The 106,040-nt window shown below is 69.0% G+C and carries 120 protein-coding genes, 1 other RNA gene, 2 pseudogenes and 1 riboswitch; of the genes and pseudogenes, 56 read left to right on the top strand and 67 right to left on the bottom strand.

The features are described from left to right. Positions 1-67: 67 nt before the first annotated feature. The 4 genes from ACODR1_RS08735 to ACODR1_RS08720 all read left to right on the top strand — a co-directional run bounded on the left by ACODR1_RS08735 (position 68) and on the right by ACODR1_RS08720 (position 3,918). Positions 68-1,825, top strand: coding sequence for a DUF885 domain-containing protein (locus tag ACODR1_RS08735; protein WP_488880094.1), 1,758 nt, complete (start codon positions 68-70; stop codon positions 1,823-1,825). Positions 1,826-1,906: 81 nt separating this feature from the next. After that, positions 1,907-2,644 (top strand): YceI family protein, encoded by a 738-nt coding sequence (locus ACODR1_RS08730; RefSeq protein WP_488880093.1) that lies wholly within the window; start codon positions 1,907-1,909, stop codon positions 2,642-2,644. Positions 2,645-2,818: 174 nt separating this feature from the next. After that, a complete protein-coding gene (locus ACODR1_RS08725) occupies positions 2,819-3,220 on the top strand; it encodes a helix-turn-helix domain-containing protein (RefSeq protein ID WP_488880092.1) in 402 nt (133 codons plus the stop codon). After that, positions 3,217-3,918, top strand: a complete 702-nt coding sequence (locus ACODR1_RS08720) for a DUF6456 domain-containing protein (protein ID WP_488880091.1) — start codon at positions 3,217-3,219, stop codon at positions 3,916-3,918. Before ACODR1_RS08725 ends, ACODR1_RS08720 begins: the two co-directional genes overlap by 4 nt. Positions 3,919-4,047: 129 nt before the next feature. Here the strand turns inward: ACODR1_RS08720 and ACODR1_RS08715 are convergent, their stop codons facing one another. The 3 genes from ACODR1_RS08715 to trhO all read right to left on the bottom strand — a co-directional run bounded on the left by ACODR1_RS08715 (position 4,048) and on the right by trhO (position 5,951). After that, positions 4,048-4,500, bottom strand: coding sequence for a PA2169 family four-helix-bundle protein (locus ACODR1_RS08715; RefSeq protein ID WP_488880090.1), 453 nt, complete (start codon positions 4,498-4,500; stop codon positions 4,048-4,050). Between the two features lie 74 nt (positions 4,501-4,574). Next, entirely contained in the window at positions 4,575-4,931 is a 357-nt protein-coding gene (locus ACODR1_RS08710) for a hypothetical protein (RefSeq protein WP_488880089.1), read from the bottom strand. 66 nt (positions 4,932-4,997) lie between these two features. Further along, entirely contained in the window at positions 4,998-5,951 is a 954-nt protein-coding gene (gene trhO, locus ACODR1_RS08705; RefSeq protein WP_488880164.1) for an oxygen-dependent tRNA uridine(34) hydroxylase TrhO, read from the bottom strand. A 77-nt stretch (positions 5,952-6,028) separates the two neighbouring features. Here trhO and ACODR1_RS08700 point away from each other — a divergent pair, with 77 nt between their 5' ends. Beyond that, on the top strand, positions 6,029-6,190 hold the full coding sequence (locus ACODR1_RS08700) for a hypothetical protein (RefSeq protein ID WP_165799372.1): 162 nt from the start codon (positions 6,029-6,031) through the stop codon (positions 6,188-6,190). 120 nt (positions 6,191-6,310) lie between these two features. On the opposite strand, the gene ACODR1_RS08695 is transcribed toward ACODR1_RS08700, so the two are convergent. Beyond that, positions 6,311-6,739, bottom strand: coding sequence for a SufE family protein (locus ACODR1_RS08695; protein WP_488880088.1), 429 nt, complete (start codon positions 6,737-6,739; stop codon positions 6,311-6,313). Between the two features lie 54 nt (positions 6,740-6,793). Further along, positions 6,794-7,645 (bottom strand): sensor histidine kinase, encoded by an 852-nt coding sequence (locus tag ACODR1_RS08690; protein ID WP_488880087.1) that lies wholly within the window; start codon positions 7,643-7,645, stop codon positions 6,794-6,796. A 189-nt stretch (positions 7,646-7,834) separates the two neighbouring features. Between ACODR1_RS08690 and divJ the strand changes: the two genes are divergently transcribed. Further along, positions 7,835-9,607 (top strand): cell cycle sensor histidine kinase DivJ, encoded by a 1,773-nt coding sequence (gene divJ, locus ACODR1_RS08685; RefSeq protein WP_488880086.1) that lies wholly within the window; start codon positions 7,835-7,837, stop codon positions 9,605-9,607. A gap of 158 nt (positions 9,608-9,765) precedes the next feature. Here the strand turns inward: divJ and ACODR1_RS08680 are convergent, their stop codons facing one another. Further along, entirely contained in the window at positions 9,766-10,662 is an 897-nt protein-coding gene (locus ACODR1_RS08680) for an AraC family transcriptional regulator (RefSeq protein WP_488880085.1), read from the bottom strand. A gap of 141 nt (positions 10,663-10,803) precedes the next feature. On the opposite strand from ACODR1_RS08680, the gene ACODR1_RS08675 reads away from it, so the two are divergent. After that, on the top strand, positions 10,804-11,691 hold the full coding sequence (locus ACODR1_RS08675; RefSeq protein WP_488880084.1) for an oxidoreductase: 888 nt from the start codon (positions 10,804-10,806) through the stop codon (positions 11,689-11,691). A gap of 235 nt (positions 11,692-11,926) precedes the next feature. Here the strand turns inward: ACODR1_RS08675 and rpmE are convergent, their stop codons facing one another. Beyond that, positions 11,927-12,157, bottom strand: a complete 231-nt coding sequence (gene rpmE / locus ACODR1_RS08670; protein ID WP_058349579.1) for a 50S ribosomal protein L31 — start codon at positions 12,155-12,157, stop codon at positions 11,927-11,929. Between the two features lie 114 nt (positions 12,158-12,271). Here rpmE and ACODR1_RS08665 point away from each other — a divergent pair, with 114 nt between their 5' ends. Beyond that, positions 12,272-14,125 (top strand): ABC transporter transmembrane domain-containing protein, encoded by a 1,854-nt coding sequence (locus ACODR1_RS08665; protein ID WP_488880083.1) that lies wholly within the window; start codon positions 12,272-12,274, stop codon positions 14,123-14,125. A gap of 41 nt (positions 14,126-14,166) precedes the next feature. Further along, positions 14,167-14,736 (top strand): hypothetical protein, encoded by a 570-nt coding sequence (locus ACODR1_RS08660; protein ID WP_488880082.1) that lies wholly within the window; start codon positions 14,167-14,169, stop codon positions 14,734-14,736. On the opposite strand, the gene ACODR1_RS08655 is transcribed toward ACODR1_RS08660, so the two are convergent. The 3 genes from ACODR1_RS08655 to ACODR1_RS08645 all read right to left on the bottom strand — a co-directional run bounded on the left by ACODR1_RS08655 (position 14,733) and on the right by ACODR1_RS08645 (position 17,304). After that, on the bottom strand, positions 14,733-15,059 hold the full coding sequence (locus ACODR1_RS08655; protein WP_488880081.1) for a hypothetical protein: 327 nt from the start codon (positions 15,057-15,059) through the stop codon (positions 14,733-14,735). The two genes, ACODR1_RS08660 and ACODR1_RS08655, sit on opposite strands and share 4 nt — an antisense overlap. Positions 15,060-15,163: 104 nt before the next feature. Continuing rightward, positions 15,164-16,246: a glycerophosphodiester phosphodiesterase gene (locus tag ACODR1_RS08650; RefSeq protein ID WP_488880080.1), complete on the bottom strand. Its 1,083-nt coding sequence runs from the start codon at positions 16,244-16,246 to the stop codon at positions 15,164-15,166. Between the two features lie 260 nt (positions 16,247-16,506). Beyond that, positions 16,507-17,304, bottom strand: coding sequence for an inositol monophosphatase family protein (locus tag ACODR1_RS08645; protein WP_165799375.1), 798 nt, complete (start codon positions 17,302-17,304; stop codon positions 16,507-16,509). 262 nt (positions 17,305-17,566) lie between these two features. Between ACODR1_RS08645 and ACODR1_RS08640 the strand changes: the two genes are divergently transcribed. Continuing rightward, a complete protein-coding gene (locus ACODR1_RS08640) occupies positions 17,567-17,851 on the top strand; it encodes a hypothetical protein (RefSeq protein WP_488880079.1) in 285 nt (94 codons plus the stop codon). Between the two features lie 127 nt (positions 17,852-17,978). Beyond that, positions 17,979-18,836 carry a sigma-70 family RNA polymerase sigma factor gene (locus ACODR1_RS08635; RefSeq protein ID WP_488880078.1) on the top strand — a complete coding sequence of 286 codons (858 nt, stop codon included), beginning with the start codon at positions 17,979-17,981 and terminating at the stop codon, positions 18,834-18,836. A 9-nt stretch (positions 18,837-18,845) separates the two neighbouring features. On the opposite strand, the gene ACODR1_RS08630 is transcribed toward ACODR1_RS08635, so the two are convergent. After that, positions 18,846-19,259, bottom strand: a complete 414-nt coding sequence (locus ACODR1_RS08630) for a hypothetical protein (RefSeq protein WP_488880077.1) — start codon at positions 19,257-19,259, stop codon at positions 18,846-18,848. Positions 19,260-19,352: 93 nt separating this feature from the next. Continuing rightward, on the bottom strand, positions 19,353-20,000 hold the full coding sequence (gene thiE, locus ACODR1_RS08625; protein WP_488880076.1) for a thiamine phosphate synthase: 648 nt from the start codon (positions 19,998-20,000) through the stop codon (positions 19,353-19,355). A gap of 252 nt (positions 20,001-20,252) precedes the next feature. On the opposite strand from thiE, the gene ACODR1_RS08620 reads away from it, so the two are divergent. Continuing rightward, the gene (locus ACODR1_RS08620) at positions 20,253-20,438 is read left to right on the top strand and encodes a (2Fe-2S)-binding protein (protein WP_058349592.1); all 186 of its coding nucleotides are present in this window, start codon (positions 20,253-20,255) and stop codon (positions 20,436-20,438) included. A 152-nt stretch (positions 20,439-20,590) separates the two neighbouring features. Next, positions 20,591-21,073, top strand: a complete 483-nt coding sequence (gene bfr, locus ACODR1_RS08615) for a bacterioferritin (RefSeq protein WP_058349593.1) — start codon at positions 20,591-20,593, stop codon at positions 21,071-21,073. Between the two features lie 202 nt (positions 21,074-21,275). Here bfr and fixK read toward each other — a convergent pair whose 3' ends face one another. Further along, positions 21,276-21,914 carry a transcriptional regulator FixK gene (gene fixK, locus ACODR1_RS08610; RefSeq protein WP_488880075.1) on the bottom strand — a complete coding sequence of 213 codons (639 nt, stop codon included), beginning with the start codon at positions 21,912-21,914 and terminating at the stop codon, positions 21,276-21,278. 165 nt (positions 21,915-22,079) lie between these two features. Between fixK and ACODR1_RS08605 the strand changes: the two genes are divergently transcribed. Further along, complete coding sequence (locus tag ACODR1_RS08605) at positions 22,080-22,409, top strand: hypothetical protein (protein WP_488880074.1); 330 nt, start codon at positions 22,080-22,082, stop codon at positions 22,407-22,409. Here the strand turns inward: ACODR1_RS08605 and ACODR1_RS08600 are convergent. From ACODR1_RS08600 to ACODR1_RS08575, 6 genes are all read right to left on the bottom strand, one after another. Beyond that, positions 22,399-22,815, bottom strand: a complete 417-nt coding sequence (locus ACODR1_RS08600) for a lysozyme inhibitor LprI family protein (RefSeq protein ID WP_488880073.1) — start codon at positions 22,813-22,815, stop codon at positions 22,399-22,401. The two genes, ACODR1_RS08605 and ACODR1_RS08600, sit on opposite strands and share 11 nt — an antisense overlap. A gap of 65 nt (positions 22,816-22,880) precedes the next feature. Further along, positions 22,881-23,096, bottom strand: coding sequence for a hypothetical protein (locus ACODR1_RS08595; protein ID WP_488880072.1), 216 nt, complete (start codon positions 23,094-23,096; stop codon positions 22,881-22,883). Further along, a complete protein-coding gene (locus ACODR1_RS08590) occupies positions 23,044-23,709 on the bottom strand; it encodes an RNA polymerase sigma factor (RefSeq protein WP_488880071.1) in 666 nt (221 codons plus the stop codon). Before ACODR1_RS08590 ends, ACODR1_RS08595 begins: the two co-directional genes overlap by 53 nt. 115 nt (positions 23,710-23,824) lie before the next feature. Next, positions 23,825-24,199, bottom strand: coding sequence for a flagellar protein FliS (locus ACODR1_RS08585; protein WP_101720055.1), 375 nt, complete (start codon positions 24,197-24,199; stop codon positions 23,825-23,827). After that, positions 24,186-25,874: a flagellar filament capping protein FliD gene (gene fliD, locus ACODR1_RS08580; protein ID WP_488880070.1), complete on the bottom strand. Its 1,689-nt coding sequence runs from the start codon at positions 25,872-25,874 to the stop codon at positions 24,186-24,188. Before fliD ends, ACODR1_RS08585 begins: the two co-directional genes overlap by 14 nt. 97 nt (positions 25,875-25,971) lie before the next feature. Next, positions 25,972-26,802, bottom strand: a complete 831-nt coding sequence (locus ACODR1_RS08575; protein WP_488880069.1) for a flagellin — start codon at positions 26,800-26,802, stop codon at positions 25,972-25,974. Positions 26,803-27,041: 239 nt separating this feature from the next. Between ACODR1_RS08575 and ACODR1_RS08570 the strand changes: the two genes are divergently transcribed. The 7 genes from ACODR1_RS08570 (at position 27,042) to ACODR1_RS08540 (ending at position 34,045) form a co-directional block, all read left to right on the top strand. After that, the gene (locus ACODR1_RS08570; RefSeq protein ID WP_101720058.1) at positions 27,042-27,323 is read left to right on the top strand and encodes a flagellar hook capping FlgD N-terminal domain-containing protein; all 282 of its coding nucleotides are present in this window, start codon (positions 27,042-27,044) and stop codon (positions 27,321-27,323) included. 12 nt (positions 27,324-27,335) lie between these two features. Then, complete coding sequence (flgE, locus tag ACODR1_RS08565; RefSeq protein WP_488880068.1) at positions 27,336-28,613, top strand: flagellar hook protein FlgE; 1,278 nt, start codon at positions 27,336-27,338, stop codon at positions 28,611-28,613. A gap of 5 nt (positions 28,614-28,618) precedes the next feature. After that, positions 28,619-28,945 (top strand): hypothetical protein, encoded by a 327-nt coding sequence (locus ACODR1_RS08560; RefSeq protein WP_488880067.1) that lies wholly within the window; start codon positions 28,619-28,621, stop codon positions 28,943-28,945. Positions 28,946-28,949: 4 nt separating this feature from the next. Further along, positions 28,950-30,677 carry a flagellar hook-associated protein FlgK gene (flgK, locus tag ACODR1_RS08555; RefSeq protein ID WP_488880066.1) on the top strand — a complete coding sequence of 576 codons (1,728 nt, stop codon included), beginning with the start codon at positions 28,950-28,952 and terminating at the stop codon, positions 30,675-30,677. Between the two features lie 2 nt (positions 30,678-30,679). Next, entirely contained in the window at positions 30,680-31,576 is an 897-nt protein-coding gene (locus ACODR1_RS08550; RefSeq protein WP_488880065.1) for a flagellin, read from the top strand. A gap of 222 nt (positions 31,577-31,798) precedes the next feature. Next, positions 31,799-32,695 carry an intradiol ring-cleavage dioxygenase gene (locus ACODR1_RS08545; RefSeq protein WP_488880064.1) on the top strand — a complete coding sequence of 299 codons (897 nt, stop codon included), beginning with the start codon at positions 31,799-31,801 and terminating at the stop codon, positions 32,693-32,695. Positions 32,696-32,905: 210 nt separating this feature from the next. Continuing rightward, a complete protein-coding gene (locus ACODR1_RS08540; protein WP_488880063.1) occupies positions 32,906-34,045 on the top strand; it encodes a DUF3089 domain-containing protein in 1,140 nt (379 codons plus the stop codon). 124 nt (positions 34,046-34,169) lie between these two features. On the opposite strand, the gene ACODR1_RS08535 is transcribed toward ACODR1_RS08540, so the two are convergent. Beyond that, the gene (locus tag ACODR1_RS08535; protein ID WP_488880062.1) at positions 34,170-34,349 is read right to left on the bottom strand and encodes a DUF1328 family protein; all 180 of its coding nucleotides are present in this window, start codon (positions 34,347-34,349) and stop codon (positions 34,170-34,172) included. 110 nt (positions 34,350-34,459) lie between these two features. On the opposite strand from ACODR1_RS08535, the gene cobT reads away from it, so the two are divergent. From cobT to ACODR1_RS08510, 5 genes are all read left to right on the top strand, one after another. After that, positions 34,460-36,388, top strand: coding sequence for a cobaltochelatase subunit CobT (cobT, locus tag ACODR1_RS08530; protein ID WP_488880061.1), 1,929 nt, complete (start codon positions 34,460-34,462; stop codon positions 36,386-36,388). Next, positions 36,385-37,455, top strand: coding sequence for an esterase-like activity of phytase family protein (locus tag ACODR1_RS08525; RefSeq protein ID WP_488880060.1), 1,071 nt, complete (start codon positions 36,385-36,387; stop codon positions 37,453-37,455). Before cobT ends, ACODR1_RS08525 begins: the two co-directional genes overlap by 4 nt. A 57-nt stretch (positions 37,456-37,512) precedes the next feature. Then, a complete protein-coding gene (locus tag ACODR1_RS08520) occupies positions 37,513-37,710 on the top strand; it encodes a hypothetical protein (RefSeq protein ID WP_488880059.1) in 198 nt (65 codons plus the stop codon). A gap of 471 nt (positions 37,711-38,181) precedes the next feature. Further along, entirely contained in the window at positions 38,182-38,493 is a 312-nt protein-coding gene (locus ACODR1_RS08515; RefSeq protein WP_488880058.1) for a hypothetical protein, read from the top strand. A gap of 288 nt (positions 38,494-38,781) precedes the next feature. Continuing rightward, positions 38,782-39,084 carry a hypothetical protein gene (locus tag ACODR1_RS08510; RefSeq protein ID WP_488880057.1) on the top strand — a complete coding sequence of 101 codons (303 nt, stop codon included), beginning with the start codon at positions 38,782-38,784 and terminating at the stop codon, positions 39,082-39,084. Positions 39,085-39,355: 271 nt separating this feature from the next. Here the strand turns inward: ACODR1_RS08510 and rpmB are convergent, their stop codons facing one another. Further along, positions 39,356-39,655, bottom strand: a complete 300-nt coding sequence (gene rpmB, locus ACODR1_RS08505; protein ID WP_488880056.1) for a 50S ribosomal protein L28 — start codon at positions 39,653-39,655, stop codon at positions 39,356-39,358. Positions 39,656-39,867: 212 nt separating this feature from the next. Here rpmB and ACODR1_RS08500 point away from each other — a divergent pair, with 212 nt between their 5' ends. Both ACODR1_RS08500 and ACODR1_RS08495 read left to right on the top strand, forming a co-directional pair. After that, entirely contained in the window at positions 39,868-40,311 is a 444-nt protein-coding gene (locus tag ACODR1_RS08500; protein WP_488880055.1) for a DUF3617 domain-containing protein, read from the top strand. A 321-nt stretch (positions 40,312-40,632) separates the two neighbouring features. Continuing rightward, complete coding sequence (locus ACODR1_RS08495) at positions 40,633-40,845, top strand: MbtH family protein (protein ID WP_488880054.1); 213 nt, start codon at positions 40,633-40,635, stop codon at positions 40,843-40,845. A gap of 213 nt (positions 40,846-41,058) precedes the next feature. Here the strand turns inward: ACODR1_RS08495 and ACODR1_RS08490 are convergent, their stop codons facing one another. Then, positions 41,059-41,565 carry a winged helix-turn-helix transcriptional regulator gene (locus ACODR1_RS08490; RefSeq protein WP_488880163.1) on the bottom strand — a complete coding sequence of 169 codons (507 nt, stop codon included), beginning with the start codon at positions 41,563-41,565 and terminating at the stop codon, positions 41,059-41,061. 242 nt (positions 41,566-41,807) lie between these two features. Here ACODR1_RS08490 and ACODR1_RS08485 point away from each other — a divergent pair, with 242 nt between their 5' ends. The 6 genes from ACODR1_RS08485 (at position 41,808) to ACODR1_RS08460 (ending at position 47,924) form a co-directional block, all read left to right on the top strand. Then, positions 41,808-42,998, top strand: coding sequence for an acetyl-CoA C-acyltransferase (locus tag ACODR1_RS08485; protein ID WP_488880053.1), 1,191 nt, complete (start codon positions 41,808-41,810; stop codon positions 42,996-42,998). A 372-nt stretch (positions 42,999-43,370) separates the two neighbouring features. Next, a complete protein-coding gene (locus ACODR1_RS08480) occupies positions 43,371-43,667 on the top strand; it encodes a hypothetical protein (protein WP_101715332.1) in 297 nt (98 codons plus the stop codon). Then, on the top strand, positions 43,652-43,939 hold the full coding sequence (locus tag ACODR1_RS08475; RefSeq protein ID WP_488880052.1) for a hypothetical protein: 288 nt from the start codon (positions 43,652-43,654) through the stop codon (positions 43,937-43,939). Before ACODR1_RS08480 ends, ACODR1_RS08475 begins: the two co-directional genes overlap by 16 nt. A gap of 61 nt (positions 43,940-44,000) precedes the next feature. Continuing rightward, complete coding sequence (msrA, locus tag ACODR1_RS08470; RefSeq protein ID WP_488880051.1) at positions 44,001-44,594, top strand: peptide-methionine (S)-S-oxide reductase MsrA; 594 nt, start codon at positions 44,001-44,003, stop codon at positions 44,592-44,594. A 205-nt stretch (positions 44,595-44,799) separates the two neighbouring features. Continuing rightward, on the top strand, positions 44,800-46,173 hold the full coding sequence (locus tag ACODR1_RS08465; protein ID WP_488880050.1) for a DUF4139 domain-containing protein: 1,374 nt from the start codon (positions 44,800-44,802) through the stop codon (positions 46,171-46,173). Between the two features lie 284 nt (positions 46,174-46,457). Continuing rightward, complete coding sequence (locus tag ACODR1_RS08460; protein WP_488880049.1) at positions 46,458-47,924, top strand: DUF4139 domain-containing protein; 1,467 nt, start codon at positions 46,458-46,460, stop codon at positions 47,922-47,924. Between the two features lie 63 nt (positions 47,925-47,987). Here the strand turns inward: ACODR1_RS08460 and ACODR1_RS08455 are convergent, their stop codons facing one another. The 4 genes from ACODR1_RS08455 to ACODR1_RS08440 all read right to left on the bottom strand — a co-directional run bounded on the left by ACODR1_RS08455 (position 47,988) and on the right by ACODR1_RS08440 (position 52,476). Further along, the gene (locus ACODR1_RS08455) at positions 47,988-48,602 is read right to left on the bottom strand and encodes a DUF1134 domain-containing protein (protein WP_488880162.1); all 615 of its coding nucleotides are present in this window, start codon (positions 48,600-48,602) and stop codon (positions 47,988-47,990) included. A 219-nt stretch (positions 48,603-48,821) separates the two neighbouring features. Continuing rightward, entirely contained in the window at positions 48,822-49,910 is a 1,089-nt protein-coding gene (gene murG, locus ACODR1_RS08450) for an undecaprenyldiphospho-muramoylpentapeptide beta-N-acetylglucosaminyltransferase (RefSeq protein WP_488880048.1), read from the bottom strand. A gap of 77 nt (positions 49,911-49,987) precedes the next feature. Further along, on the bottom strand, positions 49,988-51,160 hold the full coding sequence (gene ftsW / locus ACODR1_RS08445) for a putative lipid II flippase FtsW (protein ID WP_101720078.1): 1,173 nt from the start codon (positions 51,158-51,160) through the stop codon (positions 49,988-49,990). 206 nt (positions 51,161-51,366) lie between these two features. Then, a complete protein-coding gene (locus ACODR1_RS08440; protein ID WP_488880047.1) occupies positions 51,367-52,476 on the bottom strand; it encodes an alpha/beta fold hydrolase in 1,110 nt (369 codons plus the stop codon). Between the two features lie 338 nt (positions 52,477-52,814). On the opposite strand from ACODR1_RS08440, the gene ACODR1_RS08435 reads away from it, so the two are divergent. Beyond that, positions 52,815-53,273 (top strand): hypothetical protein, encoded by a 459-nt coding sequence (locus tag ACODR1_RS08435; protein WP_488880046.1) that lies wholly within the window; start codon positions 52,815-52,817, stop codon positions 53,271-53,273. A gap of 140 nt (positions 53,274-53,413) precedes the next feature. Here the strand turns inward: ACODR1_RS08435 and murD are convergent, their stop codons facing one another. The 12 genes from murD to ACODR1_RS08375 form a co-directional block, all read right to left on the bottom strand. Beyond that, a complete protein-coding gene (gene murD / locus ACODR1_RS08430; RefSeq protein WP_488880045.1) occupies positions 53,414-54,823 on the bottom strand; it encodes a UDP-N-acetylmuramoyl-L-alanine--D-glutamate ligase in 1,410 nt (469 codons plus the stop codon). A 13-nt stretch (positions 54,824-54,836) separates the two neighbouring features. Then, entirely contained in the window at positions 54,837-55,952 is a 1,116-nt protein-coding gene (mraY, locus tag ACODR1_RS08425; RefSeq protein WP_488880044.1) for a phospho-N-acetylmuramoyl-pentapeptide-transferase, read from the bottom strand. After that, positions 55,952-57,337 (bottom strand): UDP-N-acetylmuramoyl-tripeptide--D-alanyl-D-alanine ligase, encoded by a 1,386-nt coding sequence (locus ACODR1_RS08420; protein WP_488880043.1) that lies wholly within the window; start codon positions 57,335-57,337, stop codon positions 55,952-55,954. Before ACODR1_RS08420 ends, mraY begins: the two co-directional genes overlap by 1 nt. Beyond that, positions 57,330-58,787: a UDP-N-acetylmuramoyl-L-alanyl-D-glutamate--2,6-diaminopimelate ligase gene (locus ACODR1_RS08415; protein ID WP_488880042.1), complete on the bottom strand. Its 1,458-nt coding sequence runs from the start codon at positions 58,785-58,787 to the stop codon at positions 57,330-57,332. Before ACODR1_RS08415 ends, ACODR1_RS08420 begins: the two co-directional genes overlap by 8 nt. Continuing rightward, positions 58,784-60,547 (bottom strand): peptidoglycan D,D-transpeptidase FtsI family protein, encoded by a 1,764-nt coding sequence (locus tag ACODR1_RS08410; protein ID WP_488880041.1) that lies wholly within the window; start codon positions 60,545-60,547, stop codon positions 58,784-58,786. Before ACODR1_RS08410 ends, ACODR1_RS08415 begins: the two co-directional genes overlap by 4 nt. Continuing rightward, the gene (gene ftsL / locus ACODR1_RS08405; RefSeq protein WP_488880040.1) at positions 60,544-60,975 is read right to left on the bottom strand and encodes a cell division protein FtsL; all 432 of its coding nucleotides are present in this window, start codon (positions 60,973-60,975) and stop codon (positions 60,544-60,546) included. The genes ACODR1_RS08410 and ftsL overlap by 4 nt, the downstream gene beginning before the upstream one ends. Continuing rightward, a complete protein-coding gene (gene rsmH / locus ACODR1_RS08400; RefSeq protein WP_488880039.1) occupies positions 60,972-61,913 on the bottom strand; it encodes a 16S rRNA (cytosine(1402)-N(4))-methyltransferase RsmH in 942 nt (313 codons plus the stop codon). Before rsmH ends, ftsL begins: the two co-directional genes overlap by 4 nt. After that, positions 61,910-62,377 carry a division/cell wall cluster transcriptional repressor MraZ gene (locus tag ACODR1_RS08395; RefSeq protein ID WP_101720088.1) on the bottom strand — a complete coding sequence of 156 codons (468 nt, stop codon included), beginning with the start codon at positions 62,375-62,377 and terminating at the stop codon, positions 61,910-61,912. The genes rsmH and ACODR1_RS08395 overlap by 4 nt, the downstream gene beginning before the upstream one ends. A 268-nt stretch (positions 62,378-62,645) precedes the next feature. Beyond that, positions 62,646-63,029: RNase P RNA component class A (gene rnpB, locus ACODR1_RS08390), an RNA gene on the bottom strand. Between the two features lie 34 nt (positions 63,030-63,063). Continuing rightward, positions 63,064-63,669 carry an FMN-binding negative transcriptional regulator gene (locus ACODR1_RS08385; RefSeq protein WP_488880038.1) on the bottom strand — a complete coding sequence of 202 codons (606 nt, stop codon included), beginning with the start codon at positions 63,667-63,669 and terminating at the stop codon, positions 63,064-63,066. Further along, positions 63,669-64,394, bottom strand: a complete 726-nt coding sequence (locus ACODR1_RS08380; protein ID WP_488880037.1) for an N-acetylmuramoyl-L-alanine amidase — start codon at positions 64,392-64,394, stop codon at positions 63,669-63,671. Before ACODR1_RS08380 ends, ACODR1_RS08385 begins: the two co-directional genes overlap by 1 nt. Further along, positions 64,391-65,284: a DMT family transporter gene (locus tag ACODR1_RS08375; RefSeq protein ID WP_488880036.1), complete on the bottom strand. Its 894-nt coding sequence runs from the start codon at positions 65,282-65,284 to the stop codon at positions 64,391-64,393. The genes ACODR1_RS08380 and ACODR1_RS08375 overlap by 4 nt, the downstream gene beginning before the upstream one ends. Before the next feature lie 158 nt (positions 65,285-65,442). Between ACODR1_RS08375 and ACODR1_RS08370 the strand changes: the two genes are divergently transcribed. Beyond that, on the top strand, positions 65,443-66,918 hold the full coding sequence (locus tag ACODR1_RS08370; RefSeq protein ID WP_488880035.1) for a flavin-containing monooxygenase: 1,476 nt from the start codon (positions 65,443-65,445) through the stop codon (positions 66,916-66,918). A gap of 25 nt (positions 66,919-66,943) precedes the next feature. Here the strand turns inward: ACODR1_RS08370 and ACODR1_RS08365 are convergent, their stop codons facing one another. Further along, positions 66,944-67,411: a hypothetical protein gene (locus tag ACODR1_RS08365; RefSeq protein WP_488880034.1), complete on the bottom strand. Its 468-nt coding sequence runs from the start codon at positions 67,409-67,411 to the stop codon at positions 66,944-66,946. A 181-nt stretch (positions 67,412-67,592) separates the two neighbouring features. Here ACODR1_RS08365 and ACODR1_RS08360 point away from each other — a divergent pair, with 181 nt between their 5' ends. Then, positions 67,593-68,162 carry a hypothetical protein gene (locus ACODR1_RS08360; protein WP_488880033.1) on the top strand — a complete coding sequence of 190 codons (570 nt, stop codon included), beginning with the start codon at positions 67,593-67,595 and terminating at the stop codon, positions 68,160-68,162. Positions 68,163-68,308: 146 nt separating this feature from the next. Here ACODR1_RS08360 and ACODR1_RS08355 read toward each other — a convergent pair whose 3' ends face one another. From ACODR1_RS08355 to trmD, 7 genes are all read right to left on the bottom strand, one after another. Further along, positions 68,309-70,231 (bottom strand): methyl-accepting chemotaxis protein, encoded by a 1,923-nt coding sequence (locus ACODR1_RS08355; RefSeq protein WP_488880032.1) that lies wholly within the window; start codon positions 70,229-70,231, stop codon positions 68,309-68,311. 102 nt (positions 70,232-70,333) lie between these two features. Then, on the bottom strand, positions 70,334-71,386 hold the full coding sequence (gene leuB / locus ACODR1_RS08350; RefSeq protein ID WP_488880031.1) for a 3-isopropylmalate dehydrogenase: 1,053 nt from the start codon (positions 71,384-71,386) through the stop codon (positions 70,334-70,336). A 1-nt stretch (position 71,387) separates the two neighbouring features. Further along, the gene (locus tag ACODR1_RS08345; protein ID WP_488880030.1) at positions 71,388-71,690 is read right to left on the bottom strand and encodes a putative quinol monooxygenase; all 303 of its coding nucleotides are present in this window, start codon (positions 71,688-71,690) and stop codon (positions 71,388-71,390) included. A 132-nt stretch (positions 71,691-71,822) separates the two neighbouring features. Continuing rightward, the gene (leuD, locus tag ACODR1_RS08340) at positions 71,823-72,431 is read right to left on the bottom strand and encodes a 3-isopropylmalate dehydratase small subunit (RefSeq protein WP_488880029.1); all 609 of its coding nucleotides are present in this window, start codon (positions 72,429-72,431) and stop codon (positions 71,823-71,825) included. Continuing rightward, on the bottom strand, positions 72,431-73,873 hold the full coding sequence (leuC, locus tag ACODR1_RS08335) for a 3-isopropylmalate dehydratase large subunit (RefSeq protein WP_488880028.1): 1,443 nt from the start codon (positions 73,871-73,873) through the stop codon (positions 72,431-72,433). Before leuC ends, leuD begins: the two co-directional genes overlap by 1 nt. 563 nt (positions 73,874-74,436) lie before the next feature. After that, positions 74,437-74,820 carry a 50S ribosomal protein L19 gene (gene rplS, locus ACODR1_RS08330; RefSeq protein ID WP_101718501.1) on the bottom strand — a complete coding sequence of 128 codons (384 nt, stop codon included), beginning with the start codon at positions 74,818-74,820 and terminating at the stop codon, positions 74,437-74,439. 2 nt (positions 74,821-74,822) lie between these two features. After that, positions 74,823-75,560, bottom strand: a complete 738-nt coding sequence (gene trmD, locus ACODR1_RS08325) for a tRNA (guanosine(37)-N1)-methyltransferase TrmD (RefSeq protein ID WP_165257458.1) — start codon at positions 75,558-75,560, stop codon at positions 74,823-74,825. A 270-nt stretch (positions 75,561-75,830) separates the two neighbouring features. Between trmD and rlmN the strand changes: the two genes are divergently transcribed. After that, positions 75,831-77,030, top strand: coding sequence for a dual-specificity RNA methyltransferase RlmN (rlmN, locus tag ACODR1_RS08320; RefSeq protein ID WP_488880027.1), 1,200 nt, complete (start codon positions 75,831-75,833; stop codon positions 77,028-77,030). Between the two features lie 139 nt (positions 77,031-77,169). Here rlmN and ACODR1_RS08315 read toward each other — a convergent pair. Then, positions 77,170-77,256: pseudogene (locus ACODR1_RS08315) on the bottom strand (hypothetical protein); the annotation flags it as partial. A gap of 151 nt (positions 77,257-77,407) precedes the next feature. Between ACODR1_RS08315 and ACODR1_RS08310 the strand changes: the two are divergent. Next, positions 77,408-77,833: a DUF350 domain-containing protein gene (locus ACODR1_RS08310; protein WP_116491072.1), complete on the top strand. Its 426-nt coding sequence runs from the start codon at positions 77,408-77,410 to the stop codon at positions 77,831-77,833. Between the two features lie 28 nt (positions 77,834-77,861). Further along, positions 77,862-78,704 carry a S1 family peptidase gene (locus tag ACODR1_RS08305; RefSeq protein WP_488880026.1) on the top strand — a complete coding sequence of 281 codons (843 nt, stop codon included), beginning with the start codon at positions 77,862-77,864 and terminating at the stop codon, positions 78,702-78,704. Positions 78,705-78,710: 6 nt separating this feature from the next. On the opposite strand, the gene ACODR1_RS08300 is transcribed toward ACODR1_RS08305, so the two are convergent. The 7 genes from ACODR1_RS08300 to ACODR1_RS08270 all read right to left on the bottom strand — a co-directional run bounded on the left by ACODR1_RS08300 (position 78,711) and on the right by ACODR1_RS08270 (position 82,867). After that, positions 78,711-79,112 carry a hypothetical protein gene (locus ACODR1_RS08300; protein ID WP_488880025.1) on the bottom strand — a complete coding sequence of 134 codons (402 nt, stop codon included), beginning with the start codon at positions 79,110-79,112 and terminating at the stop codon, positions 78,711-78,713. 4 nt (positions 79,113-79,116) lie between these two features. Beyond that, positions 79,117-79,521 (bottom strand): hypothetical protein, encoded by a 405-nt coding sequence (locus ACODR1_RS08295; RefSeq protein WP_488880024.1) that lies wholly within the window; start codon positions 79,519-79,521, stop codon positions 79,117-79,119. Between the two features lie 149 nt (positions 79,522-79,670). Next, positions 79,671-80,555, bottom strand: a complete 885-nt coding sequence (gene hemF / locus ACODR1_RS08290; protein WP_488880023.1) for an oxygen-dependent coproporphyrinogen oxidase — start codon at positions 80,553-80,555, stop codon at positions 79,671-79,673. A gap of 70 nt (positions 80,556-80,625) precedes the next feature. Further along, positions 80,626-80,835, bottom strand: a complete 210-nt coding sequence (locus ACODR1_RS08285) for a DUF4926 domain-containing protein (protein ID WP_488880022.1) — start codon at positions 80,833-80,835, stop codon at positions 80,626-80,628. Next, on the bottom strand, positions 80,832-81,176 hold the full coding sequence (locus ACODR1_RS08280; RefSeq protein ID WP_488880021.1) for a DUF6883 domain-containing protein: 345 nt from the start codon (positions 81,174-81,176) through the stop codon (positions 80,832-80,834). Before ACODR1_RS08280 ends, ACODR1_RS08285 begins: the two co-directional genes overlap by 4 nt. Positions 81,177-81,179: 3 nt before the next feature. After that, positions 81,180-82,121, bottom strand: coding sequence for an electron transfer flavoprotein subunit alpha/FixB family protein (locus tag ACODR1_RS08275; protein WP_488880020.1), 942 nt, complete (start codon positions 82,119-82,121; stop codon positions 81,180-81,182). Next, positions 82,121-82,867 carry an electron transfer flavoprotein subunit beta/FixA family protein gene (locus ACODR1_RS08270; RefSeq protein ID WP_488880019.1) on the bottom strand — a complete coding sequence of 249 codons (747 nt, stop codon included), beginning with the start codon at positions 82,865-82,867 and terminating at the stop codon, positions 82,121-82,123. Before ACODR1_RS08270 ends, ACODR1_RS08275 begins: the two co-directional genes overlap by 1 nt. A 245-nt stretch (positions 82,868-83,112) precedes the next feature. On the opposite strand from ACODR1_RS08270, the gene ACODR1_RS08265 reads away from it, so the two are divergent. Beyond that, complete coding sequence (locus tag ACODR1_RS08265) at positions 83,113-83,379, top strand: hypothetical protein (RefSeq protein ID WP_488880018.1); 267 nt, start codon at positions 83,113-83,115, stop codon at positions 83,377-83,379. Positions 83,380-83,397: 18 nt separating this feature from the next. On the opposite strand, the gene ACODR1_RS08260 is transcribed toward ACODR1_RS08265, so the two are convergent. From ACODR1_RS08260 to ACODR1_RS08250, 3 genes are read right to left on the bottom strand one after another with little or no spacing between them, the layout of a single operon-like run. After that, positions 83,398-83,559, bottom strand: coding sequence for a hypothetical protein (locus ACODR1_RS08260; RefSeq protein WP_165832332.1), 162 nt, complete (start codon positions 83,557-83,559; stop codon positions 83,398-83,400). 31 nt (positions 83,560-83,590) lie between these two features. Then, positions 83,591-83,929, bottom strand: a complete 339-nt coding sequence (locus ACODR1_RS08255; protein ID WP_488880017.1) for a DUF6481 family protein — start codon at positions 83,927-83,929, stop codon at positions 83,591-83,593. A gap of 57 nt (positions 83,930-83,986) precedes the next feature. Further along, positions 83,987-84,196 carry a cold-shock protein gene (locus tag ACODR1_RS08250; RefSeq protein ID WP_116564886.1) on the bottom strand — a complete coding sequence of 70 codons (210 nt, stop codon included), beginning with the start codon at positions 84,194-84,196 and terminating at the stop codon, positions 83,987-83,989. A 300-nt stretch (positions 84,197-84,496) separates the two neighbouring features. Between ACODR1_RS08250 and ACODR1_RS08245 the strand changes: the two genes are divergently transcribed. Beyond that, the gene (locus ACODR1_RS08245) at positions 84,497-84,766 is read left to right on the top strand and encodes a hypothetical protein (protein ID WP_488880016.1); all 270 of its coding nucleotides are present in this window, start codon (positions 84,497-84,499) and stop codon (positions 84,764-84,766) included. Positions 84,767-84,945: 179 nt separating this feature from the next. Here ACODR1_RS08245 and ACODR1_RS08240 read toward each other — a convergent pair whose 3' ends face one another. Both ACODR1_RS08240 and ACODR1_RS08235 read right to left on the bottom strand, forming a co-directional pair. After that, complete coding sequence (locus tag ACODR1_RS08240) at positions 84,946-85,155, bottom strand: cold-shock protein (RefSeq protein WP_165257481.1); 210 nt, start codon at positions 85,153-85,155, stop codon at positions 84,946-84,948. 75 nt (positions 85,156-85,230) lie between these two features. Then, on the bottom strand, positions 85,231-87,015 hold the full coding sequence (locus ACODR1_RS08235) for an SLC13 family permease (protein WP_488880015.1): 1,785 nt from the start codon (positions 87,013-87,015) through the stop codon (positions 85,231-85,233). A 160-nt stretch (positions 87,016-87,175) separates the two neighbouring features. Here ACODR1_RS08235 and ACODR1_RS08230 point away from each other — a divergent pair, with 160 nt between their 5' ends. Continuing rightward, on the top strand, positions 87,176-87,493 hold the full coding sequence (locus tag ACODR1_RS08230; protein WP_488880014.1) for a hypothetical protein: 318 nt from the start codon (positions 87,176-87,178) through the stop codon (positions 87,491-87,493). A 61-nt stretch (positions 87,494-87,554) separates the two neighbouring features. Here the strand turns inward: ACODR1_RS08230 and ACODR1_RS08225 are convergent, their stop codons facing one another. The 4 genes from ACODR1_RS08225 to ACODR1_RS08210 form a co-directional block, all read right to left on the bottom strand. Next, positions 87,555-88,775, bottom strand: a complete 1,221-nt coding sequence (locus tag ACODR1_RS08225; RefSeq protein WP_488880161.1) for a CCA tRNA nucleotidyltransferase — start codon at positions 88,773-88,775, stop codon at positions 87,555-87,557. Positions 88,776-89,138: 363 nt separating this feature from the next. Continuing rightward, the gene (locus ACODR1_RS08220) at positions 89,139-89,795 is read right to left on the bottom strand and encodes a CoA pyrophosphatase (RefSeq protein ID WP_488880013.1); all 657 of its coding nucleotides are present in this window, start codon (positions 89,793-89,795) and stop codon (positions 89,139-89,141) included. Further along, positions 89,792-90,367: a DUF1285 domain-containing protein gene (locus ACODR1_RS08215; protein ID WP_488880012.1), complete on the bottom strand. Its 576-nt coding sequence runs from the start codon at positions 90,365-90,367 to the stop codon at positions 89,792-89,794. Before ACODR1_RS08215 ends, ACODR1_RS08220 begins: the two co-directional genes overlap by 4 nt. A 106-nt stretch (positions 90,368-90,473) precedes the next feature. Next, entirely contained in the window at positions 90,474-90,995 is a 522-nt protein-coding gene (locus ACODR1_RS08210; RefSeq protein ID WP_488880011.1) for a GNAT family N-acetyltransferase, read from the bottom strand. Between the two features lie 264 nt (positions 90,996-91,259). Between ACODR1_RS08210 and ACODR1_RS08205 the strand changes: the two genes are divergently transcribed. Then, positions 91,260-92,522 carry an MFS transporter gene (locus tag ACODR1_RS08205; RefSeq protein WP_488880010.1) on the top strand — a complete coding sequence of 421 codons (1,263 nt, stop codon included), beginning with the start codon at positions 91,260-91,262 and terminating at the stop codon, positions 92,520-92,522. Positions 92,523-92,691: 169 nt separating this feature from the next. Here ACODR1_RS08205 and ACODR1_RS08200 read toward each other — a convergent pair whose 3' ends face one another. After that, positions 92,692-93,171 carry a GNAT family N-acetyltransferase gene (locus ACODR1_RS08200; protein ID WP_488880009.1) on the bottom strand — a complete coding sequence of 160 codons (480 nt, stop codon included), beginning with the start codon at positions 93,169-93,171 and terminating at the stop codon, positions 92,692-92,694. Here ACODR1_RS08200 and ACODR1_RS08195 point away from each other — a divergent pair. After that, the gene (locus ACODR1_RS08195) at positions 93,170-93,496 is read left to right on the top strand and encodes a TfoX/Sxy family protein (RefSeq protein WP_488880008.1); all 327 of its coding nucleotides are present in this window, start codon (positions 93,170-93,172) and stop codon (positions 93,494-93,496) included. The two genes, ACODR1_RS08200 and ACODR1_RS08195, sit on opposite strands and share 2 nt — an antisense overlap. Positions 93,497-93,599: 103 nt before the next feature. Here ACODR1_RS08195 and ACODR1_RS08190 read toward each other — a convergent pair whose 3' ends face one another. After that, the gene (locus tag ACODR1_RS08190; RefSeq protein WP_488880007.1) at positions 93,600-94,457 is read right to left on the bottom strand and encodes an SDR family oxidoreductase; all 858 of its coding nucleotides are present in this window, start codon (positions 94,455-94,457) and stop codon (positions 93,600-93,602) included. Between the two features lie 225 nt (positions 94,458-94,682). Between ACODR1_RS08190 and ACODR1_RS08185 the strand changes: the two genes are divergently transcribed. Then, positions 94,683-95,294, top strand: coding sequence for a class I SAM-dependent methyltransferase (locus ACODR1_RS08185; RefSeq protein ID WP_488880006.1), 612 nt, complete (start codon positions 94,683-94,685; stop codon positions 95,292-95,294). Here the strand turns inward: ACODR1_RS08185 and ACODR1_RS08180 are convergent. Then, the gene (locus ACODR1_RS08180) at positions 95,285-96,169 is read right to left on the bottom strand and encodes a LysR family transcriptional regulator (protein ID WP_488880005.1); all 885 of its coding nucleotides are present in this window, start codon (positions 96,167-96,169) and stop codon (positions 95,285-95,287) included. The two genes, ACODR1_RS08185 and ACODR1_RS08180, sit on opposite strands and share 10 nt — an antisense overlap. Before the next feature lie 100 nt (positions 96,170-96,269). Here ACODR1_RS08180 and ACODR1_RS08175 point away from each other — a divergent pair, with 100 nt between their 5' ends. Then, positions 96,270-97,343, top strand: coding sequence for an alkene reductase (locus ACODR1_RS08175; RefSeq protein WP_488880004.1), 1,074 nt, complete (start codon positions 96,270-96,272; stop codon positions 97,341-97,343). 43 nt (positions 97,344-97,386) lie between these two features. Here ACODR1_RS08175 and ACODR1_RS08170 read toward each other — a convergent pair whose 3' ends face one another. After that, entirely contained in the window at positions 97,387-97,881 is a 495-nt protein-coding gene (locus tag ACODR1_RS08170; protein ID WP_488880003.1) for a dihydrofolate reductase family protein, read from the bottom strand. Between the two features lie 269 nt (positions 97,882-98,150). Between ACODR1_RS08170 and ACODR1_RS08165 the strand changes: the two genes are divergently transcribed. From ACODR1_RS08165 to ACODR1_RS08125, 9 genes and pseudogenes are all read left to right on the top strand, one after another. Beyond that, the gene (locus ACODR1_RS08165; protein ID WP_488880002.1) at positions 98,151-99,233 is read left to right on the top strand and encodes a site-specific DNA-methyltransferase; all 1,083 of its coding nucleotides are present in this window, start codon (positions 98,151-98,153) and stop codon (positions 99,231-99,233) included. Positions 99,234-99,243: 10 nt separating this feature from the next. After that, positions 99,244-99,651 (top strand): hypothetical protein, encoded by a 408-nt coding sequence (locus ACODR1_RS08160; protein ID WP_488880001.1) that lies wholly within the window; start codon positions 99,244-99,246, stop codon positions 99,649-99,651. A 39-nt stretch (positions 99,652-99,690) separates the two neighbouring features. Continuing rightward, positions 99,691-99,795: pseudogene (locus ACODR1_RS08155) on the top strand (hypothetical protein); the annotation flags it as partial. A gap of 105 nt (positions 99,796-99,900) precedes the next feature. Further along, positions 99,901-99,992, top strand: a riboswitch (glycine riboswitch). 157 nt (positions 99,993-100,149) lie between these two features. Continuing rightward, entirely contained in the window at positions 100,150-101,274 is a 1,125-nt protein-coding gene (gene gcvT, locus ACODR1_RS08150; protein WP_488880000.1) for a glycine cleavage system aminomethyltransferase GcvT, read from the top strand. A gap of 75 nt (positions 101,275-101,349) precedes the next feature. Next, positions 101,350-101,715 carry a glycine cleavage system protein GcvH gene (gene gcvH / locus ACODR1_RS08145; protein WP_488879999.1) on the top strand — a complete coding sequence of 122 codons (366 nt, stop codon included), beginning with the start codon at positions 101,350-101,352 and terminating at the stop codon, positions 101,713-101,715. Positions 101,716-101,832: 117 nt separating this feature from the next. Continuing rightward, the gene (gcvPA, locus tag ACODR1_RS08140) at positions 101,833-103,176 is read left to right on the top strand and encodes an aminomethyl-transferring glycine dehydrogenase subunit GcvPA (RefSeq protein ID WP_488879998.1); all 1,344 of its coding nucleotides are present in this window, start codon (positions 101,833-101,835) and stop codon (positions 103,174-103,176) included. After that, positions 103,173-104,744, top strand: coding sequence for an aminomethyl-transferring glycine dehydrogenase subunit GcvPB (gene gcvPB / locus ACODR1_RS08135; RefSeq protein WP_488879997.1), 1,572 nt, complete (start codon positions 103,173-103,175; stop codon positions 104,742-104,744). The genes gcvPA and gcvPB overlap by 4 nt, the downstream gene beginning before the upstream one ends. A gap of 132 nt (positions 104,745-104,876) precedes the next feature. Further along, positions 104,877-105,290, top strand: a complete 414-nt coding sequence (locus tag ACODR1_RS08130) for a hypothetical protein (RefSeq protein ID WP_101713760.1) — start codon at positions 104,877-104,879, stop codon at positions 105,288-105,290. A 21-nt stretch (positions 105,291-105,311) separates the two neighbouring features. After that, positions 105,312-105,752 carry a hypothetical protein gene (locus ACODR1_RS08125; RefSeq protein ID WP_488879996.1) on the top strand — a complete coding sequence of 147 codons (441 nt, stop codon included), beginning with the start codon at positions 105,312-105,314 and terminating at the stop codon, positions 105,750-105,752. Positions 105,753-106,040 lie beyond the last annotated feature (288 nt).

Below are 106,040 nucleotides of genomic sequence, written 5' to 3'. Positions count from 1 at the left end.
GCGGGGCCGTTTGGCCCGGCGGCAAATCCTGCTCTAACCTCCCGTCGGATAATTCCGGGGAGCGTACATGCGTCATCATCTTCTCCGCCTCGCCGCCGGCGCGGCCCTGTCGGCCGTGCTGCTGGCGAGCGGCGCGCATGCGGCCGCCCCGACCGCTTCGGCTCGCCTGACCGAGGCCGTGAAGGCCTATGAATCGGTCTCGGCCATCGACGACGAGGAAAGCGGCTCGGACGCCGCCCGCTGGCGCCTGCCGCCGGTCGGTCCCAAGGCCGACGCCGACCGCAAGGCCAAGTACGAGAAGGCCAAGGCCCTGCTGGGCGAGGTCGACGCGGCCGGCCTGTCCGACGACGAGAAGCTGACCCGCCAGATCCTCGCCTGGAGCCTCGACGACAAGCTCACGGGGTTGTCGTTCGACGAAAGCCGCATGCCGTTCAGCAGCGACGGCGGCTTCGACGTCGCCCTGCTCTACCGCGCCAGCAGCGCCCGCCTGAAGACCGAGGACGAGGCCAGGAAGTGGATCGCCCTGCTGGCCCAGGCGCCCGACTGGTACGCCGCCAACATCGCCGAGGCCCGGCGCGGGATCGCCACCGGCTTCGTCCATACCCGGATGACCGCCCAGTCGGTGCTGGAACGCGCCCAGCGCACCGCCGCCACGCCGCCCTCCGAGGATCCGCTGCTGGCCCCGCTGCGCGCCCTGCCCGCCAGCGTGCCGGCCGAACGCAAGGCCGCACTGATCGCCGAAGGCGAGGCCGTGCTGAAGGCCAAGGTCGCCCCCGCCCGCGCCAGCTTCGTCGCCTTCATGCAGGACGAGTACCTGCCCAAGTCCGCCAAGAGCCTGGCGGCCGGCGACCTGCCCGACGGCAAGCGCTACTACGCCTTCCTGGTCAAGCGCTACACGACCACCGACATGACCCCCGACCAGGTGCACGAGATCGGCCAGGCCGAGGTGGCCCGCATCCGCGCGCGGATGGAGACGGTGATGAAGGAGGCCGGCTTCAAGGGCGACCTGCCGGCCTTCCTGACCTTCCTGCGCACCGATCCGCGCTTCTACGCCACCAGCCGCCAGCAACTGCTGGAGAAGGCCAGCGAGATCGCCAAGCGCGCCGACGACCAATTGCCGGCCCACTTCGGGACCCTGCCGCGCCTGACCTACGGCGTGCGCCCGGTGCCGGCCAGCATCGAGAAGGGCTACACCACCGGCCGCTATTTCGGCGGCGACCCGAAAGCCGGTCGCGCCGGCGGGCTGATGATCAACACCTCCGACCTCGACCAGCGCGGGCTCTATGAACTGCCGGCCCTGGTGCTGCACGAGGGCGCGCCGGGCCACCACGTCCAGACCTCGCTGGCCCAGGAGCAGGCCGGCCCCGAGTTCCGCAAGAACCTCTATTTCAGCGCCTTCGGCGAGGGCTGGGGGCTCTATTCAGAATGGCTGGGCGAGGAGATGGGGATCTATCGCGACCCCTACGAACTGTTTGGCCGCCTGTCCTACGAGATGTGGCGCGCCTGCCGGCTGGTGGCCGACACCGGCATGCACTGGAAGGGCTGGAGCCTGGAACAGGCCCGCGCCTGCTTCACCGAGAACAGCGCCCTGTCCTCGACCAATATCGAGGTCGAACTGAAGCGCTACGTCTCCTGGCCCGGCCAGGCCCTGTCCTACAAGATCGGCGAGCTGAAGATCCTGGAGCTGCGCAAGCGCGCCGAAACCGCCCTGGGCCCGAAGTTCGACGAGCGGGCCTTCCACGATCTCGTCCTGCTGGGCGGCTCCACGCCGCTGGCGGTGCTGGAGGCGCGCACCGACGCCTGGATCGCCGCGCGGAAAAAGTAATGACAAGCTGAGCCACGGCCCGGGGTTGACCCGACGCTCACCCCGGGCCGAACCTCCCGCCTGAATAAAAAGGGAGGTTTCATGTCCTACGCCTCGAAGCTCGCGATCGGCGGCGCCCTGCTGCTGGCGCTCTCGGCCTGCTCCGACCAGAAGGCGGCCAAGAGCGACGCTCCGGCCAAACCGGCCAGCGAAAGCGCCGCCACCGCCGAGGCCGCCAAGCCGCCGGCGGACCTGCCGGCCGGCGACTACACGCTGGACAAGACCCACGCCGACCTCAGCTTCAAGGTCAACCACCTGGGCTTTTCCTGGTACACGGCCCGCTTCTCCGACTTCGACGCCAAGCTGACCCTCGACCCGAAGGCGGTCGAGAGCGCCCATATCGAAGCCAGCATCAAGACCGCCTCGCTGCTGCTGCCCGCCCCGCCCAAGGGCTTCACCGAGGAGCTTCTGGGCCCGCAATGGCTGGACGCGGCCAAGTACCCGGCCATCACCTTCCGCTCGACCAAGGTCGCCAAGACCGGCGACGACACCGCCGACGTCACCGGCGACCTCACCCTGCACGGCGTGACCAAGCCCGTGACCCTGAAGGCCAGGTTCAACGGCGGCTACACCGGCTATCCGCCGATGGACCCCAACGCCCGCATCGGCTTCTCGCTGACCGGCAGCTTCAAGCGCTCGGACTTCGGCGTTTCCTACGGCGTGCCGCAACCGGGCTCGACCATGGGGGTCGGCGACGAGGTGCTGGTGGCCATCGAGGCCGAACTGCTCAAGCCCAACCCGCCGGCGGCCAACGCTGCTCCGGCGCCCGGCCAGCCCTGACGAAGGGGCCTATCCCCGTCGGCGGACGGGGATAGGCGACCACTCCAGGCAATACAATCAGTGGTTTAGATTTTCGCTGGACGCGCGAAATAGGAAAGTTATCCTACAAGAGGAATATCAGCCTAGGCTGATGCTCATGGGCGTCACTGGGGGCGCCGCTCTTGAGGGACCATCATGCTCGCTCAAATCCTGGAGGAAGCCTGGGCGATCTCGCCCGACCCGCGTCGCGACCGGCTGGCCGCCGCCTTCGTGACCCACGCCGTGGCCCTGGCCACCGGCGTCGCGCCGATCGACATCGCCTCGGACAAGCGCACCAACAAGGCGGCCGCCCGCGCCCGGCAGATCTCGATCTATCTGGCGCACGTGATCTTCCACTGGCCGCTGAACCGGGTGGCCTTCGCCTTCGGCCGCGACCGCACCACCTGCGCCCACGCCTGCCACCGCATCGAGGACCTGCGCGAAGACCGGGTGTTCGACGCTCGCATGACCGCGCTGGAGGCCTGCGTACGCCAGGCGCCCGAGACCATTCCCGACCTGGCCGGCATCGAGTTCCAGCGCGCGGGGCTTGGCCGATGAACGCCGCCGGCATTCTCGAGAGCGACCTGGAGGCCGAGCATCTGGCCGACCGCGCCGCCCGCCTGCTGGCCCGCGCCGGCTCGGTGATCGAGGCCAGGGGCCTGGCCTACGCCATCCGCTTCGCCCGCGGCCGCCGCCCGATGCTGGTGATCGACGAGGTCGCCTTCCGCAAGCTATCGGAAAGGCTGCTGCCGCGTCCGGACGGCGGCTGGCGGCTGTCGCCAAGGGCTCCTGCCCCGTCGCCGGGGCGGCCGGGCTTCGTCGAGGGCGAAAAGACCGTGGTCGAGCCCGGCGGCCGCGCCACCACGCATCGCGCCAACCTGGGCGAGGCGCCGCTGGACTGGCTGCTGCACCGCAAGCACATCACCCGGGCCGAGCACGCCGCCGGCGAGAAGCTGTCGGCCGACGCCCACGCCTCGGGGATCATCGGCCGCCTGACCATGCGCTGGGACCCGACGCCGCGCTCGGGGGGCGGTTCGCGGCTGGAGCCCATGGAACGGGCCTACGCCGCCCGCCAGCGCCTGGGCCGGGCCATGGAGGCGGTGGGGGCGGAGGCCATGCCGATCCTGACCCTGATCTGCCTCACCGGCACCTCGCTGCAAGGAACCGAGGTCGCCCTGGGCATGAAACCCAGAACGGGCAAGGCCGCCCTCAAGGCGGCCTTGCAGCGCCTTGCGGCGCATTACGGAATGGCGTGAGCCGGAGAAACCAAACCTCGTCTTTCGACAAGCTCGGGATGAGGTTTGGAATGCACGATCCTGGTCGTGGCGGCGCCAGGCTTGGTCCTCATCCTGAGCTTGTCGAAGGGCGAGGACCACGCATCCGCCTTACGACGCGATGGCGTGCTTGATGTCGCGCATCTGGTCGTGGCCGGCCTTGACCTTGGCGTAGGCCTCCTCGATGGCGCGGCGGGTCTCCGGCTGGATGTCCACGTCGCCCAGGGCCTTCTCGTACTTGGCCTTGATGTGGTCCTCGCCGTCCTCGACGGTCTTGACCACCGCCTCGTCGCCCTTGGTCAGGGCGTCTCGGACAGTGAGGAACACCCGGTGGGCGGCGGCCAGGATGCTGCCGTCGTCGTCGGGCGTGCCGCCCAGTCGGCGGACCTCGGCCTGCAGGTCCGAGACGATGCCGCGACGCTCCTGGGCGCGGGCCAGGAACAGGGTCTTGAAGCGGCTGCTTTCGGCGTCCTTGGCGGCCTCCTCGTAGCCGTCGGCGCTGTCGATGGTGATCTCGACCAGGCCGTTGACGAGCTTGATGTGGTCTTCGTTCGTATGGGCCATGCTTGGGCTCCCTGAGCTTCGAATGGAGAGACCGCAGCAACGCGGCCTCTCCGGAAAAGGTTCGAAGCGGAGCCTTACGGTTTCTTCGATTGCAGGAAGGTCCAGGCCGTGCCGGCCGCGGTGATCGCCGCGCCGCGCGTGCGCTTGTTGATCAGCAGGCCGGCCAGCACCGCCCCGCCCAGCACGGCGACGGCCAGCGGCACGGTGCGGCCACCGATGTGGACTTCACGGCCGGCGATGGTCAGCGGCTTCTTCGCCGGCGAACCGACGGCGTAGTCGGCGATCGGGGCCTGCGGATCGGCGGGTTTGGACTGATGGTCCAGAAAGTTCGAGACCTTGTCCGACAGCGTATCGATCAGGCTCTGGCGGGCGCGGGCCGGGCCGGCGCCGTTGGTCGGGCCGGGATTGAGCGTGGGGTCGTAGGCGACCATGGCGTCTGTCTCCATGTCCTTGTGAAGGGGTCGCGGAGATAACGCCGTGCGGGCAAGGGCGATCCGTCAGGCCTCGCGCGGAGGTTTCGACGGCAGGCTCGCCCCCACATGGTCGATGCCCAGTTCCAGGGCCCGCGCGGCCTGGCGCTGGCGCTCGGCGTAGCGGGCCTTCTGGTCGTCGCTGCGGCTGTCGTGACAGCGCGGGCAGGCCACACCCTCGACATACAGCGGCGAAGCACGGTCGGCTTCCGACACCGGCATCCGGCAGCCGCGGCAAAGGGCGTGCGTCCCCTGCGACAGGCCATGGCCGACGGCCACCCGCTCGTCGAACACGAAGCACTCGCCGCGCCACAGGCTCTCGTCCTGCGGCACCGTCTCCAGGTAGTTCAGGATCCCGCCCTTGAGGTGGAACACCTCCTCGACGCCGCGCGCCTTGAGCAGGGCCGTCGACTTCTCGCAGCGGATGCCGCCGGTGCAGAACATCGCCACCTTGGGGGCCGGCGCGGCCGGATCCCAGGTCTGGCGGAAGGCGTCGAACCAGGCGGGGAAGTCGGCGAAGCTGCGCGTCTTGGGATCGATCGCCCCCTCGAACGTGCCGCAATCGACCTCGTAGCCATTGCGGGTGTCGATGACGATGACGTCGCCCTGCGCGATCAGGGCGTTCCAGTCGGCCGGATCGACGTGGACGCCGTGATTGTGGGCCGGATCGAGGTCGGGTTCGCCCAGGGTGACGATCTCGGACTTCACCTTGACCTTCAGCCGATGGAACGGCGCATGGTCGGCGTCGGCGAACTTCAGCTCCAGCGTCTCGCAGCCCGGCAGGGTGCGGATATGGGCGATGACCGCGTCGATCGCCTGCGGCGTTCCGGCGATGGTGCCGTTGATCCCCTCGCGGGCCAGCAGCAGCGTGCCCTTGACCTTCAGCCCGCAGCACAGCTTGGCCAGATCGGCCTGGATGGCTTCCGGGTCGTCGAAGGTCGCGAAGCGGTAGAGGGCGGCGATGCGCCAGGTCGAGGTCATGGGCGGGCCATAGAAGATCGGACGGGTCTGCTCAAGCACGGCCGGAACCAAGCGCGCATAACGCGGGTTACCGGGCCATGAGCATCCTGATCACCGTCATCATCGCCCTCGTGCTGCTGGGCCTGGCCCTCTACGCCGTCCAGCGCTCGCCGATCCCCTCGCCCGTGAACTGGCTGATCCAGCTTCTGCTGATCGTCGTGGCCATCGTATTCATCGGCAATCGGGCCGGGTTCTTCTAGGGCGCCAGGAGACGACCTCGTCCTTCGACAGGCTCAGGAGGAGGTCGAATTCATGCGCCGTGGCCCGACATGGACCCTCCCCCTGAGCCTGTCGAAGGGCGAGGGTTCACGCGCTTGGCCTCAGGCCGCCAGGGCCGCCGCGTCGCGCTGGATACGGGCGACCATCGACTTGAGGCCGTTGGAGCGCTGCGAAGACAGCGCTTCCGACAGCCCCAGGCGCGCCATGGCCGCCGAGGCGTCGAAGGCGGCGATGTCCCTGGCCTGGGCGCCCGAATAGAGCCGCAGCACCACGGCGATCAGCCCGCTGACGATGTGGGCGTCGCTGTCGCCGCGGAAACGCACGGTTCCGTCGCCTTGCGGCTCGGTGACCAGCCACACCTGGCTGGCGCAGCCGCGCACCTTGTTCTCTTCGGAATGCTCCTGCGCCGTCAGCGGCTCGAGGTCCTTGCCCAGCTCGATCACGTAGCGATAGCGCTCTTCCCAGTCGCCGAGCATTTCGAACTCGTCGGCGAGGTCGTTGAGGGCGGCGTCGATGGGGCTGGTGCTCATGGCGCGGCATCTAGGCGGGCCGCGCCCCACATGCAAGTCATCAAGGGCAAGCCGTCAGGCGCCGGGCAGGCTCACGATCGCGGTCAGACCCTGCCCCGGCGCCGACTTCAGGCGCAGCGAGCCGTTCATCGCCCGGGTCAGCAGGTCGACGATCGGCAGGCCAAGTCCCACCCCCTCGCCCGTACGTGTAAGAGACGCGCCGCCGCCCTGCTCGAACGGCCGCAGCAGGCGCGGCAGGTCGGCGGCGTCGACGCCCTCGCCCTGGTCGCGGATCGAGATCTCGACCATGCCGCCGGCCACGCGCTCGGCCTCGATGGTCACCACCCCGTCGCGCGGCGAATGGGCGACGGCGTTCTGCATCAGGTTGGAAAGGATGGTGCGCAGGCCTCGGCGATCGGACAGCACGCCCGGCATGCCCACCAAGTCCGGCGCGCTGAGGACCACGCCCCGCGCCTCGCACTCGGCCCGCATCTGGGCCATCACGTCCTCGACAGCCTCGTCCAGCGGCTCGGCGGCGACGTCCAGGTCGGTGACATGGCCTTCCAGGCGGGCGATCTCGACGATCTGGTTGACGAGTTTCAGCAGCTTCAGGCCGCTCTCGTGCACCAGCTTGGCGTATTCCTTGTATTGCGGCGAGCCGAGCGGGCCGTAGAGCTCGCTGGCGAGAATTTCCGAGAAACCGATGACTGCGTTCAGGGGCGTGCGCAGCTCGTGGCTGACCATGCGCAGGAAGGAACGCTTCTGATCGTCGAGGGCGGCCTTGCGGCGCGCACGGGCGGCGGCGCGGCGAAACGTCGCGGTGGGGCCTTCGGCGCCCCGCTGCGCACCGCGCGAATCAGCCCCGGCCACGCTTTCGGCGGGCTCTTCGGCTGTAAACGAAGCGTCCGCGGACGCCGTCTGAGACATAGGAAACTCCCGGACCTTCTGTCCGCAAAGGCATTCTGTGCCACCCTGAACCAACCCGCTTACGAAACCGTTTCCGTCCACAAGAAGCTGGACTCGGCTGGTCGCCCCACAATTGTGCGTGCTTGGGGGATCGGCCGAAGCGGGGTTAGGATTCACCAATAACGAACCTTTTGAGGCGGACCCGCCCCCTTGGACATCGACCCGGTGCAGCCGCGGCAGGATGAAGCCGCCTTTCGCCCCGCGCTCGGCGCGGGCGAGACGGCGCGCGCCTGGCGTCTGGGCTGGCTGGCCGCGGCCCTGCTGGCCGGCGGTGCGGTGGCCTTCACCCCGGGCTCGACGGGCTGGCCAATCTGGACGGCCCTGCTGGCCGGCGCCCTGCCCGCCATCGCCGCCCTGCTGCTGGGCGACAGCGAGGACGAGCGCACTCAATCCATGCTGCTGGTCGGCTGGGCCGCCGGCGGCGCGATCGCCGCGGCCCTGACCGGCGGCGTCTCGGGCGCCATGAGCGCCTGGTGCCTGGCGCCCGTGGCCGCCGCCTCGACCCTGGCCGCCCCCCGCCGCCTGGCCGAGGGCGCAGCCCTGGCCCTGATCGGCGGCGCCATGGCCGCCCTGACCCAGCTGTCGGGCCTGGCCCCGCCGCCACCCACGGGTCCCACCGCCTTCATCCTCGGCTTCCTGGCCGTCGCCACCACCGGCCTTGGCCTCGCCGCCGGCCTGATGCTGACCCACCGCCGGGCCGGCGAGCGCGACGTGCGCAACCTGTCGGAGCTGACGGCCCTGTCCACCCTGCTGGACGGCCTGCCGTTCCTGGCCTTCGTCGTCACCCTGCAAGGGCGCGTGCGCACCGTGCGCGGCGTCGCCCCCGAAGGCGCGGCGCTGGACAGGATCATGATCGACGGCCTGTCGCACGCCGCCGTCGCCGGCGAGCGCGCCCGCGTCGACTTCGCCCTGGGCCAGGCCCTGCGCGAACACCAGGCGACCCTGACCTTCCCGGCCGCCGAGGCCCCGGAAAAGACCCTGTCGCTGACCCTGCGCCGGGTCGGTCCCGGCATGCTGGTCGGCGTGCTGCGCGACGTCACCGCCGAGACCCGCCACGTGCAGCAGCTGGACCAGGCCCGCGCCGACGCCGAGCAGCTGGCCGCCGGCCGCGCCCGCTTCCTGGCCAATATGAGCCACGAGCTGCGCACGCCGCTGAATGCGATCATGGGCTTCTCCGACATCATGCGCGCCCGCATGTTCGGCCCCCTGACCGACCGCTACGGCGAATATGCCGAACTGATCCACGAGAGCGGCCGACACCTGCTGGACCTGATCAACGATGTGCTCGACATGTCGAAGATCGAGGCCGAGCGCTTCGAGCTGTCGCGCGGCGAGTTCGACGCCCGCGAGGCCGTCAACGCCGCTATGCGCCTGCTGCGCGTGCAGGCCGACAGCGTGGGCGTGCAGCTGCGCGGCGTGCTGCCGCCCGGCGAACTGGACGTCGACGCCGACCGTCGGGCTCTCAAGCAGATCGTGCTGAACCTGGTCTCCAACGCCCTGAAGTTCACCCCGCGCGGCGGCCAGGTGACGGTCACCGCCGACGGTCATGACGGCATGCTGGAGATCGTGGTGGCCGACACCGGCGTCGGCATCAGCCCCGAGGACCTCGAGCGCCTGGGACGCCCCTACGAGCAGGCCGGCGGCGTCGACCAGCGCGCCAGGGGCACGGGCCTTGGCCTGTCGCTGGTGCGCGCCTTCGCCCAGCTGCACGGCGGCGAGATGCATGTCGAAAGCCGCCTGGGCGCGGGCACCAGCGTCTCGGTGCGCATGCCCATCCTGCTGCCCGCCCCCAAGGCCCCCGAGAAGCCGGAGAGCCCCACGGCCACGGCCGACGCCATGGAGCCGCTGTTCGCGCCGTCTCCCGAAGCGACCGATGAGCCTTACCTGGGCGAAAACGTCATCCGCTTCGCCCCGCCGCGCTGAGGCGCTTGATGCTCCCCCTGAAGGGGGAGCTGTCGGCGAAGCCGACTGAAGGGGAAGGGACCGATGCTGTTCGGGGCGCACTGACCTCGTCAGATACTTCCCCCTCCGGCCCTTCGGGCCACCTCCCCCTTCAGGGGGAGGATCTGAAGCGCCCCCCCTTAAACCGCCACGCTGAGCGAAGGGTCGGCCCGCAGGCGCGCCATGTCGCGGCCCGGCGGCCGGCCGTAGAGGCGCGCGTATTCGCGGCTGAACTGCGATGGGCTGTCGTAGCCGACGGAGAAGCCCACGCCCGCCACGTCGCGGCCCTGCACCATCAGCAGGTTGCGCGCCTCCTGCAGGCGGATCTGCTTCTGGTACTGCAGGGGGCTCATGGCGGTGACCGCCTTGAAGTGCCGGTGCAGCGAGGTCTCGCTCATGCCCGCCACCTGCGCCAGGGTCTCGATCCGCATCGGCTCGGCATAGTGCGCGCGCAGCCAGCGGATCGCCCGGCGCACCTGGTCCGGCCGGCCGCCCGACGAGGCGATCTGGCGCATCATGCCGCCCCGCTCGCCGTTCAGCAGCCGCCACATCAGCTCGCGCCGCACCATCGGGCCCAGCACCGCCGCCTCGCGCGGACGGTCCAGCAGGCGAACCAGCCGCATCACCGTCTCGATCAGTTCGTCGTCCATCCGGCTGACGGCCAGGGCGCGGGTCGGCGTGATCTCGGGCACGACCTCCCCCGCCTCGACCAGCAGGTCGGCGATCATGGCGGGATCCAGCGGGATCCCCACGGCCAGGTAGGGCGCGGCGATCACTCGCCCGCTGACCGGCAGGTCGGCCGACACCACCAGGTACTCCCCGGCGCGATAGGGATAGCTCTCGGCGCCCAGGGTCGTGGTCTTGGACCCGTCTAGGATAAGGCACAGCATGGGTTCATAGACCAGCTGCTGGGCCTCGGTGACGGTCGTGCTGGCGATCAGGTGCAGGCCCGGCGGGACCAGCGGACCGACGCCGTCCGTCGAGGCCGCTCCCAGATGGCTGCGCACCAGGGCGACGAGTTCGGGCAACTTGCTCATGGCGACATTCAACCGCTGAAGGCTTGTCCGAGCAACGACGATCGCCTCGATGGCAGGATCGTGCAAGAGGCTGGCGGCATCCGTCTACGGGCTCCGCCCGATCTCGGCTCATCCTGCAAGCTCCTCAGAAGGAGCTTCCCCATGACTTCCCCCGCCCCCCGCACCTGGTTCGTCACCGGCGCCTCGCGCGGTCTCGGCGCCGACATCGTCCGCGCCATCCTGGCCGCCGGCGACCGTGTCGTGGCCACCGCCCGCAACCGCCAGACCCTGGTCGAGACCCTCGGCCCCGACGCCGACAACCTGCTGTCGCTGGCCCTCGACGTGACCCGCCCCGACCAGGTGCAGGCCGCCGTCGACACGGCCCTGGCCCGCTTTGGCCGCATCGACGTGCTGGTCAACAATGCCGGCTACGGCCACCTGTCGGTGTTCGAGGAGTCGACCGCGGCCGACGCCCAGGCCCAGTACGACACCAACGTCTTTGGCCTGATGCATGTCACCCGCGCCGTGCTGCCGGCCATGCGCGCCCAGCGCTCGGGCCGGATCTTCAACGTCTCCTCGGTGGGCGGCATCGTCGGCGGCGAGAGCGGCACGCTCTACTGCGCCTCCAAGTTCGCCGTGGAGGGCTTCTCGGAGTCCCTGGCCGGCGAAGTCCGGCGCTTCGGGATCCACGTCACGGTGGTCGAGCCGGGCTTCTTCCGCACCGACTTCCTGGAACCGACCTCGGTGCGCCACGCCTCGCACGCCATCGACGACTACGCCCAGGTCGCCGCCGACCTGAAGGCCTTCTACGACGCCCGCAGCCGCAACCAGGCCGGCGATCCGCTGCGCCTGGGCCAGGCCCTGGTGACGCTGGCGGGCGTAGAGCGGCCACCCGTCCGCTGGTGCGCCGGCACGGACGCGCTTGGCATGGTGCAGGCCAAGATCGACAGCCTGCAGGGCGAGCTCGACGCCTGGCGCGACCTGTCGGCTTCGACCGACGGCGAGTTCGAGTTCAAGCCGGAAGCCGAGACAACCACCGCCTGGCGCTGAGGCTGGAACCGAAAACCTCGTCCTTCGACAAGCTCAGGATGAGGTTTTCTACCGCACGGCCTCTACCGGTCCTCGCCCTGAGCCTGTCGAAGCATGCCCTTGGGCGAGCCGCGCCGGCGGCGCGACCCGATGGGGGCGAGGACCACATCACCAAACCAGAGCCCAGATACAGAAAAAGCCGGCCCGCGAACGCGGAGCCGGCTTTTCGTCGCCCTTACGGCGAGACTTGGAGGCTTTAGGCCTTCTTCGCGGTGAAACCGGCGAACTTGGCGTTGAAGCGCGAGACGCGGCCGCCACGGTCCATCAGCTGGGCGTTGCCGCCGGTCCACGCCGGGTGGGTGCGCGGGTCGATGTCGAGCGCCAGGTTCGCGCCTTCCTTGCCGTAGGTCGAGCGGGTTTGGTAGCTCGAGCCGTCGGTCAGGGTGACGGTGATGAAGTGGTAGTCGGGGTGAATGTTCTGTTTCATCGGACGGTCCAACCGACTAGAGCGCGGCGTGAAATGTGGGTGAGCACCACCAGCGGGGTGGCCCTCGAAGACGCGCGGCTATAAAGAACCCGCGCGATTTTGGCAAGGACCCAGTTGATGACCGACGTTAACGGCGGCGAGATTTCGGCCGACGGCCGCCCCGGCGCCGGCGCCGAACTGGCCCAGAGCCTCAGCGAGGCGGCCGCCCGCCGCCCGCGCCGCAAGGACATCCGGCCCCTCGCCCACCTCCTGCCGTTCGTTCGCCGCCACATCGGCGACGCGTTGGCGGCAGGGTTCTTCCTGCTGTTCTCGACCAGCGCCACCCTGGGTCTGACCGCCGCCTTCAAGGAGGTGATCGACAAGGGATTCGCCAAGGGCTCGCACGGCTCGGTCAACAGCGCCTTCCTGCTGCTGGGCGGCGTCGCCCTGGTGCTGGCCGTGGCCACCGCCGCGCGCTTCTTCTTCGTCACGCGCCTGGGCGAGCGGGTCGTCGCCGACCTGCGCCGCGCGCTCTACGGCCACGTGCTGTCGCTGGACCCGGCCTATTTCCTCAAGACCCGCACCGGCGAGGTGCTGTCGCGGATGACCACCGACGTCACCCTGATCGACCAGCTGGTCGGCGCCTCGGCCTCGATCGCCATCCGCAACACCCTCAGCCTCGTGGGGGGCCTCGGCTACATGGCCGTGGTCAGCCCCAAGCTGGCGGGCTTCATCGTGCTGATGGTGCCGGTGGTGCTGGCCCCGATGTTCCTGATGGGCCGCAACGTCCGCAAACTGTCGGCCACCGCCCAGGACCGCTTCGCCGACGCCGTCGGCTATGCCGGCGAGAGCCTGGACGCGCTGGACACCGTCCAGGCCTTCGTGCGCGAGCGCGAGGCCGACCGCCGGTTCGGTTCGGCCGTCGAGACCGCCTTCGACGCCTCAGTGCGCCGCATCCGCGCGCGGGCCATGATGACCTCGGTAGTCATCACCCTGGCCTTCGGCGGCGTCACCCTCCTGCTGTGGTTCGGCGCCCAGCTCGTGCTGAAGGGCGAGATGACCCCGGGCACCCTGGCCCAGTTCGCCCTCTTGGCGATCATGGCCGCCGGCTCGGTCGGCGCCCTGGGCGAGGTCTGGGGCGACGTCCAGAAGGCGTCGGGCGCCATGGACCGCATCGCCGAGCTGCTGAACGCCAGGCCCGGCATCGCACCGCCAGAGGCGCCCAAGGCCCTGCCCTCGCCCGTGCGCGGCGAGATCGCCTTCAGCGACGTGGCGTTCGCCTATCCGGGCCGCCCGGACCTTCCGGCCCTCAACGGCTTTACCCTGACCGTGAAGCCGGGCGAGACCGTCGCCCTGGTCGGCCCCTCGGGCGCGGGCAAGAGCACCGTGCTGCGCCTGCTGCTGCGCTTCTACGACCCGCAGGGCGGCGCGATCCGCCTGGACGGCGTCGACCTGCGCGAGGCCACCCCCGCCGAGGTGCGCGGGACCATGGCGCTGGTGGCCCAGGACTCGCCGCTGTTTTCGGGCTCGGCGATGGACAACATCCGCTTCGGCCGCGCCGACGCCACCGAGGACGAGGCCCGCGCCGCCGCCGACGCGGCCCAGGCCACCGGCTTCATCACCGCCCTGCCCCAGGGCTTCGACACGCCCGTCGGCGAGCGCGCCAAGACGCTGTCGGGCGGCCAGCGCCAGCGCCTGGCCATCGCCCGCGCCCTGGTGCGCCAGGCCCCGATCCTGCTGCTCGACGAAGCCACCAGCGCGCTGGACGCCGAGAACGAGCGGCTGGTGCAGCAGGCCCTGGACGCGGCCATGAGCGGCCGCACCACCCTGGTCATCGCCCACCGACTGGCCACCGTGCTGCAGGCCGACCGCATCGTGGTCATGGAGGAGGGCCGCGTGGTCGAGGAAGGCACGCACGCCGACCTGGTGGCCAAGGGCGGCCTCTATGCGCGCCTGGCCCGCCTGCAGTTCGGCGTCGAGGCCGCCTGATCGCCCCGTCCCTTGGTTGACGAAGCGCGCGCGGGCGGCGAATGCTCGCGCCCTTCGTCCTGGGGGTGCGTATCGTGATCGACAAGCTGGCCGGCCTGAACCCGTTCGCAAAGCTGCCAGACGAGGAGACCGCCACGCACGCGGCCCGCGCCGGTGCGGTCGGCGCCTGGCTGACCGCCGTCGGCAGCGTCATCGGCGCGGCCATGATCTTCTTCCGGTTCGACACCTACCTGGCCAAGATGCGCGAAGCGGCCCTGGCCGACAGCGCCGGCCGGGATCCGGCCGTCACCCAGGCGGTGCTGGCGACCATGGGACCGACCATGGCCTGGGCCACCATCGGCTTCACCATCGTCATCGGGCTCGTCTATGTCTGGCTGGGCCTCGTCCAATGGCGCCGGCTGACGCGGATGATCCCGCTGATGATGCTGCTGTTCGCGGCCTACGGCCTGCTGACCACGGCCCTCGGCCTGGCCGGCGGCAAGGCCGTCATGGGCCTCGTGCCGCCGCTCCAGATCGCCTTCAGCCTGCTGCTGAGCACGGTCGCCCTGCTGTGCTTCATCGCCGGTACGCGCGGCGGCTTCCGCCTGCAGGCCCTGCGCAAGGCCGGCTAGCCGGCCGCCGTCTCGGCCTCGACCGCCTTCTTGATCAGGGCCACGTGGGCCACCTGGTCGCGCAGGGCCTGGAAGGCGGGGCTGGACGGGCCGTCGGGCTGGCTCTGCGCCCAGTCGACCAGGGCCAGCAGCGCCTCGCTGATGCGGCCGATCTGGCGGCCGTAGCTGCCCACCTCGTCCAGCACGCGCGCCTCGACCTCGGGGCTGCGCGACTGGCCCAGATTGACGGTGAACAGCGAAAAGTCGCCGAAGCTCCAGGACCACGGATTGATGGTCTGGGTCAGCTGGCGCGGGGCCAGGGAAAGCTGGAACGGCTGGGTCATGCGGGCCTCCCGGTCAGGAAGCCCAGCATGCGCCCATTGCAACGCCTGCGTGTGACGTTCCGGCGAGCGGCGTTGCGGAAACGCCCGTCTCGCCCAAGTCGTGGTCAACCGCGGGCGGCGACCGCCAGGCCCGGGAAGTCGCTGAACACCCCGTCGACGCCGGCGGCGTACAGCGCCTTCAGCACCGCCGTGACATCGCCGCGCTGGGCCAGGTAGTCGGCGGCGCTGGCATTACCCCGCCGCAGCGTGGCCGGCAGGAAGTAGTTCTCGGCCTGCACCGTCCAGGGATGCACCAGCAGGCCCGCGGCGTGGGCGTCCTTCACCAGCGAGGTCGCCGGCAACAGGGCCTGCTTGTCCTGCGGCACGACCATCGTCTTTTCCGGACCCAGGCCGTCGGCATAGGCCGCCACGCCCTTCAGGCCCTCGGGCGTGACCAGGTCGGCGTACCTGACGTGCGGCTGATCGGCCGGACCGCCCTCGCCCGCCACCAGCAAGACGAGGCGCGCGGGCGTCTTCAGGCGCAGGGTCTTCAGCGGCCCGACCTCGAAGCACTGAACGAACACCGGCGCGGTCTTGGAGTTGAGATCGTTGCGCTTCAGCGCCTCGATCATCCGCCCCTCGATGGGCAGGCCCACAGAGGCGAAATAGGCCGGGTGCTTCATCTCCGGATAGACGCCGATCGTGCGGCCCACGCGTTTGCTCTCGGCGCGAGCGAAGGCGACCACCTCGTCGAAGGTGAGCACGCCGGCCTGGCCGTCGAAGGCGGCGCTGGCCGGACGCAGCTGCGGCAGCCGCTCGCGGGCGCGCAGGGTCTTGATCTCGGCCAGGGTGAAGTCTTCGGTGAACCAGCCTGTCAGGCTTTCGCCGTCGATGGTCTTGGTCGCCTTGCGGGCCGCGAACTCGGGGCGCGACGCCACGTCGGTCGTGCCGCCGATCTCGTTCTCATGGCGCACCACCAGGTGGCCGTCCTTGGTGACCACCAGGTCCGGCTCGATGAAGTCGCAGCCCTGCTCGACCGCCAGGCCGTAGGCCAGCAGCGTGTGCTCCGGACGCTCTCCAGAAGCGCCGCGATGGGCGATGACCACCGGCTTGCGCACCCCGGCGCGGACCATGGTCGGGATCATGCTGGCGCCCATCGTTCCAGCGAGGGCGGCGGTCGTCATGGCGCGGCGGGTCAGTAGGGTCATGGCGGCTGATTAGCGCGCGGGTGTGACGGTTTGGCGAGGTTCAAACAGGTTTTGGATCGCCGTTTCCCGCCTTCCTGGGCCTTGTGCCCAGGATCCATCGTTCAGCCTGCTCAAACCTCCACAGGGCGACCTGGATCTGAGCCGTCGCCGGCATGGGCCCTCGCCACAGGGGCGAGGGAAGCGAAGAAGAGAAGCTCATCCGCAAATGAAAAGGGCCCCGGAAATTCCGGAGCCCCTTCCAACCAGCCTTGCGAAAGACCTCAGCCGGCCGCTTGCAGGGCCTTGAGCACCTGCGGGTGCAGCTCGGGGTTCGAGGCCAGGATCGACGCGCCCTGCACCGGGTCGCCGTGCTCTTCGATGGTGGTGACCTTGCCGCCCGATTCCTGGACCATCAGCACGCCGGCGGCGACGTCCCAGGGCTTCAGATTGCGTTCCCAATAGGCGTCGAAGCGGCCGGCGGCGACCCAGGCTAGGTCGAGCGAGGCGGCGCCGAAGCGACGCACGCCGGCGACCTTCTGGCTGACCTGGTGCAGTTCCTTCAGGAACTGGCCGTGGCCGGGCTTGCCGACGAAAGGCACGCCGGTGGCCAGCACCGACTCGTCCAGGTGCTTGCGGGCGGCGACGCGCAGGCGCTTCTCGGCGCCGAGGAACGCGCCACGGCCCTTCTCGACCCAGAACAGGTCGTGGGTGATCGGGTTGTAGGTGACGCCGGCGACGACCTCGCCCTCGCGCTGCAGGGCGATGTTGACCGCAAAGTGCGGGATGGCGTGCATGAAGTTGGTGGTGCCGTCCAGCGGGTCGACGATCCAGGTGTGGGTCTTGTCGGTGCCCTCGACCATGCCGCGCTCCTCGCCGAGGAAGCTGTAGCCCGGACGCGCCTTGCTGAGGATCTCGAACAGGGTCTGCTCGGCCTTGAGGTCGGCGTTGGTCACGAAGTCGCCCGCGCCCTTCTTGGAAACCTGCAGCTCGGTGACTTCGCCGAAGTCACGGGCCAGACCCCGGGCGGCCTTGCGCGCGGCGTCGATCATCACGTTGAGAAGGGCGGAAGGCGTGGGCACGGGCGGATATCCTATGGAATTCCCTGCACCGGCGCGCAGACGCGCGGCGGCGGGAGACGGACGATGGCAGTGGGAAAGAGCGGGCGCGGAAACTAGACGCGAGCCTCGCGGAAGGCAAGGCGGGGCAGATTGTCGCGTCTTGGGCGAGCCCTCTTGAAAAAGGGGACCGATCGGTCAATTTTAAGGGCGGCGGTTGATCCAGCGCAAAGCGAGGGGTCGCGCCACGCGCAAACTCCCCTTAGCGCAAACAAGGAACGACCCCATGACCAAGCTCCCCCTGATCACCGCCGCCTTCGCCCTTCTGGCCGTGGCTCAACCCGCCGCCGCCGAAACCCTGCTGGGCGGCGCCTCGCAACGCGTCTCGGTGACCGGCAAGTCCTCGGCCGCCGTCAGCGACGAGCTGACCCGCGCCGCCCGCCAGGTGTGCGTCAAGGCGCTGAAGAGCAGCCGCCACCCCAACTACGCCTCGTGCGTCACCGAGACCCTGGGCCAGGCTCGCGCCGACTACGCCGCCCTGCGCTCGGCCGCCGCCAACGCGGCTGAGTAAGGCCTCCCCCGCCACGCCGCCGGGCCCCTCCTCCCGGCGGCGTGGAATTGTCGGGAAAAAACTTCGCGGCCGTGTCACGTCTGGCGCCCTGGCCTCGTCCTGTCGGCGAGCACCTGGGGATACGCCGATGACCACCGCCGACACGATCTTCGAAAGCCGCCGCCACGCCATGACCGGCCTGGCCTATCGCATGCTCGGTTCGCGGGCCGAGGCCGAGGACGTGGTGCAGGACGCCTGGCTGCGCTGGCGCGAGGTCGACGAGGCCGGCGTCGACAACCCCGGCGCCTTCCTCAACCGCGTGGTCTCGCGCCTGTGCCTGGATCGCCTCAAGTCGGCCCGCGCCCGCCGCGAGCTCTATGTCGGCGAATGGCTGCCCGAGCCCGTGGTCGATGTCGACGAGACCTTCGGCCTGGGCGAGAACCTGACCGTGGCCTTCCTGCTGGCGCTGGAGCGCCTGACCCCGCTCGAACGCGCGGCCTTCCTGCTGCACGACGTGTTCGACACGCCCTTTTCCGAGATCGCCGCCACGCTCGACCGCTCCGAGGCCGCCGTGCGCCAGCTGGCCGCCCGGGCCCGCGACCACGTCAAGGCCGGCAAGCCGCGCTACAAGCCCAGCGCCGACGAGGAGCGCCGCCTGACGCAGGCCTTCATCGCCGCGGCGATGAGCGGCGACGCCGCGACCCTGCGAGGCCTCCTCGCGCAGGACGTGGTCATGCATGCCGACGGCGGCGGCAAGGCCTCGGCGACCATGAACCCGGTGTTCGGCCTCGACAACGCCGTGCGCCTGCTCGAAGGCATCGCCCGCAAGTGGCCCCAGCCCGACGACGTGGCCGTGCGCCTGGCGCGGATCAACGGCCAGCCCGGCGTGGTGCTGTCGCACGCCGGCGTCGTCATCCAGACCATGGGCCTGGACATCGTCGATGGCCGCATCGCCGCCGTCTACACCATGCGCAACCCCGACAAGCTGGCGATGGTGGCGCCTTAGAAGACCCCCTCAGGGCAACGGCGTCTTCGGCAGGCTGTCCTTCGTCTCGCAGGCCAGCTTGCCGGCCTTGCCCGCCGCGCCGGAGATGTCGTCGACCTTGGCTTCCTGCCGCCAGTTCTTGGGCAGGCCCTTGTCGCCGGCGAAGTCCATGCCGAGATCCATCCACTTGTCGGCGGCGCAGTCGAGGGCGAACAGCATGATCGGGCCCTTGCCGGCCGGCCAGGCCTTGTACGGCCCGCCGCCCTTGCCTTCGGCGATGCGCAGCACCACCAGGCCGGACTTCTCGTCCACCCTCAGGAAATCGGCGTCATAGAAGGTCTTGGCCTCGCCGGGGGCCGGTTTCCAGGTCTCGGCGGCCGTCGGAACGGCGGCCAGGACCAGCATGGGTACGCTGAGCAAACACGCTACGAGCCGCTTCTGCATGGCGGTCCCTCCCCGTTATGGTTCGCGGGAAGGACGCTATGCCTGTCGCACAACCACGGCAAGAGAACGTCGTTATGCGCGTTCGCAGGCGCGCTAGCCGCGGGCGGCGAGCCCTTGCGCGATCGCCGCGTTCAGCGCCGCCACGGCCGCGTCCGGACCTTCCGGATGCGCCCACACCCCGCCCGAGACGGCCAGGAAGTCGGCGCCGGCGGTCGCCAGGCCCGCGGCGTTGGCGGCCGTGATCCCGCCGATGGCCACGCACGGAACCTCCATCGTCTCCTGCCAGATCGACAGGATGTCGGGCTCGGCGACGATGGGCGCGTCCTTGGTGGTGGTCGGGAAGAAGGCCCCGAAGGCCACGTAGTCGGCCCCGGCCTCAGCGGCCTCCATGGCGAGGTGGCGGCTGTCGTGGCAGGTGACGCCGACCATGCGGTCCTTGCCCATCAGCTTGCGGGCGGCCGCATAGGGCGTGTCGCCCTGCCCCACGTGCACACCGTCGCAGTCGAGCCGCGCGGCGAGGTCGGGACGATCGTTGAGGATCACCGCCACGTCACGGGCGCGGGCGATCGGCGACAGGGCCTCCACGGCGGCGGCGATCACGTCGTCGGACACATCCTTGAGGCGGATCTGCAGAGCCGCGACATCGCCGCCCTCCAGGGCGCGGGCCAGCTGGCGACCGAAGGCGGCCAGGTCCGGCAGGGACGGCGGGGTTATCAGATAGAGGCGGCAGTCGAGCGTCATGCGCCGCCTTTACGCCGATTTGACGCGCAGCGCGACTTTGGGGACGAAGCTCCGCCAGCGGAGCGTGAAAACCTCGTCCTTCGGCAGGCTCAGGATGAGGGTTTCAGATCGCCCGCCCCCGATCCTCATCCTGAGCCTGTCGAAGGGCTCGCCTGCGGCGACGCGCCGCCGGTAACTCGACTGAGAGTCAGTTGCAAACCGGTGGAAAACTGTTAGATGAGAATGACAATCATTCGGTAGGGCGTTCCTCTCTTGTACGTCTGCAATTGTAACGGCATCCGCCAGCGTGAAGTCCGCGCCGCGATCGACGCGGGCGCGACTCGTCCGGCCGAGATCTTCCGCCACAAGGGCTGCCAGGCCCAGTGCGCCAAGTGCGTCTGCGAGATGCGCCAGATGATTCAGGAAGCCCAGGAAGCTCTGGCTTACGCCGCCGAGTAAGGTTTCCTGCGACGCAAAGTCGACGATTTCAGGTTACCGCGAAGCACTCTCACGCTTTTCTGTGAGGCTGCGAAACACTTGCACACATTACTGTTGAAGCGCTGAAAAAGGCGACTAAGGGTGCGGGCGAACTCGAACCTTAGGAGGCCGCCATGCAAGGCGATCCCGGCGTTATCCGCGTCCTCAACGCTGTGCTCACCAACGAGCTGACGGCCGTCAACCAGTATTTCCTGCACGCCCGCATGCACGACAACTGGGGCTTCAAGCGCCTCGGCCAGATCGTCTACCAGGAATCGATCGGCGAGATGAAGCACGCCGACAAGCTGATCAACCGCATCCTCTTCCTCGAGGGCCTGCCCAACCTGCAGGACCTGCACAAGCTGAAGATCGGCGAGACCGTGCCCGAATGCCTGGCCGCCGACCTGTCGATCGAACTGTTCAACCGCGAACTGCTGGTGCCGGGCATCGTCCAGTGCGAGCAGGCCCGCGACTACATCAGCCGCGAACTGCTGCGCGAGATCCTCAACGACACCGAGGAGCACATCGACTACCTCGAAACCCAGCTGTCGCTGATCAAGTCGCTGGGCGAGCAGAACTACCTGCAGAGCGCCATGGGCGAACTGCCGGCGGCCTGATGCTTGGTCCCCGCCCCCATCGGGTCGCGCCGCAGGCGCGGCTCGCCCGAGGACATGCTTCGACAAGCTCAGGGTGAGGACCAAGGCAGGCGCGGCGCTAGAAAACCCTCATCCTGAGCCTGTCGAAGGACGAGGGTTTCGCCACGACTTCCAAACGGCCTTCCCGCCCCGGCGGGGAGGCCGTTTTGCTATTCGCCCAGGCCTATTCGCAGAGCGCTTCCAGCGCCTCGCGATCCATAAGCTCGACATGGCGCACGGTCGGCAGGGCGATCAGCCCCTCCTGCAGGAAGCCGGTCAGGGTGCGCGACACCGTCTCGATGGTCAGGCCCAGATAGTCGGCCATGTCCTGGCGGCTCATCGGCAGGTCGAAGGCCGCCTCGCCGGTGCGGTCGGCCAACAGCAGCAGAAGGCCCGCCACCCGCTCGCAGGCGCTGCGACGGCCCAGCATCAGCACGTGGTCCTGGCTGCGCTGCAACCCCGAGATGGTCAGTTGGTAGAGTTGGCGGGCGACCTGCCCGTCGCGAGCGGCCAGGTCGCTGAGCGCCCGGCGGCGAACGATGCGGACCGTCACCTCGCTGACCGCCTCGGCCGTGGTGCGCCGCACATCGCCGGCCTCGAAGCCGAAAGCCTCGCCGACGAAGTGGAAGGCGTCGATCTGCCGGCGGCCGTCGCGCAGCAGGCGGCCCGTGCGCACCGTGCCCTCGACCAGCTCGTAGACGTGGTCGGCGGAATCTCCCTCGGCGAAGATCTCCTCGCCGGCCGCGTAGCGGATGACGCTGGCGGCGGCGACCGGCAGGGCCGGCTGGGCGTAGGCGGGCTCGAAACGAAGGGGCGACAGCATCAGACGGCTCCCGAAGGAATGGGGGCGAAAGACGCCGCCCCGACACCGGCACATTCCCCCTACTCTTCGTGCGGGTAAATTCGGGAGCGCCGCATAAGGGGTTCTGCGTAGGCGGCGCTCGGGAAGCCCCTTTGCCAAGTTCGCTCGAAGATGGAGACTTGGCGCATGCGCAACTCGTCCCGCGTCGTACTCACCGGCTGGAAGGCCGTTCTACTGGCCCCCTTGGCGCTGCCCGTCGCGCTCGTCGCCGGCCTGCTGCCCGGCGCCCGGACCGTTCAGCGCTCACCGGGCGAAGTGGCCGCCATACTGCGCGACTTCATCGACGACACGGGCGGCGAGTGGGACTGGGACGACTTCGAAAGCGTCGCCATCCGCGATCCGGCGCTGGAGGCCATCCGGCGGCGCGCGATCGCGGCCGGACCGCCCGATCCGGACCTTGCGGTCCTGCGCGCTCTCCTGGCCGAAGCCGAGCGCCTGGCCGAAACTAGCGCCTGACCATCCGCTCCAGCTCGACCGCCCGCACGGTGGTCATGCTGAGGTGGCAGCCGCTGATGTTGAGCATGTCGATGGTGCCGCCGGTCAGGTCTTCCCGGCACTCGGCGTCGCGGCGCTTGATCCAGGCCCGCTGGACGGTGCGCAGCTTGGCCTGCTCGGCCTTGGAGCGCCTGGCCATCACCGCCTTGTAGGCGCGGTTCAGGCGGGCGTCCTGTTTCTGAAGTTCTTCGTTGGTGCAGCCGGCCATGGCCACGGTGACGCCCTTGATGGCGTCGCCGCTGCTCAGGCAGCGGTCGTAGGCCGGCGAGTATTCCTTCTGGGGATCGATAGGATCCGAAGCGGCGAAGGCCTCGGGGGCCGCCAGGGCCAACAGCATCAGGCCGGGAACCAATCGTCGAAGCAGCATGCGGACCCTCGCTTTCGACGGCGAAGATGCCCCGCCGATCTCGACGGCATCAAGGCGTCGCGCGCTCAGAGGTTCCTGGCGATGCGGTCGGCCAGGGGCGAAAGATCGCCGCCGGCGTCGTCGAACACGCCCATGTCCTGGGCCGTCACCTGCGCGAACAGGTCCTGCGCCGCCTCCGAGGTTGTCAGCAGGTCGAGCGCAGCCTCCGCCTCGTCTTCGGGCCAGCGGTCAAGCCGTGCGCCCAGCGCCTTCAGGCGCGCTTCGAACAGTTTCAGGTCCATAGCCACAGATCTTCTTCTGCCTCTGGAGTCTCGTCTTCAAGGCCTGCCGGCCCCGTTTCAGGAGCGAGCGGACCGCCTGTTCCGAACAGCCCATGGCGTCGGCGATTCTACCGACCTCGAGCTCTTCGAAATAGAACAAAGTCAAAGCCTGGCGCTGGGTGTCCGGCAGCTTGCCAAGGGCCTGCTGCAGGGTCACGGCGACTTCCGACCGTTCGAGGTTGGCCAGGGCGTCGGCCTGGGCCGGCCCTTGGACCTCGGCGTCGGCCAGGCGGGTGATGACCTCCTGGCTTTCCGGCACGGCCTTGCGGACGCGGCGACGGTCGATGGCCTTGTTGACCGCGATGCGGTGCAGCCAGGTCGAGAACCGCGCCTCCGGCGTCCAGCGCTCGCGGGCGCGCCAGGCGGCAATAAATGCCTCCTGGGCCGCGTCCTCGGCCTCCTGCACGTCGCCCAGGACGTTGAGGGCCAGCCGCCGGACCATCCGCAGATGCCGATCGACCAGCACCCGGAACGCCACCTGGTCGCCGTCACGGCAAGCCAGGAACAGGTCTTCGTCCGAGCGGGCGTCCGCCAACCCGAACTCGCCCGTCGCAATCATCGCTGAATTCGCCATGGCGATTACTCGCCTCCATCGCTGTATCGCAATGGGATTGGCAAACAGCATGCCATATATCAGATAACTGCATCACCGAATTCATCTGATACATTTGCAATACGTCGACGAGTTTCTATTTTTCAGAACGGAGTTCTTTGCAGAACGGGCGCAACAAGTCGAGTACGATTTGATACGAATTCGACACATCTTTGCGGCGACTGGCGCGAACCATGCTGTCGAGCACGTACTGATAGAAGCTGCGCAACGTCTTGCCGTCCGGTCCGGCCGCCGAAAAATCCAGGCTCGTCGACAGCACGGTGAGGATCTGGGTCGCACGCATGGCGTGTCGGCACATTTGATCCAGCCGCCCCTGCTCGTGGGCGAATTTTGCCGAGCCGACGGCCCGGTAGAGCTCCTCGTGCACCGAGGCCAGCACGTCGCGCGGGCTGGCGGTCAGGCGGCTGGAGGCCGCATAGGCGCTGAACGCCTGGCTGTTAGTCGTCGTCATCGCTGCTGGCTCCGAGGATGGCCTTGATCTGCTGCTGAAGGATCTGGGCGGCGTAGAGCTCTGTCTCCATCGCCGAGTATTTCGCGATCAGCTTGGTGCGGTACGTCTCCGCGTTGTCGCGGATGGTCTCCGACTGTTCGGTCAGGTTGCTGTTGACCGTGTCGAGGGTGTTGATGCGCTGCTGGATCACGCCGGTCGTGGTGTTGGCGTAGTCGCTCATCAGGCTGATGATGAGGTTGGCGAAGCCCTGGGTGATCTGCACCGAGATCGTGCCGCTGGTCGGGTTGGCCAGGGCGAAGGACAGGCCCTCGTAGATCGACCCGGTCGCGCCGATGATCCGGCTGCCCGAGATCGTGAACAGGCTCGAGTCGCCGCCCACCGACACGCTGGAGATCGCCCCGTCGGTGACGGTGACCTCCAGGTCGAAGTCGTACGACAGGGTAGTGTCGTTCTTGAGGAGCTTGAGGTTGCTGTCGCTGGCCTCGAACTTGGTCTCGAAGAAGGCCGCGACGCTGGACAGGTCGGTCAGCAACAGGTTGTCGAGCGAGGTCTCGTCCGACAGCTCCAGCTGGTTGGCGCTGTTGAGCGTGATGCCCAGGGCCGACAGGTCGGTCAGTTCGTCGTCCGACCCCGACTTGCCGCCCAGCAGGGCGTTCAGCTGGCGATTGACGTCGCGCAGTATGCCGTCGGCGAACAGCACCGCGTCGTCGGCCACCACCCCGCCCGAGCCCACCGTCTGGTTGGTCACCACGAAGGCGCGCAGGGCGTTGTAGGCGTCGATGAAGTCGGTGATCGCCGTCTTGATGTCGTCGTAGTTGGCCTCGATGTCGAGGGTGATGGTCTGGCCGCTGGTGGCTTGCAGCAGCGAGATCGACAGGCCCGGCACCACATCGGTCAGCTCGTTGCCGTCGCTCTCGATCTCGACCCCGTCGATGGTGACGATCGAGGGCTGGGCGGCCTGCAGTACGTTGGCGAAGGCGCCGCTGGCGTCGGTCAGGCCCAGCGACTGGCCGATGTCGTCGCCTAAGACCGACGACAGGGCGAGCTGCTGGTTGGTGTCGCTGGTCGACATGACCAGCCGCGTGCCGGTCGAACTGGTGATCAGGGTGGCGGTTACGCCGGTCGTGCTGGTCTTGGCGTTGATGGCTGCTGCGATGTCGCTGACCGTCATGGTCGAGGTGACGGTGATCTCGGCGGCGGTCCCGCCGTCGACGCCCACCGACATCACGCCCGACAGGCCAAGCGCCGTGCCGGCGATCTGGGCGGTGGAGGTCACCTTCATGGCCTTGGCCAGCTGGGTGACCGTGATCTCGTAGGAGGCGGCCACCGCGTCGCTGTCGGCGTCGACGGCGATCACCGAGGTGGCGTCCGTGCCGTCCGAGGCGGTGAGGTACGCGCTCTTCTCGTCGAAGGCGTTGGTGGTGGTCGTGACCGAACTGTAGGTCGTGCCCGCCAGCGCGGTCATCGAATCCGAGATCGCCTGCAGCAGGGTCTGCAGCGACTGGTACGAGGCGATCTTGGTCTCGTTGGCCGTGACCTTGGCGTCGATGGTGTCGGCGCGGGCGGTCTTCTGGGCGACGGCCGCCTCGATCAGGGAGTCGGTGTCGAGCCCCGAGATCGTGCCGGTCAGGTAGGTCGTCGACCCCGAGGTCGAGACGCTGCTGGTGGTCGTCATGGCAATGTCCGGAAAGTCGGCGGGAGAGCCTCGAAGGGCTCCCCCGCCAGTCTGCAGGACGACGGGAGCCAGGCCCCCGCCATCGCGACGCGAGCGACTACTGCAGCAACTTCAGAAGCGACTGACTCATCGAGTTGGCCTGGCTGAGGGCCGAAATCGCTGCGCTGGTCAGGGTCTGGGCGTTGGTGAAGTTGGTCTGCTCGGCGGCGATGTCCACGTCGGTGATCGCCGACGCCGCCGACTCCAGGTTCTCGAGCGACGTGGAGATCACGTCGCCGCGGAACTCGAAGCGCGACAGGGTGGCGCCGACGTCGGCGCGCATTTTCGAGACCGCCGTGATCGCCGAGTCGATCTCGTCCATGGCAGCGACGGCGTCGCTGGTGGAGGTGATCGAGGTGACGGTCAGGTTCAGCCCCGTGGTGTTGGCCTCACCCAGTTCGACCTTGATGACATCGGTGCTGGACGTGCCGACCATGAAATCCACGCCCGTGCCCTCGGTGTAGTTGCTGTCACCGTTGAGCAGAGTGACGCCGTTGAAGGTCGTCGTCTTGGCGATGTCGTCGATTTCTTCGGTCAGCTGTTCGTACTCGGCGCTGATGTACGACAGGTCGGCAGTGCTCGACGTCCCCGACTGGGCCTGGGCCGTCAGGGAGTTCATGCGCTGCAGGATGTCGGCGATGTTCGACAGGGCGCCGTCCGCGGTGTTCAGCACCGAAGTGCCGCTGGTCACGTTGGTGGCGGCCTGGTTGAGCACGGTGATGTCGGCGTTCATGGACGTCGCGATGGCGAGGCCGGAGGCGTCGTCCTTCGCGCTGACGATCCGCGAGCCGCTCGACAGCTTCGCCAGGGATTCGCTCTGCGCCGCCGAATTGTTGTTCAGGTAGCGCAGGGCGGTGTTGGCGGCCGTGTTGGTGGAGATAACAGGCATGTTCTAGTCCGGTTCTCTGTCTGGAGTCCGGCCGGGGGAGAGTCCGGTCGGGAAGCTGTCCGCCGTTCTGACGGCCTGGCTTCGACGGGTTGAACGGGACGTCCGCCGACGATGGGGCGGATTATTTTCGCTCCCCCCTGCCCCTAAAAATAATCCGCCCCATCCGGCGCGGAGCCTCCGTTGAACCCGTCGATCGGCGCCCAGAGCGACCGGACCGACTTCACCGGAGGGCTTTCTCCATGACCACCGTCTCCTCGGCGACGAGCACCAGCACGACGAGCTCCAGCAGCTCGTCCGGCACGCTGCAGCTTGGCACCACCGACTTCCTGAAGCTGCTGATGACGCAGCTGACCAACCAGAACCCGCTGGATCCGACCGATCCGACCGAGTTCACCAGCCAGCTGGCGACCTACTCGTCGCTCGAGCAGCAGATCAACATGAACGACACGCTGACGACGATGTCGGACAACATGTCGTCGCTGCTGACCCAGGTTCAGCTGCTCGCCTCGGCCTCGGAATAGGGGGCCGCAAACATGAGCCTGTCCTCCGCCCTCTCGACCGCCGTCTCGGGCCTTTCGGCCCAGAGCATCGCCCTGTCGGCGATCTCCGAGAACATCGCCAACGCCTCGACCACCGCCTACAAGACGACCGAAGTGTCGTTCCAGTCGCTGGTCAGCGGCGCCATGGGCACCAACACCTCGACCAGCTCGGTGGTGGCCAAGACCAACCAGGCGCTGAACGTCACCGGCGCCATCTCCTCCACCAGCGTGGCGACCAACATCGCCATCGACGGCTCGGGCTATTTCGTGGTCGCGGCCAATGCCGGCGACAGCGGCAGCGACCTCGTCTACAGCCGCAACGGCAGCTTCTCGACGGACGCCAACGGCTATCTGGTCAATAGCGAAGGCTATTACCTGATGGGCTATCCGACGGACTCCGACGGCGCCGTCCTGGCGTCCAACACCAGCGACCTGACCAGCCTGTCGGCGATCAATCTCGACTCGATCAGCGGCACGGCCAAGGCCACCTCGACGGTGAGCATGGCCGCCAACCTGCCGGCCGACGCCACGACGGGCCAGAGTTTCGACACCAGCATGGAGGTGATCGACTCCCTGGGCGTCAGCCACACGGTCGGCCAGACCTGGACCAAGACCGGCGACAACACCTGGTCGCTGAGCCTGTCGGACCCGACCCTGACCAAGGACAGCACGACCACCTCGGGCACGATCAGCCCGAGCACGGTGACCGTCACCTTCAACTCCGACGGCAGCCTGGCCACGACCGACCCGTCGCCGGTCAATATCAGCATCACCGGCCTGTCGACCGGCGCGGCCGACAGCGCCATCGTGCTGGACCTCGGCTCGACGGGCGGCACCGACGGCCTGACCCAGTACGCCTCGACCTCCTCGACCCTGTCGATCAGCCCGACCTTCGAGCAGGACGGCGCCAACTACGGCGAGCTGTCGGGGATCAGCATCGACGAGAGCGGCCTGGTCACGGCCAATTTCGACAACGGGGTCAGCCTGGCGATCTACCAGATCCCGGTCGCCACCTTCAGCAACCCCAACGGCCTGACCCACGTCTCGGGCACGGTCTATGACGAGAACACCGCCGCCGGCCAGGTGCACCTGAACCTGCCGGGCGAGGGCAACGCCGGCAGCCTGGTGGCCAGCGCGCTGGAGGGCTCGACCACCGACACGGCGACCGAGTTCAACAAGATGATCATCGCCCAGCAGGCCTATTCGGCCGCCTCGCAGGTGATCAGCGCCACCAGCGACATGTTCGACACCCTGATCCAGGCGGTCCGGTGAGCGTCATGGGCACGATCGAACGCCTGCATACCCGCGCCCAGAAGGCCCGCCGCGATCCCAAGACGCCCGTGGTCTCGTCGGTCGAGGAGGCCCGCGCCCTGGCCCGCAGCATCGCCGAGGGCTTGTCGGCGCTGTCGGACGACCAGCGCCTGCTCATGCTGTCGAACCTGCACGAGGTGCAGGCGACGCTGGAAGACCGCATGGCCAGCCTGGAGACCGAGATGGCCCAGGAGCGCGTGCGCATCCAGGCGGTGAACCGCGGCCTCAGCGCCCAGGCCGGCTATCGCGGCGGGGTGGCGTCGCTGCGCGATCACCGCCGGCGCAAGGACTGACGCCATGTCGCTGTCGTCGATCATCAGCTCGGCCTCGTCGGCCCTGTCGACCGCCCAGATGCAGATCGCGGTGGCCAACGCCAACGTGGCCAACGCCGACGACCTGACCTACAGCAGGAAGACGGTCAGCACGACGGCGACCACCGCCCTGAATTCGGCCTCCAGCGCCACCGTGCAGCGGGCGGCCGACACCTATCTGGCCAAGACCGTGGTCAAGACGGCGGCGGCCTCGGGCTACGCCTCCACGATCGACACCTACATGCAGTCCTACGACGCCGCCCTCGGTTCGGTGGACAGCGGCGATGACCTGTCCAGCCTGCTCGACGCCTTCTCCAGCGCCCTGACCGCCCTGTCGGCCAGCGCCGACAGCGACACGGCCAAGGCCGCGACGGTCTCGGCCGCTTCCGACCTGGCCGCGGGGATCAGCAGCCTGTCGGCCTCGATCCAGGACCTGCGCACCCAGGCCAACGCCGAGATCGCCACCACGGTCGACACCATCAACTCGACGCTCTCGACCCTGGCCTCGCTGAACGACCAGATCGTCTCGGTCACCGCCCAGGGCGGCGACGTCACCGCCCTGCAGGACCAGCGCGACGCGGCGCTGACCACCCTGTCGGGCCTGATCGGGGTCAGCAGCTACACCACCTCCGACAACCGCCTGGTGGTCTACACCACCGGCGGCGACCAGCTCCTGGGCACGACGGCGGCCAAGCTTTCCTACACCGCCTCCAGCGCGCTTTCCTCGACCAGCGCCTATCCGACCTCGATCTCGGGGATCACGCTGAACGGCAAGGACGTCACCGCAAGCCTCGAGTCCGGCCAACTGGGCGCGCTGGTCACCCTGCGCGACAAGACGCTGGTGGACGAGCAGGCCGAGCTCGACGCCCTGGCCTCGACGCTGATCGCCCAGGTCAACGCCATCAGCAACGCCGGCTCGGCCACGCCCGCGCCCAACGCCTTGACCAGCGCTTCCACCGTCTCTAGCGCCGACGCCTTCTCGGCGACCGGTACGCTGCGGGTGGCCGTCGTCGCTTCCAGCGGCTCGACCGTGTCGACCCAGGACATCGACCTGTCGGCCTATTCGACCCTGGCCGACCTGGTCAGCGCGCTGGACGCCGTCGACGGCCTGTCGGCCAGCATCGGCTCGGACGGCAAGCTCTCGATCACCGCCGACAGCAGCGCCAACGGCGTGGCCCTGGGCGACATCGGCGCCTCGGTGGGCGCATCAGCGCAGGGCTTCTCGGACTATTTCGGCTTCAACGACCTGTTCTCGGGTTCGACCGCCGCCGACATCGCCGTCTCGTCCAAGCTGTCGGGCGACTACAGCCTGCTGGCCAGCGCCGCCCTCGACACCACCACGACGCTGGCGGCCGGCGACCGGGCCTTGTCGACCTCCGACAGCACCACTGTCGACAAGCTCACCGCGATGCTGTCGGGCACGCTGAGCTTCGCCGCCGCCGGCGACCAGGCGGCCAAGACCGTCAGCCTGTCGTCCTATGCCTCGAGCTTCGTCTCGGGCGCGGCCACCCTCGTCGCCAACGCCTCGTCCAGCGCCGCCAGCGCCCAGTCGACCTACGAGGCGGCGACCACGCGGCTGCAGAACACCACCGCCGTCAATGTCGACGAGGAACTGGCCCTGCTGACCACCTACCAGTCGCAGTACGAGGCCAACGCTCAGCTCGTCTCGATGGTGCAGGAGTTGTTCGACACCCTGATCCAGATGGTGAACTGACCATGATCAGCCGCATCGCCACCTTCGGCCACTCCACGACCATGCTGGCCGCCAGCCTCAAGGTGCAGGCCAAGCTGGCCGACCAGCAGGCCCAGACGGCCTCTGGCCTGAAGTCGACCACCTACGGGGGCCTGGGCAGCAACACCGGCAGCCTGCTGCGCCTGTCCAGCCAGGGCGCCGCCCTCACGGCCGAGAACGCCGCCGCCCAGACGGCCACGACCTATGTCAACGCCGCCTATTCGGCCCTGGGCGACATCGCCGACCTGGCCACCACCATCAAGACCCAGCTGGCCTCGATGATCTCGAGCACCACGATCGACTCGGCCACAACCGCCCAGTACGCCACCAACTGGCTCAATGACCTGCAGGCGCTGATGAACAGCACCTCGGGCGGAACCTACCTGTTCTCCGGGACGGCGGGCGACACCGCCGCCGCCGACTTCAGCGACGCCGACTGGGATCCCTCGGCCGGCGTCGACGCCGACTTCTACCAGGGCTCGTCCAGCACCCGGACCTTCACCACCACCGACGGCCAGACCATCAACCTGTCGGTCTCGGGCGGCTCGGCGGCGTTCGAGAAGCTGGCCCGCGCCCTTTCGATGATTATCGCCTCGCCCGACGACAGCGACGTGGTCTCGGCCGCCTACGACCTGGCCGGCGAGGCCCTGACCGGCATCGGCTCGTTGCAGGAGCAGGTCTCGATCCAGGCCTCCACCCTCGACCGCCTGGTCGAGCGCAACGAGGCCAAGATCGAGAGCATCGACACCCTGGCCTCCAACCTCAAGGACGCCGACCTCGCCGAAACCGCCGTCCTCGCCACCCAGTACGAGACCCAGCTCGAGGCCATGTATTCGATGATCTCGACGCTCTCGTCGCTGAGCCTGACGAAGTATCTGTAGAGGGCAGATGCTCCCCCTGAAGGGGGAGCTGTCGCGGAGCGACTGAGGGGGAAATAACTGCGGCGCCGGAGACGCCCCCGACCTCATCAGGAACTTCCCCCTCCGGCCCTTCGGGCCACCTCCCCCCTTCAGGGGGAGGATCTTGATTGCAAACCCGCAAGACCTCGACATACGCCGGCAGGATCGCCCGGCCACAAGGGCGGCTCACGTTTCGGAGTCTCGATGCCCTCGCCCGTTTCCCCCAGCCGTCGCGGCCTGCTGGCCCTGGCCGGCGCCGCGCCGTTCGCCGCCATCGCCGCCTCGGCCCGCCCCGTGGCGGCGGCCGAGACCGTCTGCGCCCTGACGCCCCAGGTCACCCAAGGCCCCTACTGGTTCGATCCCAAGCTCGACCGCGCCGACATCACCGAAGGCAAGAAAGGCGCGCCGGTCACCGTAGCCCTGACCGTCGTCGACGGCGCCTGCCGGCCGCTGAAGGGGGCGCGGGTCGACATCTGGCATTGCGACGCGCAAGGCATCTATTCCGGCTACGAAGGCCAGGGCGACGACCACCAGACCGCCGCCAAGGGAGCGACCTTCCTGCGCGGCGCCCAGACTACCGACGGCGCGGGCAAGGTGGCCTTCAAGACCATCTGGCCGGGCTGGTACGAGGGCCGCACCCCGCACATCCACATCAAGGTGCACCTGAACGAGCGCACGGCCCTGACCGCCCAGCTGTTCGTGCCCGACGCCCTGTCGGAGTTCCTCTACGAGAACCTCCCGGCCTACAAGCGCCCCCGGGCGCGCGACATGTTCAACCGCCAGGACGGCATCGCCCTGCAAGGCGGCGAGGCCATGGTCGCCAGCATCAAGGAAGCCAAGGACGGCTACGTGCTGGCCCTGGTCCTGGGCGTCGATCCCGCCGCCGACTGGAAGGACGACGCGGGGATGGGCCCGGGCGGGCCCGGCGGTCCGCCGCCAGGAGGGATGGGGCCGCCTCCCGGCGGCATGAATCCGCCTCCGCAAGGCATGAATGGCCGTCCGCCCGGCCCGCCGCCTGGCGGCTTCCCCAATGGCGGCCCGCCGCATCACGAAGCCCCTACCGGCGAAGCACGGCTGAAGGCGATCGTGCCGGGGATTTGAGATCCTCCCCCTGAAGGGGGAGGTGGCCCGAAGGGCCGGAGGGGGAAGTCGTCTCTGACCCCGACGCCGCCACAAACGCCGCAACAACTTCCCCCTCAGTCGCTCCGCGACAGCTCCCCCTTCAGGGGGAGCATCTTTCCGCCCTTCCCTCCTCCGCCCCCACACGCCATCCTCCCCGCCAAACGGCGTTCGGCCTGCGAGGGGATGGAAATGCACAAGACGATCTGGGCCGCGCTGGCGGTCTCGATGGGGCTGGCCGGAACGGCCTGCGCCCAGCCGGCGCCGACAGGGCCCCAGCCCAGGAACGACTATGCCCAGGACTCCGCCTGGCTGTGCCGTCCCGGCCGCCAGGACGCCTGCGCCCAGGACCAGACCGCCACGATCGTCGCCGCCGACGGCGCCACGAAGGTCGAGACCTTCAAGGCCGATCCAAAGGCCCCGATCGACTGCTTCTACGTCTATCCGACCGTGTCGACCGATCCCGGCGGCAACAGCGACATGACCATCGACCCGGCCGAAACCATCGTCGCCGAGCAGCAGTTCGCGCGCTTCGGCCAGGTCTGCCGCACCTTCGCGCCGATGTACCGGCAGGTGACCCTGGCCGCCCTGCGTCAGGTGATGCAGGGCAAGGCCTCGCCGGGCGACGAGAACCTGGCCTATGGCGACGTGCTGGACGCCTGGAAGGACTACCTGGCCCGCGACAACGGCGGCCGCGGCGTCGTGCTGATCGGCCACTCGCAGGGCTCGCGCGTGCTGCTGCGGCTGCTGGCCGAGGAGATCGACGGCAAGCCGGTCCAGAAGCAGCTGGTCTCGGCCCTGATTATCGGCATGAACACGCCCATCGACCCGGCGACCGACGCCTATGGCGGGATCAAGATGTGCCGTCAGCCGGGCCAGACCGGCTGCATCGTCTCCTACGTGTCGTTCCGCGCCTCTAGCCCGCCAGCCGAACCGGCCTTCTTCGGCAAGGCTGAAGGCGCCAAGCGCGCGGCCTGCGTCAACCCGGCCGCCCTGGCCGGCGGCGAGGCCCCGCTGCACAGCTATTTCAGCGACAAGACCATCGCCGGCGCGCCGCGCAAGACGCCCTGGATCAAGGGCAAGGACGTCACCACGACCTTCGTCTCGACGCCGGGCCTGGTCACCGCCGAATGCGCCACGAGCGGCCCCTACGACTACCTGGCCATCAAGGTCCACGGCGTCCCGGCCGACCCGCGCGTCGACGATATCCCCGGCGACCTGATGGTGCTGGGCTCGCCGCTGAAGGCCTGGGGCCTGCACCTCGCCGACGTCAACCTGGCGATGGGGGATCTGGTGGCCCTGGTCGAGGCGCAGGGGAAGGGCTGGAGGTAGGCCGGAGGAGACCCCCCTCCGGCTCTTCGGGCCACCTCCCCCAGAGGGGGAGGATCTTTCGCGGCCTAGATGCTCCCCCTCTGGGGGAGCTGTCGCGCAGCGACTGAGGGGGTCTTTACCCCCTCTATTTCCCTGTCACGCCCTTGAAGATCCCCATGCCCAGCACGAGGACGACGAGGAAGACGATCAGGAACAGGAAGAACAGGATCTTGGCGACGCCGGCCGCGGCGCCCGCGATGCCGGTGAAACCGAGCGCGCCGGCGATGATGGCCACCACGGCGAAGATCAGAGCCCATTTCAGCATGGGTAAGCTCCTTGCACTGGGCCCGCGTGATGCAGGCTTCGCAGGATCAACGTCGCCTTGGCGCGCGTCGTTCCTTGTGTTCGCCGGCCCGCGCCGCTAACTCCAAAGCCATGGCCGCCAAGCCCGAGAACCCGACCGAACCCTTCAAGCGCGCCCTGGCGCACGCCGCCCGCTCGCTCGCCGAGACGCCGGACCTCGAGATCGTGTTTTCCGGCGAGTCGCCGGGCCTCGTGGGCAACCGCGCCGTGCTGCCGCATCCGCCCCGCGACCTGTCCGGCCCGGACGCCGCCCGCCTGCGCGGCATGGCCGACCAGATCGCCCTGCGCCTGGCCCACCACGACCCGTCGACCCACGCCCGCTCGCGTCCGGCCGCGCCCGACGCCCAGGCGATCTACGAGTCGCTGGAGCAGGCCCGCATCGAGGCCATCGGCGCCAATGCGCTCGGCGGGGTGCGCGCCAACCTGACGACGGTGCTGGAGACCCGCCTCGAAAAGCAGGGCCTGACCCGCGCCGTCGCCTTCGACCGCAACAACGCGCCCATGGCCGAGATCCTGGGCCTGATGGTGCGCGAGCGCCTGACCGGCGACGCCCCGCCCGACGGCGCGAAAGCCCTGGTCGAGATCCTGCGCGCCGATATCGAGAGCAAGGCCGGCAAGGACCTCGACCGCCTGGCCGCCGCCGTCGACGACCAGGCCGCCTTCGCCAAGGTCACCCGCCAGATCCTGCGCGACCTCGACCTGGGCGACGACGTCAACGACGCCACCGAGTCCTCGGATGAAGACGAGGGCGACGACGAAAACCCCACCGACACCGCCGACGACGATCAGGGCGACGGCGAAGGCGAGCAGACCGACGGCTCCTCCCCGCAGGAAAGCGAGGCCTCCGACCGCGAGAGCCAGGCCGGCGACGAAGAGATCGTCCAGTCCGACCAGGAAGGCGAGGCCCAGGACAGCGAAGAGACGCCCGACATGGGCGACGGCGCCAAGCCGGCCCGTCCCGATCCGTCGGCCGACAAGGGCGGCGAGCCGGCCTACAAAGTGTTCACCACGGCCTATGACGAGGTTGTCTCGGCCGAGGAGCTTTGCGATCCGGACGAACTGACCCGCCTGCGGGCCTATCTCGACCAGCAGCTGTCGGCCCTCTCCAGCGTCGTCTCGCGCCTGGCCAACAAGCTGCAGCGCCGCCTGCTGGCCCAGCAGAACCGCGCCTGGACCTTCGACCTCGAGGAAGGGATGCTCGACGTCGCCCGCCTGACGCGGGTGATTATCGACCCCACCGCGCCGCTGTCCTTCAAGCAGGAGGAAGACCAGGAGTTCCGCGACACGGTCGTGACCCTGCTGATCGACAATTCCGGCTCGATGCGCGGCCGCCCGATCATGGTCGCGGCCGTCTGCGCCGACATCCTGGCCCGCACGCTGGAGCGCTGTGGCGTCAAGACCGAGGTGCTGGGCTTCACCACCCGCGCCTGGAAGGGCGGAACCAGCCGCGACGAGTGGATCAAGGCCGGCAAGCCGCCCTCGCCCGGCCGCCTGAACGACCTGCGCCACATCGTCTACAAGGCCGCGGATGCGCCCTGGCGCCGGGCCCGCAAGAACCTGGGCCTGATGATGCGCGAGGGTCTCCTGAAGGAGAACATCGACGGCGAGGCCCTGATGTGGGCGCACCAGCGGGTGGTCAACCGGCCCGAAGCCCGCCGCATTCTGATGGTGATTTCCGACGGCGCGCCGGTGGACGACTCCACCCTGAGCGTCAATTCGGGCCACTATCTGGAGCGGCATTTGCGGCAGGTCATCGCCGAGATCGAGGGCAAGAGCCCGGTCGAGCTGATCGCCATCGGCATCGGCCACGACGTCACCCGCTACTACCGCCGCGCCGTCACCATCGTCGACGTCGAGCAGCTGGGCGGGGTGCTGGTCGAGCAGCTGGCCGCCCTGTTCGACGAGGAGCCGCGCACCGCCGTGCGCGCCCGCGGCCTGCTGCCGCCGCCGCCGACCGTCGTGCCCTCCGCCCCCAAGGCCGCGCGCAAGGTTTCGGCGTGATCGGACTGCGCAGCCTGCTCGTTCTTGGCCTGGCCGGCGGCATGCTGGCCCAGTGCGGACCCAAGCCCGCCCCGCCGCCGCCCGTCGTGCTGCCCGCCGCCCCGGTCAAGGTCGGGCCCGAGATCGGCCTGACCGTCGCGCCCGTGCCGCTGAACGCCTCGGACGCGACCCAGACGGCCGTGGGCCGCTTCGTCTATGCCGGCGGCCTCCACGTCACCAGCGCCGACACCAGCCGCCTACACGGCCTGTCGGACCTGATCCTGACCGACAACAACGGCCTGGAGGCGGTCACCGACGACGGCGACCGCTTTTCCGCCCGGCTTGTGCTCGACGCCAACGGTCGCCTGGTCGGCCTGACCGACGGCAAGCTGTCGCCCCTGCTGGGCGTTGACGGCGAGGGCCTGCGCGGCAAGACGCAGGGCGACGCCGAGGGCCTGGCCCGCCTGCCCAACGGCGAGCGCCTGGTCAGCTTCGAACGCGATCACCGCATCTGGCGCTACGCCGTCGGCGCCGACGGCCAATGGAGCCGCCCGGCGGTCGCGCCCAAACCCGCCACCGTCTTCCCCGACAACGAGGGCATGGAGGCGATCACCGCCTATCCGGCCGCCGGCCCCGACGCCTATCTGGTCGGCGGCGAGGAGGGCGAGGCCTGGCTGTGCCGGCTGTCGGCCAGCTGCCAGTCGATCGCGCCGCAGACGCCCAACGACTTCACCTGGGGCCTGTCGGGCTTCGCCGCCTTCCAGGGCAAGGCGCTGGCCACCCTGCACCGGGCCTACGACCCCGTGCGCGGCTGGCGCGCCCAGGTGCGGTTCCTGCCCGACCCGCTGCTGCCGGCGGCCAAGCAATATCCGCTGGCCACCCTGATGCTGGACGGCCAGGTCACCCGCGACAATTTCGAGGGCATCGCCCTGGCCGCCGGTCCCGATGGCGCCACGCGGATCTACCTGCTGTCGGACGACAACGGCGGGTCGATGAACCAGCGCACCCTGCTGCTGGCCTTCGACTGGACCCCGCCGCCGCCTCAGCCCGCGCCCCCGCCTGCTCCTCCGAAGAAGAAGCGCCGCTGAGCCCGCATAGTCTGGCTGCTTCTTGCCACGGCTGCGCCGCGCGCTAGGGTCAGGCCCATGCGTTGGGACCTGTCCAAATATCCGCTTCTGGCGCTGCCGATCCTGGGCGGACAGTTCCTGTTCGACATCATCGACGACGGCTTCGCCGACGCCGTCCGCCACTTCCCGACCCGCCTGCTGATCATGAGCGCCGTGGTGGCTGTCGCCTGCCTGGCGACCTGGGCCTGGCGCCGCCGCAAGCGGACCTTCCGCTAGCGCTCACGCCAGGCCCGACCGAGTCGCGTCCCTCCCCCGCCGGAATCACGGCTAAAAGCCGCCAGCCCCTGTGGCTCATCGGCAACAGCGGCGGATCGCCCCCTTCGCCCGAAGGCCCAGGATCGTCTGTTGGGCGGCCGTGCTAAGCACCGCCGCCATCGTGGCCAGGACCTTCCCGCCGATCGCCGAAAGTCGGGTTCAGCGTCGCGTGCGGGAACCACTGATGGGGATAATTTCACCTGAAACTAATAGGTTTTGAGGCGCTTATTTGCTGCACAGACTGCCTTTTGCGCACGCACTGTTCGTCGGCGTCGCAAAAAATTGACACCGGGAGCGAAAAAGGCGCTTGATATGACAACGCTGTCAGGCCTATCTAGTTCGTGACGGCGACGAACTGGCGAGATCCGGTCGGCCGTCAGAGGAACGCATCGGGAGGAGGTTGATCCCAACCCCCTTTCCGGAATGACTGAAATGCAACGTGTGTTTGTTCTGGCCGCTTCGGCCATCGCTCTCCTGAGCGCCCCCGCCGCTTTCGCCGGTGAAGTCACCGTGAAGGTCGCCGGCCGCACCACCGCCGCCGTGCACGCCGACATCGTCAAGGCCGCCACCTCGGTGTGCCAGGAAGACAACGGCTCGACCACCTACGGCGCCGACGTGCTGCCCTACTGCGTCCGCGACGTGGCCCGCGCCGCCGTCGAAAAGGTCGGCAGCCCGACCCTGACCGCCTACGACAAGACCCAATGGCGCCCGAACGGTCTGATCAAGACCGCCTCGGCCCGCTAAGCGCTTCAAGCCTTAGCCCATCGGGACCAGAGCCCGCGGAGCCCCCGCTCCGCGGGCTTTTGCTTGCCTGGATCGCCGATCATGACACCGGTAACAAGCGCGTGAAATCAATAACTTCACCCAAAAGTTGCGACAACATGACTGTTGATAACTAATCATCGATGAGCTATGGCTGTTCTCCGGCGACAGAGCGGGCGAGATCCTGGACCAGTCGCCGGAGGAACGCGTCGGGAAGCGGTCGATCTGAACCGTGCGCTTAAGGCGCCGCCCGACCTGGAATCCATCCCGATGATCCGCTCCGCCGCTCTCGCTCTCTCCGCCCTGGCCCTGCTGGCCGCCGCTCCGGCCGGCGCCGCCGAAGTCCGCGTCAAGGTCGCCGGCCGCGCCGCCGCCGACGTCCGCGCCGACATCGTCAAGGCCGCCTCGACCGTCTGCTGGCAAGACGTCCGCGGCGAGTCGCTGGCCATGTACCTGTACCCGGCCTGCGTCCGCTCGTCGGTCAACGACGCCGTGGCCAAGCTCGGCGACGCCGACCTGATCGCCTACAATACCGCCAACCCGGCCAAGCCGCTGGAAATGGCCGCCCGCTAAGGCGCAGGCCAGCCTCCAAGGCTTCAAGAGCCGCCGTCGCCCCGCGACGGCGGCTTTTTGCTGGACGCTGCGCTAGCTCCCGCCTCTGGGGGAGGTGGCCCGGAGGGCCGGATGGGGAAGGCCGCAGGCCGCAGCCCCCTCAGTCGCTCCGCGACAGCTCCCCCTTTGGGGGAGCATCTCAAACCGGGAAACGCGAAAAAGCCCGCCAGGCGAACCTGGCAGGCTTTTCGTATTCGACCGCCAGCCCCTGAGGACTGGAGGGTCGAAAGGCTTAGGCGGCTTGCGCGGCGGCCTTGGCCTTGGCCTTCACCTGGGCCTTGATCTTCAGGGCGCGCGGCGACAGCTGCTCGTCCTTGGCGCCCAGCAGGAACACGTCCAGGCCGCCCTTGAAGTCCAGGGTGCGCAGGGCAGCGTTGCTGATGCGCAGCTTGAAGGTTTGACCCAGCGATTCCGACTGCAGCGAAGCAGGCGACAGAGCCGGCAGGAAGCGGCGCTTGGTCTTGATGTTCGAGTGGCTCACGTTGTGGCCGATCATCGGACCGACGCCCGTGAGTTCGCAACGGCGCGACATGACGAGTACCTTGGGCTAGGCGAAGCCGAAGGCCCCGCGAACATAATGTCAGGCGCGCTTCCGGACAGGTCCGCCGCGCGAGAGGGGGCCGTATAGGCGATGGAGCCTGCCAGAGTCAAGGCGCATGGGCTTGAACGCTCGCCATCACCTCGCCTTCAATCGCGGTTCATCTGCGCCTTCCTATATACGCGGCCATGAAGGAGTTCGACCGCATGCGCCCTATCGCCCTCGCTGTCCCCGCCCTCGCCGCTTCCCTGGCCGTGGGATTCGCCGCGACCGCGCCGGCGAAGGCCGCCGCGCCGAAGGCGACGATTCTGCCCGGTCACTGGGAATACAGCTACCGGATCGGCATCATCCCGGCCGGCAGCGAGGACAAGTGCATCAAGCCGGCCGACGCCGCCCAGTTCTCCAAGGGCATCTGCACGCGCCGCTACAAGTGCGACTACACCACCAACCAGGTCGACGACGGCAAGATCGCCCTGAAGGGCACGTGGACCGACAAGAAGGGCCGCGTGGCCCCGGTCAGCGCCAAGGGCGCCTACACGCCCGAGAGCTTCAAGCTCGACGTGAAGATGAAGACCATCAACGGCCTGCCCATCGCCGGCGTGATGAGCGCCAAGCGCCTGGCCGCCACCTGCCCCGCCGACGTCGACTGACCACGCTCGCCAAACGTCGCTTGCGGAACGGCGCTCAGGGAACGCCATTGTGGTTAACCGACGTTAAGCTACAATAGCTTGTAGGGAACAAATCCCGAATCGGACCGTGTCAGCGATTCGGTCCTGATTCGTTTCGCCCGCGTTCTTGCGCTTCAAGCCTTGCCGTTAACTTGGCTGTGGACGCCCGGCGGTTACCCCCAGGATTTCGCGCGCCAGACCGCAACCCTTCCAGGCGCAGCGCGCACGCACCGACCCTAGATTGACAGGCGACGCCGTCCGGCCGAGCCTGAACCGCTCAAGTACGGGATCAAGGCGGGGGCCATGCACGAGCAGGAAGACAACACGCTCTACACCGTGGTGGTGAACCACGAGGAACAATACTCGATCTGGCCAGCCGACCGCGAACCGCCGCTCGGCTGGCGCAGCGCCGGCTTCACGGGCCTGAAGAGCCAGTGCCTGGAGTTCATCAAGAACGTCTGGACCGACATGCGACCCAAGAGCCTGCGCGAAGCCATGGACCGCGATCGGTCCTAGGCGCCCTAGTCAAATTGCGCGGATAGTTCTTACGCGTCATCCCGGCCGAAGGACCGCGTAGCGGGCCGCAGAGCCGGGACCCAGGGGCCGCCTGCAGTGCGCCGGCCCCTGGGTCCCGGATAAGCCCTGCGGGCTTTCCGGGATGACGAGAAGTAATCGATTGAATGGGTTGGATCCGCCACGCCGCTCAATTGAGACCAAACCCTAGGCGCCCTACTCGGCCGCCACCTTCACCGCCACGGCCTCCAGGGCCTCGGCGACGGTCGGGCTCGGATCATCGTTGACCACCCGCGACAGGTCGCGGCCGTCGACCACCTGGCCGCACGCCTCGCAGGCCAGCTTGGGGTGGAAGTCGCAGCCGCAGGCCTTGTGCACGAAATGCACCGGGCCATTGCCCACGCCATAGACGTGGCGATCGCCCCACTCGGCCATGGTCAGCAGCACGTTCGACAGGTCGCGCCCCTTGGCGGTCAGCACGTATTCGTGGCGCGGCGGTCGCTCGGAATAGCGGCGCGTCTCCATCACTCCGTAGCCGACCAGGCTTTTCAGTCGCGCGGCCAGGACGTTGCGCGCCACCCCCAGGCGCTCCTGCCACTGCTCGAAGCGCCGCACGCCCTGGAAGGCGTCGCGCAGGATCAGCAGGGTCCAGGGATCGCCGACGACCTCGAGGGTGGCGGCGATGGCGCAGCGTTGCTGGCTATAGTCGGCGGTGCGGCCCATGGATGCGAAGGTGCGGCGTTCCGCGAGGGAATGCAAGGGCCGTTGCTTTTCAGTACGAACCAGGGTAGGTTTTTTATCGCAATTGACTCTCTCGGTTCATTGCTCGACTTTCCGGCCGACGACGGGAGCCGCCCTTCCGCCGCCGGCCGCTTCTTGCGCCGAACGCAGACGCAAGACACTTGCGCAGACGGGCCGATAGAGGGCCTATTCCACCGCAAAACAAACGTATCGGGAGTTCGTCCATGTCCAATCGCGCCGATCCTGTGGTGATCGCCAGCTTCGCCCGCACGCCGATGGGCGGCTTCCAGGGCGCGCTGGGCGGGGTGAAGGCCACCGAGCTGGGCGCGACCGCCGTCAAGGCCGCGCTGGAGCGCGCGGGCCTGGCCGGCGACAAGGTCGACCAGATCATCATGGGCTGCGTGCTGCCGGCCGGTCTTGGCCAAGCGCCGGCCCGCCAGGCCGCCCTGGGCGCGGGCCTGCCCAAGTCGGTCGAGGCCACGACCGTCAACAAGATGTGCGGCAGCGGCATGCAGGCCGCGATCATGGCCCACGACGCCCTGCTGGCCGGCAGCGCCGACGTCATCGTCGCCGGCGGCATGGAAAGCATGACGGGCGCGCCGTACCTGATGGCCAAGCACCGCGCCGGGGCCCGCATCGGCCACGACCAGATCTGGGATTCGATGTACCTCGACGGCCTCGAGGACGCCTACAGCCCCGGCAAGCTGATGGGCGCCTTCGCCGAGGACACCGCGGCCGACTACCAGTTCACCCGCGAGGCCATGGACGACTATGCGACCAAAGGCCTTCTCAAGGCGAAAGCCGCCGTCGAGGGCGGCGCCTTCGCCGCCGAGATCGCCCCGGTCACCGTCACCACCCGCAAGGGCGTCGAGACGATCGACAAGGACGAACAGCCGCTGAAGGCCGACCCGGCCAAGATCCCCACCCTGCGCCCGGCCTTTTCGCGCGACGGGGCGATCACGGCGGCCAACTCCAGCTCGATCAGCGACGGCGCGGCCGCCCTGGTCATGACCCGCAAGAGCGTCGCCGAGGCCTTGGGCCTGCCGGTGGTCGCCACCGTGGTCAGCCATGCCGCCCACGCCCATGAGCCCGGCCTCTTCACCACCGCCCCCGTGCCGGCCATGAAGAAGGCGCTGGACCGCGCCGGCTGGAGCGTCGCCGACGTCGACCTGTTCGAGGTCAACGAGGCCTTCGCCGTGGTGGCCATGATCGCCCAGAAGGAACTGGGCATTCCGGACGACAAGCTGAACGTCAACGGCGGCGCCTGCGCGCTGGGCCACCCGATCGGCGCGTCCGGCGCCCGCATTCTGTGCACGCTGATCTCGGCGCTCCAGGCCCGCAAAGCCAAGCGCGGCCTGGCCAGCTTGTGCATCGGCGGCGGCGAGGCCACGGCCATGGCGATCGAACTCGCCTAATTCTTGCCCAAGATGAGGCATTTCGGCCCGCCGCGCGGCAAGAGCTTGCGCGGCGGGCCGGCAAGCGTTACCTGTTGATCTGCAAGCCTACCTGGACCCCTTTCGACTCCATGCCCTCGCACCTGATTACCATCGCGCTCTTTACGACTGGCCTCTCGGCCGGCGTGGCGATGTGGTGCGCCATGATGTCGAAGATGAACCAGATTAAAACCGTGCCTGTCAGGACGGGGCAAAGACGGCGCGCAGACTAGGGACTTCCCTGGAAAACCAAGCCGAAGGATCACGAGATCCGAAAAAGCCCCGCCTCCGAAAGGAGCGGGGCTTTTTCGTTGCGCGGTCCGACGGTCCTCAAACTCACAAGGATCTTCGAACATGAGCTACCTGCCTTCCCCACCCGCCTTCCACAGCGACGACGACGGCGTCACCGTCCACCAGCTGTTCCTGTCGGCCCAGGACGCCCCCAGCGCGCTGGACGCCGTCCGCCAGAGCCTGGCCGACTGCGGCGCCGAGCTGTGCAACCTGTCCCTGAAGCCCGTCGGCCAGCTGGTCGAGGCCAGCTTGCGCGTCCGTCGTCTCGGCGATCAGGCCGCCCGCCTGCTCGCCCGCGACCTGGCCGCCTGGCCCGGCGTCAACTCGGCAAGCGTGGAACACCAGTGGGTGCGCCCGTGAGCCTTGGCGACGTAAGCGACCTCAAATCGGAAGAAGAAAAACGTCGTCTGTTTCTCGTGACCGCCGAGGACACGCCCGACGCCCTGATGCGGGTGCTGGGCGTGGCCAGCGTGCAGCAGGTGCGCCTGCGCGCCCTGACCGCCCAGCCCGAGGGCGCTGACATCGCCATTCGACTGGAGATCGACGACCAGGGCGACGACCGCGCCCAGGTGCTGGCCGCGCGCCTGGCGTCGGTTCCGGTGGTGCGGGGCGTCGGCCACGGCTGGCGCTGATCGCCTCCATCCTTTCGCCAGCTCGATCCGTACCTATCTCGAGCTCCTGAAAGGACCACCCATGCTCCGTCGCCTCCTCATCGTCCTGGCCCTGCTGGCCGCGCCCCTGGCCGCCCTGCCGGCCGCCGCCTCGGCCGCCGCGACCAAGACCGCCGTCTTCGCCGGCGGCTGCTTCTGGTGCATGGAGAACGACATGCGCGGCATCCCCGGCGTCGTGAAGGTCGAGAGCGGCTACACCGGCGGCCATGTGAAGAACCCGAGCTACCGAGACGTGACCAGCGAGCGCAGCGGCCACTACGAGGCCGTCCGCGTCACCTATGATCCGGCCAAGATCGAATACGCCTACCTGCTGTCACGCTACTGGAAGCTGGTGGACCCCACCGACGACGGCGGCCAGTTCTGCGATCGCGGCCCCTCCTATCGCCCCGCCGTCTTCGTCGACGCCGACCAGCGCCCCGCCGCCGAACGCTCGCGCGCGCTCGCCGCCCAGCGCCTGAAGACCGGCTCAATGAAGGCCCAGATCCTGCCGCTGCAGACCTTCTGGCCGGCCGAGGCCTATCACCGCGACTACGCCAGGAACAACGCCGTCGAATACCACCTCTACCGCACCGGCTGCGGGCGGGATCGCCGGCTGGCGCAGGTCTGGGGGAAGTAGGCGCTTCGCGCCCCCTCAGTCGCTCCGCGACAGCTCCCCCAAAGGGGGAGCATCTGTTCGGCTAGATCCTCCCCCTCTGGGGGAGGTGGCCCAGAGGGCCGGAGGGGGCCAGCGTCGGCGTCACAAAAATTACAGTCATAATCTCTCGACATTCCCTCGCGCGCATGGAAACCTCGCCGCAACGATAGAGGGAGACGCCGCGCCGATGCTTCGCGCCGCTTTGTTCGCCACCGCCTGCGTGGCCGCCGCTTCCGCCGCCCCCTTCCAGATGGCGCTCGCCCAGACCGCGCCGAAGGTCTCGGTCACCATCTACAACAGCAACCTGGCGCTCGTTCAGGACCAGCGGACCATCGACGTCGCCGCCGGCCGCCAGCGGCTGGAGTTCAGGGACGTCTCGGCCGCCATCCGGCCCGAGACCGTCAGCCTGTCCTCGCCCACCCTGGGCGTGGTCGAGCAGAACTTCGACTACGACCTCCTGACCCCCGACAAGCTGATGGAGAAGGCGGTCGGGCGGCAGATCAAGATCGTCCGCACCAATCCCGGCGACGGCAAGGAGACCACCGAGACCGCCACCGTCCTGGCCGCCAACGAGGGCGTGGTGCTGAAGATCGGCGACCGCATCGAGGTGTTGCGCGACGACGGCGTGCCCACCCGGGTGATCTTCGACAAGGTGCCCGAGACCCTGCGCGCGCGCCCCACCTTGTCGGTGACGGTCAACGCCGACAAGGCCGGCCCCACGCCGGTGACGCTCAGCTACCTGACCTCGGGCCTGTCGTGGGCGGCCGACTATGTCGCCCTGTTCGACGAGAAGAAGGGCGCGCTGGACCTGCAAGGCTGGATCACCCTGCAGAACAACTCCGGCACGGCCTTCGAGAACGCCCAGACCCAGCTGGTGGCCGGCAACGTCAACCAGTTCAACAACGGCGGCTACAACGGCGGCGCCACCTCGGCCGGGACCGAAGGCAGCGACCGCGAACGCATCGCCGACTACTACATCTATCCCCTGCCCGAACGGACCACGATCGCCTCCAACCAGAGCAAGCAGGTCGGCTTCCTCAGCGCCCAGGGCGTGGCGGCCAAGAAGGTCTACGAGGTGCGCGAGTACGGCTTCTCCAGCGACGCCAACCCGCAGAAGGCCATCACCGCCATCCAGTTCAGCAATTCCAAGCTGAAGGGCCTGGGCGACCAGCTGCCGGCCGGGACCATGCGCGTCTACATGCGCGACCAGGCCGGCGATCCCAAGTTCATCGGCGAGAACAACATCGGCCACACCTCGGCCGGCTCGGAGCTGTCGATCAAGACCGGCGAGGCCTTCGACGTCTCCAGCCAGGCGACGCTGGTCTCGCAGGAGAAGATCTCCAAGACCCGCTCGCGCTACGTCATGAAGTACCTTGTTCGCAACGCCCGCCCCGAGGCGGTGACGGTCGAGCTGCGCCAGGCCGGCCTGTGGCGCGACGGCAAGGTCACCGACGAAAGCCTGCCCAGCCGCCGTATCGACGCCCGCACCCTGGCCTGGAGCGTTCCCGTCCCCGCCAACGGCGAGACCGTCCTGACCTTCACGGTGGACAACGGCTGGTGAGGATGGGGCGCGCGGCCAGATCCTCCCCCCGAAGGGGGAGGTGGCCCGGAGGGCCGGAGGGGGAAGTCCCTGCGGAGAGAAGTGCGGTCGCTGACGATAGCGGCTGCTCCCCCCTCCGTCGGCTTCGCCGACACCTCCCCCTTCGGGGGGAGGATCTGGGTCTGCGCTCCGCCCTCGTCGCCCTTGCCCTGCTCTGCGCGCCAGCCATAGCCCGCGCGGAAGTCATCGCCTCGCCCGCCGCCGAGGCCGTCGCCGTCACCCTCTATCGCGACGGCCAGGGGCCGGTGCAGACGCTGTCGCCGTGGCAGAAACAGCAGGCCTTCGAGAAAGGCCTGATCCTGGTTAGCGAGACTCGCACGGTCGAGCTGCCGGCCGGCCGCCACAGCCTGCGCTTCGACGGCGTCGCCGAGGGCCTGATCCCGCAGAGCGCGGCCATCGAGGGCCTGCCCTCCGGCGCGGTCGAGCGCAACTACGACTATGCCCTGCTCAGCCCCGGAACCCTGGTCGAGCGCTCGCTCGGCAAGCCGGTGAAGGTGGTGCGCACCAACCGCGAGACCGGCCGCCAGTCCAGTGTCGACGCCACCCTGGTCCAAGGCCCGTCCGGCCTGATGGTCCGCACGGCCGAGGGCGTCGAGGTGCTGGGCTGCTCGGGCGGAGCCGAGCGCCTGGTGTTCGACCGCGCCCCCGAGGGCCTGTCCAGCAAGCCCAGCCTGTCGGCTCAGATCGACGTGCCGATGGCCGGGCGATACGCCCTGACCCTGACCTACCTGGCGATCGGCGTGAACTGGCAGGCCGACTATGTGGCCACCCTCAATCCTGACGGCCAAACCCTCGACCTGCTGGGCTGGCTGACCCTGATGAACAGCTCGGGCACGAGCTTCGCCGACGCACCCACCCAGCTGGTGGCCGGCAAGCTTCAGCGTGTGCCGGTCAACATCATCCGCCCGCGCGTGGTCCCCGTGCGCCGCGACTGCTGGCCGATGGACACCACCACGCACGGCCAGCCGGGCATGGCGGGGGCCATGGACGTCGGGGCCATGCCGGCCATGGCGCCGCCGCCTCCGCCCCCGCCTCCGCCGCCTCCCGCGCCGGCCATGGAGATGCGCGTGGCCGTCACGGCCAATCGGGTGATGGCCGAGCAGTCCGACCTCGGCGACTACAAGCTCTACACCCTGCCCGAACCGGTGACGGTGGCCGCCCGCCAGACCAAGCAGATGGCCTTCCTCGACGAGAAGGGCGTGCGCTACCAGCGGCTCTACGTCGTGCCGGTCAGCCCCTGGAACGACTACGACCAGGAACAGGCGATCGCCGCGCCCCAGGTCGTGCTGCGTCTCGAGAACAAGAAGACCGAGGGCCTGGGCAAGCCCCTGCCCTCCGGCGCCCTGTCGGTGATGGAAACGGTCGGCGGCATCCCTGCCTTCGCCGGCGAGCAGGCCGTGCGCGACGTCGCCGTCGGCGAGCCCGCCGACCTGGTGATCGGCCGCGGCATGGACGTGCGGGCCCGCCCTCGCCTCGTCGAGGACAAGCGCGCGGGCAAGACGACGGTGCGGCGCACCTACGAGGTCGACCTGGCCAACAACAAGTCGATCCCGATCACGGTCGAGATCCGCCACGACCCGAGCGTCCAGTTCTTCAAGGTGGTCTCCGAGCCGGCCAGGCACGACATCCGCCAAGGCCAGGTCGCCTGGCGCGTGACGCTGAAGCCGGGCGAGAGCCGCGTCTTCCGCTACGCCGTCAGGCACGCGGGCTGAGCCCACGAAAAAGGGCCCCGCTCCGGTCGGAGGGGGCCCTTTCGATCCATCGGCGCGAGCGCCTCAGAACGGCAGGATGTTGCGCTGGCGGCTGTAGGCCAGGTAGCCGATGTTGGCGCCCAGGCGCAGGCCGACGCCCGCGCGGATCGGGGCCAGGACGATGGTGTCGGCCTTCTGGTAGTTCACGCCCAGGCCGCCCACGAGATAGGCGCTGCCCTCGACGCCGGGGAAACGGCGGAAGATGGCGTCCGGGTATTGCAGGTTATAGCAGAGGGTGAAGACGCGGCTGGCGTTGCCGCCCCAGTCCCAACCCACCGAAGGGCCCTGCCAGAACACTTCCTGGGTCGGACGGTCCTTCATGTAGAGCAGGCCGCGGCCGTAGCGCAGGCCAACCGCGATGGCGCCCGAGCCCTCTTCGCCGGCCACGTAGCCGGTGGGCTGGCCGCGCTCGCGGAAGATCCGCTCGATCGCCGCGCCGGCGCTTTCGGCGGTCACGCCCAGGAAGTCGGACGTGGCGCGGACCATCTCGTCGGCCGAATAGGTCGCTGCAGCGCCGGTGTCGTAGGCCGGCCCGTTCGGATCTGGATTGCGCGGCTGCGAGGTGCTGGCGCAGGCGCCGAGGCCGACGGAGGTCAGGCCAGAGGCCATGCCGGAGAGGATCAGCGAGCGGCGGTCCATGTGTTTTTCTCGCAAGTCTAGAGCGTGGCAGCCGAAAGTGTCGGCGGTCTCGGCGACCGCCACGCTCTCATGCTTCATCTAGAGACCGCCTGTCTGCTCCTGGCATGCCAGGAACAGGCGGGCTCTACGTGTCTGCACTGTCACAGGTCTTCATGTCCGGTTTGGGGCGCGTTGCTTAACGGGCGGTTAAGCATGTTTCGCGCTCCAACCTTGCGAGACCTAACGCGCGGTGCGCTCGACCAGGTCCGCCAGGTGGTCGGCCGCGTCGGGCACGGCCACCGACCGGGCGCCCTTGGCCATGCGGGCCAGGCGCTCGGGGCTCTTGAGCAGGGCGTTCAGCGCCCCGGCCAGGGCGTCGACGGTCAGCTCGTCCTCGAGGCACACGGCCGCGCCGCCGGCCTCTTCCAGCAGCTTGGCGTTGAAGCGCTGGTGATCGTCGGCGGCGATCTTCAGCGGCACCAGGATCGACGGGCGGCCGGCCACGGCCAGTTCGCAGCAGGTCGACGAGCCGGCGCGGCCGACGACGATGTGGCTCTGGCGTAGGCGGCCGGCCATGTCGCGGAAGAACGGCGCGACCTCGCAGTCGACCATGGCGTTGCGATAGATCTTGCGGGCGTGCTCCATGCTCTCGGCGCGAGCCTGCTGGAACACCTTCATGCGGCCACGCATCTCTTCGGGCAGCTTGGCGATGGCCTCGGGCACCAGCTCCGACAGCAGGCGTGCGCCCTGGCTGCCGCCGGTGACGAGGATGCGCAGTTGCACCTCGGGCGGCAGGTAGGCCACCTGCGCCAGGTCGCGGATCTCCGGACGCACCGGGCTGCCGACCACGTGGGCGCGGGCCTTCACCGAGGGCTTGGCCATCTGCAGGGTCGGGAAGGCGCAGGCCACCTCGGTGACGTAAGGCGCCAGGAAGCGGTTCACGCGGCCCAGCACCGCGTTCTGCTCGTGGATCACCGTCGGGCGCTTTTCCAGCAGCGCGGCCAGCAGGGCCGGCAGGGCCGGATAACCGCCGAAGCCGACCACGACCGACGGATTGAGCCGCGCGAAGGCCTGCTTGGCCTGCAACACGCCTTGGGCGACGGCGATGCCGGCCTTGACCATGCCGATCGGGTCGTTGGCCTTGGCGGTGGCGGCCGACAGGGCCAGCCGCTCCTGGGCCGGGAACTTGTCGGCGTAGAACGCGCCGCGCTCATCGGTGGCCAGCACCACGCGCCAGCCGCGGCCGATCAGGGCCTCCGACAGCGCCTGGGCGGGGAACATGTGGCCGCCGGTGCCCCCGGCGGCGACGATCGCCAGCTTGCCGCTCATCAGGCCAGATCCGCCGCACGCACGGCGCAAGCCGGGAAGGTGTTACGCAACTGCAGTCTCCCTAACCCCGAGAGCCTTCAGTCGAAGGCGCCGGTCTGGCCGAACGGTCCGCCGCCGCCATAGGACCCGGGCCGCTTGCGCGTCAGCGCCAGCGCCATACCCAGGGTGAGTCCCATGGCCAGCATCGACGAGCCGCCGTAGCTGATGAACGGTAGGGTCATGCCCTTGGTCGGGATCATGTTCAAGTTCACAGCGACATTGATGAACGTCTGCTGGCCCAGGAGGACGAAAAGCCCGGCCGAAGCGACCTGTTCGAAGGGGTCGGCCAGCTTCATCGACTTGTAGAGCCCGCGCACCACGATGAAGGCGAACAGGCTGATCAGGGCCAGCGAGAAGACCAGGCCGTACTCCTCGGCGGCGACCGAATAGATGAAGTCGGTGTGCAGGTCGGGCACGTGGCGCTTCATGACGCCCTCGCCCGGACCGCGCCCGAACAGGCCGCCGGCATGGATGGCCTCGGCGGCGCGGGTCACCTGGTGGGTGTCGGCCTGGTCGGGGCTGAGGAACTTCTGCACGCGGGCGTGCACGTGGTCGAACAGGAAATAGGTCGAGGCCAGGCCGCCCAGCGCCACCGCCCCCAGGCCCATGATCCACGAGATCGGCACCCCGGCCATCCAGAACGCGGCCCCGAAGGCGATGGTGATCAGCACGGTCTGGCCGACGTCGGGCTGCATCAAGAGCAGGGCCACGGCGATGAAATAGAGGCCAAACGCGATCGACACGCCGGGCACGCCCTCGCCCTTCTGGCCCTCGGCGAACATCCACGACACCAGGATGATCAGGGCCGGCTTCATGAATTCCGACGGCTGGAAGGTGAAGCCGCCGATCATCAGCCAGCGGGCCGCGCCCTTGGCGCTGTGGCCGATGAACGGCAGGGCCGCCATGACCCCGATCGCGACGATGTAGATGAAGAAGGCCGCCCGCCGGATGCCCTTGGGGCTGAGCATCGACACGGCCAGCACGATGGTCGCCGCCCCGACGCCGAACACCAGCTGGCGGATGGCGAAGTGGAACTGGTCGTCGATGCCAATCCGCTGGGCCGCGGCCGGGCTCGAGGCGAACGACAGCAGGACGCCCAGGGTGACCAGGATCGCGGTCGCGCCCAGCAGCCAGCGATCGGTCGTCCACCACCACACCCCGAGGGGCGAGCGGTCGGTCCGGGCGAAGGCGTGGGCGGTCTGCTGGCGCATGGGGGCAAGAGTCGGGCGTTACGGTTAATCGAGTCTTGCCGCCGGCCGCGACGAAATCACGGCCGGCAGAAATTTTTCTATCATTCCACAGGCTTGAGCGTTGCGTGGTCCTCGTCCTTCGACAGGCTCGGGATGAGGACCAGGGACAGGCCGGGACGGCTGAAAACCTCACCCTGAGCCTGTCGAAGGGCGAGGTTTCGCCCCGCCTAACGCTTCGGCGGACCGTACTCCCAGGCCCTGGCCAGCGGCAGCACGTGATCATGCAGAGCCTGGCCGAAACGGACCGATTGCATCTGGATCGCCACGTGGCCCGTGCCCGGCAGCACCACCAGATCCTTGCTCGGCGTCTGCAGGCCGTCGAACCAGGGCCGCACGAAATCGGGATGATCGTACTCGCCCTGGATCAGCACCATCGGCATGGCGAAGTCCCGGCCCAAGGGCGCTGCCTTCCAGACGTGGTTGGCGTTGTAGACGGCCAGCGAGCGCTGGCGGCGGATGGTCCTGCCGGCGTCCCTGTGGGTCAGCAGGTCCTGGAGGCTCCAGTCGGGCATGGCCAGCGCCTGGCGATAGAGCTCTCTCTCGCTCTTCCTCGGACCTTCGGTCTTCAGATAGACCGGCTCGAGCGCGTCGACCTCCTTCCAGCGGCTGGGCGGGTCGTAGGGCGGCGGCCCCAGAGCGGTCAGCCTGGCCAGCAACTCCGGATGCTTGCCGGTCTTGGCCACGGCCAGCATGTGGTCGTAGACGTGGCGGTCGCGGGCGCTGTTGTCGACCGCCTGCCCCGTGCCGACATAGACCGAGAACAGGTCGGGCCGCCGGTGGGCCATGGTCAGAGCCACGCGCGAGCCCCACGACCAGCCGAGCACAGCGATGCGCGGCTTGTGCAGCCTGGTCCGCAGGTGCTCGCTCAGGGCCAGGCCGTCGGCGACGAAGCCGTCCAACCCCTGGTGCGGATCGATCTTGCCGCCCGCACGGGCCAGGCTCTTGCCGTGGTCGCGACGGTCCCAGTGGACGACCGTGAAGTCCTTCTCCCAGCTCTTGTAGTCCTCGGCGAACAGCGAGGTCGGCATGCCGCCGCCATGCACGACCAGCAGCACCGGATTGTCGAGGTTCTCGCCCCGGATCACGACCCACTGCTCGCCGCTGGGCAACTTGACGAAGCCGCTCTCCTGCACGCCGTCCTTGGCGTCGATCCGCAGCCGCTCGGCCGTCTGGTGCTGGAAGAACGCCCGCGTCGCCGCCGCGCCCCCGCCGATCGCGATCGCTGCGGCCGCCATGCCGATCGCGCCCCGGCGCAGCCATGTCTTTAGAGTGCCCATGCATCGCCCCACATTTGATTACAATTGTAGATTGAAACGAGGGGCGCAGATTCTACAAGCGTAATTTTCTCGTATACCGAAACCACCTGGCGGCGCCTCCTCCGGCCGCGCATCAAGATGCTCCCCCTGAAGGCGGAGCTGTCGCGGAGCGACTGAGGGGGAAGCAATTGTGGGGTGAGCGGCTGCCGCCGACTTATCAGACACTTCCCCCTCCGGCCCTTCGGGCCACCTCCCCCTTCAGGGGGAGGATCTTGAGATACCAACGATCTTCGATTGCTGGACGCGCCGACGAAACCGGCGGATGCTGTCGGCTTAACGGTCCAGCTTGGGAGGGCTTGATGACCGCAGTGAACAGCTTGGGCGGCGGCGCCGCCAAGACCCCGTGGCACGTCTGGCTGGTCGGCGTGGTCGCCGTCCTGTTCAACGCCATCGGCGTCTTCGACTTCGTGATGAGCATGACCCAGGGCGAGGCCTACATGGCCAGCGCCGGCATGACGGCCGAGCAGATCGCGCACTATCGGGAAATGCCCGCCTGGATGACCGGCGTCTGGGCGATCGGCGTGCTGGGGGCCTTCGGGGCCTCGGTTCTGGTGCTGCTGCGCCGGAAACTGGCGTTCCCAGTGTTCGCCGTCTCGCTGGCGGCGTTCCTGGTCAGCCTGCTCTACACCTACGCCCTGACCGACGGCGGCAAGGTGATGGGCCAGCAGATGGCGATCACCAGCGCCGTCATCGCCGCCCTGCTGGCGTTCTTCACCTGGTACGCCTGGGCGATGGGCAAGCGCGGGGTGCTGAAGTAGGGCGACCGGCAAAAATATTCGTCATCCCGGCCGCAGCGAAGCGGAGAGCCGGGACCCAGGGCCGCCGCACTGCGCTTGGCCCCTGGGTCCCGGATAAGCCCTGGCGGGCTTTCCGGGATGACGGCAGTTGTGCGGGCGAACTAAGCCCGCTTGGCTTTGGGCTTCACCAGGCCGTTGACCGCCGCGCGGAAGGCTTCGCCGCGGGCCTCGAAGTCGCTGAACTGGTCGAACGAGGCGCAGGCGGGCGAGAGCAGGACGATGGCGTCCTGGCCGGTGGCGGCGGCGTCGGCATGGGCGGCGGCGACGGCGGTTTCGATGTCGCCGCACTGCTTGACCGGGGCCTTGCCGTCCAGGGTCTTGCCGAACTCTTCGGCCGCCTGACCGATCAGGTAGGCGCAGGCCACGCGCGGAAACAGGTCGGCCAGATCCTCGATGCCGCCGGCCTTGGGCACGCCGCCGGCGATCCAGTAGAACTTGGGATAGCTCGACATCGCCTGGCGGGCGGCGTCGGCGTTGGTGGCCTTGCTGTCGTTGACGAAGGCGACCTTGCCGATCTTGCCGACCGTCTCCATGCGGTGGGCCAGGCCCGGGAAGGTCATCAGGCCCTCGACCGCCTGCTGGGGCGGAATGCCGATGGCGATGGCGGCGGCATAGGCGGCCGCGGCGTTCTGCCAGTTGTGGCGGCCCGGCAAGCTTCTTGCGCGAAGAAGATCGGCCATTTCCGTCACGCGCTCGCCGGTGGCGTCGTACAGCACGCCCTGCAGGGCGTAGACGCCCCGGCCCATGGCCTTGCCGGCGCTGATCGGCCAGATGGTGCGGCGGTTGGCGGCGGTGATCTCGGTGCAGATCTGCTGGCACCAGGGATCATCGACACCGATGATCGCGGTGTCGCCCTTGCCCTGGTTGAGGAAGATGCGGCGCTTGGCGGCGATGTAGCCTTCCATCGAGCCGTGGCGGTCGATGTGGTCGGGCGACAGGTTGAGCAGCACCGTGGCGTCGGCGTGCAGGCTGGAGGTCAGGTCGAGCTGATAGCTCGACAGCTCCAGCACGTAGACCGCGCCGCCGTGCATGTCTTCCAGGCCCAGGATCCCGGCGCCGATGTTGCCGCCGACGCGGGTGTCGCGGCCGGCCTGCTGGCACAGGTGGCCGATCAGGGCCGTGGTCGTCGACTTGCCGTTGGTGCCGGTGATGGCGATGATCTTCGGCTTCTTGTGCTCGGGCGCGGCGTTGACCGTGCGCGCGAAGAGCTCGACGTCGCCCAGGATCTCGACACCGGCCGCCTTGGCCTTGTCGACGGTCCAGTGGGGCTTGGGATGGGTCAGCGGCACGCCCGGCGACAGCATCAGGGCGGCGAACTGGCTCCAGTCCGCGGTCGAGAGGTCGACGACCGGCAGGCCCTCGGCGCGCGCGGCCTCGCGGCCGACTTCCTTCTCGTCCCACAGCGCCACCTTGGCGCCGCCGGCGATCAGGGCGCGCGCGGCCGTCAGGCCGGTGCGGCCCAGGCCGAACACCGCGACCGTCTTGTCCTCGAACCCACGGACCGGGATCATCCTACGCCCTCCCCTACCGCAGCTTCAGCGTGGCCAGACCGACGAACGACAGCATCATCGCGACGATCCAGAAACGGACGACGACGGTGCTCTCGGCCCAGCCCAGCTTTTCGAAATGGTGATGGATCGGCGCCATCAGGAAGATGCGCTTGCCGGTCTTCTTGAAGTAGGCGACCTGGATCATCACGGAGAGCGCCTCGGCCACGAACAGGCCGCCGACGATGCCCAGCACCAGCTCATGCTTGGCGCAGACGGCGATCGAGCCGAGCGCGCCGCCCAGGGCCAGCGAGCCGGTGTCGCCCATGAAGATCTTGGCCGGCGGCGCATTGTACCAGAGGAAGCCCATGCCGCCGCCGATGATGGCGCCGCACAGCACCGCCAGTTCGCCGACGCTCGGCACGAAGTGCAGGTTCAGATAGTCGGCGAACTTGTAGTTGCCGACGAGGTAGGCGATCAGGCCGAAGGTCGAGGCGGCGAACATCACCGGCACGATGGCCAGGCCGTCCAGGCCGTCGGTCAGGTTCACGGCGTTGGAGAAGCCGGCGATCGTGATCGCGGCGAAGGCCACGTAGAACCAGCCGAGATTGATCACCAGGTTCTTGAGGATCGGGAAGACCAGCGAGGTCTCAAGGCCCGGCGTCATCTGCGACTTCGGCGCGAAGATGATCAGGGCCACGGCCGCCAGGATCGAGACGATGAACTGGGCGACCAGCTTCTGGCTGCTGGAAAGGCCGGCGGTCGTCTGCTTGGTGACCTTGGCGTAGTCGTCCATGAAGCCCAGCACGCCGAAGGCGGCGGTGATGCCCAGCACCACCCAGACGTGGACGTTGCGCAGGTCGGCGAACAGCAGCGAGCCGACGAACAGGCCGGCCAGGATCATGAAGCCGCCCATGGTGGGCGTGCCGGATTTCTCGAGCACGTGGCGCTCGATGCCGTCGGTGCGGATCGGCTGGCCCTTACCCTGCTTGGCCTTCATCCAGCGGATGAAGCGCGAGCCCATGGCCACGGCCACGACATAGGCCGTCAGCATCGACATGCCGGTGCGGAAGGTCAGGTACTTGAGCAGGTTCAGGACCGGCACGTGCTCGTGCCCGCCGCGCGAGAGCCATTCGTAGAGGAAATACAGCATCAGACTTGTTCCCGCCGGCCGAGCGCGGACAGGGCGGCGGCGATAGCGCCGGCCCGTGAGCCGTTCGACCCCTTCACCATCACCACGTCGCCCGGCTGCATGGCCGTGGCGATCTGCTGCGCCAACGCGGGCGCGGCGTCCGCATAGCCGCCCCGGCGCTCCTGCGGAAGCGCGTTCCACAGCGACATCATTAACGGCCCGGCGCAGAACACCAGATCGATGCCTGCCTGGGCGATCGGGCCCGCCAGTTCGGCATGGAAGCGCGGGCTGTCGGGACCCAGCTCCAGCATGTCGGTCAGGGCCACGATCCGGCGGCCGGCGACCTTGCGCGCGCCCAGGGTGGCCAGCGCCGCCTGCATCGACACCGGATTGGCGTTGTAGCTCTCGTCGACCAGCGTGAAGGCGCCGCCTTCGATGGCGATCGTCTGCTCGGCCCCGCGGCCCTCGATCGGCGCGAACTCGGCCAGGGCGGCCAGGGCCGTGGCGCGGTCGACGCCCAGGGCTTCCAGCATCAGCAGTACGCACAGGCTGTTGGGGCCCCAGTGCACGCCGGTCTGGCGGATCGGGAAGGACAGGGCCTCTCCGTCCAGCTCGGCGACGACGGTCGCGCCGGCGCCTTCGACCACGAAGTCGACGAGGCGGGCGCTGGTCCCGTCACGGCCGAAACTGCGGACGGTCGCGCCGGCCTTCTCGGCCTCGCCCTTCAGCAGGTCGAACCACTGGTTGTCGGCGTTCAGCACGGCGACGCCGCCCGGCTCCAGCCCGTCGAAGATCTCGGCCTTGGCCTTGGCCACGCCGATCTCGCCATCGGCGAAGTTCTCCAGGTGCACCGGGCCGACCGTGGTGATGGCCACCGCGTGCGGGCGGATGAACTTCGACAGCGGGGTGATTTCGTCGGCATGGTTCATGCCGACCTCGAACACGGCGCGCTCGGTGTCGCGCGGCATGCGGGCCAGCGTCAGCGGCACGCCGAGGTGGTTGTTGTAGGACTTCACCGACGCATGCGCCTTGCCGGCGCGGCGCAGGCCGGCCTCGACGGCGCGGGTGACGCTGGTCTTGCCGACCGAGCCGGTGACGGCGCCGCGACGGGCTTGCGGGGCGCGCTCGCGGGCGGCGACGCCCAGGGCCTCCAGGGCCTTGAAGGTGTCGGCGACGACGACGGCGGGGGTCGCAACGGCTTGCGAGACCAGGGCCCCGGCCGCGCCCTTCTCAGCCGTCTGGGCGACGAACTCGTGGCCGTCGCGCACGCCGGCCAGGGCGACGAACAGGTCGCCCGGCTCGACGGTGCGGCTGTCGATCGACACGCCGGTGGCGAAAAAGTCGCCGGCGACCTGACCGCCCGTCGCGGCGGCGATCTCGTCGGCGGTCCAGAGCGCTTCAGCCATTGACGGCCTCCAGCGCGTTCAGGGTCTCGGCCACGTCGTCGAAGGGATGGTTGACGCCGGCCACCAGCTGGCCCTGCTCGTGGCCCTTGCCGGCCACGACCAGCACGTCGCCGTCTTCCAGCAGGGCGACGCCGGCGCGGATGGCCTCACGGCGGTCGCCGATCTCGCGCGCGCCCGGGGCGGCGGCGAGGATGGCGGCGCGGATGCTGGCGGGATCTTCCGAGCGCGGATTGTCGTCGGTGACGATGGCCACGTCGGCCAGGCGGGCGGCGATCTCGCCCATCTGCGGACGCTTCGTCCGATCCCGGTCGCCGCCGGCGCCGAACACGGCCACCAGTTTCCCACGAACGTGCGGGCGCAGCGCCTTCAGCACCGTCTCCAGGCCGTCGGGGGTGTGGGCGTAGTCGACATAGGCCTCGCCCTTGCCGGTACCCTTGCCCACGCGCTGCAGCCGGCCGGCCGCGCCTTCCAGCTTTTCCAGGGCGGCCAGTACGGCGTCCAGATCCTCGCCGGTGGCCAGGACAAGGCCCGCGGCGACGAGCACGTTGGAGGCCTGGAAGTCGCCGGCCAGCGGCAGCTTCACCTCGAACTCGCGGTCCTGGGCGGCGATCTTCAAGAGCTGCCCCCAGGGGGTCGGCTCGCGCGAGATAAGCTTCAGGCCCTGCCCCTGCTCGCCCACCGACAGAATGGTCTCGCCCGAGGTCACGGCGGCGGCGGCGAAGGCGGGGAAGGCGTCGCTGTCGGCGTTCAGCACGGCGGTCGCGCCGCGCGGCAGCAGGGCTTCGAACAGGCGCAGCTTGGCGGCCCGGTAGCAGCCCATGGTGCCGTGATAGTCGAGGTGATCCTGGGTGAAGTTGGTGAAGCCGGCGGCGGCGATCTTCAGGCCGTCCAGGCGGCGCTGGTCGATGCCGTGCGACGAGGCCTCGACGGCCAGGTGCGTCACGCCCATCTGCGCCAGCCTGGCGGCCATCTCGGCCACGTCGGCGGCGTCGGGCGTGGTCAGGCCCGGCGGGGTCAGTTGCTCGTCCGGAACGCCCGGGGCGCTGACGACGACGCCCAGCGTACCCATGCTGGCGGCCTTCCTGCCCAGCAGGGCCAGGATCTGGCGGGCGAAGCCGGCGACCGAGGTCTTGCCGTTGGTGCCAGTGACGGCGATCACCGTGGCCGGCTGCTGCGCCCAGAACTCGGCGGCGGCCAGAGCGTAGGCGCGCCGGATGTCGGTGGCGTGGGCGGTGGGCACGGCCAGGCCCGTCACGTCGTCGGGGGCCAGGATGGCGGCGGCGCCCGAGGCGATCGCGCCCGGAATGAAGCTGCGGCCGTCGACCTTGCTGCCCGGCAGGGCGGCGAACAGGAAGCCTTCACGCACCTTGCGGCTGTCGGCGGTGACGCCGGCGATGGCCGGGTCAGCATCGAACGGACGGTGCAGGATCTGTGAAAGCGTCTTGGTCAAAGTCCCGCCCCTGGCGTGGTGGCTTTCGGCTGCGCGCCGGCGATGATGAGGTCGTTCCGGCGCTGTACGCCGAGGAACGGGGCGATGCGGTCGATGACGCGGCCGGCGGCCGGCGTGGCCACCCAGCCGCCGGTCGAGAAGCCGAAGGTCTTGGCCGTGCCGTGCGGTTCATCCAGCAGGATCAGGACGAAATAGCGGTCGGCCTCCATCGGCCCCTCGGTCGGGAACACCGCGGCGAAGGACGAGACCTGGCGCTGGTGGTTGTAGCCGCGGATCGTGGGGTCGTACTTCTCGCCGGTGCCCGTCTTGCCGCCCACCGACAGGCCCTTGACGTCGGCGGTCTTGCCGCTGCCGCCGGTGACGTTGGCGCGCATGATCTGCAGCATCTGCTGCGAGGTTTCTTCGGACAGCACGCGCGGACCTTCGGGGCGCACGCCCGGCGGCAGCTTGCGGATGGTCAGCGGCGGCATGGTGCCGCCGTTCAGCAGCGGGCCGAACGCGCGGGCCAGGGCCAGCGGGCTGACGTTCATGCCGTGACCGAACGAGGTGGAGGCCACCGCGTCGGTGTCCCACTTCTTCGGCGTCAGCGGACGGGCGGACTCGCGCAGCTCCACCTTGGCCGGCTTGGTCAGGCCCAGGTTGTTGTAATACTGGCTCAGCCGCTGGGCGCCGACCCCCTCGGCCAGGCGCGCGGTGCCGATGTTGGACGAGTGCTGGAACACCTCGACCAGGGTCAGGATCTTCCGCGAGGCGTGGTAGTCGTGGATCGTGCGGTAGCCCAGCTTGTAGGGCTCGCGCGCGTCGAAGGTCGAGCTGGGCGTGGCCACGCCCGTGTCCAGGCCGATGGCGACGGTGAAGGCCTTGAAGGTCGAGCCCATCTCGTAGACCGAGGCGGCCGCGCGGTTCAGCTTGGCGTCGTCGCTGGCCTTGCCCGGGTCGTTCGGGTCGAAGTCCGGATAGCTGGCCAGGCCCAGGATCTCTCCGGTGTGGACGTTGGTGACGATGCCGACGGCGCCCTTGGGGCCGAACTCCAGGGCGGCCTTGCGCAGCTCGTCCTCGAGGGCGGCCTGGACGCGCAGGTCGATCGACAGGGCGATCGGAGCCGCCCCCTCGCCCTTGGCGGCGGCCGCGTGGATGTCATCGTTCAGCGCGCCTTCGGCGCCGGCCAGGCCCTTGCCGCCGCCGTCGACGAAGCCGACGAAGTGCGCGGCCGAGACGCCCAGCGGATAGACGCGGCGGGCCTGTTCCTCGAACTCCACGCCCGGCAGGCCCAGGTTGAAGATCGCGTCCTTCTGGGCCGGGTCGAGGCCGCCCAGCAGGAAGGTGCGGCGATCGCCGAAGATGGCCTTGTCCAGGCGCTTGGCCGGCACTTGCGGCAGGGCCTTGCCCAGGGCGGCGCGGGTGGCCTTGGCGTCCCAGACTTCCTTGGGGTCGATGTAGAGCGCGTAGTGGGTCAGGTCGACGGCCAGCAGCTTGCCCTCGCGGTCGACGAGGTCGCCGCGCGCGCCTTCCATGGCCGCCAGGAAACCGCCGTTCTTGCCGGCGCTGGAGAACACCGCCGCCCAGGTGGCGCCGACGGCCAGCACCATGAAGGCGCAGGCGAACAGGGCCAGCACGAAGAAGATGCGGATGCTGGTGTCGTCTTCCGGCTTGGCCGCGGCGCGCGAGCGCTCGAAGGCGTGCTCCAGGCGCCAGACGCGCTCGATCAGCCAGCGCCAGGCCGGACCGCCGCCGTGGGGAACGAGGTTGGCCAGGCTCATCGCGGAGCCTCCTCGACGCCGGTGGTGACGCCGTCGGGGGCGTCGGCGCCGGCCAGGGCCGGATCGGCCGCGGCGGCGACCGGCGGGGCGGGCAGCTTCGAGGCCGGGATCGGCTTGCGGGCGACGTCGATCAGCGCGTCCTCGCTGGTCTCGCGGTCGGGCGCGATCGGAGCCAGCTGGGCGGCCTGGGCCAGGGATTCGATGCGGCGCGGCTGCTCCAGGTGGGCGACCTCGGCCTTCAGCAGGCGCACCTTGATGCGCTCTTCCTCGATCTGGCGCTCGACCGAGGCGATCTCGGCGCGCTCGCGACCGGCGAAGGCCTTGGCCATGTAGACGCCCAGCACCAGGGTCAGCAGCACCCCGACGCCGACGATGTCGACCACGCGGAAGCCGCGGACGCGGCGATGGAAGACCTCCGAGATCCTCACGCCGAGGCCTCCCAGACGGGGGCCTCGGTGCGGACGGCGGCGCGCAGCTTGGACGAGCGGGCGCGCGGATTGACGGCAAGCTCTTCCTCGCCCGGCGCGATGGCCTTGGTCGAGATCAGCTTGAAGCTGGGGGGAGCGCCCTGGGCGGTCGGCGGCGCGTGGCGCGAACCGCCCGGCGTGCGGCCGGCGCGCTCGGCCAGGAAGTTCTTCACGATGCGATCTTCCAGCGAGTGGAAGGTCACGACCGCCAGGCGGCCACCCGGCTTCAGCACCGACTCGGCGGCGGCCAGACCCGCTTCCAGCTCGCCCAGCTCGTCGTTGACGGCGATGCGCAGCCCCTGGAACGAGCGGGTGGCGGGATGCACCTTGGCGCCCTTGCGGCCGCCCAGCGACCGCTCGATCACCTCGGCCAGGTCCAGCGTACGGCTGAACGGCTTTTCGGCGCGGCGCTTGACGATGAAGCTGGCCACGCGACGCGAGGCGTGCTCCTCGCCGTAGACATAGAGGATGCGGGCCAGTTCGGTCTGGTCGAGGGTGTTGACCAGGTCGGCGGCCGTAGGGCCGTCATCGCCCATGCGCATGTCCAGCGGACCGTCGCGCATGAATGAGAAGCCGCGCTCGGCCTCGTCGAGCTGCATGGAAGACACGCCAATATCCAGGGTTACGCCGTCCACCGACGCAGGCCCAAAATAGGCGGTGATTTGCGAAAAACGGTCCTGAATCAGCCGAAAGCGACCATCCGCCGCGGGAAGATCGGCGGTGAAGCGCTGCACCGTCGGATCGCGGTCGAAAGCCGTCACCGAAGCGCCGCTGGCCAGGATCGCGCGGGTGTAGCCGCCGGCGCCGAAAGTGCCGTCGAGGATCATGTCGCCAGGCTTGGCGTCGAGGGCCTCGACCACTTCGCCCAGCAGGACCGAGATGTGCGGGGCGGCGCTCATGCGGCGCCTCCCAGGCGAGCCGTGCGCTGCTGGGCGCGCAAGGCGGCCAGGCCGTCGCGGGCCAGTTCGCGCTGAGTCGCGCGGTGGGCCTGGAAGGCGTCGCGCGACCAGATCTGGAAGCGCTCGCCCAGGCCGACGATCGTCACCTCGTCGGTGAGGCCGAACATGTCGCACAGCACGTCGGGCAGGGTGATGCGGCCGGCGGTGTCGAACGACAGGCGGGCCATGCCGCCCAGGACGCTGGTCTCCAGCGCCGAGCGCACCGGATCGCCGAAGGGCAGTTCGTCGATCACCGCCTGGTAGCGGTCGAACAGGGCCTTGCCGCCGGCTTCCAGGCAGTCGGCCTCGATCGAGGGGAAGCAGAAGATGCCGTCGAAAGGGCCCGAGACGGCGGCGCGGAACTCCTGCGGCACCACGAGGCGCCGCTTGCTGTCCAGCTGCTTCTCGAACGTCGAGAGGAACACCCCGCCAACCCTTGCCCAAAACACGGTCGCCCCAGCACGAGTCCGACCAGCCCGAATGGGTTAACATGGGATGAAGTGGGAAACAATGACACCAGAGGCCATTTCGCCAGGAATTCAAAGGCGCTAGCGGTAATATCGAACCGCTCAAAATGGTTAATTTCGGAACATACAGACAACTGGATTTCTATCCACAGGCTCGCGCACAGACGCATCCCATCACGGCCCATTTCGATGGGCCTTGGGGCGCTTGGGGTTGCGGAAAGTTTGATGGACCAGACGGCCTGTAAGCCGGGTTCTGTGCCGCCCCTGTGAACAGGGACGCGACGATCATTCCTCTTGGCCGCCCATTGCTGGACGACTCTCGCGACCAACCCGGATCCTCTCGGCCAGTGACGACCTAGCCGGCAAGCCGGCGCGGGATCCCTATTCGGTCTTGCTCCAGGCGGGGCTTGCCATGCCGTCCCTGTCGCCAGGTCCGCGGTGGGCTCTTACCCCACCCTTTCACCCTTCCCGCCCCGTAGGGAGGAGGTTTGCTTTCTGTGGCGCTTTCCCTGGGATCGCTCCCGGTGGGCGTTACCCACCGCCTTGTCACCGTGGAGCCCGGACTTTCCTCGACTCCCTTGCGGGATACCGCGATCGCCCGGCCATCTGGTCCGCGCGCTGTTTGCGCCGAGCGACGGCGAAGGTCAATCGATCTCGCGCATCCACGCAGCCACCGGGTGATCCCCCAGCGCTTCGATCACGCCCGACCGCTCGGCCTCGCGCTTGTTCTGGCCGAGCTTGAACGTGCCCTCCAGCCGCTCGACATGCAGCCGCGCACCGACGATGCCGCGCAGCAGGGCGTCGAACCGGGCCGGAGTCATCTTGTCGCGCATCCAGGCCGGCTTGGGCGCCAGACGCGCTTCTTCCTGGGCCGACAGGTCGTCGAGCAGATGGACGGTCTCGGCCTCCGACAGCGGCGTGACGAAGCCCTCGGCTTCAACGGAGACATAGTTCCAGGTCGGGACCTGATCATCGGTCCCGTACCAGTCGGGACTGACATAGGCGTGCGGACCGCTCGCCAGGGCGACGGCCGAGAAGCCCGTGACCACCGCGCCCGCCACGGCGTTCATCCGCGACAGGTGGAAGTCGAGGAAAAGACCGTCCTTGCCCAGGTCGCGCACCACGACCGGGGCCTGGGCCACGAACGGCCGGCCGGCGACGCTGGCGCACAGGGTCACGAACGAATGCTCGGCGAGGAAGGCGAGCAGCCCCGCGCGGTCCTCGACGTGGAAAGCCCTGGCCGGATGCATCAGGCGCCCGCCGCGGCCCGCAGCAGCCCCACCAGGCGCGCGCGGGTCTCGCCGTCGGCCACGCCGTCGAAGCGGGTCTGAAGCCAGTGGCGCTGGAAGGCGGCGACCACGGTCTCGGTCCACTCGTCGTACTGGCCCGAAGGGGCGCAGTCGAAGCCGAGACGCGTCAAACCCGCTTGCAGCGCGAAGACGCCGGTCCCCTCCTCGCCCCGGCCCAGCGGCGCGCCGGGCGACGATGGCGGTTCGACCCACAGGCCATGGCCGCTTTCGGCCAGGCGTTTCCACGGGAACAGCTCGCCCGGATCGATCTTGCGGGCCGGCGCCACGTCGGAGTGGCCGATGATGCGGTCGTCGTCGATGGTCCAGCGCGTGCGGATGTCGGCCAGAAGGTTGATCACCGAGGCGATCTGGGCGTCGGGAAAGGCGCGATAGCCGAACTCGTGGCCCGGATTGACGATCTCGATGCCGATCGAGGACGAGTTGATGTCGCGCACGCCCTTCCAGAAGGCCGCGCCGGCGTGCCAGGCCCGCCGCTCTTCGGCCACCAGGCGGAACACCCGGCCGTCTTCCTCCACCACATAGTGGGCGCTGACCTTGGCCTCGGGATCGCGCAGGCGTTCGATGGCCGCCTCGCCGCTCTCCATGCCGGTGTAGTGCAGCACGACGGTGTCAGGCACGGCCTTGCGGGCGTCGAAGTTCGGCGACGGGGCCTCGACGATGGTCATTGCGAACGGTCCTTGAGAAACATCAACAGCGGCGTCACCTGGTTGCGGCGCAGGGCCACGATCAGCACGCCGGCCAGCGCCAGGGCCGCGCCCAGGCCCATGCGCAGGTCGAAATGGTCATGGGTGATGGCCACGCCAAGACCGATGGTCATCAGCGGCGTCATCAGGGTGAGCGGAGCGATCAGGTTGGCCTCGTAGCGCTGGATCAGCCCGTAATAGCCGGTGTGGGCGATCACCGACACCACCAGGGCCGAATAGGCCACCGCGCCGACGAACGGCCAGCCGGCTTCGAAGGCCTTGTCGCTGGCGCCGGGCTCCAGCGCGAAACTGGCCGCCGCCAGCAGCCAGACCGAGGTGAAGCCCACCCAGGCCTGCAACTGCAACGGCTTCACGCGCTGGATCTGCTTCATCATCACCGCGCCCAGCGAGCCGGCCAGGGCCGAGGCCACGACCAGCCACAGGCCCACCGACAGCGAAAAGCCGTGCGGGTTCCAGATCACGATCAGGGCGCCGGCCAGGGTCAGGGCGATCCCGACGCCGCGCCGCCAGTGGATCTTCTCGCCCAGCATCAGCACCGACAGCAGGGTGGTGAACGGCACGCCCGCCTGCACCACCACGGCCGCGGCCGACGGCGAGGCGGTCTTGAAGCCCATGAACAGCAGCGCAAAGCCCCCTGCCCCCATCAGCACGCCGACCACCAGCATCCGCCAGGTCGGCCGGGGCGCGGGCAGCAGCCACGGCAGGGTCACCGCCGCGACCAACGCAAAGCGCACCGCCGCATAGAACAGCGGCGGCACGCCCCAATGGGCGACCACGATCTTGGAGACGATGTTGTTGCTGGCCCAGATCAGGCAGATCAGCACCAACAGGCCGAAGTCGCGTAGGGACATGCCCTTCCGCATACGCGGGCACGAGGACCATGCGCAATGAAAACCGACGCCATCGCACGCGCCGCAATTGACGTCGGGTCCAAACGGTCGTTTTCTGGTGAACATCGTTCACTTAAAACAGGATCCGGGCTCACCGGACCACGGGGACGGAGACGGCCATGAGCACGGAATATTTCGACGTCCTGATCGTCGGGGCGGGCCTGTCGGGCATCGGCGCGGCCCATCACCTGACGCGGCGCTGCCCGGGCAAGACCTACGCCATTCTCGAGGCCCGCGACGCCATCGGCGGCACCTGGGACCTGTTCCGCTATCCGGGCATCCGCTCCGACAGCGACATGTATACCCTGGGCTATTCCTTCAAGCCGTGGCGACAGGCCAAGGCCATCGCCGACGGTCCCTCGATCCTGAACTACGTGCGCGAGACCGCGACCGAGGCCGGGGTGAACGAGCACATCCGCTTCCGCCACAAGGTGCGCCGCGCCGAGTGGAACAGCGACACCGCCAGCTGGACCGTCCAGGCCGAGCGGATCGATACGGGAGAGATCGTCGAGATCGCCTGCGGTTTCCTCTACATGTGCGCCGGCTATTACGCCTACGACGCCGGCTACACCCCCGACTTCGAAGGGACCGAGCGCTTCAAGGGGACCATCGTCCATCCCCAGCACTGGCCCGAAAACCTCGACTACGCCGGCAAGAAGGTCGTGGTGATCGGCAGCGGCGCGACGGCGGTGACCATCGTGCCAGAGATGGCCAGGACCGCCGCCCACGTCACCATGCTGCAGCGCTCGCCGACCTATGTGGTCTCGCGCCCGGCCGAAGACGGCCTGGCCAACTGGATGCGAGCCAAGCTTCCAGCCATGACCGCCTACGGGATCACGCGCTGGAAGAACGTGCTGATCACCATGCTGTTCTTCAACCTGGCCCGCAAGAAGCCGGAAAAGACCAAGGAGCGGCTGATCAATCTCGTCCGCGACCAGCTGCCCAAGGACTACGACGTCGAGACCCACTTCACGCCGCGCTACAATCCCTGGGACCAGCGGCTGTGCCTGGTGCCCGACGCCGACCTGTTCGACGCGATCAGGAACGGCTCGGCCTCGGTGGTCACCGACCACATCGACACTTTCACCGAGGACGGCCTGAAGCTGAAATCGGGCAAGGCCCTGGAGGCCGACGTCATCGTCACGGCCACCGGCCTGCGGATGCAGCTCCTGAGCGGCATGGAGGTGGTGGTCGACGGCCGCTCCGTCGATCTGGCCAAGGGCTTCAGCTACAAGGGCATGATGTTCAGCGACGTGCCGAACCTGGCCTCGGCCTTCGGCTACACCAACGCCTCGTGGACGCTGAAGGCCGACCTGACCAGCGAGTATGTCTGTCGGCTGCTCAACCACATGGACCGGGCGGGCATGGACATCTGCATGCCCCACCTGGACCAGCCCGACATGGCCGCCGTTCCCTGGCTCGACTTCTCGTCGGGCTACGTGCAGCGGGCGATGGACAAGTTCCCCAAGCAGGGAACCAAGGCGCCGTGGAAGGTGCACCAGAACTACGCCCTGGACCTGGCCGCCCTGCGCCTGGGCAAGCTCGACGACGGCGTGATGCGGTTCTGGCGCAAGCGCGCCAAGGCGGCGGCCTGAGGGCCGCCGCCCGACCAGGCGCTCGTCAGTAGATGTGAATCGGAGACGCCGTGGCGACCGACATGATCCCGAAGATCGAGCATGCGCCCAACGGGGACAGGAATGAGCCGGTGCCGTTCCCGCCGCCTCCGTTCGTCCACGCGACCTCCAGCGTGCCCGGCCCGCAGGAAGCGTCGGAGCCCACCACGATCTTGACCCCATCGATGTAGAGCGTCTTCACGCCGACACGGACGTTCCACGGCAGATCGTTGAACGTGACGTCGGAACACCCCCCAGAGCCCAGAACATATGCGTTCACCGTTGCCGAAGTGCCGCCCGTCGGCACGCTGAACTGCATCGCGATCTCGCAGGTGCGCCCAACGGGGCCGATCGTCATTCCGCCGAGCGTCGTGAACGTCGTCGGGTTCGGCCAGATGGCCTGGGCATGCGCCGGGGCGGCGGCAAGCGACGCCGCGAGGGCCAGGGCCACAAGGCAAGACGCCAACTTGAACATGCACACCTCCCTTGGGCTCACCCGCCCATACAACCCAAGATATAATTGACACTCATGTCAGTCAATGTGACGAGCCTTGTCACGCCCCGAGACAGAGCATCGGGAACCCAAGGTCCAGCTTGCCGTTCCTGATCGGCGTTCATCACCCTATGATGGGCGCGAAGCAGTGGAGCGGGGTGTCATGCGGGCGGTTCTGACGAAGATTGCGATCCTGGGCGCGGCGGCGTCCCTGGCCACCGGCTGCGCCACGGCCCAGCCGGCCTATCCCGCCAAGCCGGCCGCCACGGCCAGCAAGCCCCCGCCGCCGCCCGCCAAGGATTCCGACGGCGACGGCCGGTCTGACGGCTGGCGCGAGAAGTCGATGGAGATCGGCAGCCAGCCGGCCCGCGACGTCGGCCTGTCGAAGAAGAAGATCCCACCGGTGCTGGAAGAGGCCCTGGCCGACCCCTACAGCCTCAAGGGCCTGAAGACCTGCGCCAAGCTCGTGGTCGAGATCCAGCGGCTGAACGACGTGCTGGGCCCCGACTACCAGACCGGCAACGAATATACGGAAAACCGCACCGGCAAGCTGGCCGAGGCCGGCGGCAAGGCGATCGTCAACTCGATCATCCCGTTCCGCAGCCTGGTGCGCGAAATCTCCGGCGCGGCCCCCGCCGACCGCCACCTGGAAGCCCTCGGCGACGCAGGCCTGGCCCGTCGCGGCTTCCTGCGCGGCGTGCACCAGAAGCAGGGCTGCAAGCAGCGGTTCTAGGCGCTTCGGATCCTCCCCCTCTGGGGGAGGTGTCGGCGAAGCCGACGGAGGGGGGAGTGGCTGATGAACTTCCAACTCACCGGCAGCTGAAAACGCGCCCCCTCCGGCCCTACGGGCCACCTCCCCCAGAGGGGGAGGATCAAGCCCTAGAACTCTTCCCAGCTGTCCACCGCCAGGGCGGCCGAGCCTTGGGTGGCGAAGGCGGCGGCGCGGGCCTGGGCGGCGCGGGCGGGGCTGGCGGCCGGGCGAGAGGCCGGGGTGGCGGCGCGGGGCGCCGAAGCGGCCATGGCGGCGCCGGCGACCTTGAAGCGGCCGACCTGCACGGCCAGTTCGCCGGCCTCGCCCTTCAGCGAGTGGGTGGCGGCGGTGGCTTCTTCCACCATGGCGGCGTTCTGCTGGACGACCTGGTCCATCTGGTTCACCGCGACATTGACCTGGTGCAGGCCGGTCGACTGCTCCTGGGCGCTGGCGGCGATCTCGCCGACCAGGGCGTCGATGCTGGCCACCTGGTCGACGATGGCGCGCAGGGCCTCGCCGGTCTGGCCGACCAGGGACACGCCGGCCTCGACCTGCTGGGTCGAGGTCGAGATCAGGCCCTTGATCTCCTTGGCCGCTTCGGCCGAGCGCTGGGCGAGCGCCCGCACTTCCTGGGCCACGACCGCGAAGCCCTTGCCGGCGTCGCCGGCGCGGGCGGCTTCGACCCCGGCGTTCAGGGCCAGCAGGTTGGTCTGGAAGGCGATCTCGTCGATGACGCCGATGATGTTGCCGATCTGGCCCGAGGACTGCTCGATGCCGGCCATGGCGCCGACCGCCTGGTCGACGATGCGGCCCGAGCGCTCGGCGCCGGCGCGGGCGCCGGCCACCAGGCTGGAGACTTCCTTGGCGCCCGAGGCGGTCTTGCGAACCGTGGCGGTGATCTGGTCGAGGGCGGCGGCGGTCTCTTCCAGGCTGGCGGCCTGCTGCTCGGTGCGGCGCGACAGGTCGTCGGACGCCTGGGCGATCTCTTCCGAACCGGCGCGGATGCCGCCGGCGGCGCCGTTGATGCCGCGCATGGCTTCTTCCAGGCGGGCGGCGGCGGCGTTGAAGTCGGTCTTCAGCTGTTCGGCGTCGGGGGCGAAGGCGGCGGTGATGCGGAAGGTCAGATCACCGTTCGACAGGTGGCCGAGGGCCTCGGCCAGGGCCGAGACGGCGACGGCGTCTTCCTGGGCCTTGCGGGCCTTGTCGGCCTCGACGCGGGCGCGCTCGGCCTCGGTCAGGCGACGCTGCTCGACGGCCTCGTCTTCCAGGCGCAGCTTGTGGATGGCGGCGTCCTTGAAGCTCAGCACGGCCTGGGCCATCTGGCCGACCTCGTCCTTGCGGCCGACGGCGGGGACCTCGATGGTGTTGTCGCCCGAGGCCAGGCGACGCATGGCGGCGGTCATGGCGGCGACCGAGGCGCCGATGGTGCCCGACAGCATCCAGCCCATCAGGCCGGCGATGACCAGGGCGGCCACGCCGCCGATCACCAGCGACAGGATGGCCATGTCCATGGCCTGCTTCATTTCCTTGGCGCGCAGGGCGACGCGCTCGCTGGCGGCGGTCGTCAGCTCGTCCTGGATGGCGCGGATGTCGTTGAGGCTCTTGCGGCCCATCAGCTCGCCGGCGGCGACGCGGCCCATGACCGGGTCGTTGACCATGGCCGCCTGGGCGGGCTCGGCGATGGTCTTGCGCCACTCGCCCATCGCGCCGCGCAGGCGCTGGATACGGGCCTTCTGTTCGGGAACCGTGGTCTTGCCCTCGAAGGCGTCCAGGGCCTTGTCGAACTGGTCGACGCTTTCCTTGTAGGTCTGAGCGAAGCCGTCGTCGCCGAGCAGGGCGTAGGCGCGCAGGGCGTTCTGCTGCTCGAGGACCAGGGTCATCATCACCTCGGCCTCGGTGGCCAGGGAGAGACTGCGCTGGTTGGAGACCGAGGCTTCCTCGATGCGCTGCAGGCTGGTGAACACCACCGCCGAGGACACCACGAAGGCGATGATCAGGGCGCTGAACGCGATCCCCAGCTTCGCCGATATCTTCAGGTCGTTGAAACGCATTTCGCCCAGGTCCCGACTTATCATTTGATGAGTGCAGGAACTGGGCGAAAAAACTTAAGCAGAAATTGTAAAACGCCGAAATAACGGCGCTATTCTACTTATTCAGATGCGACACAATACCGCATCACCCATCTGAACAGTGGACAGTTCACCTCCCAGATCACGGGTGCGCGCGCCCGCGTCCAGGGCGCCCTTGACCGCGGCCAGCAGGCGGTCGGCGGCTTCGACCTCCTTCAGCGACCAGCGCAGGGCCATCTCGAACGACAGGATGGCGGCCAGGGGATTGGCCAGGCCCTTGCCGGCGATGTCGGGGGCCGAACCGTGGATCGGCTCGTAGAGGCCCGGCTTGTCGGGATCGCCGATGGCGGCCGAGGGCAGCATGCCCAGCGACCCGGTCAGCATGGCCGCCGCGTCCGACAGGATGTCGCCGAACAGGTTGTCGGTGACGATGACGTCGAACTGCTTGGGGGCGCGCACCAGCTGCATGGCGCAGTTGTCGGCCAGGATGTGCTCCAGCTCGACGTCCGGATACTCACGCTTGTGCAGCTCGGTGATCACCTGCTTCCACAGCAGGCCCGACTCCATGACGTTCGACTTCTCGGCCGAGTGGACCTTGTTCTTGCGGCCGCGGGCCAGCTCGAAGGCCACGCGCCCGGCGCGCTCGATCTCGCTGGTGGTGTAGAGGGCGGTGTCGTAGCCCTTCTTCTGGCCGTCGGGCAGCACGTCGATGCCGCGCGGCTCGCCGAAATAGACGCCGCCGACCAGCTCGCGCACGAACATGATGTCCAGGCCCGAGACCAGCTCGGTCTTCAGGCTGGAGGCGCCGGCCAGGGCCTCGAAGCAGTAGGCCGGGCGCAGGTTGGCGTAGACGTTCATCGCCTTGCGCAGGTTCAGGAGGCCGGCTTCCGGGCGCAGGTGGCGCGGGGCGTCCGCCCACTTGGGACCGCCGACGGCGCCCATCAGCACCGCGTCGCTGGCCAGGGCGCGATCGCGGACCTCGTCGGTCAGCGGCGTGCCGTGGGCGTCGTAGCTGGCGCCGCCGTAGATGGCTTCCTCGACCACCAGGCTGGGCACGAGGGCGGCCGCCACGCGGCGCACCTCCGCGCAGACTTCCGGACCGATGCCGTCGCCGGGGAGCAGGAGAAGCGTAGCCATTTCAGATCTCGCGATAGGCGGAAACGTCGAAGGAGGACATGCGGCGCTCGTACACGCCAAGCTCTGCGCAGGCCGCGCGCCACGCGGCCATATGCGGCGAAGCGCGGTGGAAGGCCAAGGCCGCTTCGTCGGTGAAGTGCTCGAAAACCCGGATCAGCCCCGGATCGAGGGGGTCCTCGGTCAGCGCGTAGTCCAGGCAGCCCGGCTCGCCGCGCGATCCGTCCACCTGGGCCGCCAGGTGCGGACGCAGGTCGTCGAGGCGCTCGAGCGCGATGCGGATGGAGCCGGCGAGGATCAGGGTCATGTCGATTACTCTCCCTTCCCCCTCTGATGGGGGAAGGGTCGGGGATGGGGGTGACAGCGCGTCAGGACCTGGCGCGGGCCCAACCGTCGCACCACCCCCACCCCTGCCCCTCCCCCATCAAGGGGGAGGGGTTCAGTTTTCCAGCCAGGGCTGGCCGATGGCGCGCTTGCTTTCGAAGACGTCGATGTCGGTCGCGTGCTGCAGGGTCTCGCCGATGGCGTCCAGGCCCTTGAGCATCTTGGCCTTGCGGACCGGATCGATCTGGAAGCTGAAGGTCTTGCCCGAGGGCGAGACCACCGTCTGGGCTTCCAGGTCGACGCTGACCATGTGGTTGCCGCCCTTGGCCTCGTCCATCAGCACCGCGACCTCGTCGGCCGCCAGCACCACCGGCAAGAGGCCGTTGTTGAAGCAGTTGTTGTTGAAGATGTCGGCGAAGCTGGTGGAGATCACGCACATGATCCCGAAGTCCATCAGGGCCCAGGGCGCGTGCTCGCGCGAGGAGCCGCAGCCGAAGTTGTCGCCGGCGATCAGCACCGACGAGCCCTTGTATTCGGGGCGGTTGAGCACGAAGCCCTCGATCTCGTTCCCGTTCGGATCGAAGCGGAAGTCGAAGAACAGGCCCTTGCCCAGGCCCTCGCGCTCGACAGTCTTGAGGAACTGCTTGGGGATGATCTGGTCGGTGTCGATATTGGCCAGCGACAGGGGCGCGGCGCGGCCGTCGAGACGGGTGAAGGCTTGCATCAGTTCGTCTCCGACAGCAGGGCGCGGACGTCGACCAGATGGCCGGCGATCGCCGCGGCCGCCGCCATGGCGGGCGAGACGAGGTGGGTGCGGCCGCCGCGGCCCTGACGGCCCTCGAAGTTGCGGTTGCTGGTCGAGGCGCAGCGCTCGCCCGGCTCCAGGCGGTCGGGGTTCATCCCCAGGCACATCGAGCAGCCCGGCTCGCGCCAGTCGAAGCCGGCAGCCTTGAAGATGGCGTCCAGGCCTTCAGACTCGGCCTGTTCCTTGACCAGGCCCGAGCCCGGCACGACCATCGCCTTGACGTGCGGGGCCACCATGCGGCCGTGCAGGAAGGCTTCCTGCACCACGGCGGCGGCGGCGCGCATGTCCTCGATGCGGCTGTTGGTGCACGAGCCGATGAAGACGCGGTCGATCTTGGCTTCCGAGATCGGCTGGCCGGCGGTCAGGCCCATATAGTCCAGGGCCCGGTGGGCGGCGGCGCGCTTGTCGGCGGTGGCGAAGCTTTCCGGCTCGGGGACGGCGCCAGTGATCGGGATGACATCCTCGGGGGACGTGCCCCAGGTGACCATCGGCACGAGCGCCGCCCCGTCGATGACGACGGTGCGGTCGAAGACGGCGCCTTCGTCGGAGAAGAAGGTCTTCCAATGGCTGACGGCCATGTCCCAGGCCGCGCCCTTGGGGGCCGCGGGCTTGCCCTGGACATAGGCGAAGGTGGTTTCGTCCGGCGCGACCAGGCCGGCCTTGGCGCCGCCCTCGATGGTCAGGTTGCAGAGGGTCATGCGGCCCTCCATGGTCAGGCCGCGCACGGCCTCGCCGGCGTATTCGATGACGTAGCCGGTGCCGCCGGCGGTGCCGATCTCGCCGATGACGGCCAGGGCGATGTCCTTCGCCGTGACGCCCGGGCCCAGCTGGCCGTCGACGCGGACCAGCATGTTCCTGGCCTTCTTCTGGCGCAGTGTCTGGGTGGCCAGCACGTGCTCGACTTCCGAGGTGCCGATGCCGTGGGCCAGGGCCCCGAAGGCGCCGTGGGTCGAGGTGTGGCTGTCGCCGCAGACGATGGTCATGCCCGGCTGGGTGCGGCCCTGCTCGGGACCCACCACGTGGACGATGCCGTTGCGGATATCGCCCATCGGGAAATACTCGATCCCGTTGTCGGCGACGTTGCGGCCCAGCGTCTGGAGCTGGAGGCGCGCCTCCTCGTCGGCCACGGCGTCGACGCCGGCGGCCTGGTTCTCGGTCGGCACGTTGTGGTCGGCCACCGCAAGCGTGCGGTCGGGCCGGCGCACGGGGCGACGCGCGGCGCGAAGGCCGGCGAAGGCCTGCGGCGTGGTCACCTCGTGGATCAGGTGCAGGTCGATGTAGAGGATGGCCTCGCCGTCGGTTTCGTTGACGACGTGGGCGTCCCAGATCTTGTCGTAGAGGGTCTTTGTTGCGCGGGTCATAGCGATCCGCATCTAGGCCCGATGGGCGGGCGCGTAAAGCGAGGAAACGCCGAAAATCCGCTGTGTGACCGCTGTGCAGCGATCGATCCTGCCCCGGGGAAGCGCGGAAACAACGTCCAGGCGCACATTTCTTGCCCCGAAGCTTGTCCTGGAAGCGAAATAGCGACGGTCGCCTTGGTCCCCATCCGGCAGGACGAGGACCATTGAACGCAACCTCTAACGACTAAGGGCGCGCCGGTCGTAGTGACCTGTCGGCGCGCCCTGGCATCGTTCGTACACTCCAGGGGCCGATGGCTCCGCCTGAAGAGGGCCGTCCACTAGAAAGGAGACGGTCTGGAAGCCCGCCGTGTCTGAACAGCGAGGGTGAAATCATCATGCCACAGAACAACGATCCGTCAAGATGCGTGCTTATGCACAAAGCTTGGCCGTTCAGCGGGCCTGCTTGTCGTCCACGCGCGCGAAGATTGCGCAGCCCGCCCGCGCGGAGGGAGCAACCGCAAAAGCAAAAGGCCCCGGCGTTTCCGCCGGGGCCTTCGAACACTTCGCCGTAGCGAGCGCGCTGCTTATTCGGCGTCCTTGCGGACGTTGACGCGCTCGGCGATACGGGCCGACTTACCGCGACGGTCGCGCAGGTAGTAGAGCTTGGCGCGACGGACGACGCCGCGACGCTTGACTTCGATGCTTTCGATGCTCGGCGACAGGATCGGGAACAGACGCTCCACGCCTTCGCCGAACGAGATCTTGCGGACGGTGAAGCTCTCGTGGAGGCCAGCGCCTTGACGGGCGATGCAGACGCCTTCGTAGGCCTGAACGCGCTCGCGCTCGCCTTCCTTGATCTTCACGTTGACGCGCAGGGTGTCGCCGGGACGGAATTCCGGGATCGCGCGGACGGCCAGCAGACGGGCCGATTCTTCTTGCTCGAGCTGAGCGATGATGTTGATCGCCATGATCATTTCTCCTTGGGCTTACCCGTTTTCGGGCCGCCTTTTGCCTGTTGATTGGCGAGATGCTTTTCCCAGAGGTCGGGACGCCGCTCGCGGGTCGTTTCTTCACGCATACTGCGCCGCCACTGGTCGACCTTCTTGTGGTCGCCCGACAGCAGCACCTCGGGGATGTCGAGCCCTTCGAACGTCCGCGGCCTGGTATACTGCGGATGCTCGAGGAGACCGTCCTCGAAGCTTTCTTCCAGCGTGCTCTCGATGTTCCCCAGCACACCCGGGGCCAGTCGAACGCACGCCTCGATCACCACCATCGCCGCCGCCTCGCCACCGGCGAGAACCGCGTCTCCGACGGAGACCTCCTCGAACCCGCGAGCGTCGAGCACCCGCTGGTCCACCCCCTCGAAGCGGCCGCACAGCACCACGATGCCGGGCGCCTTGGACCACTCCCTTACGCGCGCCTGGGTCAGGGGCCTGCCCCGGGCGCTCATATACAAAAGCGGCCGCCCATCGAGCTCCAGGCTATCCAGCGCAGAGGCGATGACGTCCGCTTTGAGAACGGCTCCCGCGCCGCCACCCGCTGGGGTGTCGTCGAGGAAGCCGCGCTTATCCTTGGAAAAGGCGCGAATGTCCAGTGTTTCCAATCGCCACAGGTCAGCCTCCTTCCAGGCGGTCCCGATCATCGAGACGCCGAGCGGGCCGGGGAAGGCCTCGGGGAACATGGTCATGACGGTGGCGGTAAACGGCATGGGCGCGGTTTAGCGGGAGATGGGGGGATTGTCGAAGGGGGCGAAGTTGCACGGCAAGATCCTCCCCCCGTGGGGGAGGTGTCCGCGAAGCGGACGGAGGGGGGAGCAGCTGATGAATTTCAAATGCCTAGAAAGCTGAAAACGTCCCCCCTCCGGCCCTCCGGGCCACCTCCCCCACAGGGGGAGGATCCTGGTTTTTGGAAAACCGCCTCACATCTGCTATATCTCCGCCTCGACCCCGCACATTCCTCGAATTTCCCGGACCGCCCCTTGAGCGTCACCCTCGACCTGTCCCGCGTCGCTCCCTCGACCGACACGGCCAAGCCGCCCGTCAACCTGTCGGGCCTGACCCGCCCGCAGCTGATCGCCGCCCTGACCGAGAGCGGCGTGGTCGAGCACGGCAAGGCCAAGATGCGCGCCACCCAGGTGTTCCGCTGGATCCACCATCGCGGCGTCACCGACTTTTCCCAGATGAGCGACGTGGCCAAGGAAACCCGCGCGCGCCTGGCCGAGACCTTCACCATCGCTCGCCCCGAGGTGGTCGAGCGCCAGGTCTCCAAGGACGGCACCCGCAAGTGGCTGATCCGCATGGCCCCGGGCATCGAGGTCGAGACGGTCTATATTCCGTCGGTCGGCCGGGTCGGCGCCCTGTGCGTCTCCAGCCAGGTCGGCTGCACGCTGAACTGCAGCTTCTGCCACACCGGCACCCAGCCGCTGGTGCGCAACCTGACCACCGCCGAGATCGTCGCCCAGGTGCAGATCGCCAAGGACGACCTGGCCGAATGGCCGTCGGACAAGGAAGACCGCCTGCTGTCGAACATCGTGTTCATGGGCATGGGCGAGCCGCTCTACAATCTGGGCCAGGTCGCCGACGCCATCGAGATCATCAGCGACAACGAGGGCATCGGCATCTCGCGTCGCCGCATCACCGTGTCGACCTCGGGCGTCGTGCCGATGCTGGAGAAGCTGGGCGATACGACCCAGGCCATGCTGGCCATCAGCCTGCACGCCACCAACGACGACCTGCGCGACGTGCTGGTGCCGCTGAACAAGAAGTACCCGATCGCCCAGCTGATGGAGGGCATCCGCGCCTATCCCGGGCTTTCGAACGCCCGCCGGGTGACCTTCGAATACGTGATGCTGAAGGGCGTCAACGACAGCCCCGACGAGGCCCGGGCCCTCGTGAAGCTGATCAAGGGCATCCCCGCCAAGATCAACCTGATCCCGTTCAACCCGTGGCCAGGCAGCCAGTACGAGTGCTCGGACTGGGGCGCGATCGAGGCCTTCGCGGCGATCCTCAACAAGGCCGGCTACTCCTCGCCGATCCGCACCCCGCGCGGCCGCGACATTCTTGCGGCCTGCGGCCAGCTGAAGAGCGAAAGCGAGAAGGTCCGCGCCTCGGCGCTGCGCAAGCTGTCTATGGCCGCCATGGCCGGCATGCTGGAAGACGACGCCGACGACGCGGCGTAAATTCCCTCTCTCTTGGAGAGAGGGAGGGTGAGAGGGTACGCGCTCTCTCCCCACTGAAGCTCTCCACTATCGTCATCCCGGAAAGCCCGAAGGGCTTATCCGGGACCCAGGGGACTGGGCTCGGCGGTCAACTCAAGCGCCCCAGCGGATGCCGGCGCATTGCGGCGGCCCCTGGGTCCCGGGTCTCCGCTGCGCTCCGCCCGGGATGACGGCCTGAACGGGCCAAGGGTGAAACCTCTCACCCTCCCACCGCTGCGCGGCGGGCCCCTCCCTCTCTCAAAGAGAGAGGGTTCGACGCTCGCAAGGCGAGCCCCCTACGCAAGTCTCGCCAACCCGTGTTAGAGCTTGCCCTTCAAATCCCAGGGGGTCGCGTAAACATGCCTCAGATCCAGTCGCCCGAGATCCAGGCCTTCGCCAATGGCCTGCTGACGACCCTGACCCATGTGGGCGTGACCATGGCGATGCTGGTCGCCGGGGCGGCGATCTACATCCTCCTGACCCCGCATCGCGAGATCAAGCTGATCCGCGAGGGCAACGCCGCGGCGGCGCTGTCGCTGGGCGGGGTGCTGACGGGCCTGGCCATTCCGCTGGCCGCCTCGCTGGCGGCCTCGACCTCGGTGATCGAGATCCTGCTGTGGGGCGTGGCCACGCTGGCGCTGCAGCTCTTGGTCTTCCGCCTGACCGACATGATGCTGAAGGGCCTGCCCGAACGGATCAACGAGGGCGAGGTCTCGGCCGCCGCCCTGCTGGTGGGCGCCAAGCTCGCCACCGCCATCATCATCGCCTCAGGCGTGGCGGGCTGAGGCGAAAGGAACGGGCGGAGCGGGGCGCGTGCATTTCCCCAAGCTTCCAGACTGGCTGGTCTACGGCGCCGTGGTCGCCGCCCTGCTGGTGGTCGCCGTCGGCCGCCAGGAGCGCGCCGACGCGCCTCCGCCGCCGCCGCCGGTGCCCGGCGAGGAAGGCGTGCCGCTGGGCCCGGCCTCGCCCTTCGACCCGTCGATCGTGGTGCAGGTGCCCGACAAGCAGGAGCCGGCCTCGGGCACGGCCTTCTCGGTGGGGCAGAACGGCGTCTGGCTGACGGCCCGCCATGTGGTCGACGGCTGCAAGCAGGCCGCCATACTGGTCGCCGACGGCCGCGGCGTGGCCGCCCGGGTGACCATCGACCCGCGCTTCGACGCGGCCATCCTGACCACCGAGGGCGGCGCCCCAGCCATGCCGGTCAACCTGGCCGACCCGCGCAAGGGCATGCGGGCCTTCCATCCCGGCTTCCCGCAAGGCCACGCCGGCGAGGTGGCCTCGCGCCTGATCGGCCGCGAGAACCTGGTGATCCACGGGCGCGGCGCCCGCACCGAGCCGGTGCTGGTCTGGGCCGAGGTCGGCCGCACCGACAATCTGAAGGGCACGCTGGCGGGCCTTTCCGGCGCCCCGGCGCTGGACAGCGCCGGCCGCGTGATCGGCGTGACGGTGGCGGAATCGCCGCGCCGCGGCCGCATCTACACCACCGCCCCCGAAAGCATGCGCACCCTGATCGCCCGCACGCCCCGCCGCGGCGGCGACGCCAGCATCCCCGAATTCGCCCCAGGCGAGGCCATCACCACCGACAACTACGGCCGCATCGCCGACGGCCTGCGCCGCGACCTGCGCGTGGCGCAGGTGGTTTGCCTGGCGGTCTAGGACGCCTCAGGCGGGCTTGCAGCGCATGGTCGTGATCGTGTGCCCGCGGCCCTGCGGGGGCTTGCGCACGACGTACCAGGCGCCGTCGACGCCGCGCTGGAACCGCGCCGAGCAGGTCAGCCGGTCGGGAACCATCCTGCCGCCTCGCTCGACCGGCCCGCCGTCGCGGAGCAGCGTGAACCGGCATTGGCGGCGCTCGCGGGCGGCCTTGCGGCAGACGAAGTCGCCGATGTGCATCTGGCGCTCATCCTGCTCGGCGGCCCAGTACCAGTCGAACGCCGCGACATTGCCGTGACCGATCAGCGCGTTGGAGCCAAGGTCGCTGTGGATGCCCGCATAGAACGCCTCGCCGCCCTCCGGCGGCGCGGCGAAGGCCCCGGACAGGGCCAGGACGAGCAGCACGTTCATGGGGTCAGGCGGGCTCGCAGCGCAGCGTCGTGCCCGTGAACGACCCGCGCGGCACGCGCAGCCTGCGCTCGACAAGCCAGGCCGGGGAATTGCCGCGCAGATTGCGCTGGAACCGCGCCGAGCAGCTCAGTCGCTCGGGAACCGTCTCGCCGCGCAGCTCGACCGGCCCGCCGTCGCGGACCAACGTGAACTGGCAGTCGCGGCGGCCGACGGGCTGGTCGCACTTGAGGTCGGCGACGTGCAGCCGGCTGCGGTCGCCGCCGGCGGCTCTATACCAGTTGGCTTCCACGGACCGGCTGCGAAGCGTCTCGTGGTGGCCGATCTCGGCGAGGACGGCCTCGTGGAAGGCCTCGACCTCGCGCGGCGCGACGAGAGCGGTGGACAGGGCGAGGGCGATCAGGAGGGCCATAAGGTCAAGCTAAGGCTGAAAGGCCTCACGGCGCAACCTTGAGATAACGACGTTCGCAAAAGGGGCGATCGACAGACCCCTGCGCCTGGCCCCGCCCCCTCCACCACTTCGTGGTCCCCCTCCCCCGCCTTGCGGGGGAGGAGTTTAACTTACGGCCACTTCACCTCGGGGGGCATGGAGCTGAGGATCGACTCGGTGTTGCCGCCGGTCTTCAGGCCGAACATCGTGCCGCGGTCGTAGAGCAGGTTGAACTCGACGTAGCGGCCGCGCTGGATCAGCTGCTGCTCGCGCTCCTCGGCGCTCCAGGCCTCGTGCATGCGGCGGCGCACCAGGGTCGGATAGATCTCGAGGAAGGCTCGGCCGACGTCCTGCGTGAAGGCGAAGTCGCGCTCCCAGTCGCCGCTGTCGTGGTGGTCGTAGAAGATGCCGCCGATGCCGCGCGGCTCGTTGCGATGCGGCAGGAAGAAGTATTCGTCGCACCAGGCCTTGTATTTGGCGTACCAGTCCGGATCGTGCTTGTCGCAGGCGCGCTTGTAGGCGGCGTGGAAGTCGATGGCGTCGGGGAAGTCCTGCCGGCGCTGGTAGCCCAGCAGCGGGGTCAGGTCGCCGCCGCCGCCGAACCAGCCCTTGGTCGTGGCGATGAAGCGGGTGTTCATGTGCACGGCCGGCACGCGCGGATTGGTCATGTGCGCGATCAGGCTGATGCCGGTGGCGAAGAAGCGCGGGTCCTCGGCCGCGCCCGGCATGGTCTTGGCCATTTCCGGCGGGAAGGTCCCGAACACGGTGGAGACGTGCACCCCGACCTTCTCGAACAGGCGCCCGCGCATCATGCCCATCACCCCGCCGCCGCCGGCCGGGCGGTCCCAGGGCTTCAGCTCGAAGCGGCCGGGCTGGTCGCCGTAGAGCTCGGCCGGCGCCTCGTCCTCCAGGGTCTCGAAGGCGGCGCAGATCTGGTCGCGCAGGCTCTCGAACCAGGCCCGGGCGCGGGCCTTGCTGGCTTCGAGATCGGTGAGGGTGTCGGCTTGTTGCGTCATGGGATCGGCTTAAGCCCAAGCCCGATAACAGGCAAATCCGGGACCGCGCATAAGGGGTTTTGCGGAAGCCTCAGGCGGCCTTGGCGCGATGATGCAGCTTCAGCAGGTCGGTCGCCGCGAAGGTCGCCAAGCCGTAGGTGAAGCCCTCGTCGTCGACGAACTCGACCTGGAAGGCCTCGCGATCGCCCAGCACGTCCACGACCGTGCCCATCTCGCCCTTCCGGAGGTTCAGTTCCGGGCGATCGACCAGCAGGGCGACGGTGTCCAGTTCGTTGATCATCGGGCTTCCCGCATGACGAACACCGACGTCAGCCGGGTTCGCGATCCGTCGGCCGGTAAGATCCAGCCGCTGGTTATCATCGCAGAACGTTGGGAAAATCGGAACAGGAAGTCGATGCGGTAGCGAACGCCCCAGGCGTCACTTTCGGTCTGGACCGCATCTTCCGAAGCCGCCGCCTCGCGGAGAGCTTCGATCAGAACCGACGCGTCTTCGCGTGTCAGCCCCAGCTTCAGCGCGAAAAGACGCGCCTTGTGCTTGCCCACCGGATGGGTCGGCGACAATGCGTAGTCGGTCAGCTTGCGCTGGTCGATCTCCACATCGTCGCCGCCCGGGAGCTTCAAGCCTTACTTGCCGGCGGCGGTGAGCGCGCTCATCAGGTCCGGCACGGCCGACTTGTAGTCGGCGACCAGGCCGTAGTCGGCGACCTGGAAGATCGGCGCGTCGGCGTCCTTGTTGATCGCGACGATCACCTTGGAGTCCTTCATGCCGGCCAGGTGCTGGATGGCGCCCGAGATGCCCACGGCGATGTAGAGCTGCGGGGCGACGACCTTGCCGGTCTGGCCGACCTGGTAGTCGTTGGGGGCGTAGCCGGCGTCGACCGCCGCGCGCGAGGCGCCGACGGCGGCGCCCAGCTTGTCGGCCAGGGGCTCGATGACCGCCTGGAACTCTTCGGCCGAACCCATGGCGCGGCCGCCCGAGACGACGATCTTTGCCGCGGCCAGTTCCGGACGGTCGGACTTGACCATCTCTTCGCTGACGAAGCGGGTCTTGGCCGCATCGGCGCCCGAGACGCTCTCGACCGAAGCCGAACCGCCTTCACCCGCCGCCGCGAAGGCGGTCGGACGCACGGTGATCACCTTCTTGGCGTCGGACGACTGGACGGTCTCCAGCGCGTTGCCGGCATAGATCGGACGCACGAAGGTGTCAGCCGAGACCACCTCGACGATGTCGCTGATCGGCGCGACGTCGAGCTTGGCGGCGATGCGCGGGGCGAAGTTCTTGCCGCCGGCGGTGGCCGGGACGAGGATCGCGTCGTAATTGCCAGCCAGCGCCAGGGCCGCGTCGGCCTGGGCTTCGGCGACGCCGTGACCCAGGGCGTCGCTCTCGGCGACCAGCACCTTGCGAACGCCGGCGATCTTGGCGGCGGCCTCAGCCACGCCCGAGACGCCCTTGCCCAGCACCAGCACGTCGACGTCGCCCGACAGCTTCAGGGCGGCGGTGACGGTCTTGTGGGTGCCGTCGCGCAGGTGCGCGTTGTCGTTGTCGGCGATGACGAGAACGGCCATTACAGCACCCCCGCGGTCGTGAGCTTGGAGACGAGGTCGGCGGCGGACTCGACCTTGATGCCGGCCGAGCGCTTCGGCGGCTCGGTGACCTTGACGACGGTCAGGCGCGGAGCGACGTCGACGCCGTAGTCGGCGACGGTCTTCTGCGCGATTTCCTTCTTCTTGGCCTTCATGATGTTGGGAAGGCTGGCGTAGCGCGGCTCGTTCAGACGCAGGTCGGCGGTGATCACGGCCGGCAGGTCGACGTCGAGGGTCTGCAGGCCCCCGTCGACTTCACGGGTGACCTTGGCGGCCGAGCCATCGATCTCGATCGCCGAGGCGTAGGTCGCCTGCGGCCAGTCGAGCAGGGCCGACAGCATCTGGCCCACGGCGTTATTGTCGCCGTCGATGGCCTGCTTGCCCATCAGGACGAGGCCGGGCTGCTCTTCGGCCACGACGGCCTTCAGCAGCTTGGCCACGGCCAGCGGCTCGAGGTCGGCGTCGCTGGTGATCAGGACGCCGCGGTCGCCGCCCATGGCCAGCGCCGTGCGGATGGTTTCCTGGGCTTGAGCCGGGCCGATCGAGACGATGACCACTTCGGTGGCGACGCCCTTTTCCTTGAGGCGCACGGCCTCTTCGACCGCGATCTCGCAGAACGGGTTCATCGACATCTTGACGTTCGCCAGGTCGACGCCCGTCTGGTCGGCTTTCACCCGAGCCTTCACGTTGTAATCGATAACCCGTTTGACCGGGACCAGAACCTTCATCGGTCTACGCCGCCTCCTGGCTGCTTCTCTTTCGAGGTTTCCCCTGCTTGGACCATCGACTTAGCGCGTCCTCACAGGTTTGCAAGTTTCCCCTGACGTAAGCGTAATGCGCTTTCTCAAGGATCATTCAAACAAATGTACGACACCTTTCGCGAGCCGTCTGCGCCCTCGCGCGCTCCCTCCCGCGAATGGCGCCCGCGAAATGGGGCTAGCCACATAGCGCGGCCGGTGCTTAAGACGCCGCCATGAACCGCGCCATCAACCGCCTGAAGATCATCTTCATCGGAATCTTCCTCGCCAGCATCGTCGGCGTGTTCGGCTACCACTACCTGTGGGTGTGGCCGAAGGCCAAGTGCGAGGCGCGCGGCGGCGCCTGGGCCGGCAAGTGGCTCAAGTGCGCAACGGTCTATCCGATCGAGACCCTGACCGGCCGCCCCGCGGGCCTGCCGGCGATCAACACCGACACTTCCAAGATGGACGGCCCGTCGGTCCGGAACCCGGAAAAGAAGTAACCGGGTTTCGAAATCGCCTCAGTTTGAGGGTTCGTCGTCGGCGCGCTGCGCGCCCTCGCCGGCTTCCGCGCGCTTGGCGGCGCGCTCGGCGGCCTTCTCGGCGGCTTTTTCCGCGGCCTTGGCCGCCTTCAGGCGCTCGCGTTCCTGGCGTTCGAAATTGTAGTTCGGCTTGCGGGCCATTGGCGGTTCCCCTGAACAGAAGGTCCGCGCGTCAGGCCCGGGCCTTGCGCGCGGCGTAGCGGGCGTCGCGCTTCGCCTTGGCTTCAGCGTTGGTGAGCGCCTTGCGTTCCTTACGCGCCCCACGCTTTGCTGCAAGTGCTTCTTCGATCAGGGCCTCCTGGCGGCCGATGTTCCCGGCACGGACGAGGGCCCGCGCGGCCGAGCGCTCCTTGCGGACGGCGGCGAGTTCGGCCGCGCGCAAGGCGGCGCGGTCTTCGAAGTGGGGATCGGTGACGGTCGCCTTCGGCTTGAACTTGGCCAGCAGGGCCGCCTTGGCCCGGGCGGCGGTCTGGAGACGCTCGGCGTGGCCGACGTTTTGCGGTGAGCTCATCGAGATCCTTTCGAGAACGCCCGCGGGAGGATCCCGCGGGCGAGACGGCGTATGGGATCAGGCGGCCTGGAGCTGGCCGGCCGACATCTTGCCGCTGCGCTGGTCGCGCTCCAGCTCGAAGGCGACCTTCTGGCCTTCGTTCAGCGAGCCGAGGCTCGAGCGCTCGACGGCCGAGATGTGGACGAACACGTCCGCGCCGCCGTCGTCGGGCTGGATGAAGCCGAAGCCCTTGGTGGAATTGAACCACTTAACGGTGCCGGTGGTCATGAGAGATATCCTTGCAAACAGGAGTAGCCGCACGGCCAAGATGGTCCGCACGATCAAATTGTCGGTGAGGTTTTGGATGGACTCGGGCGCTCGATCCTAAGAACAAGCGTGGAGAGCGGCCGAACCGTGTCGATATTCGATGGGTTCATAATGCCCGCCTGTGGATAACAACACAAGCGATTTCATTTCTTCAGCGAAGAGGCGGATGTCGGGGTGGACCGTTTTTCTTTTTCACATCCGCCCTCCCCGGATCTTTTTCTGGCGGCGGGAGCAAAAGGCCAAGCTACGCGTTATCGTGCCATGCGTAAAAGTTCAGCCGTTCCGCGTACGGGCCAAGGCGCCCTGACCATCGCCCGCGAAAGCCAGGCGATCGACTTCTCGCTGCTGGTCTCGGCCGCCCCAGGCGGCCGCCGCACCGGCAAGGGCAGCCTGACGGGCGAGCCCGAGGCCATGCGCCAGGCCTTCCGGGCCGGCGACGCCCGCCTGACCCTCGACGACGGGACCGAGCACCTGATCGCCATCGTCGCCCACACCGAGGGCGACGGCACGGCCTATTTCGAGCTGCGCTGACACTCGACACCCCATTCGCCGTCATCCCGGAAAGCGCGCAGCGCTTATCCGGGACCTAGGGGGCTGGCCTCGGCAGTCAGTTCAAACGCCCGGCGACGGCCGGCTCGATGCGGCGGCCCCTGGGTCCCGGCTCTACGGCTCGCTGGGCGAGCCTTCGGCCGGGATGACGACGTGGAAGCTCAGGCCCGCAGCTTGCCGGCCACCATCTGGCCGCTGAACGGGTCGCGTTCCAGCTCGTAGGCGATGGCTTGGCCGTCCTCCAGCGGCGGCAGGCCCGCCCGCTCGACCGCCGCGGCGCTGACGCGGATCTCGGATCCGTCGTCGCCGTCGGGCGCGATGGCGCCAAAGCCCTTGGCGGTGTCGAACCACAGCACAGTGCCCGTCGCCATGACGCTCCCCGTCAGCCCTCGCGGTGGGCCGACTATGAGGGCAGGTTCCGCGGCGCGGCAAGCCTTCCCCAACCGTCAACGCCCGGCGAGCGGCCAGACCAGCGCGATCAGGGCCGGGGCGGTCAGCAGGATCAGCAGCGACAGCGGCGCGCCCAGCCGGGCGTAGTCGCCGAACCGGTAGCCGCCCGGCCCCAGCACCAGGGTGTTGCACTGGTGGCCGACGGGGGTGAGGAAGTCGCAGCCGGCTCCCACCGCCACGGCCATCAGGAACGGGTCGGGACTGAGGCCCAGGCGTTCGGCCAGGCCAAGCCCTATGGGCGCGACGATCAGCACCGTGGCGGCGTTGTTGAGGAAGGGCGTGGCCAGCATCGCCACGGCCATCATCGCCGTCAGGGTCAGGAGCGGCGGCATGCCGTCGAAGGCGCCCGACAGCCAGGCGGCGATCAGGTCGGTGCCGCCGCTCTTCTGGATGGTGTCGCTGACCGGGATCATCGCCGCCACCAGCACCAGCACCGGCCCTTCCAGCGCGGCATAGGCCTCGCGCATGCGCAGGGCGCCCGTGGCCACCACCAGCACGGCGGCGGCGAAGAAGCCGGTCGCCACCGGCAGCACGCCCAGCGCCACCAGCACCATGGCCCCGGCCAGGATGGCGGCCGGCAGGATCGCGTGGCGCACCCCGCCCAGCCGCACCTCGCGCTCGGCCAGCGGCAGGCAGCCCAGGGCCTGCAGCGCGCCGGGCAGCTGCTGCTCGCCGCCCTGCAGCACGAGGATGTCGCCGGCCTTCATGCGGATCGTCGCCAGCCGCCCGGCCAGGCGATAGCCGGCGCGGCTGACCCCCAGCAGGTTGACGCCGTAGGTCTCGTTCAGGGCCAGGCCCTTGGCGGTCTTGCCGATCAGGTCGCTCTGCGCGCCGATCACCGCCTCGACCACCCGCACCTCGTCGGTCGGCTCGTCCATCACCACCGGCCGCTTGGCGTCGGACAGGCGCAGGCGCGCCTTGAGGATCAACTCGTTCAGCGCCTGCTGCTGGCCCTCCAGCAGCAGCACGTCGCCGGGCTGGATCTTGCGGTTGACGTGCGGCGAGGCGATCCGCTCGCGGCCGCGCAGTATGGCCACCACCGCCACGGCGTCCTCGGCGGCGCGTTTCAGGTCGCCCACCCGGTTCTGCTCGAAGCTCCAGTCGTCGGGGATCTCGACCTCGGTGACATAGGCGTTGGCCGCCAGCGCCGCGTCGATGTCGACCGCCGCCTCGCGCCCGGCCGGCAGCAGGCGATAGGCGAAGGCCAGATAGGCGATGGCCATCACCGTCAGCGCCGCGCCCACCGGCATGAAGTCGAACATGGCGAAGGGCTTGCCCAGCGCCTCCTGGCGCACCTCCGAGACGATGATGTTGGGCGAGGTGCCGACCAGCACCGCCAGCCCGCCGACCAGCGAGCCGAACGACATCGGCATCAGGATCCGCGAGGGCGGCACGCCGGTGTTCCTGGCCATGCGCAGGGCCGAGGGCATCATCAGGGCCAGGGCCCCGACATTCTTGGTGGCCATCGACAGCACCGCCGTGATCGCCGCCATCACCGGCGCCTGGCTGCGGGCGGTCCTCAGCCGCGGCAGCAGCGGGGCCATCAGGGTGTCGACGATGCCCGACCGCGACACCGCCGCGCTGAGCACCAGGGCGCTGGCGATGATGATGACGATGTCGTTGGAAAAGCCGTCGAACGCGCTCTTCACCGGGATCAGGCCCGACACCACCCCCACCGCCAAGGCCCCGACGGCGATCAGGTCGTAGCGCCAGCGGCCCCAGACGAAGCACAGCACCGTGGCGCCGACCAGCGCGAAGGACAGTCCCTGCTGCAACGTCACGCCCCGCGCCCTCCCCCAAAGCTCAGCTCCGGGGAGGTAACGAGCAGACGCTCGATCCGTTCAGCGGCGGCGACGCGGGGCAATTGACACGACGTCCGCGGGTGAACAGCTTCCGCGCGCGCTGGGCCACGGGGGCTACCGCGCCACGGAGCTTCACACCTTGTCCAGATCCAAGACCTTCCGCGCCGGCGCCGCGTCGTTGCTCGCAGGGGCCGCGGCCTTCGCCTCCAGTCCGGCCCTGGCCGAAACCGACTGCGTCACCACCATCGCCTCGGTCTTCGCCGGCTATGGCGGACTGATCTGGATCACCTTCGCCGACAGTTCCTCGGTCGAGATCCCGCAGAGCAATCCCAGCCAGACGGCGATCCTGTCGCTGGCGGTGTCGGCCCAGCTGGCCAACCGTCCGGTGCAGGTGCGCTATCCCAGCGGCGTCTGCCCGGGACACCATGCCGAGATCGTCGGCCTGTTCCTGAAATAGCAACCCGGACGGAGGGGAGCCGGGGAACGGCGCGTGCGCCCGCCCCCGGGGCCCTTCCGCCTCAAACCGCCATGCCCTGGACCACCGCCTTCAGGCGCTCGATGACCGACAGCTTGTCCTCGATGAAGTCCTGGTCGATCCACCAGATCTCGACCTCGCGCATCACCTCGCCGACCAGCGGCCCCTTGGGCACGCCGGCGCGCATGACTTCCTCGCCGGTCATCGGGAAGCTCGGCGGATCCCAGTTCTCGGCCAGGGCCAGGAGGGCGCGCCACTGCGAGGTGGTGGCCGGGCGGGTCGAGCCGGCCCAGGCCAGCTTCACCCGGTCGGTGAAGGTGCGCAGGCTGAGCGCATAGACGGCCCGGCGGGCCTCGCGCGGGCTCATCCACGAGACGATGCGCGGCGAGGTGCCGACCGCCTCGATCAGCCGCTCCTTCAGGGCGTTGGACAGCCGCAGGCGCTCGGAGAGTTCCCGGGCCAGCACGGCGTCGTCGGGGATCAGGGCGGCCAGGCGCAGCTCGACGTCGTTCTCGAACAATTGCTCGGTCTCGATGGCGACCAGGCCGTCGAGGCGGGCCAGCGACTTGACGAACGGCAGGATGGCGCCCAGCACGCCGGTGGCCGCCATCAGCCGCAGGGCCGGGCGGGGATCCTCGGCCGCCAGCAGCTTGAGGATCTCTTTCTGGGTGCGCTCGGCGGCGCGGCCGGAGACAAGGCCCTTGAGCGCCTTGCAGGCGGCCAGGGCCTTGGCGTCGGGCTCGCCCTTGCCGTACCAGGCCTGGAAGCGGAAGAAGCGCAGGATCCGCAGATAGTCCTCGCGGATGCGGGTCATCGGCTCGCCGACGAACACCACCTTGCCGTCGCGCGCGTCCTGCACCCCGTGGCCGGTGGGGTCGTAGAGCCGGCCCTCGCCGTCGACATAGAGGGCGTTGAAGCGGAAGTCGCGGCGCTGGGCGTCCTCTTCCCAGGCGTGGGTGAAGGCCACCACCGCCCGGCGGCCGTCGGTGGAGACGTCGCGGCGCAGGGTGGTGATCTCGAACGGGATCTTGCCCGAGACGGCCGTGACCGTGCCGTGGTCGACGCCGGTGGGGATGGCCTTCAGCCCCGCCTCGCCCAGCGCCTCGATCACCTGGTCGGGCGTCAGGGTGGTGGCGATGTCGATGTCGTCGACCGGCTTGTTCATCAGCGTGTTGCGCACGCAGCCGCCGACGAAGCGGGCGCAGCCCGGACGGCCCTTGGCCTCCAGGGCGGCGATCACCGCCTTGGTCTCGGGCCATGCCATCCACGGCGGCCGGCCGATGGTCTGGGTTTCCACGCGACATCCCCCTTTACGCAACGGCAGGCCGCCGCCCGTTGGCGCGGGCGGTACGTCCTGCTTTCAAACGACTATTTCAGGGAATGGACACTCGCGCCAAGAGCGGAAACGCGCTCGTCCCCAACTGTCGGCCTCGCACCTTGTCCCACATCAAAACTCGTCATCCCGGCCGGAGGCTCGCGCAGCCGGCCGCAGAGCCGGGACCCAGGGGGGACCGCAGTGCGCCGGCCCCTGGGTCCCGGCTCTCCGCTTCGCGGAGCCTGTCCTCGGGCGCGCTTCGCGCGACCCGGGGGGCCGGGATGACGATCTTTGGGAGGCTGGAAGTTGGAGCTAAACCTCGACCGGGACGCTCTCGGGGTGCAGCCGCTCGTACAGCGCCCGCAGCATGCCGGCCGTCGCGCCCCAGATGAACCGCTCGTTCCACGGCATGGCGTAGAAGAACCGCCGGCCGGTGGGCGTGTCGCGGTGCTGGCGCTGGTGGTTGGCGGGATCCATCAGAAAGTCGAACGGCGTCTCGAAGACGTCGGCCACCTCGTCGGGATTGGCGACCAGCTCGCAGGCCGGATCCACGAACCCGACCACCGGCGTGACGTGGAAGCCGGTCACCGTGGCGTAGCCCTGGATCAGGCCGGCCACCTCGACGAAGCGGGGATCAAGGCCGACCTCCTCGTTGGCCTCGCGCAGGGCCGTGCCCCACGGCGTCTCGCCCGGATCGCAGCGGCCGCCGGGAAAGGCGATCTGGCCGGTGTGGCTGCGCAGGGTGTCGGAGCGGCGGGTGAGGATGACGTTCAGGCTGCCTGGCCGCTGCACCAGGCCGATCAGCACGGCGGCCGGACGCAGGGCGTGGGGATTGTCGATCCGCAGGCCCGGATTGAGGTCGAAGTCCGAGCGCCAGTCGTTCTTCAGGCAGGGATCGTAGGCCTCGATCGGATCGAGCCGGCTCTTGATGAAGGCCCGTCGGGCGGCCGCGTCGGTCTGCGGGATCATGCCGGATCACTCGCAACAGGCCCCACGGGAAACCAGGCGCCGTTCGAGGCGACGCCGAAGCGCCGGCCCTCGCCCGTGTCGCGCTCGCTGGCCATCTCGACCAGTTCGTAGAACACCGGCCGGGCGATCAAGGCCTCCAGGCCCCGCCGCACGTGCAGATAGGGCCGCGGTTCGCCGGTCGCCGGGTCTTCCACCACGCGGATGGCGTGGTCGGGCCCGGCCACGACCTCGTCGCCGACATTGGTCTGGAAGCGCAGGGCGTCGCCGTCGCGGTCGACGCGCACGGCGATGAACGGGGCGTCCTCGACCGTGATCCTCATCTTCTCCACCGGGGTGACCAGGTGGAAGCCGTCGGGGTCGCGCCGCAGGATGGTGGAGAACAGGCGCACCAGGGCCTCGCGGCCGATCGGCGTGCCCTCGTGGAACCAGACGCCGTCCCTGGCGATGCGGATGTCGATGTCGCCGCAGTGGGGCGGGTTCCACAGATGCACCGGCGGCAGGCCCTTGCCGCCGGCCGCTTTGGCGGCCTGGGCGACGCCGTCTAGTCCGGTGCTGGCTGTGTCTGAGGGCATGGACCTCAGTTAGGTCATGCGCGCCCCGGGCTCAAGCGAAGCCTGGAGATGGTCTCACATGCCGCTTGGGGGCGTGGTTTTCGTCCCTGACGCCAGGCCTGAAGCCCTAGCGGACCGCCACGCGCCCTTCGAAGCCCTCGTCGCCGCCGGGGACCAGGGCTTTCAGCAGCACCCGGCGCTGGTCGGCCGGGCCGGGCATCACGACCTTGGCGGCGGGGGCGGCCGAAAAGCCGATGCGGCTGAAATAGGGAGCGTCGCCGACCAGCAGCACGGCGTTCCAGCCGGCCTGCGTCGCCGCCTGGCAGGCGGCCTCGACCAGGGCTTGGCCGAGACCGGCGCTGCGCTGTTCGGAATCCACGGCCAGCGGGCCCAGGAACGCGGCCGGCTTGCCGCCGATGGTCACCGGCCACAGCCGCACGCTGCCGATCACCTGGCCGCCGCGCAGGGCGACGAACGAGCAGGCGTCGAGCTTCTGGTTGGTCTCGCGCAGCCGCTCGGACGACTTGGCGAAGCGGCCGGGCCCGAAGGCGCGGTCGACCAGCGCCTCGACGGCGGCGGCGTGGTGCGGGGCTTCGAGCTCGACCGAGGGAGCGTCTTGCGGAAGAAGGGCGGCGGAAGAAGCGGTCATGAGGCGACGAGGATCCGGGTGCGAACGGGGATTTATCCCCGGCGCGTGACGCGGCCGCGACGGCCGCCGTTCCCGGGGGGGCGTTAGGCGCGGACGGCGGTCCGCGCGGCGCAGGTTCGTCGTTGGCGTCGCATCGGCGGCGCTCTCCCCGTGACAGAGGCGCGCGGCATACGGCCGTATGCCCCCCGCGTCAACGAAATCGACGACCTTATGAGACAAACGCGATTGCGACGCTTCGTCTCAAGGAGCAGGGTCCGCGCCGAAATGTCAGACCCCTCCGCCCTCCCCGCCGATCCCGACACCTCGACCCGCGCCCTGCTGCGCGAGCGCGACTACCTGCTGTTCTGGGGCGCGCGGTTCGTGGGCACGCTGGGCGTGCAGATCCAGGCGGTCGCTTTGGGCTGGCAGGTCTACGCCATCGCCCGCCAGACCATGTCGGTCGGCGAGTCGGCCTTCATGGTCAGCATGATCGGCCTGGCGCAGTTCGTGCCGCTGTTCCTGTTGACCCTGATCGCCGGCGAGACCGCCGACCGGCGCAGCCGCAAGCACATCGCCATGGTCACCCTGGCGATCGACACGGTCAGCGTGCTGGTGCTGCTGTTCCTGGCCGTGCGGGGCATCCACGCCCTGTGGCCGATCTTCACCATGGCGGTGTTCTTCGGGGCCAGCCGGGCCTTCATGTCGCCGGCCGTCAGCGCCATGGGGCCGATGCTGGTGCCGCGCCCGCTGCTGCCGCGCGCCATCGCCTGGAACTCGCTGGCCTGGCAGAGCGCCTCGATCGCCGGCCCGGCCCTGGGCGGCCTCCTGCTGGTGCACTCCGCCGGCCTGGCCTTCGGCGGGGCCGCGGCGCTCTACATCGTCGGCCAGGTCCTGCTGGCGGCCATAGGCAAGTCGACCACGCCCGTGGCCCAGCCCGGCTCGCGCCTGGAACTGATCCAGGAGGGGCTGGCCTATGTCTGGAACAACAAGATCGTCTTCGGCTCGATCTCGCTGGACCTGTTCGCGGTGATCCTGGGCGGCGCCACGGCCCTGCTGCCTGTGTTCGCCCGTGACGTGCTGCACATCGGCCCCGGCGGCTTTGGCCTGCTGCGCGCCTCGCCGGCCATCGGCGCGACGGCGGTGGCGATCTACCTGGCCAGCAACCCGATCCGCCGCCACGCCGGCCGCATCATGTTCGCGGGCGTGGCGGTATTCGGCGCGGCCACCGTGGTCTTCGGCCTGTCGCAGCTGGTCTGGCTGTCGGTGGCGGCGCTGGCGGTGCTGGGCGGGGCCGACATGCTGTCGGTCTATGTGCGCCAGACCCTGGTGCAGCTGGTCACGCCGGACGCCATGCGCGGACGCGTCTCGGCCGTCTCGGGCGTGTTCATCAGCGCCTCCAACGAGCTGGGCGAGGTCGAGAGCGGCGCGGTCGCCTGGCTGCTGGGCCCCGTGGGCGCGGCGGTGTTCGGCGGCCTGGGCGCCATCGGCGTCACCGGCCTGTGGGCCTGGCTGTTCCCGGCGCTGAGGAAGGCCGATCGGCTGGAGTGATCTAAGCTCCCACCTCCCCCGATGTATTGAACTGCTTCCCTGGGCCCTGTGCCCAGGGCCCATCGTTCAGCCGCTCAGATCGCGGAAGCCTCCCAAAGCACAGTCGGCGGCGCCATGGGTCCTCGGCACAAGGCCGAGGAAGGCGAAGAAGAGAGAGCCCAGCGGAAGATCAGCCCCCCGCCAGCCGCTCCAACGCCTCGCCGGTCATCCGCCGCACGGTCCACTCGTCCATCGCCGCCGCGCCCAGGCTGTCGTAGAAGGCGATCGACGGGGCGTTCCAGTCGAGCACGGCCCATTCCAGCCGGCCCAGGTTCTCCGCCACGCAGCGGCGCGCCAGATTGGCCAGCAGCGCCTTGCCCGCGCCCGCGCCGCGCGCGGCCGGCCGCACGAACAGGTCCTCCAGATAGATCCCGTGGCGGCCGACGAAGGTCGAGTAGTTGTAGAACCACAGGGCGATGCCCACCGGCTCGCCGTCGATCTGGGCGATGTCGCAGAACGCCTTGGGCGCGTCGCAGAACAGCGCCGCCTCGATGTGGGCTTGCGTGGCCTCCACCTCGTGCAGCAGCTTCTCGTATTCCGCCAGGTCGCGGATGAACGACAGGATCAGGGCGGCGTCTTGCGGCGCGGCGGGACGGACGGTGACGGGCATGGCGGTTTCTGACGACTTCCTGGAGTTCGTGCTCGAGCAGCTGGCGCCCCTGGGAGCGCTGAAGCCCAAGCGGATGTTCGGCGGGGTCGGGATCTACGCCAATGGCCTGTTCTTCGCGATCCTCGACGACGACACCCTCTACCTGAAAGGCGACGCCGAGCTCAAACCCCGGTTCGAGGCGGCCGGAAGCCACGCCTTCGACCCCTTCGGCGAAGGCAAGCCCATGGCCTACTGGAGCGCCCCGGCCGAGGCCATGGACGATGCGGACCTGCTGGTGGAGTGGGCCCACAGGGCGCTGGCGGTGGCGGGGCGGAAGCGAAAATAGAACCTCTCCCAAAGGGAGAGGGAGGGGCCCGCGCCGCAGGCGTGGGACCATCTATCCGCCCAATCCCCGCTTTCGCGGGGATTTTACGGGAGGGAGAAACGGTTCAACCGATCACCACCCCCGGCGGCGGGACGCTGTCCTCTGGCACGAAGAAGTCGGGCATCAGGCTGGCGGTGGGGTCGACGCGGTACTTGTCGAACTCGCGCACGCCCTCGCCGTAGAGGAACGTGTCGTCGATCAGGAACTGGCCGGTGAACTCGCGCGAGGGCTTCTGGAAGATCGCGTGGGCGGCGTCGGCCATGATCTCGGGCGTGCGGCAGTGGCGCAGGCCCTCCTCGCCGGTCAGGGCGAACTGGATGGCGGCGGTGGCGATGCCGGTGCGCGGCCACAGGGCGTTGAAGGCGATCCCGTCGCTCTTGAACTCCTGCGCCATGCCCAGCACGCACATCGACATGCCGAACTTGGCCATGGTGTAGGCCACGTGGCCGCCGAACCACCGCGGGCTCATGTCGAGCGGCGGCGACAGCATCAAGACGTGCGGGTTGGCGGCCTTCTTCAGGTGCGGGATGCAGGCCTTCGACGTCAGGAACGTGCCGCGCGCATTGACCTGGTGCATCAGGTCGTAGCGCTTCATGTCGGTCGACAGCGTGCCGGTCAGCGAGATGGCCGAGGCGTTGTTGACCAGGATGTCGATGCCGCCGAAGCGCTCGACCGCCTGGTCGACGGCCGACTGCACGCTGGCCTCGTCGCGCACGTCGACCACCAGAGGCAGGGCCTGTCCGCCGGCCGCCGCGATCTCGTCGGCGGCGGTGTAGATGGTGCCCGGCAGCTTGGGGTGCGGATCGGCGGTCTTGGCCGCGACCACCACATTGGCCCCGTCGCGCGCGGCCCGCAGCGCGATGGAAAGACCGATGCCCCGGCTGGCCCCGGTGATGAACAGCGTCTTGCCCGAGAGGCTCATGGCGCTCCCTCCTTGTTGATTGCCGCCACCCTAAGACCGAACGGGCCCCTCTTGCAGCCCCGCGATTCTCGCAACATATAAAGTTACGTGAATGGCGACCGACCGGCGGACGTCGACGACGGCGGAGCCCTGCCCATGCGCACCGAGGACGGATCCAAGCACTTCCTGGCGGCCTTCTCCGACCCGGCGGCGGTGGCCCGCTAGGCCGAGGGGCCGCCGCGCTTCGTGCCGGGCTTCCACGACCTGCACCGGATGTGCGGGGTGATGCTGGCCGAGCGCGCGCCGCAGACCGCCCGGGTGCTGGTGGTCGGGGCCGGCGGCGGGCTGGAGCTGAAGGCCTTGGCGCAGGCCCATCCCGGCTGGACCTTCGTCGGCGTCGACCCGGCGGGCGAGATGCTGCGCGGCGCAGAGCGGCTGCTGGGCCCGCTGAACGATCGGGTGACGCTGGTCGAGGGCTATGTCGAGGACGTAGCCGACGGCGAATTCGACGCCGCGACCTGCCTTCTGACCCTGCATTTCCTGGGTCACGACGAGCGCCTGCGCACCGAGCGCGAGATCCGCCGCCGCCTGAAGCCCGGCGCGCCCTTCGTCGCCGCCCACGGCAGCTTCCCGCAGGATCCCGGCCAGCGCGACGCCTGGCTCGACCGCTACGCCGCCTTCGCGATCGCCTCGGGCTTCGACCCCGTCCAGGCCCGGGGCGCCCGCGACGCCGTGGCCGCCAGCGTCAATATGATCGCCCCGGAAGACGACGAGGCCATACTGCGCGCCGCCGGCTTCACCGACGTGACCCTGTTCTACGCGGCCTTCACCTGGCGGGCCTGGGCGGCCTATGCGTGAGGGTCATCGCGCAGGTTCTGCCTGAGGAAATCGATGAACCGCTGGGTTCGGGCCGGCAGCAGGCGCGTGGCGGTGACCGCGTAGATCGAGGCCGGCGGCCCCTGCCAGCCCGGAAGGATCCGCACCAGCCGGCCGGCCGCCACCTCGTCGGCGACCACGCGCTCGGGGATCAGCAGGACGCCCATGTCCTGCGCGGCCAACCGCTTCAGCAGGGCCACGCTGTTGGCGCGGAACCGGCCATGGGCGGTGATGTCGACGACCTCGCCCCGCGCCTGCAGGCGCCAGGCGCCCCGCCCCGGCATGGCCAGGCAGGCATGGGCCTCCAGCTCGGCGGGATGGGCGGGCTCGCCATGCGCGGTCAGATAGCCCGGCGAGGCATAGAGGAACGGCGTCAGGTGGCCGATCACCCGGGCGATCAGGCCCGCGCCCTCCGGCTGGGCCATGCGCACGGCCAGGTCGAAGGGCTCGGCCACCAGGTCGACATTGCGGGGCGTCAGGTCCAGCTCGAAGTCGAGGCCGGGATACTGCGCCGCGAAGCGCGGCAGCAGCGGGGCCAGCCAGTTGGTGGCGAAGTCCACCGGCAGGGAGACGCGCAGGGTCCCGACCGGCCGGGCGACCATCTCGCCGAGCTCCTCGTGGGCGATGCGCGCCTCCTCGACGATCCGCAAGGCCCGCTCGAAATAGACCTGCCCCGCCTCGGTGGGTTCGATCGAGCGGGTGGTGCGGTTCAACAGCCGCAGGCCGATCGACTTCTCCAGCGTCGCGATGCGGCGCGACAGGGTCGAGCTGGGCATGCCCAGGCTTGCCGCCGCGCCGCGAAAGCTGCGCGCCTTCATGACCTCCACGAACAGCGCCATGTCGTCGAGCCGGCTCACTTCATTGCTCCATGAATGGATCAATCAATTCCATTTCGGCGACTTTGTGCCGACCACACGCTTTGCCATCTGTGGCCTCGCACCACAAGGAAGCCACCCGATGAGCCCCCTCTTCACCGCCGTCCGCCTGGGCCGGATCGATCTTTCCAACCGCCTGGCCATGGCCCCGATGACCCGCTCGCGCGCCCAGCCCGACGGGACGCCCGGCGAACTGGCGGCCCGCTACTACGCCCAGCGCGCCGGCCTTGGCCTGATCGTCACCGAGGGCGTGCAGCCGTCGGAGGACGGCCAGGGCTACCTGACCACGCCCGGCATCCACGCCGACGCCCATGTCGCCGGCTGGCGCGCGGTGACCGACGCCGTCCACGCCAAGGGCGGGCGCCTCTTCATGCAGCTGATGCACGCCGGGCGGATGTCGCATCCCGACAACACGCCCCACCACCGCCAGGGCGTCGCGCCTTCGGCCATCGCCCCGGGCGCGCCGATGTTCACCGCCACGGGTCCGCAGGACATTCCCACGCCCCGCGCCCTGAGCACCGACGAGGTGCGCCAGACCGTGGCCGACTTCCGCCAGGCGGCGCGACGGGCGATCGAGGCCGGCGCCGACGGCGTCGAGATCCACGGCGCCAACGCCTATCTGGTGCAGCAGTTCTTCGCCCCCAGCGCCAACACCCGCACCGACGCCTATGGCGGCTCGATCGAGAACCGCGCCCGTTTCGCCATCGAGGTGGCGACCGCCATCGCCGAGGAGATCGGCGCGGACCGCACCGCCATCCGCCTGTCGCCCGGCACGACGCTGTGGGGCATCGACGAAGGCGCCGAAGGCCCGGCTCTCTACCGCCACCTGGTCGCCGAACTCGACAAGCTGGGCCTGGCCTATGTGCACGTCATGCACCAGGGCGACGAGGCCCTGCTGGCCGACATCCGCAAGCTGTGGCGCGGCGTGCTGATCCTCAACCGCCCGGGTCGGCCGCGCGAGGACATCGGCGCCGACGTCGCCTCGGGCCTGGCCGACCTGGAAGCCTACGGCCAGGCCGTGCTGGCCAATCCCGACTTCGTCGAGCGCCTGAAGACCGGCGCACCGTTCAACGACGCCGACCGCATGACCTTCTTCGGCGGCGACGCGCGCGGCTACACCGACTATCCGAGCCTGCAAGAGACGGTTCCCGCCTGACCGGGCGCGAGGGTCCCGCCCACACGGACGGGACCCTCCATCCTCAAGCCTGCGCCCCCTCGCCGGCCTCGCCCGTCGCCCGGCCCCTTCCCCGTCCCGCCTTGATCGGCAGAAGCTCGTAGTCCAGCCGCACCACGCCCATGGCCAGGGCGGCCGTCCCGCGCAGGACGAGGCCCCTGGGCGGTCCGGCGCGGGCGGGAAACAGCGGCGGGCCCTCGCCCAGCAGCACAGGGGCGATCAGCAGCGACAGGCGGTCGAGCGCGCCCTGTTCGGCGAAGGCGGCCAGCAGCCCCGCGCCGCCCACCACCCAGGCGTCGCCGTCGTCGAGGTCGCGCAGGCGGTCGACCAGGGCCGGCAGCCCCTCGCGCCAGAACCGCACCCCGCGCTGCACCGGGTCGCCCCGCCGCGAGGTGACGACGAAGCCGCGCTTGCCGGCATAGGGCCAGCTCATGCCGAGGCTCGGGATCTGGTCATAGGTCGCCCGGCCCATGACCACGGTGCCTACCAGATCGATGAAGGCGCCGTAGCCGGGATCCACTTTTCGGAACGGCGTCGGCGACGCGACCGTCGAGGCTGGACGCGATGAACCCGCGGATCAGCGCCATGCCCCCTCACGCCCCCCAACGTCGTCAAAGCGCCCGAGCCCTTCGCGTCCCGGTCGAGTCCACGATAGAGAACATTTGCAGAACATCAACCACCATTAACCACTTTTCGAATCGCGATTAACCAGTGGCTAACCATGACCGTTCATTCCCGGGTAACCACGGGACTCCATGATTCCGTTAGGTGTTTTGCAAGGAAGCGGACATGTCGTTCGGGCCGGAAACCATCATTCAGGGCGACTGCATCGAGGCGATGAACGCCTTGCCCGAAAAGTCGGTCGACCTGATCTTCGCCGACCCGCCCTACAACCTTCAGCTTGGCGGCGACCTGCTGCGTCCGGACAATTCCAAGGTCGACGCGGTCGACGACCATTGGGACCAGTTCGAGAGCTTCGCGGCCTACGACAAGTTCACCCGCGAGTGGCTGAAGGCCGCCCGCCGCGTGCTCAAGGACGACGGCGCGATCTGGGTGATCGGCAGCTACCACAACATCTTCCGCGTCGGCGTGGCGGTGCAGGACCTGGGCTTCTGGATCCTCAACGACGTCATCTGGCGCAAGACCAACCCGATGCCCAACTTCAAGGGCACCCGCTTCGCCAACGCCCACGAGACCCTGATCTGGGCCTCCAAGAGCCAGAACGCCAAGCGCTACACCTTCAATTACGACGCCCTGAAGATGGCCAATGACGAGGTGCAGATGCGCTCGGACTGGACCATCCCGCTGTGCACCGGCGAGGAGCGCATCAAGGGCGCCGACGGGGCGAAGGCCCACCCGACCCAGAAGCCGGAAGCCCTGCTCTACCGGGTGATCCTGTCGACCACCAAGCCGGGCGACGTGATCCTGGATCCGTTCTTCGGCGTCGGCACCACGGGCGCCGCCGCCAAGCGCCTGGGCCGCAAGTTCATCGGCATCGAGCGCGAGGCCGAATATATCGAGCACGCCAAGACCCGCATCGCCCAGGTGACGCCGATCGCGCCGCAGGACCTGGAGATGACCGGCTCCAAGCGCGCCGAGCCGCGCGTGCCGTTCGGGGCCATCGTCGAGAACGGCCTGCTGCATCCGGGCGACACCCTCTACTGCGCCAAGGGCGCCCACGCGGCCAAGGTGCGTCCCGACGGCTCGATCGCGGTGGGCGACCTGACCGGCTCGATCCACAAGATCGGCGCCATGGTGCAGTCGGCTCCGGCCTGCAACGGCTGGACCTACTGGCACTTCAAGACCGACGCGGGCCTGGCCCCCATCGACGTGCTGCGCGCCCAGGTGCGCGCGGCCATGCCGCACGCCTGATCGCCTTCAAGTGAAGGAAGGCCCCATCGGCGTTCGCCGCTACTGGACGATCGGCTGCCTGGCGATCGTGCTGACCATGCTGTGCGTTTCGGCGCTGCCCCAGACGCCGCTCGGCTCGTTCTGGAACTATCTCGGGTCGGCCATCGAGGCGGTCGGTTGCGCCATCCTGCTGCTGATCGGGCGGAGACGGCTGGGCGCCCGCGCCAACCTGGCCTTCCTGGGCCCGGTCATCGGCGCGATCATCGTCTGCGCCTTCTTCGCCTGGAGTTTCATCAGCGGCCCGCCCGAGATCGCAAGGCCCGTCGTCAGCCCGCAGCTCTGCCTCAGCATCGCCTTGCTCGGGGTGGAGATGGGCAGCGTGCTGCAGTTCCTGATCATCGGCTTCATCGGCCAGGGCGGCGCGGTGAAGAAGAACTGAGGGGGCGCCAGCCTCTATCGGCTCACTCCAAAACCTCGTCATCCCGGCCGCAGCGTAGCGGAGAGCCGGGACCCAGGGGCCGGCGCAATGCAGTCGCCCCTGGGTCCCGGGTCTGCGGCGCATTCGCGCCTCCGCCCGGGATGACGATCAAGGGTTGGCTGCACGCCTTGAATCGAGGCGTCGCCGGGTACTCCGACAACCTGACGTCCACCCCGCTTGACTCGGCCCCGCCCCTCGCTCATTGAGCCCCTGACCCTCGCGGGAGACATCGGGATTCGTGTCCCGAGGCCGAAGGCGCAACCGCCCCGGAAACGCTCAGGCAAAAGGACCGCGCGGGTTTAGGAACGCTGGAAAGAAGCCTTCCCGAAAGGGCGGCTCGCCGAAGGAGCAAGGTCTCTCTGGAGAGGGGCCGGAATCTCTCAGGCCTAAGGGACAGCGGGGGCGCGACCAACCGGCGGAAGCCGGAACCGTCGCCGACCCCGTTTCGGAGCCCGCCGCGTGTCCACCGACGACCTCAAGAAGACCCCGCTGTTCGACGCCCACGTGGCGGCCGGCGCCCGCATGGTGCCGTTCGCGGGCTATTCCATGCCCGTGCAATACAAGGACGGCGTGCTGAAAGAGCACCTTTGGACCCGCGAGCACGCGGGCCTGTTCGACGTCTCGCACATGGGCCAGGCCCGCATCCGCGGCGCCAATGGTGAAACAAGCCCGGCGAAAAGCTTCGAGAAGGTGGTCTCGGCCGACTACCAGGGCCTGAAGGCCGGCAAGCAGCGCTACGGCGTGCTGCTGAACGCCGAAGGCGGGATCATCGATGATTTGATGACCGCCCGTCCCGACGACGATGGGCTGTTCGTGGTGGTCAACGGCGCCTGCAAGGACAACGACTACAAGATCATCGCCGAGACCCTGGCCGGTGAAGCCAGCGTCGAGCGCCTGGAAGACCGCGCGCTGCTGGCGCTGCAAGGCCCGCAGGCCGCCGCCGTGCTGGCCGCCCACGTTCCGGAAGCCGCCGCCATGGTGTTCATGGACGCCCGCGCCCTGACCGCGTTTGGCGTCGACGCCATCATCTCGCGCTCGGGCTACACCGGCGAGGACGGCTATGAGATCTCGGTCCCGGCCTCGGACGCCGCCCGCATCTGGAACACCCTGCTGGAAGACGAGCGGGTCAAGCCGATCGGCCTGGGCGCCCGCGACAGCCTGCGCCTGGAAGCGGGCCTGCCGCTCTACGGCCACGACCTGGACGAGACGGTCTCGCCGATCGAGGCGGGCCTGAACTTCGCCGTCGGCAAGAGCCGCCGCGAGGCCGGCGACTTCCTGGGCGCCGAACGGATCACCAAGGAACTGGCCGGCGAACTGGCCCGCGTCCGTGTGAACCTGAAGGTGCTGGAAGGCGCCCCGGCCCGCGAAGGCGCCGACATCGCCGACGCCGACGGAAACGTCATTGGCAAGGTCACCAGCGGGGGCTTTGGCCCCAGCTTCGGCGGCGCCATCGCGATCGGTTTCGTGCCCCCGGCCTACGCCGTGATCGGCGCGACCCTGAAAGTCATCGTCCGGGGCAAGCCGGCGGCCGCCGAGGTCGTCGCCTCCCCGTTCGTTCCCACCCGTTACGTCCGCAAACTCTAAGCCGACGCGACAGCCAAAAGTGGACGCCGGTTTTGGCGTCCGTCGCGTCGCCAGCAAAAACGAAAGGGCCAGACCATGCGCTTCACCAAGGACCATGAATGGGTCGCCGTCGAAGGCGACATCGCCACCGTCGGCATCACCGCCTACGCCGCCGAGCAACTGGGCGACGTGGTGTTCGTCGAGGCGCCCGAAGTCGGCAAGGTCGTCAAGCAAGGCGACCAAATGGCCGTCGTCGAGAGCGTCAAGGCCGCGTCGGACGTCTACGCCCCGGTGTCGGGCGAGGTCGTCGAAGCCAACGCCGAGCTGGGCGATGCGCCGGAAACCGTCAACGCCCTGCCGGAAAGCGGCGGCTGGTTCGCCAAGCTGAAGCTCTCCAACCCGGCCGAGGTCGACGCCCTGATGGACCGCGACGCCTACGAGGCGTTCCTGGCGACGCTTTAAGGAAGAACCCTTCCCCCTTGATGGGGGAAGGGCAGGGTTGGGGGTGACCCCACCGCAGTAGACACCCCCATCCCCGCCCCTTCCCCCATCAAGGGGGAAGGGAGAAGGACCTGATTGATGCGCTACCTCCCCCTGACCCCCGAAGACCGCGCCGACATGCTCGGCGTGATCGGCGCGGGCTCGATCGACGAGCTGTTCGTCGACGTGCCGGCCGTCGCCCGCCGCAGCGAGCCTGTGGACCTGCCCCATCACGCCGGCGAGATCGAGGTCGAGCGCGAGCTCTTGCGCCTGTCGCGCCGCAACCGCTCGGCGGCCGAGGGGCCGTTCTTCGTCGGGGCCGGGGCCTATCGCCACCACGTGCCGGCCACGGTCGACCACATCATCCAGCGGTCGGAATTCCTGACCAGCTACACGCCCTACCAGCCGGAAATCGCCCAGGGCACGCTGCAGGTGCTGTTCGAGTTCCAGAGCCAGGTCGCGGCCCTGACCGGCATGGATGTGGCCAACGCCTCGCTCTATGACGGCTCGACCGCCACGGCCGAGGCCGTGATGATGGCCCAGCGCGTCACCCGCAAGAACAAGGCCGTGCTGTCGGGCGGCGTCCACCCGCAATATGTCGGCGCCGTCGAGACCCTGGCCCACGCCGCCGGCGTGACCACGCAGCGCCTGCCGGCCGCCATCGACGCCGAGGACGCGGTGATCGCCGCCATCGACGCCGATACCGCCTGCGTCGTGGTGCAGACCCCCAACGTCTTCGGCACCGCCACCGACGTCTCCAAGATCGCCGAGGCCGCCCACGCCGCCGGCGCCCTCTTGATCGTCGTCACCACCGAGGCCGTCTCCTACGGCCTCTTGAAGTCGCCGGGCGCCATGGGCGCCGACATCGCCGTGGCCGAGGGCCAGTCGATCGGCAACGGCTTGAACTTCGGCGGTCCTTACGTCGGCCTCTTCGCCTGCCGCGAAAAGTTCGTCCGCCAGGCGCCGGGGCGCCTCTGCGGCGAGACGGTGGACGCCGACGGCAAGCGCGGCTTCGTGCTGACGCTGTCGACCCGCGAGCAGCACATCCGCCGCGACAAGGCCACCAGCAACATCTGCACCAACAGCGGCCTGTGCGCTCTCGCCTTCTCGATCCACATGAGCCTGCTGGGCGAGCAGGGCCTGCGCCAGCTGGCCTCGCTGAACCACCATAAGGCCTTGGCGACCGCGAAGGCCCTGGCGGCCATCCCGGGCGTCGAGATCCTCACCCCGCGCTTCTTCAACGAGTTCGCCGTGCGCCTGCCCAAGGACGCCGCCGAGGTCGTCGAGACCCTGGCCGCCCACGGCGTCATCGCCGGCGTGCCCTATTCGCGCCTGGAGCCGGGCGCGGGCCTGGACAACGTGCTGCTGGTCGCCACGACCGAGACCACGCTCGACACCGACATCACCTTCTTCGCCAAGCTGCTGGCCGGAGCCGTCCAATGAGCATGAACAATGTCGGACGTCCCACCCGTCCCGAAGCGTCCAACGACGACGCGGGCTTCGCCTCGCTGTCGGGCGGCCGCGGCCTGCTGCAGGACGAGCCGCTGATCTTCGAACTGGGCGGCTGGACCAAGACCGGCGTCGACCTGCCCGACGCCGTCGCCGCCGACGGCGCCCTGGCCGGCCTGACCCGCGACGAGCCCATCGGCCTGCCGGGCCTCTCCGAACCGGAAGCCGTGCGCCACTACGTGCGCCTGTCCCAGAAGAACCACGCCATCGATCTCGCGCTCTATCCGCTGGGTTCGTGCACGATGAAGCACAACCCGCGCCTGAACGAGAAGATGGCGCGCCTGCCGGGCCTGTCGGACATCCACCCGCTGCAGCCGCAGTCGACGGTGCAGGGCGCCATCGAGCTGATGGACCGCCTGGCCCACTGGCTGAAGACCCTGACCGGCATGCCGGCGGTCGCCCTGTCGCCCAAGGCCGGCGCCCACGGCGAGCTGTGCGGCCTGCTGGCCATCCGCGCCGCCCACGAGGCGGCCGGGAACGGCCACCGCAAGACCGTGCTGGCCCCGACCAGCGCCCACGGCACCAACCCGGCCACGGCGGCCTTCTGCGGCTATACGGTCGTCGAAATCGCCCAGACCGACGACGGCCGCGTCGACCTCGCCGACCTGGAAGCCAAGCTCGGCGACCACGTGGCGGCGATCATGGTCACCAACCCCAACACCTGCGGCCTGTTCGAGCGCGACGTGGTGGAGATCGCCCGCCTGACCCACGCGGCGGGCGCGTACTTCTACTGCGACGGCGCCAACTTCAACGCCATCGTCGGCCGGGTGCGCCCGGGCGACCTGGGCGTCGACGCCATGCACATCAACCTGCACAAGACCTTCTCGACGCCCCACGGCGGCGGCGGTCCGGGCGCGGGTCCGGTGGTGCTGAGCGAGGCTCTGGCCCTGTTCGCCCCCACCCCGTGGGTGGTGCATGACGAGAATGGCTACAGGCTGATCGAGGAAGCCGAAGGCGTCGCCGCCCAGGCCTTCGGCCGGATGAGCGCCTTCCACGGCCAGATGGGCATGTACGTGCGCGCCTACGCCTACATGCTCAGCCACGGCGCCGACGGCCTGCGCCAGGTGGCCGAGGACGCGGTGCTGAACGCCAACTACATCAAGGCCCGCCTGTCGGACCTGATGAGCCCGGCCTTCCCCGAGGGTCCGTGCATGCACGAGGCGCTGTTCGACGACGCCTGGCTGGAAGGCACGGGCGTCACCACCCTCGACTTCGCCAAGGCGATGATCGACGAGGGCTTCCACCCGATGACCATGTATTTCCCGCTTGTGGTGCATGGCGCGATGCTGATCGAGCCGACCGAGACCGAGTCCAAGGCCGAGCTCGACCGCTTCATCGAGGCCCTCCGCCTGCTGGCGGGATCGGCCAAGGCCGGCGAGGTCGAGCGCTTCAAGAACGCCCCGCACCTGGCGCCGCTCAAGCGCCTGGACGAGACCCTGGCGGCCCGTAAGCCGAAGTTGAAGTGGAAACCTGTGGCCCCCGCGCCACTCGCCGCGGAATAGCTGCAACAGCAGCACGAATGCGGAACGGGGCGCCTTTACGGAAGGGCGCCCCGTTTCCATATGCAGCTTGTGAGACGAGGGGGCCGGCCTATTTCCGGAAACCGGCGGACCACAAGCCCCGTTCAGCCCCCCATGAACCTCGCCATCGCCATGCCGCCCGTGCGCCTCTCCGCTGCCGACGAACTCGCCCGCGAGCTTCTCGGCCGGATCATTCGCGGCCTGCTCGTGGCCCTTGGCCTGGTGTTCATCGCCGCGGGCTTTCTGATTGCGCCCCTGCCCGGCCCGATGGGCGTGCCGCTGACGGTCATCGGCCTGATGCTGGTGCTGCGCAACTCGTTCAAGGCCCGTAAGCAGTTCGTCCGCTTCCAGCACGCCCACCCCAAGCTGGTCTTCCCGCTGCGCCGCCTGCTGCGCCGCGAGCCCGAGGTGGTGCTGGTGGCCTGGCAGCAGGCCCTGCGGATCGAGAAGCTGGTCATCCCGCGCCGCTGGCGCGTGGCCAAGCGCTGGCGCAAGGCGCTCAAGCGCCGGGGCCAGCGCGCGGTCTAGGGGCCCCGTGAGCCGCCTCCAGTGACCCGGCGCGACCCCAGGGTCGTTCGCCGCCTTTCCGGCCTGCGTCGCCGCCGGCTGGCCTTCGTCGTGCGCGAAACCTTCGCCCGCGTCGCCCGGATCCTGCTGATCGCCCTGGGCGTGCTGATCCTGCTGGCCGGCGCGGTGCTCACCCCCCTGCCCGGCCATGTGGGCCTGCCGCTGCTGGTGATCGGGCTGATGGTGGTCTTACGCAACTCGTTCCAGGCCAAGCGCCGCTTCATCCGCTGGCAGCGCCGCCACCCCAAGCTGATCTTCCCCATCCGCCGCCTGATGCGCCGCGAGCCCGAGATCCTGCTGGTCGCCTGGCAGCAGCTTCTGCGGTCGGAGAAGGTGTTCCTGCGGCGGCCGGGCTGGCGGGTGCTGAAGCGGGGGCGCAAGGCTGTGCGGAAGGCGCTGAGGCGGCTTCGCAGGGGCGCTTAGCCCTTCGTCCCAACACATCGTTTTCTCGCCTTCCTCGCCCCTGTGGCGAGGATCCATGGCTGGGCCAGGCTCGGCGCCCCTCGCCTGGACGCAGCCAACGTGGACGTGCGCGAACTCTCGGTCTGAGCAGCTGAACCATGGGCCCTAGGCACAAGGCCTAGGGAGGCGGGTTAGGGGATATGCCGAGCCAGGATCGGCCAGCGCCGTAACCTCTCACCCTCCCACGCTGCGCGTGGGCCCCTCCCTTGTATCTAGATCGCGGCGCCGGAGCGTGATGGCTTGGTGCTG

The sequence above is a fragment of the Caulobacter sp. FG7 genome, assembly GCF_057808875.1.
Note: the sequence above shows the minus strand (reverse complement) of the source record. Positions and strands in the feature narration are given on the sequence as shown.

Excerpts from the sequence above, each read along its gene's own strand:
- ACODR1_RS08590 (WP_488880071.1), bottom strand. The coding sequence starts at position 23,709 with ATGGCGAATTCAGCGATGATTGCGACGGGCGAGTTCGGGTTGGCGGAC.
- ACODR1_RS08595 (WP_488880072.1), bottom strand. The coding sequence starts at position 23,096 with ATGGACCTGAAACTGTTCGAAGCGCGCCTGAAGGCGCTGGGCGCACGG.
- ACODR1_RS08655 (WP_488880081.1), bottom strand. The coding sequence starts at position 15,059 with ATGACCCAGCCGTTCCAGCTTTCCCTGGCCCCGCGCCAGCTGACCCAG.
- gcvPA (WP_488879998.1), top strand. The coding sequence starts at position 101,833 with ATGCGCTACCTCCCCCTGACCCCCGAAGACCGCGCCGACATGCTCGGC.
- trhO (WP_488880164.1), bottom strand. The coding sequence starts at position 5,951 with ATGACCTCGACCTGGCGCATCGCCGCCCTCTACCGCTTCGCGACCTTC.
- ACODR1_RS08635 (WP_488880078.1), top strand. The coding sequence starts at position 17,979 with ATGACCACCGCCGACACGATCTTCGAAAGCCGCCGCCACGCCATGACC.
- ACODR1_RS08380 (WP_488880037.1), bottom strand. The coding sequence starts at position 64,394 with ATGACCATCGTCGAGGCCCCGTCGCCGAACTTCGACGCCCGCAAGGCC.
- ACODR1_RS08345 (WP_488880030.1), bottom strand. The coding sequence starts at position 71,690 with ATGACCCTGATCCTCGCCGGCTCCATCCGCATCGCGCTCGAGCGCCTC.
- ACODR1_RS08710 (WP_488880089.1), bottom strand. The coding sequence starts at position 4,931 with ATGGTCGCCTACGACCCCACGCTCAATCCCGGCCCGACCAACGGCGCC.
- ACODR1_RS08245 (WP_488880016.1), top strand. The coding sequence starts at position 84,497 with ATGCGTAAAAGTTCAGCCGTTCCGCGTACGGGCCAAGGCGCCCTGACC.
- ACODR1_RS08215 (WP_488880012.1), bottom strand. The coding sequence starts at position 90,367 with ATGCCCTCAGACACAGCCAGCACCGGACTAGACGGCGTCGCCCAGGCC.
- ACODR1_RS08630 (WP_488880077.1), bottom strand. The coding sequence starts at position 19,259 with ATGCAGAAGCGGCTCGTAGCGTGTTTGCTCAGCGTACCCATGCTGGTC.
- ACODR1_RS08385 (WP_488880038.1), bottom strand. The coding sequence starts at position 63,669 with ATGCATCCGGCCAGGGCTTTCCACGTCGAGGACCGCGCGGGGCTGCTC.
- ACODR1_RS08720 (WP_488880091.1), top strand. The coding sequence starts at position 3,217 with ATGAACGCCGCCGGCATTCTCGAGAGCGACCTGGAGGCCGAGCATCTG.
- ACODR1_RS08585 (WP_101720055.1), bottom strand. The coding sequence starts at position 24,199 with ATGACGACGACTAACAGCCAGGCGTTCAGCGCCTATGCGGCCTCCAGC.
- ACODR1_RS08660 (WP_488880082.1), top strand. The coding sequence starts at position 14,167 with ATGCTCGCGCCCTTCGTCCTGGGGGTGCGTATCGTGATCGACAAGCTG.
- ACODR1_RS08285 (WP_488880022.1), bottom strand. The coding sequence starts at position 80,835 with ATGATCAACGAACTGGACACCGTCGCCCTGCTGGTCGATCGCCCGGAA.
- ACODR1_RS08295 (WP_488880024.1), bottom strand. The coding sequence starts at position 79,521 with ATGGCCCTCCTGATCGCCCTCGCCCTGTCCACCGCTCTCGTCGCGCCG.
- ACODR1_RS08550 (WP_488880065.1), top strand. The coding sequence starts at position 30,680 with ATGATCAGCCGCATCGCCACCTTCGGCCACTCCACGACCATGCTGGCC.
- ACODR1_RS08515 (WP_488880058.1), top strand. The coding sequence starts at position 38,182 with ATGCAACGTGTGTTTGTTCTGGCCGCTTCGGCCATCGCTCTCCTGAGC.
- ACODR1_RS08300 (WP_488880025.1), bottom strand. The coding sequence starts at position 79,112 with ATGAACGTGCTGCTCGTCCTGGCCCTGTCCGGGGCCTTCGCCGCGCCG.
- murG (WP_488880048.1), bottom strand. The coding sequence starts at position 49,910 with ATGAGCGGCAAGCTGGCGATCGTCGCCGCCGGGGGCACCGGCGGCCAC.
- ACODR1_RS08680 (WP_488880085.1), bottom strand. The coding sequence starts at position 10,662 with ATGAGCAAGTTGCCCGAACTCGTCGCCCTGGTGCGCAGCCATCTGGGA.
- ACODR1_RS08570 (WP_101720058.1), top strand. The coding sequence starts at position 27,042 with ATGACCACCGTCTCCTCGGCGACGAGCACCAGCACGACGAGCTCCAGC.
- ACODR1_RS08490 (WP_488880163.1), bottom strand. The coding sequence starts at position 41,565 with ATGGGCCGCACCGCCGACTATAGCCAGCAACGCTGCGCCATCGCCGCC.
- fliD (WP_488880070.1), bottom strand. The coding sequence starts at position 25,874 with ATGACGACCACCAGCAGCGTCTCGACCTCGGGGTCGACGACCTACCTG.
- ACODR1_RS08675 (WP_488880084.1), top strand. The coding sequence starts at position 10,804 with ATGACTTCCCCCGCCCCCCGCACCTGGTTCGTCACCGGCGCCTCGCGC.
- ACODR1_RS08730 (WP_488880093.1), top strand. The coding sequence starts at position 1,907 with ATGTCCTACGCCTCGAAGCTCGCGATCGGCGGCGCCCTGCTGCTGGCG.
- leuB (WP_488880031.1), bottom strand. The coding sequence starts at position 71,386 with ATGGCTACGCTTCTCCTGCTCCCCGGCGACGGCATCGGTCCGGAAGTC.
- ACODR1_RS08355 (WP_488880032.1), bottom strand. The coding sequence starts at position 70,231 with ATGCGTTTCAACGACCTGAAGATATCGGCGAAGCTGGGGATCGCGTTC.
- ACODR1_RS08440 (WP_488880047.1), bottom strand. The coding sequence starts at position 52,476 with ATGGGCACTCTAAAGACATGGCTGCGCCGGGGCGCGATCGGCATGGCG.
- leuD (WP_488880029.1), bottom strand. The coding sequence starts at position 72,431 with ATGCAAGCCTTCACCCGTCTCGACGGCCGCGCCGCGCCCCTGTCGCTG.
- ACODR1_RS08575 (WP_488880069.1), bottom strand. The coding sequence starts at position 26,802 with ATGCCTGTTATCTCCACCAACACGGCCGCCAACACCGCCCTGCGCTAC.
- ACODR1_RS08500 (WP_488880055.1), top strand. The coding sequence starts at position 39,868 with ATGCGCCCTATCGCCCTCGCTGTCCCCGCCCTCGCCGCTTCCCTGGCC.
- ACODR1_RS08560 (WP_488880067.1), top strand. The coding sequence starts at position 28,619 with ATGGGCACGATCGAACGCCTGCATACCCGCGCCCAGAAGGCCCGCCGC.
- ACODR1_RS08275 (WP_488880020.1), bottom strand. The coding sequence starts at position 82,121 with ATGGCCGTTCTCGTCATCGCCGACAACGACAACGCGCACCTGCGCGAC.
- ACODR1_RS08420 (WP_488880043.1), bottom strand. The coding sequence starts at position 57,337 with ATGGCTGAAGCGCTCTGGACCGCCGACGAGATCGCCGCCGCGACGGGC.
- ACODR1_RS08600 (WP_488880073.1), bottom strand. The coding sequence starts at position 22,815 with ATGCTGCTTCGACGATTGGTTCCCGGCCTGATGCTGTTGGCCCTGGCG.
- ftsW (WP_101720078.1), bottom strand. The coding sequence starts at position 51,160 with ATGCGCCAGCAGACCGCCCACGCCTTCGCCCGGACCGACCGCTCGCCC.
- ACODR1_RS08190 (WP_488880007.1), bottom strand. The coding sequence starts at position 94,457 with ATGAGCCTCTCGGGCAAGACGCTGTTCATCACCGGGGCCAGCCGGGGC.
- ACODR1_RS08375 (WP_488880036.1), bottom strand. The coding sequence starts at position 65,284 with ATGTCCCTACGCGACTTCGGCCTGTTGGTGCTGATCTGCCTGATCTGG.
- ACODR1_RS08455 (WP_488880162.1), bottom strand. The coding sequence starts at position 48,602 with ATGGACCGCCGCTCGCTGATCCTCTCCGGCATGGCCTCTGGCCTGACC.
- ACODR1_RS08480 (WP_101715332.1), top strand. The coding sequence starts at position 43,371 with ATGAGCTACCTGCCTTCCCCACCCGCCTTCCACAGCGACGACGACGGC.
- gcvH (WP_488879999.1), top strand. The coding sequence starts at position 101,350 with ATGCGCTTCACCAAGGACCATGAATGGGTCGCCGTCGAAGGCGACATC.
- ACODR1_RS08410 (WP_488880041.1), bottom strand. The coding sequence starts at position 60,547 with ATGAGCCTGGCCAACCTCGTTCCCCACGGCGGCGGTCCGGCCTGGCGC.
- ACODR1_RS08310 (WP_116491072.1), top strand. The coding sequence starts at position 77,408 with ATGCCTCAGATCCAGTCGCCCGAGATCCAGGCCTTCGCCAATGGCCTG.
- ACODR1_RS08250 (WP_116564886.1), bottom strand. The coding sequence starts at position 84,196 with ATGACCACCGGCACCGTTAAGTGGTTCAATTCCACCAAGGGCTTCGGC.
- ACODR1_RS08510 (WP_488880057.1), top strand. The coding sequence starts at position 38,782 with ATGATCCGCTCCGCCGCTCTCGCTCTCTCCGCCCTGGCCCTGCTGGCC.
- ACODR1_RS08650 (WP_488880080.1), bottom strand. The coding sequence starts at position 16,246 with ATGACCCTACTGACCCGCCGCGCCATGACGACCGCCGCCCTCGCTGGA.
- bfr (WP_058349593.1), top strand. The coding sequence starts at position 20,591 with ATGCAAGGCGATCCCGGCGTTATCCGCGTCCTCAACGCTGTGCTCACC.
- fixK (WP_488880075.1), bottom strand. The coding sequence starts at position 21,914 with ATGCTGTCGCCCCTTCGTTTCGAGCCCGCCTACGCCCAGCCGGCCCTG.
- hemF (WP_488880023.1), bottom strand. The coding sequence starts at position 80,555 with ATGACGCAACAAGCCGACACCCTCACCGATCTCGAAGCCAGCAAGGCC.
- ACODR1_RS08540 (WP_488880063.1), top strand. The coding sequence starts at position 32,906 with ATGCACAAGACGATCTGGGCCGCGCTGGCGGTCTCGATGGGGCTGGCC.
- ACODR1_RS08210 (WP_488880011.1), bottom strand. The coding sequence starts at position 90,995 with ATGACCGCTTCTTCCGCCGCCCTTCTTCCGCAAGACGCTCCCTCGGTC.
- ACODR1_RS08465 (WP_488880050.1), top strand. The coding sequence starts at position 44,800 with ATGCTTCGCGCCGCTTTGTTCGCCACCGCCTGCGTGGCCGCCGCTTCC.
- rsmH (WP_488880039.1), bottom strand. The coding sequence starts at position 61,913 with ATGAGCGCCGCCCCGCACATCTCGGTCCTGCTGGGCGAAGTGGTCGAG.
- rpmB (WP_488880056.1), bottom strand. The coding sequence starts at position 39,655 with ATGTCGCGCCGTTGCGAACTCACGGGCGTCGGTCCGATGATCGGCCAC.
- ACODR1_RS08485 (WP_488880053.1), top strand. The coding sequence starts at position 41,808 with ATGTCCAATCGCGCCGATCCTGTGGTGATCGCCAGCTTCGCCCGCACG.
- ACODR1_RS08260 (WP_165832332.1), bottom strand. The coding sequence starts at position 83,559 with ATGGCCCGCAAGCCGAACTACAATTTCGAACGCCAGGAACGCGAGCGC.
- ACODR1_RS08270 (WP_488880019.1), bottom strand. The coding sequence starts at position 82,867 with ATGAAGGTTCTGGTCCCGGTCAAACGGGTTATCGATTACAACGTGAAG.
- msrA (WP_488880051.1), top strand. The coding sequence starts at position 44,001 with ATGCTCCGTCGCCTCCTCATCGTCCTGGCCCTGCTGGCCGCGCCCCTG.
- leuC (WP_488880028.1), bottom strand. The coding sequence starts at position 73,873 with ATGACCCGCGCAACAAAGACCCTCTACGACAAGATCTGGGACGCCCAC.
- ACODR1_RS08690 (WP_488880087.1), bottom strand. The coding sequence starts at position 7,645 with ATGTCTCAGACGGCGTCCGCGGACGCTTCGTTTACAGCCGAAGAGCCC.
- ACODR1_RS08175 (WP_488880004.1), top strand. The coding sequence starts at position 96,270 with ATGAGCCCCCTCTTCACCGCCGTCCGCCTGGGCCGGATCGATCTTTCC.
- ACODR1_RS08640 (WP_488880079.1), top strand. The coding sequence starts at position 17,567 with ATGACCAAGCTCCCCCTGATCACCGCCGCCTTCGCCCTTCTGGCCGTG.
- ACODR1_RS08700 (WP_165799372.1), top strand. The coding sequence starts at position 6,029 with ATGAGCATCCTGATCACCGTCATCATCGCCCTCGTGCTGCTGGGCCTG.
- ACODR1_RS08360 (WP_488880033.1), top strand. The coding sequence starts at position 67,593 with ATGCGGGCGGTTCTGACGAAGATTGCGATCCTGGGCGCGGCGGCGTCC.
- ACODR1_RS08370 (WP_488880035.1), top strand. The coding sequence starts at position 65,443 with ATGAGCACGGAATATTTCGACGTCCTGATCGTCGGGGCGGGCCTGTCG.
- ACODR1_RS08605 (WP_488880074.1), top strand. The coding sequence starts at position 22,080 with ATGCGCAACTCGTCCCGCGTCGTACTCACCGGCTGGAAGGCCGTTCTA.
- ACODR1_RS08220 (WP_488880013.1), bottom strand. The coding sequence starts at position 89,795 with ATGATCCCGCAGACCGACGCGGCCGCCCGACGGGCCTTCATCAAGAGC.
- ACODR1_RS08695 (WP_488880088.1), bottom strand. The coding sequence starts at position 6,739 with ATGAGCACCAGCCCCATCGACGCCGCCCTCAACGACCTCGCCGACGAG.
- ACODR1_RS08265 (WP_488880018.1), top strand. The coding sequence starts at position 83,113 with ATGAACCGCGCCATCAACCGCCTGAAGATCATCTTCATCGGAATCTTC.
- rpmE (WP_058349579.1), bottom strand. The coding sequence starts at position 12,157 with ATGAAACAGAACATTCACCCCGACTACCACTTCATCACCGTCACCCTG.
- flgE (WP_488880068.1), top strand. The coding sequence starts at position 27,336 with ATGAGCCTGTCCTCCGCCCTCTCGACCGCCGTCTCGGGCCTTTCGGCC.
- ACODR1_RS08240 (WP_165257481.1), bottom strand. The coding sequence starts at position 85,155 with ATGGCGACGGGCACTGTGCTGTGGTTCGACACCGCCAAGGGCTTTGGC.
- gcvPB (WP_488879997.1), top strand. The coding sequence starts at position 103,173 with ATGAGCATGAACAATGTCGGACGTCCCACCCGTCCCGAAGCGTCCAAC.
- ACODR1_RS08205 (WP_488880010.1), top strand. The coding sequence starts at position 91,260 with ATGTCAGACCCCTCCGCCCTCCCCGCCGATCCCGACACCTCGACCCGC.
- ACODR1_RS08545 (WP_488880064.1), top strand. The coding sequence starts at position 31,799 with ATGCCCTCGCCCGTTTCCCCCAGCCGTCGCGGCCTGCTGGCCCTGGCC.
- ACODR1_RS08200 (WP_488880009.1), bottom strand. The coding sequence starts at position 93,171 with ATGCCCGTCACCGTCCGTCCCGCCGCGCCGCAAGACGCCGCCCTGATC.
- cobT (WP_488880061.1), top strand. The coding sequence starts at position 34,460 with ATGGCCGCCAAGCCCGAGAACCCGACCGAACCCTTCAAGCGCGCCCTG.
- ACODR1_RS08725 (WP_488880092.1), top strand. The coding sequence starts at position 2,819 with ATGCTCGCTCAAATCCTGGAGGAAGCCTGGGCGATCTCGCCCGACCCG.
- flgK (WP_488880066.1), top strand. The coding sequence starts at position 28,950 with ATGTCGCTGTCGTCGATCATCAGCTCGGCCTCGTCGGCCCTGTCGACC.
- mraY (WP_488880044.1), bottom strand. The coding sequence starts at position 55,952 with ATGCTGTATTTCCTCTACGAATGGCTCTCGCGCGGCGGGCACGAGCAC.
- ACODR1_RS08735 (WP_488880094.1), top strand. The coding sequence starts at position 68 with ATGCGTCATCATCTTCTCCGCCTCGCCGCCGGCGCGGCCCTGTCGGCC.
- ACODR1_RS08435 (WP_488880046.1), top strand. The coding sequence starts at position 52,815 with ATGACCGCAGTGAACAGCTTGGGCGGCGGCGCCGCCAAGACCCCGTGG.
- ACODR1_RS08130 (WP_101713760.1), top strand. The coding sequence starts at position 104,877 with ATGAACCTCGCCATCGCCATGCCGCCCGTGCGCCTCTCCGCTGCCGAC.
- thiE (WP_488880076.1), bottom strand. The coding sequence starts at position 20,000 with ATGACGCTCGACTGCCGCCTCTATCTGATAACCCCGCCGTCCCTGCCG.
- ACODR1_RS08535 (WP_488880062.1), bottom strand. The coding sequence starts at position 34,349 with ATGCTGAAATGGGCTCTGATCTTCGCCGTGGTGGCCATCATCGCCGGC.
- ACODR1_RS08195 (WP_488880008.1), top strand. The coding sequence starts at position 93,170 with ATGGCGGTTTCTGACGACTTCCTGGAGTTCGTGCTCGAGCAGCTGGCG.
- ACODR1_RS08225 (WP_488880161.1), bottom strand. The coding sequence starts at position 88,775 with ATGGCATGGCCCGAGACCAAGGCGGTGATCGCCGCCCTGGAGGCCAAG.
- ACODR1_RS08255 (WP_488880017.1), bottom strand. The coding sequence starts at position 83,929 with ATGAGCTCACCGCAAAACGTCGGCCACGCCGAGCGTCTCCAGACCGCC.
- rplS (WP_101718501.1), bottom strand. The coding sequence starts at position 74,820 with ATGGCGATCAACATCATCGCTCAGCTCGAGCAAGAAGAATCGGCCCGT.
- trmD (WP_165257458.1), bottom strand. The coding sequence starts at position 75,560 with ATGCCGTTTACCGCCACCGTCATGACCATGTTCCCCGAGGCCTTCCCC.
- ACODR1_RS08495 (WP_488880054.1), top strand. The coding sequence starts at position 40,633 with ATGCACGAGCAGGAAGACAACACGCTCTACACCGTGGTGGTGAACCAC.
- ACODR1_RS08520 (WP_488880059.1), top strand. The coding sequence starts at position 37,513 with ATGCGTTGGGACCTGTCCAAATATCCGCTTCTGGCGCTGCCGATCCTG.
- murD (WP_488880045.1), bottom strand. The coding sequence starts at position 54,823 with ATGATCCCGGTCCGTGGGTTCGAGGACAAGACGGTCGCGGTGTTCGGC.
- ACODR1_RS08365 (WP_488880034.1), bottom strand. The coding sequence starts at position 67,411 with ATGTTCAAGTTGGCGTCTTGCCTTGTGGCCCTGGCCCTCGCGGCGTCG.
- ACODR1_RS08165 (WP_488880002.1), top strand. The coding sequence starts at position 98,151 with ATGTCGTTCGGGCCGGAAACCATCATTCAGGGCGACTGCATCGAGGCG.
- ACODR1_RS08715 (WP_488880090.1), bottom strand. The coding sequence starts at position 4,500 with ATGGCCCATACGAACGAAGACCACATCAAGCTCGTCAACGGCCTGGTC.